This is a genomic window from Novosphingobium clariflavum, from assembly GCF_026420865.1.
GTDB classification, from domain to species: domain Bacteria; phylum Pseudomonadota; class Alphaproteobacteria; order Sphingomonadales; family Sphingomonadaceae; genus Novosphingobium; species Novosphingobium clariflavum.
The window spans coordinates 277,672-393,014 of sequence record NZ_JAPCWC010000002.1 but is presented as its reverse complement, the minus strand read 5'-3'; the positions used below and the strand labels follow the sequence as shown (position 1 = coordinate 393,014).

Genomic DNA, 115,343 nt, shown 5'->3' with positions numbered 1-115,343 from the left:
CAACGACCGCTACGGCCCCGCGATCTTCGGCGGCCTGCAGGCCCGTTGCTGATGGCGCCGCTGCTTCTGCTGGCCGCCGCGCTCTCGTCGCCCTCCGCTCCCGCCTCCGGCCCCGCTCCCGCCTCCGCCGTAACCGACCGGCCAGTGCTTTCCGCCACCGAACTGGGCCGCCTGCCGGCTGAGGAAGCGCGGCAAGGGGCGACTGCCAGCCACGGCCGGGTCTATGCCATCGGCAATCATGAGATCGGCCGCTACGATGCACGCAGCGGCAAGCGCGTCGCCGCCTGGTCGGGCGATCCGGTCCGCTATCCGCACATCAATTCCTGCGAAGTCGACGGCCGCGAACTGGTCTGTGCGGCCTCCAATTATCCGCAAGTGCCGATGCGCAGCGAAGTGCTGTGGTTCGATGCGAAGACGCTGAAGTTCCTGCGCAGCCAGTCGCTCGGCCATGGCCATGGCTCGCTCACCTGGCTGAGCCGCCACGACGGCGCCTGGTATGCCTGTTACGCCAATTACGACGCCAAGGGCGGCGAGCCGGGGCGGGATCATCGCTTCACCACGCTGGTCCGGCTCGACGACAGGCTCGCCGAAACCGGGACATGGACGTTCCCGGAGAACGTGCTGGAACGCTTTGCGCCGCGCAGTTCCTCCGGCGGTTCGTGGGGGCGCGACGGGTTGCTCTACGTCACCGGGCATGATCGGCCCGAGGCCTATGTGATGCGGCTTCCCGCGAAGGGCAGCGTGCTGGAGCATGTGGCCACCATCGCCTTGCCGACTGGCGGGCAGGCGGTGGGCTGGGAGCAGGGCGCAAAGGGGGCAGGCCGGGTGTTCTGGTCGATCGAGCGCAAGACCTCGCAAGTGGTTGCCAGCAGGATGCCGGTCGTCACACCCGGCGGGAATTCCGGCGTGGCAGTGGTGTCGCCAAGATAGAAATCGGCTTGCATCGTTAAAGATCGCCATCTCGCCAGCCGGGGCTCCGGATTGGCGGTGCGGGCGGCGTCTTGGATTGCGTGGCCATTCCGCAAGGGCTGAAACCGAACTGGCGCAGCGTCATCGTTGCCGTGTCAGGCCGGTTGCCCGGGTGCGCGGGCGGGCGAAAACCCGAAAGGGAGCGACAATGACGGATGGATGGGCAGCGGCGGGCGCGCAAATCAGGCGCAGGCCGCGTGAGCGGCGGCGTGTACGCATGGCGGGGGCGGGCTGCATGGCCCTGATGCTGGCGGGCTTGTTTGCAGGTCTGTTCGACGGACAGCCTGCCACGGCGGTGACCGCGCCGCATCCGGTGGTGCCGATTTCGCCGGTGGCGGTGCGGCCAGGTGATCTTTCGGTCATGACCTACAACGTGAAGGGGCTGCCCTGGCCGCTTGCCAGTGGGCGGCCGGCGGCCCTGGCCGCCATTGCGGAGCGATTGGCGGGGCTGCGCCGGGAAGGGCTGCAGCCGCATGTCGTGGTCCTTCAGGAAGCCTTCATTCCCGAGGCCAAGGCGATCGGCCGGCTGGCAGGCTATCCTTACGTCATCGAGGGGCCGCAGTCGCGCCAAGGGCCGTCGCTGGCGCGCTCGCTCTGGCGCGAATGGCATCTGGGCGAGGGAGCGCCGGCGCAAGTCGACAGCGGGTTGGTGCTGCTGTCCGACCTGCCGGTCCGCAAGGTCGCGCGCGCCGCGTTCCCCGCAGAGGATTGTGCCGGCTACGATTGCCTGGCCGCCAAGGGGGTGCTGATCGCCGATCTTGCACTGCCGCGCGGTCGCACCGTGCGGGTGGCGACGACCCATCTCAATTGCCGCAAGGCATCGGGCACCTCGAACGGTCGCAGCGATGCCGCGTTCGGGCGGCAGGCTGCATTCCTCGGGGCGATGCTGGCGCGGCTGCGGGCTGACGGGGTGCCGACGGTGCTGGCGGGCGACTTCAACCAGGGCCAGCGGGCAGACCGCATCGCGATGCTGCACGGCGCGCTCGATGGGGTGCCCGGCGCCGAGCGTCTCGATGCGCTGAGCCGCCGCTTCGTCGTCGACCCTGAAGGAATGGCCCGGCTTTCCGGCGCCGAGCGGATCCGCGAGCGGGCGCGTGACTTGCAGTTCGTGTTTGACGGCGGCGCAGCGCGGCTGGTGCCGACCCGCGTGGACGTGCCGTTCGGTCCTCGGGCCGACGGCACGATGCTGTCCGATCACATCGGTTACACCGTGCACTATTCGTTGCAGCTCGCGAACAGGACGTGACGTCAGCGGGCAGGGGTGATGACCATTCCCGCCTGCTTGACGAAGCGGGCGAGCGTGCGTGCCTGCTCCTCGGTGTTCCAGGCATGGAACGAGGCGCGCAGCACGTTGCCGCGAAAGTCGTGCGCGTAGTCGGCGGTCTTGAGGATTTGCGAGAGTGCCTGCGGATCGTCGCAGGCAAGGCAGAGGGTGCCGCCCCGGTTCGACCAGCCCAGCGATTGTCTGCATTCGTCCTCGAAAGCGGCGATGCAGGCGTGGTTGTTGGCGAGGATCTGCTCCTGTCCGATCGACAGTATGGTGCGAATGCCCTGGGCGGCCAGTGCAAAGGGGGCGACCGAGGGGGTGCCGCCCTGGAAGCGGCGCGCGTCGGGGGCATAGCGGAAGTCGCGGATGTCGAAAGCGAAGGGATTCTCGTGCGAAAACCAGCCGACGTCGAGCGGGGCCAGCGCGGGGATGAGCGTTTCACGGATATGGAGGTAGCCCGCGCCGGGGCCGCCGCAGAGCCATTTCACGCAGGATCCGATCACCGCGTCCACGCCCCAGCGGGTCGGCGAAAGCGGCAGGATTCCGGCGGACTGGGCGGTATCGACGATACTGACGGCGCCGTGACGGCGGGCCAGCGCCGCGATCTCGGCCAGCGGCGCTACGAGGCCGGTGTTCGAATGGACATGCATCGCGATCACCGCGGCGACCGCACCGTCGCAGTGGCGTTCCCATGTGGCCGGATCGGACGGGTCTTCGTGGGCGGGAATGAAGCGGGGGGTGAGGCCGAGCCGCGCCAGCGGCGCCAGCACGAAACCGATCGTCGGGAACGACTGTTCGCTCAGCAGCACCACGTTCTTGCCGGGCGCGAGGCTGAGGCCCGAAAGCAGCGTGAACAGGGCGGCCGAAACGCTTGTCTGCGGGGCGACGCTGGCCGGCTCGACGCCGAGCAGGGCGGCGACCTGCTCGCGGAAGCCGTCGATCGTCTCCAGCCAGAGCGGCCAGGCATCGCCGCCAGCCTGCCGCCAGGGCGCCAGCATGTCCGTGTCGAGCGCGGCGGCGGCGGCGCGGGGCTGGCAGCCGACCGAGTGGGCCAGCAGGTAGGCGCCGTTTTCGGCCGGGACGTGGAACAGGTCGCGCGGATGGCTCATGCCGCGCGGGGTCCGATGCTGGCGCGCACGCGGCCGTAGTCCTGGCCCCAGTCGTCGGTCATTTCCACCCGGACGTCCCACAGCGCGGGGAAGAAACGGTGCCGGGCGCCTGCCTGAAGGAGATCGACAGAACGACCCTTAAGCGATGCAGAACCCATGCCTATCGACCGATGGATCAGGAAAATGTGGTGCCAGCGGAACTTGCCGAAGAGTTCGTCGAGTTCGATCAGGGCTTCGGCCAGGACATAGGCCTCGTCATGGGCAAAACCCTGGTCGTAGATCTCGCGGACGGTGCGGCCCGCGCCGGTGACATAGGCCTTGTCGAAGCTGTGCCACAGCTCGGGAATGATGCGCAGCAGGATGCGGAAGCCGGGCGATTCCTGTCCGCTGCCATTGCCGAGCTGGAGGCGGATTTCCTGGTATTCGCGCGGGGACATCGTTTCCAGCAGGTCGAGCTGGGCAATCATCATGCGCATCAGCCGGTGGCAGCGGCCGAGCAGGGTATTGGCCTGGAGGGCGCGCCCCCCGGCGATGCAGTCGTCGATGTCGAGCACGGTCGCGGCCATCAGCTTCATCCACAATTCCTCGACCTGGTGGACGATCTGGAACTGGAGTTCGTCGGCATTGCACAGCGCGTCCCACGGTTTCTGGCAGGCGAGCAGGCGGTCGGTCCTGAGGTAGACTTCGTAATCGAGCGCGGCGGGCGCGGCGAGCTGTTCGTATACCTTGGCGCGATCCATGATCTCTCCCCTTCGTGGCTGTCTTCTCCAAGGACAATAGCAGCGCCCGGATGAAACATTGGTCTTGATTGGACGGCGATTGCGGGGATATCAGGAACAGATTAGAGTTTTATGGACATTTGGAAGGACATTTGTTTCATGCCCGATCTCGATCCCGCCGACATGCGCCTGCTCCGCGCGCTCGAACGTGACGCGCGGCTTTCGTTCGCCAGCCTTGGCGAAGCGGCGGGCATGTCGAAGACGCCGACGTGGAAGCGCGTGCAGGCGATGGAGAAGGCCGGTGTCATCGCCGGCTACCGCGCGGTGATCGATGCGGCGGGGATCGGCCTGTCGACGAGCGCCTTCGTCCATGTCTCGATCGCGTTCGACCGCCACGAGGCGTTCGAGCAGGCGGTGCAGGACGAACCCGCGGTGCTCGCCTGCCATGCGACGGTGGGGGATTTCGACTATCTCCTGCAGGTCGTCACCGCCGGGGTGCCCGAGCTTGACGACCTGCTGCGCAACCGCCTGCGCCGCCTGCCGGGGGTGCACCGCTTCACCACGACGCTGGCGATGCGCGACGTGAAGCCGCGCGCCTACCTGACCGACGCGGCGGGCTGATCAGCCGCGCCCTTGCGGCGCCTCCAGATCGAGCTGGGGTCCCGCCGGCACGATCCCGGTGGGATTGATGCCGCGGTGGCTCTCGTAATAGTGCCCCTTGATGTGCTGGAAGTTGACCGTCTCCGCCACCCCCGGCGTCTGGTAGATGGCACGCAGATAGGCCTGCAGCGCGGGATAGTCCGCGATCCGGCGCAAGTTGCACTTGAAGTGGCCGACATAGACCGCATCGAAGCGGATCAGCGTGGTAAACAGGCGGATGTCGGCCTCGGTCATGGCATCGCCCACCAGCCAGGGCTGGCGGGACAGGCGGTCTTCCAGCCAGTCGAGGCTCTCGAACAATTGCCCGAAGGCTTCCTCGTAGGCCTCTTGCGAGGTCGCGAAACCGGCCTTGTAGACGCCGTTGTTGACGGTGTCGTAGACCCGCGCGTTCACCGCGTCGATCTCTGCGCGCAGGGCTTCGGGATAGAAGTCTCCCGCCCGCGCGCCGAGGCCGTCGAAGGCCGCGTTGAACATGCGGATGATCTCCGCGGATTCGTTGCTGACGATGGTTCCGGTCTGCTTGTCCCACAGGATCGGCACCGTCACCCGGCCGGTATAGCGCGGGTCGGCCTTGACGTAGACTTCGTGGAGGTTGGCCGCGTGGTTCACGCTGTCGGCAATGACGCCGGGGGCGGGATCGAAGGTCCAGCCGCGTTCGAGCATCAGCCAGTTGACCACCGAGACGCCGATCATCGCCTCCAGGCCCTTGAGCGCGCGGACGATCAGCGTGCGGTGGGCCCAGGGGCAGGCGAGGCTGACGTAGAGGTGATAACGCCCCGCCTCGGCCGTGAAGCCGCGGCCGCCTTCGTGGATCGGGGCGCCGTCCGCGGTCACCCAGTCGCGGAACGCGGAATCCTTGCGCACGAACCGGCCGCCGGTCGATTTCGTGTCGTACCAGACGTCGTGCCAGACGCCGTCGACCAGCTTACCCATTGTTCTGCCTCGATTCTCAATTGGAACGTGGAAGTATCGGGCATCGGAGGCAGACTGTAAATCAGGTTGCGGCGCGCCGACCGAGGGGCAGGAAGGGCGGGGGGAGCCCCTCAGGTCGGCGCGCCGCAGGCGGTTCGGACAGGCGAAAGGCTTACCAGCCGATCGCCACCGAACCGCGCAGGGCAAGGTTGGTGTGGCCGTGGCGATCCTCGGCCGAAAGTTCGCCGCCAAGCGTCAGCCCCACGGTGCCGCCGATCGCGCGCAGGCGGGCGTACCAGCCGCTCGTCGCATCGTCGCCGGCGAGGCGGAAGTCCTGGCCGCCGTCGAAGTGGGCGGTGGTGGCGCCCACGCCGCCGCTCACGACCTCGCGCCAGCCGCCTTCGGTTTCCATGCGGAACCAGTTGTCGTCACGGCCCTTGGCGCCCATGAAATCGATGCCCACGGTCATGCCGCCGTTGACGCCGAGTTCGTCGCTGGTGCGCGAGGCGACCGTGAGGTCGAGCGCCTTGCCGCCGCCGGTTTCGGTGTAGCCGTCTTCCTTGAGGCGGATGTAGTCCACCGAGACGCCCGGACGGAAGTAGAAGTACTTGCCGCCGCCTTCCCACGAGGCGCCGCCCGCGAAGGTGACGAAGTTGCCGTTCCAGCTGCCGTCGATCGCGCGGTTGATCGTTGTGGCGTCTGCCACGCCGACGAACTTGCGCTCGCTGTCATAGCTCGCGCGGCCGATCGAGCCGCGGGCATAGGCGGCCACCGGGCCGCTTTCGTGGCGCCAGTGACCGGCTAGTTCCCACGAGTTCGACTTGATTTCGCTGGCCGCGCCGCGCGTGTAGCGGTTCCACAGGTAGGCGAGGGTGCCGCCGAAGTAGCCGATATTCGTGGCATATTCCGCGCTGAGCGACATCGCGTAGCCCTGCAGGTTGTAGGCGGCGCTGGCGCCGGTGCCCTTGTCGCTGCCCCAGAACGAAAGGTTCGCGCGGGTGACCAGGCGGGACTCGCCGAAGACCGGGCCCTGCGGGTCCTGAAGCTGGCGGGTCAGCGTGCGCACGCCCATCGAGATGCCTTCGAAGGCACCGCCGGCATGGTCGGGCAGCATTTCGCTCACGTGTTCGCGGAAGGCATCGCCGTTGGTATCGCCGAGGAACACCTTCTCGATGTCGTCATCCTTGGCGAGCGCGGCGAAGATCGCGTCATAGGCGGTGGACTGCGAGCGGTTGAGGCCAAGCTCCCGCACGGTGCGGCGGGCGACGTCGACGACGATCACGTTGGCCGGGGCGTCCTTGTCGAGCGTGGCCTTGAACATGAAGGGCACGAGGTCGGTCGCGGTTTCCAGCTTGTCGCGGCCGGTCAGCGAACCGGCGGTGAGGACGGTATAGTTGCCTTCGGCGGTCGAGACGTCGGCAAGCCGCAGCGAGAGCTTGGCGCCTTCCGCGAACGCGGCATTGCCCGCCACGGTGAGCGCCGTGCCCTGACCCGCCGCCTTGTCGAGCGTGACTGCCAGAACGCCCTTGGCGCCCACCTCCAGCGAGGCGATCGAGGCCGGTTTGCTGACGCCCAGGGTGCCGCCGGTGACCTTGACGGCAAGGCCGCCGGAATTGGCCAGCGCGCCCGAGAACACGGCGCTGTCGGCCAGCGTCAGGGTATCGGCGCCGCCGCCGAAGTCGGCGGTGCCGGTGAAGCGGGACGTGCCTGCCAGGCGCATCGCGTCGGTGCCCGACCCGAAAGTGACCTTGCCGGTCTGCACCGCGTCGCCCGAAAGCGCCAGGGTGTCGTTGCCGCCGCCGAAAGTGACGTTGCCGGTCACGGTGCCGTCGGCAATCGTGAAGGTGTCGTTGCCCGAGCCGAGGCGCACGTCGCCGGTGATGGCGGGCGCGGTGTAGGTGGCGGCGACTTCGGTCTGGCGGATGGTCACGTCCGTGGTGGTGCCAGACAGGTCGATGGCGATGTTGCGCCCGCTGTCCGCCTTGGCGCCGGTGGCCGAGATGGTGCCGCTGTTCTCGATCAGCGTGAGCGTGCCGGAGGCATCGCGGATGGCAACCGCGGTGCCGTTCTCGCCGGTGCTGGCCTTGATCGTGCCGGAGTTGCGCAGCGCGGGCAGGCTGGCGCCGGATTCGATCTTCACGGCGGTGGCGAGCGAGGCGGCGGTGTTGCCGCTGGCGGCGGAGATGGTGCCGCCGTTCTGGAGCTGCGGCGTCGATGCGCCGGCGCCGAGGCGGATCGCGGTGGCGGCGGCGTCCTTGGAGTTGGCGGAGACCGAACCGGTCACGCCGATGCCGTTGGCGATGGTGACGTTGCCGCCGAGCCCCCCGATGACAAGCCCATTGCCGTCGACGCCGGTGTAGACGCCGTCGCCCAGCACCGAGCCTTCGATCTGGAGGCCGAAGCCGCTGGCGGTGCCGGCAACCGGCCCGATCGCCACGTCGCGGCCCGCCGCGCCGATCACCATGGCCGGGGCCTTGCCGTAGGAGGCGATCTTGGCGGTGCCTTCCTTGGCGTCGTCGATGCCGTCGCCGTCCTCGTCGGCCTTGTTGGGATCGCTGTCCTTGGGCGGCACGGCCAGGACGATGCCGCCGGTGACATTGCCGCCGATGACCAGTGCCGAGCCGCCTTGCAGCAGATCGTCGGCATCGAGCTTCGAAGGATCGGCGGGGGCGGTGGTGTAGCGATAGCCGGTCGAGGCGACAGTGCCCTGGATCACCATCGCGCCGGTCACGTCGCCGCCGAAGCGGGCGGCGACGGCGTTGGCGCCCTGCGCCGAGACTGATCCTGCGAGGCGCACGTTGCCGTTGATCGCGCCGGTCTCGACGCCGACGGTGTTGTCGCCCAGCACGCTGGTGGTGCCGTCATGCAGGAAGGCGCCGTTCAGGGTGCCGCCGATGCGGATGCCGGCGGAATTGTTGCCCTTGACGGTGATCGTGCCGCTCTGGGTGAGCTTGCCGGTGTGATCGCCCTCGATCCCGATGCCGGTGCGGTTCGTGCCGAGCGCGAAGGGGCCGTCGAGGTCGCCGTCCTTGTCGGTGTCGGTCGGCGTGTAGGTCTCGTCGATGGTGATGGTGCCGGTGTTGACGATATCGCCGCTGGTCCCGGCGAGCGCGCGGATGCCGGTGGCGCCGTTGGCGTTGCTGATCGACAGGGTGCCGGCATTGGCGACGGCATTGTTGCTGTCCATCGTGATCGCGGTGCCCGAAGTGAGCACGACCGAGCCGTCCTTGGTCACATTGATCGCGTCGGCCGCGCCGCTCTTGATGGTCGAGGTGAGGAGGGGGGCAGTCTTCTTGGTCGTCACGTCTTCCGCGTGAGCGGCATTGGCTGCGGCGGCGAGGGCCAGCAGCGCAGTGGAAGCAAGCAGGTAGCGAGGCATCTTCGTCCCTTCAGATCGATCTCGAAGGGGGAGACGGAGGCCTTGCCGGGCGGCCTTGAAAAAAGTTCGGGGTGGTTGGAGCAGCGTCCGCTTCCGCTTCCCACCCAAAACAGACCTTCCCTTACCGCTCAGGCTGAGCCTGTCGAAGCCCCCACGACGTGGCGCAAGGCTTCCCATCCTTCGACAAGCTCAGGATGAGCGGGGTGGGTGCGCGTGTTTCCGAGCCCGCCTGCCCCGCCTAGAACTTCGCGTCGAAGCCCAGGCGCACGGTGCGGGGGCGCAGCGGGGTCACCTGCTCGCGCCCGGTGGCAAGCGGGGTGCCCAGCGCGAATCGGTTGCCGCGCGTGTCGGCGAGGTTGGTGACGCTCAGCGTCACGCCGTGGCCGGCATTGCCGAGCCGCAGGTCGAAGCCGCTGTCGAAGTAGTTGCCCTGCAGCATGCCGAGGTCCGGCCCGATGCCGAGGCGCGACTTGCCGAGGTAGCTCGCCCAGGCATTGCCGGTGAGGGCAAGGTCCTCGCTCACCTCGTGGTTCCAGGTCAGCGCGGCGCGTCCGGCGAAGCGGGCGATGTTGGGCACCTGCATCGCCAGCGCTTCCACGGTGCTGGCGGCAAACGCGTATTTCAGCGCGCCTTCGTAGTCGGGCTTGTCGATCCGGCTGTGGTTGAATGCCGCGCCCGCCTCGAAGCGCAGGCCTTGCACGATCTGCACGCCGCCCGAAAGGCTGGCCGACCAGACGCGGCCGTCGCCGATGTTGGCGGTGCTCGGCAGGCCGGCGCTGTCGGTGAAGTCGGCCTGGATGTCGCGCCAGCGGGTGTAGGAGAGGCTGAGCGCCAGATCGAACGGGCTGACCCCCGCGCGGCCATGGCGGGCGCCGATCTCGGCCGTGCCGGTGCGGTCGTTGCGGAAGCGGCGCACGTAGTCGCTCTCGATCGCGAAGCCGCCGGGGCGGAAGCCCTGCTGGTAGCGGACGTAGAGCTGGTCCTCGGGTGAGAACTCGGCATGGAGCGCGAGCGAGGGCAGGAAGGCGGTGAAGGTGCGCCGCGCCGTCACCCCGCGCGCGGCGAGCATGACGGCCATCTGGTCGCTCACGTCCTCGCCGTTGCCGCCGAGCCGGGCACGGGTGAAGCGCCCTCCCGCGGTGGCGGTGAAGGGGCCGGTCAGGTGCAGGCTGGCTTCGCCGTAGAGGGTGAATTCGCCGACGGTATTGCGCACGCCGGTGGCGGAACTGCGCGCGGCGAGTGCCTCGAAATCACGCGTCAGCCGGGTGCGGTTGTGGGTGTAGCTGGCGCCGAGCAGCCAGCCGAAGCCGTGGCTCTGCGGCTGCCAGATGCGGGTTTCATGCGCGAACATGCGGGTGGCGTTGGCTTGCTCGAACAGGCGCGCCGGACCGTCGGGCTCGCTGGCGTCATAGCGCTCGTGAAGGTTCTGCCGCACCGCGCCGGTGGTCGAGCGCAGCTCCAGCGCGCCGATCCGGCCCGCCAGGACCACTTGCCCCAGCGCATAGTCCGCGTTCGAACCCTCGCGCACGCGGGCCGAGCTTTCCAGCGCCTTGCCGTCACGGTCGGCATACTGGCTGTCGTCGGCCTCGGTGGACTGGGCCAGGCCGATCACGTCCACCGTCCACTCCGGCGCGAGCCTTACCCGCAGCGCCGCCCGCCCGCCGACTAGGTCGGTGCGGTTGACGTTCTTGCGGTCCATCAGCGGCTTGTCGATGTAGCCGCCGTAGCTGGCGGTATCGAGCGTGGCGCGAAAGGCGGCGACGTCTTCCACCACCGGCAGGTTGACGGTGGCGCTGAGGTCGGCCGATGGCGCGCCGTGCTGCGTCACCGCGCCGCCCATGATGATCGAGCCGCCGGTGCGGTCCATTTCCGGCGCATTGGGTACGAGGCGGATGATCCCGCCCAGCGACCCGGCGCCGTAAAGCGTGCCCTGGGGCCCTTCCAGAACCTCGACCCGGGCAAGGTCCGACAGGCGCAGGTCGGGATCGGGGGCGTTGTAGGTGAGCCGCATGTCGCCAAGGTACTGGCCCACGGTCGCCTGGGTCGGGCCGGTGAAGCTGGAATCGGCGATGCCGCGGATGAACAGCTTGTTGCGCCCGCTGCCAAGGTGGGTGGAGGCGACCGTGGCCAGGCGGCGGATGATCTTCTCGCTGCCGCCGATGCCGCCGCTCTCCAGCGTGTCGCCGCCGATCACGGTGACCTGCGCGGGGATCTGCTCGAGCCTGAGGTCGCGCTTGCTGGCGGTGACGATGATCGGCGGATGGGGCGCGTCCGGGATGCGGATGGCGACGGGGGCGGCATGGACGGGCGGTTCGGCCACCACGCGCCCTTTGGGCGGCAGGGCTTCGAGCCGCCAGCCCGCCTTGCCGACCGGAACCGCGCGGGCGCGGGCCGCGCGGGCCAGGCGCGCCACGGCGTCGCGCGCGCGCATCCGGCCGTGCAGGGCCGGGATATGCCGCCGGGCCAGCGCGGGATCGGCGATGACGATGCTGGTGCCGGTCTGACGGGCGAGATCGCTGGCGGCGGTGCCGGCCTCGCCCTCGCGCGTGGTCACCATCTCGGCGCCGTCGTCGGCGGCCTGCGCTGCCGCGCCGAGCGGCAGGTGCAGGGCCATCGCGGCCGTCAGCAGGAGAGGCGCGCGGCGCATCGGGTCAGGGCTTGCCAATCATCCAGCGGTCACCCTCGCGGCGCACGTCGAGGCCGAGCAGGGCGCCGATCATCTGCGGATCGTCGCGCACCGGGGTGACGAGGATGCTGCCCGAAATCGCCATCTCGGCGCCGGGGCGGGCGGCAAAGGCGATGCCGGTCGCGCGGCTGAGGCGGTCGGCGACCTCGCGCAAGGGGGCGGCGTCGAACGTCAGCCGGCCCTCGCGCCATTCGCCGACCTGGGAGGCGGGAACCTTGTCCAGAGTGACGGCGCCGGCCTCGGCCACCAGCCGGTCGCCGGGGGCAAGGCGCAGGTTCTCGGCCTTGGGATTGTAGCCGACCGCGCCTTCGGCAACGCCGACGCTGAGGTGCGCGCCCTCGCGGGTGACGTCGAACACGGTGCCCAGGTCGACCAGCGTGGCATCGCCCGCCTCGACATGGAACGGGCGCGCGGCGTCGTGGCGCACGGTGAACAGCGCCTGTCCCGTGTCGAGCTCGGCGTAGCGGGCATCCTTGCGATCGAGCCGGATCACGGTGGCCCCGGCAAGGTCGACCCGGGTGCCGTTTTCCAGATCGAGCGAGCGCATCTGCCCCGGCGCGGTCTCGACCGTGTAGAGATCGCGCGACGAGCCATGCCAGACCCACAGGCTGCCGATGACGGCGAGCGAGGCGGCCACGGCGCTGCCCAGCCAGAAGCGGCGGGGGGCGGCGTGGGCGCTGTGGTCGGTGTCGTCGTCGTTGGCGGCGGGGGTGACCGGTTCCGGTGCCTGAGCCGCCAATTCCGCCGCTTGTGCCACGGCTGCGCTGACCGCGTCGTAGGCCCGGGCATGGGCCGGGTCGGCCTCAAGCCACTGCATGAAGCCTTCCCAGTCCTCGAACCCGGGTTCGCCGGTCAGCACTGCCCAGCGGGCGGCCTGATCGCGGATCGCATCGTCGCGCATCGTATCCTTACCTGTCATCGCGCGGACCTCCTGCTGCGATGACGGAGACGATTGCCTCAAGCCTCATCGCGGCGTTCCTTCCACTCGCCGAGCGCGCGATAGGCGATGCGCAAGTCGCTTTCCACCGTGCTGAGGCTGACGCCGAGTTCCGAGGCGACCTCGCGCTGCGCCACGCCGTCGATGCGGTGGCGGCGAAAGGCGCTGGCGGCACGCGGGCCGAGCCGGTCGAGCACGCGCAGGACCGCGGCGGCTTCCTGTGCGGCAGCGGCGCGGCGCTCCGGCGAGGGTTCGGCGGATACGCCGGCAAGATCGGAGTGCACCTCGGTCCAGTCGCGGTCGCGCTTGTCGGCCTGGCGCTGCGAGCGGTAGCGGTCGATCATCAGCAGGTCGGCCATGCGCATCAGGTAGGGCAAGGGGGAGGCGACCGGGCCGGGAGTGCTTGCCTGGATGCGCAGCCAGACTTCGTGCAGCAGGTCCTCCGCCGCATCGCCCGCGCCGCGAGCGCGCAAAAACCGCAGCAACGCATCGCGGTGTGCAAGGAAGGCGGCTTCGAGGCCGGCACCGGGGGAGGGCGAAGTCACGGAAATGGCTGGGTCGGTTCTAGTAATCGCGGCGCTTCAGATAGACGTTCGCGGCGCTCAGGGGAAGAAGTCGTTTTGTTACAAATACGCAGGAAAAAGGCGGCTCCTTTCGAAGCCGCCTGTTCGCGTTACTTGGGGCGGAGTGAATTCAGTCGCGGTTCTTGCCGAAAGCGACGATCTGCAGCAGGCCGCCGGCCATCGCCACGTTCTTGAAGAAGTGGATGAACTGGTTCTGGTCGGCGAGGTGGTTGTGGAAGAAGGCCGCGGTGAGCAGGCTGAAGACCGCCAGCACCGCCGCCACGGTGCGGACCCGGTAGCCCGAGATCAGCACGAGGCCGCCGATCACTTCGACCACCACCGCGCCGGCCAGCGCTGCGGCGGGGAGCGGAAGGCCGGCCGAGGCGATATAGGCGATCGTGGCGGCAGGGGCGGCCAGCTTCGAGAGGCCGGAAAGGATGAAGATGGCGGCGATCATCACCCGGCCGACGAGCGGCAGGTGGCGCACGAGCGTGGTTTCGGTGGCGGCGGATGCGGTCTGGCTGGCAGTGTTCATGGCATGATTCCCTGTGTGTTCTGTTGCAGCAGGGCCGGCCATTCGTTGCACCGGCGCCTCTTGATGGGGAGAAGATGGCGCGGTGCGGTGATTTCGAAAATGCTTATAAAGTCATCTCTATTGTTCGAGAATATGGAATAGTCTCGGGGCGAGAAAAGGGACCGGCAGCGCGACGGGGGGTGGGGTGCTGCCGGTCCCAAGGTGTTCGGAAGATGGCCGGGGCCGGGTCCGAACGGGGTCTTGGCGCGCTTGATGCCAGGACCGTAAGAACAACTGGTCTGCGCGGCGGGCGGGGGCGGCCGCTTTCGTAAAGGGTTCAGGCCGCCGCTGCTGCCAGGCGGCCGATCCGCCAGGCCCGCGGGGTGGTGCCCACCGCCTTGCGGAACAGCCGCGTCAGGTGCGCCTGGTCGGTCAGTCCGCAGGCGCAGGCGATCTGCGAGAGCGATTCCCGGGTCTCCATCATGAGCCGCTGCGCGCGGTGGACGCGCTGGCGGATCAGATAGCTGTGCGGCGGCTCGCCGACGCTCGACTTGAAGGCGCGGCTGAAATGGCCGGTGCTCAGGCGCACCAGCGCGGCGAGATCGTCGCAGCCGAGCGGGGCGGCGAGGTTTTCGTCGACGTGGCGGATCACCTTGCGCAGCTGCCATTCGGCCAGACCGCCCCGGGCCAGAGGCTGGGAGCCGGGTGCCCCGGACGATGGGAGGGCCGGGGCATTTGCGGGCATGACGGTTTCAAGACGTTCCGGTCCGGCCTGGCCGGGGGAGGGAAGCGGTTGAAGCATAGGGGATACTCCAGTCTCTGCTTGCCGGATTACAATAGATTGATCCGGGAAAACGAAGTGATTCGCCAGTGCTTTGTTTGTACTTCAATTGCTACGATTGATTTTCACTTTAAAAACAACTTTTAATTAACGCGAATTTTACCATCCTCTTCGGCCGTCTTCCGCGGGAATGTTTGGGCAACGCCCTGTGCCGCGAAATGCGCTTTTCGCGCATGTCCGAATGGGATCTCAGATATCGGGCAATTCGGCGCTCGACGGGTCCAGTGCGCTTTGTGCGACGAAGCGGTCGATCAGCCAGGCGGCGGCGGGGCCGGGTGGGGTGTCGCGCCGCCAGATGCCGGCGAAACGGTAGATGCCGCCCGGCTGGTCGGGCATGCTGAGGCGGATCAGGGTGCCGGCGACCAGATCGGGTTCGATCATCGGCAGCGGCATGTTGCCCCAGCCGATGCCCTCGCGCAGCAGCGCGTGCTTGGAGCCGAGGTCGGCAAGGCGCCAGGTCTTGGGGCTCATCACCGCGAAGTCGCGCCCTTCGGTGAAGCGCGAGCGGTCGGACAGCACCAGCTGCGTATAGTCGCGCCCCGCCCCCGGCGCGATGTCGGTCATGCGGCCGAGCGGATGGTCGGGCGCGGCAACCGGGACCATGGCCACCGATCCCATCGACACGCTTTCCAGCCCCTCGACCCCGGCGAACAGCGGGCCGGACAGGCCGATCGCGGCGGTGCCGTCGAGCACCATCGCGGTCACCGCGCCGAGCGCCTCGACGTGGAGGCGCAGCTGCACGGTGGGAAACTCGGCGGCGAAGGCGCGCAGGATCGCGCCGAGCCGCTCGGCCGGGAACATGACGTCCACCGCCAGGTCCACTTCCGCTTCCAGGCCGTCGAGCAGGCCTTTGACTTTGGCGCGCAGGCTGTCGACCCCTTCGGCAAGGCCCCGCGCCTCGGTCAGCACCGCGCGGCCCGCCACCGTGAGCTGCGGCTTGCGGGTGCCCTCACGGTCGAACAGGATGAGGCCCAGTTGCGTCTCCAGGTTGGCGATCCCATAAGAGATCACCGAAACCGCGCGGTTCAGCTGGCGCGCCGCGCCTGCGAAACTGCCGGTGTCCACCACGGCGAGGAAGATGCGCAGCTGGTCGAAGGTGGGCGTGCCCGGGTTGCTCACTGATCAATTCCCCACTTGCCAACTTAATAGAATAGTACGGTCGATTTTATCCATCTGATCTGGAAAGATGGCAAGGGCTATATGGGTCTTCGACGAGGCGGACGCCGGATTTGACCGGCATCCCCGCCCAGACAGGAGATTTAGGACCATGATCGAACTTCGCCCCTTCGACAGCCTCGGCGGTGCCAACCACGGCTGGCTGGACGCCAAGCACCACTTCTCGTTCGCCGGCTACCACGATCCGGCCCGTGTCCACTGGGGCAACCTGCGCGTCTGGAACGACGACGTGATTGCGCCCAAGACCGGCTTCCCGCCGCACCCGCACCGCGACATGGAAATCATCACTTATGTCCGTGAAGGCGCGATCACCCACCAGGACAACCTGGGCAACAAGGGCCGCACCGAGGCCGGCGACGTCCAGGTGATGAGCGCGGGCACCGGGATCCAGCACTCGGAATACAACATGGAAGACGTCGAAACGCGCATCTTCCAGATCTGGATCATCCCCACCCGCAACGGCGAACAGCCGAGCTGGGGTTCGCGTCCCTTCCCCAAGGGCGAGCGTTCGGGCCAGTTCGTGACGCTGGCTTCGGGCTATGAGAACGACAACGATGGCGATAACGGCGCCCTGCCGATCCGCACCGACGCCAGGGTCGTGGCGGCCACGCTGAAGGCCGGCGAGACCGCCGAGTATCCGCTGGGCAAGGACCGCAAGGGCTACCTCGTTCCCGCCACCGGCGCGGTGCAGATCGATGACGTTCGGGTCAATGCCCGCGACGGCGCCGCGATCAGCGATCTCGACGTGCTGCGGGTGACCGCGATCGAGGACAGCGAAATCGTCCTCGTCGACGCCGCCTGATAACAAGAACCTGACAACAAGGGGGGCGGGTGCCCACCGGCGCCCGCCCTGCCTTTAACGGAGAGCCGATCATGTCCGTGCATTCTTCCGATGTCGAAGGCGTAGACCTCGTCATCCTTCCCTCGGTCCGCGATCTGGGCGACGGCTTCAAGGTCCGCCGCGCGCTGCCGGTCGCGCAGCGCCGCATGGTCGGTCCCTTCATCTTCTTCGACCAGATGGGCGAGGCGGTGTTCAAGTCGGGCGAAGGGCTCGACGTGCGGCCCCACCCGCATATCGGTCTTTCCACGCTGACCTATCTGATCGAGGGCGAGATCCTGCACCGCGATTCGCTGGGTTCGGTCCAGCCGATCCTGCCGGGTGAGGTCAACTGGATGACCGCCGGCAGCGGCATCGTCCATTCCGAGCGCACCTCTCCCGAGAACCGCGCCAGGGGCGGCAAGCTGTTCGGCCTGCAGACCTGGGTGGCGCTGCCCAGGGAGCACGAGGAAATCGGCGCCTCCTTCGCGCACCACAAGGCGGACGAGATGCCCGTCAGCGAGGACGCCGGCACGCGCTTCACGCTGATCGCCGGTACGTCGGACGGCATGACTTCGCCGCTCAAGACCTATTCGGACATGATCTATGCCGACATCGTGATGCTGGACGGCGCGCGCTATCAGCTCAAGGCCGAGCATGTCGAACGCGCGGTCTACGTCGTCAGCGGCGCGGTGGAAGTCGTCGGCCAGAACGGCACGTTCGGCGAGGGCGAACTGGTGGTCTTCCAGCCCGGCGCCGAACTGGTGCTGCGCGCCAAGGGGCATACTCGCCTGATGCTGCTCGGCGGCGAGCCGCTGCCCGAACAGCGCCACATCTTCTGGAACTTCGTCTCCTCGTCGAAGGATCGTCTCGAACAGGCGAAGGACGACTGGAAGGCCCAGCGTTTCCCCGCCGTGCCGGGCGAGCCCGACTTCATTCCGCTTCCTGCCTGAGAGGCCCGGTCATGACCCAAGCTACCGCCACCATCGGCCAGACCCCCTGGCGCACCGAAATCGTCGTGAACGGCCATGCCATCACTGCCGACGAGCCTGCTGCGCTCGGCGGGCAGGGGGCAGGGCCGGCGCCTTACGACCTGCTGCTCGCCAGCCTCGGCGCCTGCACCGCGATCACGCTGAAGATGTACGCTGCGCGCAAGGGCTGGGAGTTCGGCGACCTCACCGTCGATCTCGCGCTCAAGGGCGGCAAGGGCGATCTGCAGATTGCCCGCACGCTGACCATCACCGGGCTGGACGATGATCAGAAGGCCCGCCTGGCCGACATCGCCGAGCGCACGCCGGTGACGCTGACCTTGAAGAACGGATTGCCGATCGAGACGCGTCTGGCGTGATGGTGGTGACCTGACTGTTCCCGATCCCGCTCAGCCTGAGCTTGTCGAAGGCCCCGGAGGCCGGGCGCGGGGTTTCCATCCTTCGACAAGCTCAGGATGAGCGGGCTTCGGCAGGCTCAGCCTGAGCGGGCTTCGACAGGCTCAGGATGAGCGGAGAGGGTGGGAAAGCACGCGCTGCAAGCGGCCATTCCTGCGTAAAAAGCGCTTGGAACCGGCCCGCAAATCGCACAGGGTCCGCCGATGGCCGCGCCTGTCCGGGGGGATGCGCGGCGCCAAGGAGCACAAGACGGGTCCCATGCATATCGCTTCATCCGAGCCGGGTGAAAGTGCCAGGCCGCAGCGCTGGTACAGCCACCTCTATTTCCAGGTCCTCGTCGCCATCGCGCTGGGCGTATTGATCGGCCATTTCCGCCCCGACGCGGGCGAGGCGCTGAAGCCGCTGGGCGATGCCTTCATCAAGCTGGTGAAGATGGTGATCGCGCCGGTCATCTTCCTCACCATCACCACCGGCATCGCGGCAATGCGCGACCTGAAATCGGTGGGCCGCGTGGCCGCCAAGGCCTTTGCCTATTTCCTGTTCTTCTCCAGCCTGGCACTGGTGGTCGGCCTGATCGTCGCCAACGTGGTGCGGCCCGGGCACGGGCTCAACATCGATCCCGCGACGCTCGATGCCTCCAAGGTCGCGCTCTATTCGGAAAAGGCGCACGAGACCTCGCTCACCGGCTTCCTGATGGCGATGATCCCCGAGACGTTCCTGTCCTCGATGACCGAGGGGAACATCCTGCAGGTCCTCGTCGTCGCGATCCTGTTCGGTGTCTCGCTCGCCATGCTGGGCGATCGCGGCGCCCCGGCGCTCTCGCTGCTGGAGACGATCTCGCTGGTCTTCTTCAAGCTGGTGTCGATCGTCATGAAAGCCGCGCCGATCGGGGCGTTTGGCGCCATGGCCTTCACCATCGGCAAGTACGGCGTCGAAAGCCTTGCCAACCTCGCGGGGCTGGTGGCGACCTTCTACCTCACCTCGGCGCTGTTCGTCTTTGTGGTGCTGGGCACGGTAGCGCGATTGTGCGGGTTCTCGATCTTTGCGCTGGTGGCCTACCTGAAGACCGAACTCTTGCTGGTGCTGGGCACCTCGTCTTCCGAAAGCGCGCTGCCGCTGCTGATGGAGAAGCTGGAGCGCGCGGGCTGCCCGCGCCCCGTGGTCGGGCTCGTCGTGCCGACCGGCTACAGCTTCAACCTCGACGGCACCAATATCTACATGACGCTGGCGGCGCTGTTCATCGCGCAGGCCTGCAACGTCCACCTCTCGCTGGGCGAGGAACTGCTGCTGCTGGGTGTTGCCATGCTCTCGTCCAAGGGCGCGGCGGGGGTGACCGGGGCGGGCTTCATTACGCTCGCGGCCACGCTCTCCATCGTGCCCTCGGTGCCGGTGGCGGGCATGGCGCTGATCCTCGGCGTCGACCGCTTCATGTCGGAATGCCGCAGCCTGACGAACTTCATCGGCAATGCGGTGGCGACGGTGGTGGTCTCGCGCTGGGAGCGTTCGATCGACATGGAGCGCTTCCGCGCGGTTATCGCCAATCGCGGCGACGGCCATGCGCAAGCGGCACCGCCGGTGGTCGGTGCCGGGTAACCACCGGTGCATTAATTGCAATCGTCACGGCGTGACACGGCATCGTCGCCGGTCTATCGCTCAGCCGCGAGCCCGTGCCGTCGCCCATCCCCCCGGGTGGAACAGTCTCCAGGGGCGCCGCCGTTCGGCGGCGCCGCCCTTTGCGGCCGGGCATCTCGAAGTTTGAGGAAAGGTCGCCGATGTCCCCCACCCGCCACGCCGCAGCCCGCGCGCTGCTCTCCGATCCGCTGACCAACAAGGGCACGGCCTTCACCGAGGAGGAGCGCGACGAGTTCGGCCTGCACGGGCTGCTGCCGCCGCATGTCGGCACGCTGGACAGCCAGATCGAGCGCCGCCGCAACGCCCTGGAGGACAAGGAAAGCGACTTCCAGCGCTACGCCTTCCTGCGCGAACTTCAGGATTCCAATGAAGTGCTGTTCCACGCGCTGGTGCAGAGCGACCTGCCGCGCATGCTGCCGCTGGTCTACACGCCGACCGTGGGCGAGGGCTGCGAGCGTTTCAGCGAGATCTACCGCCGCCCGCGCGGCCTGTTCCTCAGCTATTCCAACCGCCACCGCATTGCCGATATCCTCTCCGATCCGGCCTATGACCGCGTGAAGGTGATCGTCGTCAGCGATGGCGAGCGTATCCTCGGCCTTGGCGATCAGGGCGCGGGCGGCATGGGCATTCCGATCGGCAAGCTGGCGCTCTACACCGCCTGCGCGGGCATTCACCCGGCCGAAGTGCTGCCGATCCTGCTCGATCTCGGCACCGACAACCATGCGCTGCGCGAAGATCCGCTCTACATCGGCTACCGGGCGCCCCGCGTGCGCGGCAAGGACTACGACGATTTCGTCGAGGCTTTCGTGTCCGCCGTGAATGACCGCTTTCCCGGCGTCATGCTGCAGTGGGAGGATTTCGCGGGCAAGAACGCCTACGACCTGCTGGTGCGCTACCGCGACCGCCTGCTGAGCTTCAACGACGACATCCAGGGCACGGCTGCCACCGCCGTCGGCACGCTGCTTTCGGCGATCCGCAAGACCGGCGTGCCGATCACCGAGCAGCGCGTGGTGCTGTTCGGCGCCGGCGCGGCGGGCAGCGGGGTTGCCGAGATGCTGGTGCAGGCCATGCAGCTCGAAGGCCTCAGCGAAGCCGATGCGCGCGCGAAGATCTGGGCGGTCGACCGCGACGGCCTGATCCTCTCCGACGTTCCGCGCATGCCGCCGCAGCAGGTGAAGCTGGCGCACGATCCTGCCGATATTGCCGGCTGGAATCTCTCGGGCAGCAACATGATCACGCTGCAGGACACCATCGCCAACGTGAAGCCCACCGTGCTGATCGGCACCTCGGGCCAGAAGGCGGCCTTCGACGAGCGCGCGATCCGCACCATGGCCGAGCATGTCGAACGCCCGGTGGTGTTCCCGCTTTCCAACCCGATCTCGCGCGCCGAAGCCCACCCGGCCGACGTGCTGGAATGGACCGCAGGCAAGGCCATCGTCGGCACCGGCAGCCCCTTCGGCATTGCCGGGGTGACGCAGGTCAACAACGTCTACGTCTTCCCCGGCATCGGCCTCGGCGCGCTGGCGAGCGGGGCCACGACGGTCAGCGACGGCATGTTCATGGCCGCCGCGCGCCGCCTTGGCGAACTGCATGAGGGTGACGAGGGCCTGCTGCCGCCGGTCACCGCGCTGCGCGAAGTGGCGCTGGAAATCGCCGTTGCCGTCGTCGAACAGGCGGTGGCGGAAGGCCTTGCCACGGCCGAGCCCGAAGCGCTCACGCGCGAGAGCATCGCGGCGAGCATGTGGAAGGCGGAATACGCCTGACATGACAGAGGCGGCGAACGTGGTGCGGGTTGGCCTGATCGGTTACGGCTATGCCGGGGCGACCTTCCACGCGCCGCTGATTTCGGCAGTGCCGGGGCTTTCGCTCGATGCTTTCGTGTCGAGCAACCCGGCGCCGATTTCCGAGCGCTACCCGCAGGCGACGGTTCACGCACAGGCCGATGCGCTGCTGCGCGATCCGGCCATCGATCTGGTCGTCATCGCCGCGCCCAATCCCACGCATTTCCCGCTGGCGGCAGCGGCGATGCGGGCGGGCAAGCATGTCGTCGTCGACAAGCCCTTCACGCTGGACCTTGCCGAAGCGCGCGCGCTGATCGCGCTTTCGCAGGAGACCGGGCGCAATCTGACGGTGTTTCACAATCGCCGTTGGGACAGCGATTTCGCCACTGTCCGCAAGGCCTTAGGCGAAGGGCTGGTGGGCGATCCCGTCCACCTCGAAACCCGTTTCGACCGCTTCCGCCCGCAGGTCCGCAACCGCTGGCGGGAGAACGCCGGGCCGGGGGCAGGCGTGTGGTTCGATCTGGGTCCGCACCTTGCCGATCACGCGCTGTTGCTGATGGGCCTGCCGGACCGGGTGACGGCCTCGCTCGCCCTCCAGCGCGAAGGCGCGCAGGCCGATGACTGGGCCCATGTCGTGCTGAGCTTTGGCGGCAAGCGGGCGATCCTCCACGCCTCGATGCTGGTATCGGGCGGCTCGCCGCGTTTCGTCGTTCACGGCACTGGCGGCAGCGCGGTGAAGCAGGGCATGGACGTGCAGGAGAGCCAGCTTGTCGCCGGCATCATCCCCGGCGCCGAGGGCTGGGGTGACGATTCCGATCCGCTCGTGCTGCACACGGCCGAAAACCCCCCGCGCAGCATTCCCGCAGAGCGCGGCGACCAGCGCGAGTTCTATCGCCTCGTTGCCGAAGCGGCGCAGGGCAGGGCGGCGAACCCGGTGCCGCCGATCCAGTCGCTGGCGGTGATGGCGGTGATCGAGGCGGCGCAGCAATCGGCTGCGGAAGGGCGCTCGGTGGAACTGCCACTGACTGAGGCAGAGCGGTCGGCTTGGGCTGCAAGCCGAGTCTAATCGCCCGAAGGGCATTCAAGAAAGCAGAGATTCCGGGGGATGATCCCCCGGACCCGCGAAACGTCTTCGCTGCGCTTTGCCTATCTGTTGTGCGCTCATTGCGAGCAGTTTTTTTGATGGCCTGCGGCGGCAAGGAAAGCGCAGCGGATATCGGCACACAACGAAGACGGTAACGGGGGTGCAGGGGGCAATGGCCCCCTGCTTTTACTCTTCAGTCTTCAGAGAATTCCCGGCAGATCCAGCCCCTTCTCCCGCGCACAATCGAGCGCGATCTCATAGCCCGCATCGGCGTGGCGCATCACGCCCGTCGCCGGATCGTTCCACAACACGCGCTCCAGACGCTTGGCTGCTGCTTCGGTGCCGTCGGCGACGATCACCATGCCCGAATGCTGCGAATAGCCCATGCCGACGCCGCCGCCGTGGTGCAGCGAGACCCAGGTCGCGCCCGAGGCCGTGTTGAGCAGGGCATTGAGCAGCGGCCAGTCGGAGACCGCGTCCGAACCGTCGCGCATGGCTTCGGTCTCGCGGTTGGGTGAGGCGACGGAGCCGCTGTCGAGGTGGTCGCGGCCGATCACCACAGGGGCCTTCAACTCGCCGTTCCTGACCATCTCGTTGAAGGCGAGGCCCAGCCGGTGGCGGTCACCCAGGCCGACCCAGCAGATGCGTGCGGGCAGGCCCTGGAACTGGATCTTCTCGCGCGCCATGTCGAGCCAGTTGTGCAGGTGCGCGTGGTCGGGCAGCAGTTCCTTCACTTTGGCGTCGGTCTTGTAGATGTCCTCGGGATCGCCCGAGAGCGCGGCCCAGCGGAACGGCCCGACGCCGCGGCAGAACATCGGGCGGATATAGGCGGGGACGAAGCCGGGGAAATCGAACGCGTTCTCGACGCCTTCGTTCTTCGCCATCTGGCGGATGTTGTTGCCGTAATCGGTGGTGGGCACGCCCGCCGCCTGGAAGTCCAGCATGGCCTGGACGTGGACCGCCATGGAGGCCTTGGCGGCCCTGGCGACGGCTTCCGGCTCACGCTCGCGGCGCTCGATCCATTCGGCGACGGTCCAGCCGGCGGGCAGGTAGCCGTTGACGGGATCGTGGGCGGAAGTCTGGTCGGTGAGGAGATCGGGACGGATGCCGCGCGCGTAGATTTCGGGGAGCAGTTCGGCGGCATTGCCGAGCAGGCCGACCGAGACCGGCTTCCTGTCGGCATTGGCCTTCTCGATGATCGCCATGGCCTCTTCGATGGTGCTGGCGGCAACATCGAGATAGCCGGTGCGCAGGCGCATTTCGATGCGGCTGGGCTGGCACTCGATGGCAAGGCACGATGCGCCGGCCATCACGGCGGCCAGCGGCTGCGCGCCGCCCATGCCGCCAAGGCCGGCGGTCAGCAGCCACTTGCCCGAAAGATCGCCATCGTAGTGCTGGCGGCCCATTTCGACGAAGGTCTCGTAAGTGCCCTGAACGATGCCCTGGGTGCCGATGTAGATCCACGAACCGGCGGTCATCTGGCCGTACATGGCAAGGCCGCGCTTATCGAGTTCGTTGAAGTGCTCCCAGTTCGCCCATTCCGGCACGAGGTTGGAATTGGCGATCAGCACGCGCGGCGCATCGGCATGGGTGCGGAACACGCCCACCGGCTTGCCGGACTGGACGAGCAGCGTCTCGTCGTCGTTCAGGCGGCGCAGGGTCTCGACGATCCTGTCGTAGCTTTCCCAGTCGCGCGCGGCGCGGCCGATGCCGCCGTAGACCACCAGTTCCTCAGGCCGTTCGGCGACGTCGGGGTGGAGGTTGTTCATCAGCATGCGCAAGGGGGCTTCGGTGAGCCACGATTTCGCGGAAAGTTCGGCGCCGGTCGCGGGCTTGATGACGCGGCTGTTGTCGAGGCGGGTCATGGTGTTTCCTCAGGTCAGGATTGCGCGAAGGCGATGGCCGCCTTCAGCACGTCTTGCAGGATCGGGGTGAGGGCGGCTGCGCGCGCGGCCGAGAAGGGGAGAGGCCAGTTGGCTTCGTCCGGCGCTTCGGGCTCGTCCATGTAGCCGCGAATGGCGAGTTCCATCTGGATTGCATGGACGCCGCTGGCAGGCTCTCCGTAGTGCCGGGTGGTCCAGCCGCCACGGAAGCGGCCGTCCAGAACGTGGCTGAACCCGCTCGCCTTGCAGACGACCACTACGGCTGCGGAAAGCGCCGGGTCGCAGGTCTGGCCAAGGTTGGTGCCAATGTTGAACTGCGGCAATTCGCCGTCGAACAGACGCGGCACATTGCTGCGGATCGAGTGCGCGTCATAGACCACGACTTTGCCGTGGAGCGCGTGCAGCCGTGCGATCTCGGAGCGCAGCGCGCCGTGGTAGGGATCGAACCAGAGCGTGCGGCGGCGGGCGATCTCGGCCTCGTCCGGCGTATCACCCTTGTACAGCGGCTCGCCGTCGAACGTGGTCGTCGGGCACAGTTCGGTGGTCGCCTGCCCGGGATAGAGCGAGGCGCCCGAAGGATCGCGGTTGAGGTCGATCACGCTGCGCGAAACGCGTGCAGCAATCGTCGTTGCGCCAAGCGCGCGGGCGAAGGCGTAGAGTTCGTCCACCCACCAGTCGGCATCGCGCCGCGCCAGCCATTCCGAGCGGAACAGCGGGCCGACATCGGCAAGGTCGGTGCCGACATGCGGAAAGGCGACGATCAGCGGCGCCTCCCCGCGGTGGAGCGTGAAGCTCGTCATGCGACGCCGGGCAGCAGGTCGCCGCCGATGTCCACCAGCGCGCCGGATCGGATCAGCGCGTTCGCCGCTTCCATGTCGGGGTGGAAGTGGCGGTCTTCCTCCAGCGTCGGCACGATGGCGCGCAGGGTCTCGCGCGCCTTTTCGAGCGCTCTGCTGGATGCCAGCGGGGCGTGGAAATCGATGCCCTGCACGGCGGCGAGCAGTTCGATGCCCAGCACCGCATCGGCATTGGCGACCATGCCGATCAGGCGGCGCGCGCCGTGGGCGGCCATCGAGACATGGTCTTCCTGGTTGGCCGAAGTCGGGATCGAATCGACCGAGGCCGGATAGGCCTTCTGCTTGTTTTCGGAGACCAGCGCGGCGGCGGTGACCTGCGGGATCATGAAGCCCGAATTGAGGCCGGGGCGCGGCGTCAGGAAGGCGGGCAGGCCGGACAGGGCGGGGTCCACCAGCATCGCCACGCGGCGTTCGGAGATCGAACCGATCTCGCAGACGGCCAGCGCGATCATGTCGGCGGCGAAGGCGACCGGCTCGGCGTGGAAGTTGCCGCCGGACAGGGCTTCGTCCGCCTCAGGAAAGATCAGCGGGTTGTCGGACACGCCGTTGGCCTCGATTTCCAGCGTCGTCGCGGCCTGGCGCAGCACGTCGAGCGCGGCGCCCATGACTTGCGGCTGGCAGCGCAGGCAATAGGGGTCCTGCACGCGGGCATCGTTTTCCAGATGGCTGGCGCGGATCGCCGAACCCTGCATCAGCGCGCGCAGCGAAGCGGCCACCTCGATCTGGCCGGGATGGCGGCGCAGCAAGTGGATGCGGCAGTCGAACGGCGTGTCGGAGCCCTTGGCCGCCTCGGTCGAGAGCGCGCCGGTGACGAGCGCGGACTGGAACAGGCGCTCCGCCTCGAACAGTCCGGCCAGCGCGTTGGCGGTGGAGAACTGCGTGCCGTTGAGCAGGGCAAGCCCTTCCTTGGCGCCGAGTTCGACCGGGGCGAGCCCGGCCTCAGCCAGAGCCTGCGCGGCGGGGAGACGCTTATCGCCGACAAAGATCTCGCCCACGCCGATCATCGTTGCGGCCATGTGCGAAAGCGGGGCAAGGTCGCCGCTGGCACCGACCGAACCCTGGCTGGGAACGACCGGGGTCAGGCCCCTGGCCAGCATCGCTTCGAGCAGTTCCACGGTCTCCACCCGCACGCCCGAGGCGCCTTGGGCAAGGCTGGCGAGCTTCAGCGCCATCATCAGGCGGATGACGGCAACGGGCGAAGGCTCACCGGTGCCGGCGGCGTGGCTGAGCACGATGTTGCGCTGCAGCGCGGCGAGATCCTCGTCGCCGATGCGCACGCTGGCCAGCTTTCCGAAGCCGGTGTTGATGCCGTAGACCGGCTGGCCCTTGGCAAGGATGCGGGCGACGGCGGCGGCGCTTTCGGCGATCACCGGCATGCACGCGGAATCGAGCTTCACCTCGGCGCCGCGATAGATCGCGCGCCAATCCCTGAGGCTCACCGTGCCGGGGGTTAGCAGCACTTCGTTCATTGACCACTCCAGATGCGGGCATGGAGCGGGTTGGCGCCCATGCGATAGACAAGTTCGGACGGATGCTCGACATCCCAGATCGCCAGGTCGCAGCGCTGGCCGGCCTGCAGCGTGCCGCGGTCGGTGAAGCCCAGCGCGCGCGCGGCATTGCGGGTGACGCCGGCCAGGCATTCCTCGACGGTGAGGCGGAACAGCGTCGCGCCCATGTTCATCGTCAGCAGCAGCGAGGTAAGCGGCGAGGTGCCGGGGTTGCAGTCGGTCGCCAGCGCGATCGGCACGCCGGCGGCGCGTAGGGCGGCGATGGGCGGCAGCACGGTTTCGCGGGTGAAGTAATAGGCGCCGGGCAGCAGCGTGGCCACGGTGCCGGAGGCGGCCATGGCCTCGATCCCGGCGAGATCTAGGTGTTCGAGATGATCGGCGGAAAGCGCGCCGAACCGGGCGGCGAGCGCTGCGCCGTGGAGGTTCGAAAGCTGCTCGGCATGAAGCTTTACCGGCAACCCGTGGGCGCGGGCAGCGGTGAACAGGCGCTCGGTTTGCTGCGCGGAAAAGCCGATGCCTTCGCAGAAGGCGTCCACCGCGTCGGCAAGGCCCTCGCGCACGACTTCGGGCAGCATGACCTGGCAGATATGCTCGATGTAGCCATCGGCATCGCCTGCGAATTCGGGCGGCAGCGCATGGGCGCCGAGGAAGGTGGCGGCGATGGAAACCGGTCGCTCGCGGCCCAGCCGCCGCGCGGCGCGCAGCATCCTGAGTTCGCTGGCAAGGTCAAGGCCATAGCCGGACTTCACCTCGACGGTCGTCGCGCCTTCGCCGATCAGCGCGTCGAGGCGGGGCAGCGCGCTGGCGACAAGGTCGTCCTCGCTGGCGGCGCGCGTGGCGGCCATGGTGGAGGCGATGCCGCCGCCGGCGCGGGCGATCTCCTCGTAGCTGGCGCCCGCCAGCCGCAGTTCGAATTCGCGCGCGCGGTTGCCGGCATGGATCAGGTGGGTGTGGCAATCGACCAGGCCGGGAGTGATCCAGCGGCCCTCGCAATCGGTGACCACGCGGCCTTGCAGTGCAGGCGCATCGGCCTCGGGCCCGGCGTAGAGGATCTTGCCGTCCGTTGCCGCGATCATGCCGTGCTCGGTCACGCCGATACCCTCCGCGTGCGGGGCCATCGTGGCGAGGCGGGCGTTGGTCCAGATCGTATCGCAGCGCATGGCGGGCCAGTCTCTCCGGGCGGTTCACTCTCTGCCGGGTCTTATTGCATCGGCCTGCGATAATGTATAGACAAAAAGAAGTCCAAGGGAGTGCCGGATGTCTCAAGCCCAGTCGCGTCAGTCCTTTACGATCCATGCGGGGCGCGCATTCATCGAGTCCGGGTCCAAGTCTCATTGGGCGCATGACGTGCGCTTGACGGTCGCGGATGGGCGGATCGCGCGGATCGAATCGGGTGCGCGCCCGGAAGCGGGGGACCTGCGCCACGCCTGTCTGGTTCCGGGCATTCCCAACCTCCACAGCCACGCCTTCCAGCGCGGCATGGCGGGGCTTGCCGAGCAGCGCGGGAATAGCGACGACAGCTTCTGGACCTGGCGCGAGGTCATGTACCGTTTCCTTGACCGGATGACGCCCGAGGACCTCAACGCCATCGCGGCGCTGGCGGCGATGGAGATGCTGGAAAGCGGCTTCACGCGGCTTGGCGAGTTTCACTACCTGCACCATGATGCCGGCGGGCACGCCTATGCCGATCCCGCCCGCATGTGCGCGGCGATAGCCGAGGCGGCGGCGGAAACCGGCATCGCCCTGACGCTGCTGCCGGTGTTCTATGCCCATTCCGGCTTCGGCGGGCTGGCGCCCAGCCCTGGGCAGCGCCGGTTCCTTCACGATTTGGACGGTTTCGCGCGGCTGCTGGACGGCGCCCGCGCGGCGGTTGCCGGGCTGGACGAGGCGGTGGTCGGCCTTGCGCCGCACAGCCTGCGCGCGGTCTGCCCGGACGAACTCATGCATCTGCAGGCGATGGCGGGGCAGGGCCCGATCCATATCCACATCGCCGAACAGGTGAAGGAAGTGGAGGACTGCCTCGCCTGGAGCGGCCAGCGCCCCGTCGAATGGCTGCTCGATCATGCGCAAGTGGATCGCCGCTGGTGCATGGTCCACGCCACCCACATGACGCACGAGGAAACCACGCGGCTTGCCTTGAGCGGGGCCGTGGCAGGGCTCTGCCCGGTTACCGAGGCCAATCTGGGCGACGGCCTGTTCCCGATGGCGGACTGGCTGGCGGCCGGCGGTTCCTATGGCATCGGCAGCGATTCCAACGTGCTGATCGATGCGACCGAGGAAATGCGCCTGCTCGAATACGGGCAGCGGCTGTTCACGCGCAGGCGCAACCTGCTGGCTGACGCGGCAACCGCCTCGAGCGGGGAGGCGATCTGGCGCGCCGCGCTGAACGGCGGCGGGCAGGCGCTGGGCGTCGAGGGCGGACTGAAGCAGGGCAATGCCTTCGATGCGGTTTCGCTGGACCTCGACCATCCCTCGCTCTGCGCGCGGGGGCCGGACCGCGTGCTCGATGGGCTGGTGTTCGCCTCGGGCCGTGCGGGCATCGATTGCGTCTGGCGCTTCGGCAAGCAGGTGGTTAGCTCTGGCCGCCACCACGCACGCGACGGGATCGTCCGACGCTATCGGAAGACCCTGGACCGACTCTGCGCATGACCCTTTCCGAACGTATCCGCCACGATTTCGAAAGCCGCATCCTTGCAGGCACGCTCGCCCCCGGCGAACGCCTGCCGACCGAGCAGGACCTGATGGAGCGCTATGGCTGCGCGCGGATGACGGTGAACAAGGCGCTGTCCGCGCTCGCCGCCGCCGGACTGGTCGAGCGGCGGCGCAAGGCGGGCACGTTCGTCGCCCGGCCGCGCGTGCATTCGATGGCCATGGACATTCCCGATCTCGGCGCCGAAATCGCCGCGCGCGGGCAGGCCTATCGTTTCGAACTCTCGCGCCGTAAGCTGGTGCGCGCCGCCGATGCCGTGGTGAACTGGGATGTCGAGGGCGACGTTGCGCTGCTGGAACTTTCGGGCATTCACTTTGCCGACGATGCGCCGATGGCCTGGGAGCATCGCTTCGTGAACGCGGCCGCAGTGCCGGAGATCGTCGAGGCCGCGTTCTCCTCGCCCGGCGGCTGGCTGCTGGAACACGTGCCCTGGACCGAGGCCGACGCCCGGATCACCGCCGCTGCCGCCACCGGCGCGGAAGCCAGGGCGCTGGCCGTCGCCAGCGGGGCGCCGTGCCTCAGCATCGAGCGGCGCACCTGGCGCGGCTCCGAGCCGATCACGTATGTGCGCCAGTTGTTTCTGGCCGGAGCCTATGAACTGAATGCCCACTTCGGACCCTCGGCGGGCACCCGGTGACCATTTTGTGCACCTAGGCGGCGTGGACAAATTCGACCGGCCGTTTACGCCCCGTTGCGGACATTCGGATCGGGCGATAGGTTTCTTGCCCATGAGGCTACCATGGCAAAAAGCTGAAATGTCAGAAGCCCTTCTAATTCGAGGCGCAACGACGATTGCTCGGCATTGGGACCTTTCAGACGATCATAAAATTGAAGCCCTTCGTAGCGATGGCTTTTCTGAAGGAGAAGCCTTTCGGCTGGTTGCGTTGCTGCCTTTGGCCTTCAGTCGCCCGATCTTAGAAGAGTTAGGTGTTCGTCATTTTGTTACTCGAATTACCGCGCTGAAGGCCGATGGCTCAAGCGTATCAGCGGATTTGAACCGGCAACCGGAATATGTCGGCGGTTTGAAATTGGCACGCGCCCACCGTGCACGTGGTCGAATGGATCATGAGATATTCAAGCTCATCGCCGCCAGCAGCGCAGACATTGATGCGGCGAGTAAAGCTCTCAACGCAGGTGAGGACATCGGGGGATCGACGATAGCCTCATGTTTGGTTGGGGCGGAGATTGCCTCGCACCTCATCAGGTAAGGATGTCCGCTCACCACCCTAAGCAGACATCTCCACCCGCTCAGCCTGAGCTTGTCGAAGGCCCGCGAGGCAGGGCACCGCGTCTCCCATGCTTCGACAAGCTCAGCATGAGCGGGGTGGTTGGGGCAGCGTCCGCTTCCGCTTCCGCTTCCGCTTCCGCTTCCGCTTCCGCTTCCCAGCCCACTCGGTAGCTCCGCTTCCCGCTGAATTTGTCCACGTCGCCTAGGCCTCAGGGATTTTCCATAGTCGCCGTAAGGATTTAGGTGTGCAAGAAGGGCGGCTTGGCGGATTGCATCGGGGGCAGGGTTGAAGGGCGGCATGGACGAGGGGGCTCTGCGCTCGCTGGTGATCGTGGGCGGCGGCATGGCCGGATGGACGGCGGCGAGCATGATCGCGCGCAAGTTCCGCCCCGGCCCCTTGCGGATTACCGTGATTGAAAACGAGGATGACGGCAGAGGTGATCTCCCGGCCGACCTCGTGGACGGTTCGGCGACACCGCTCATGCGCAAGTTCAATGCCGCGCTGGGCATCGAGGAGAACCGCTTCCTGGCCCAGAGCAGCGGCACCTTCCGGCTCGGCACCGAGTTCTGCGACTGGCGCGAGGCGGGCAACGTCCATTTCCATGGCTATGGCGACTTTGGCGAGGCGATCGACGGCATCGCCCTCCACCACTTCTGGCTGCGCCTGCGCGCCGGTGGCGACACCGCGCCGATCGACGACTGGTCGCTGGCCTATGCCGCCGCCAGCCGCGGCCGTTTTGCGGTTCCGGCGGGGGACGGTGCCCGCTTTCGTCATGGCTATCATTTCGATGCCGCGCAGCATGTCCGCTTCCTGCGCGCCTATGCCGAGCGCAGCGGGGTGGAACGGATCGACGGGCGGGTCGTCGATGCCGCGCTGGAGGGTGCCGATGGCCACATTGCCGCCGTCACGCTGGCCGATGGCCGTGTCGTCGACGGCGAATTCTTCATCGACTGCTCCGGCTTCGAGGGGCTGCTGATCGAGAAAGTGCTCCAGACCGGTTACGAGGACTGGTCGCACTGGCTGCCCTGCGACAGCGCCGTGCTGGCGCCGGGCAAGCGGTCGGGTTCGCTGCCGCCCCATGCGGTATCGCTGGCGCGGGAGGCGGGCTGGCTGGGGCAGGCGGCGCTCCAGCACCGCGACGACTGGGGCTATTTCTATTCGAGCCGGTTCAGCGATGACGACCGGGCCCGCGCGGTGCTGCTCGCGGCGATGGCGGGCGAACCCCTGGCCCCGCCGCGCCTGCTGCGTTTCACCAGCGGCCACCGGCGCAAGTTCTGGAACCGCAATTGCCTGGCGCTGGGGCAGGCCGCCGGGTTCATGGAGCCGCTGGCGGCGACTTCGCTGCATCTCCTCCACTCCATGCTGCTGCGTTTCGTCGAGTTCTTTCCCGACATCGACTTCGCGCCGGCGATTCCGGCGGAGTTCAACCGGCTGACGCTCGGCGAGTACGAGCGGATCCGCGATTTCCTGACCCTGCACTACTTCCCCAGCCGCCGCCCGGAACCGCTCTGGCACTATTGCCGGAACATGGACCTGCCCGATACGCTGGTACACCGGCTGGAGGTCTGGAAGGCGGCGGCGCGGGTCACCACCGAGGCGCAGGAGTGCTTTCAGGAGGCGGACTGGGTGGCGATCCTGCTCGGCAACGGCATCGTGCCGCGCCGGGTCGATCCGATCGCGGCGAGGATCGATCCGGGCAAGGTGGAGATGGGCATGAGGGCCCGCCGCGAGGCTGTTGTGCGCACCGCCCATGCGATGCCGACCCATGCCCACTACGTCGAACGCAACTGCACGCCGGAAACGCCAGTGGCCCGAGCCTGATATGCGATACCGCTAGGCGGCGCCTGCCTGAACCCTGACGGGGCGTGAAGGCCGGTCAGTTCACCGTCGCATCGAAGCGGATCGCGACGCTGGTGCCCGCCGCCAGCGTCGGTGCGCTCGCCTCGACGATACCCGAGGCATAGGACGCGCCGTAGGGATCGCTTTCGTCGCTGCCGGCGGCGTTGTCGTCCTCCGCCGTGGTCGCGCCGGCGCAGTCGCTGCCGGAAGTGATGCTGCCCGCGACATACGTTAGTGTGGAGGGGACCGGGTCGGTGGCGGTGACGCCGGTGGCCGCGCTGCTGCCGGTGTTGGACACGAGAATGCAATAGCGCACTGTCGCGCCCGGGATCGCCTTGGGATTGCTCGTCCCGCTCACCGGGTCGCTGAGGACCCAACTGGTCTTGGTGACGGCCAGTGTCGTGCTGGGGCGGCAGAAGGTGAGGTCGTGCAGCGCGATGGCCTGCTGGCCGGGGTCGGCGGGGGCGAGGGAGTGGTTGCCGTAGTGGATGACGATGGTGTCGATCGGCTGCGCGAACGTGACGGTGACGTTGCCGTCGCTGCTGCCGTCGTCGCTCAGGCCGTCGCCAAAGGCGCTATTGCCGATCACGTAGTTGGTCACGCCGTTGGTCAGCGTGGGGGTGACGGTGGTGCCGTTGTAGCGACCCTCCACGGTCACCTTGTCGGCGAACTGGCCGGAGTAGTAATCGACGTCGAAGATCCTGAACTGCGCGCCGGGCAGGGCCGTGGGCAGGGTGATCGTGGTGGTCGCCTCCGCGCTGACGCTGGGCATGTTGACCATCTCGAACAGCGCATAGTCGCCAAGGCCGCCGTTGACGACGTTCTGGCGCACCGGCGACTGGCCGCCATAGGTCGAACTGGAAAGCCAGGTGCCCTGATTGGCGAGCGCGAAGCTGATCGTGCCGAGCGTGTCGAGGGCATAGGAATTGCCGGTGCTGCCGGTGGTCCAGGCGCGGTTGCTCCAGTCGAACACCACGGTTCCCGCCGCGCAGGCGAGCACCGGCGGCGTGCCCGCCACGCGGCTGCCGGTGACGGTCAGTGCGGCGCTGGCATAGTCGTCCTCGCCGGTAGCGCCGTTGCCGGGGGTGGAGTCCGGGTCGCTCTGGTCGCTGGTGGTGATCTGCGCGGTGTTGGTGAGCGTGGCGCCGGCGCTGGCATTGACGGTGCCGGTGATGTCCATGGTGACGCTGGCACCGGGCGCGAGCGATCCCACCGTCCACACCCCGGTCGCGGCATTGAAGCTGCCGGTGCCGTTCGACGAGACATAGGTGAAGCCGCTGGGCAGCGTGTCGGTGACGGTCACGCTGGTGGCGGTGTCGGTGGAGTTGGCGGCGTTGCTCACCGTCAGCCGGAAGGTCGCCAGGCTGCCCGCCGTCGGGTTGCTGGTGAGCCATGCATTCGCCAGCGAAAGGTCGGCGCCTTTGGCGTCGAAAGCGAGGCCGGAGAGGGCGATGTACTGCGGGTTGGGGTTGGCGGTGCCGGACACGGCGGCGCTGTTGTAGACGATGCGGATGCGCTTCACCGTCTGGGAGCCGAAGTCGAAGGCGATGTTGCCGCTGGCCGAGGTCGTGGCTGACTGGGCGGTGCCGTTCCACCCGCTGGTGTCGGTGCTGACCGCGCTTCCGGCCGTCCAGTACGAAGTGCCTGCCGCGCTGACGAACGTGCCGTTGCCGGTGTCGTAATAGACGGCAACGGCGTCGCGGTTGTAGGTGTTGCCGCTGCCCGTCTCGCGGTCCACGTCGGCCAGCGTGAAGGCAAGGCCGGTCACGCTGCGGCCCAGCGTGATGTCGATGGTGATCCGGTTGTTCGCATCGAAGCGCGATGCATCGAAGTCCAGCAGCAAGGCCGGACTGACGCCGCCGATCGCACTGGTGTTGTAGACCACGTGGCCGTTGTAGCCGGCGGCGACGGCGAATGTGCCCGCGCCGCCGGTCGTGGTGCCCCAGGCGGTGCTGACCGTGGTGCCGTCGCTGGCGGTGATGGTGGTCGATGGTGCCACCGCCGCGCCGCTGGACAGGCCGAGGCCGGACCACGCCGCCTCCGCGCTCTGCGCCTGTGCGGTGGTGGCTGCCAGCAGCGCCGCCAATACGGCGAGAAGGGCGAGCAGGCGCGCGGTCATCGGCGCGTTCCCAGCCCCAGGAAACCGAGGCTGTCCTTGTCGAACTTGGCGCGCAGGACGGCGAACAGGCCCTTGCCGGTGCTGCGCGTCGCCGAATAGTCGCGGTCGCGGAAGCCGGTGACGTTGTAGCCGATGGTCAAGAGCATGTCCTGCGTGGGTACCAGGCTGATCTGCGGGCCGATCGCGAAACTGGTGGTATGTTCGGAGAAGGCGCGGCGCACCGTGGCCGTGCCGCCAACCGAAATCCGGTCGCCGATGCCGATGCCCAGATCGAGGCCGGCGACGGCGGTGAAGCCGGCCAGATCGAAATCCTCGTAACGGTCAAAGCTGTAGCGCCCCCCCACGAACAGGCCGACCTCCATGCGGTGGACCATGCTTTTCCCTACAGTGCCATTAACCAAATTTGCGTTAACCGAACCACGCGGCGACCAGTTGGTGGAGAGGCTGGCGAGCAGGCGGCGCGCGGTCGCATTGTCGCTGGCGGCAAGCGCGCTGTTGCCAGCCGCATCGGAATTGCCGCCGGTGCCCGTCACGGAACGGTCGCTGCGGTATTCCAGCTTGGCGAGGGCGGCGAAGGGCGATTCCGCCGGACGGTGGGCGAGCGAGAGGGCGGCGTCGGTCACTTCGCTCACCGTGCCGTCTTGCGCCTTCGCATGCGTCCAGCTTACGCCGGAGCCGACCACGCTGCCTTCGCCGAGCTGGCGGATCGCACCGAAAGTCAGGCCCTTGCGGTCGGTCACTTCGCCTCCGCGCCATTCGGCGCGGGCCGTGACCGACCAGCGCTCATGCCGCCAGGCCGCGCCGAAGGTGAGGGCAGTGAAATCCTCGAACAGCAGCGCATCGGATGTGCTGATCTGGCCGCCGCTGGTGACGGGCTGGAGTTCGTTGATGATCTTCGCAGCCGATACCCCGCCCAGGGTGCGGTTGCCGTCCACGGTGGCGTCCAGCGTCAGGCTTTTCGTCACCGGCAGGCTCTGGGCAAGGCCATAGGCCGCGTAACTGCGCTGGCCGTATTCGCCGATGTCCTGAAGACCGATGCCGCCCGAGAGGCGCGCATTGCTCCATGCGGCGGTCTCGATCCCGCCCTTCAGCGTGCGCGCGTCGATGGCATTGCCCCGCGCGATCTCGTAGCTGGCGGCGGCGCGGATGTCCTGCGTCACCGCGTAGCGCAGGCCGAGCCGGTGCCGGGTGGGCAGGTCCACCGAGTCCGTGCGGCCGAGCGGCAGGCTGGAATCGGCGGAGAGTTCCAGCCGGTTGCCGAGGAGGCGGCGGGTCGCGCCGAATTCCAGCACGGCGGAGTTGCCGGTGCTGCCGTCCGCGAGATGATCGGACAGCGCGGTCACACCCGCGCGCAGGTCGGTCTGGCCGTTCCGCCAGTTCACTTGTGTCTTCACGGCGTCGCGGCGGGCCGTGTCGGTCAGGCTCTCGTCGTGCCAGAGGCTGGCGGTGAGGCTGAGCCCTTCGGCAAGCGTATAGCGGCTGTCGATCCCGAACTTGCGGCGGCCGCGCTCCGCAATCGACTGCTGGTTGGTGCCATAGTCGGCATCGATCGAGCGGGCATAGGCCAGCATGTCGAGCTTGCCGGTGTGGTGCTCCACTTCGACCAGCCAGGCCTGCGACGTCTGCTGGTTCGCGCGGCTGGCACCCAGTTCGGCGCGCAGTTCGGACCGGGGACCGAAGCGCAGGCGAGCATCGAGAGCGCCGATCTGCGTATGCGTATCCCCGTCGCGGTCCGAAATGGCCGAGGCGCCGAGGCGCAGCGCGCCGTCCGCCAGCGTCACGTCGCCGCGCAGGCCCGCGTTCCACTGGCCATGGTCGAGATTGCTGTCCACTTCGTAGTCGACGACAATGAAGCGCGGGTTGAGTTCGGAATCGCGGCTGAGCACGGGTTCCTTGAAGGTGATCGTGCCCGTCAGCAGGTCCACGTCGTAGTCGAGGTAGCGCGTCAGCGGCGTGCTCTCCACCACCCGTTCGGAGCGGAAGCGATCACGCACCACCAGCGTCACCGTCTCGCTGCTGGCGACGATGGCCTTGGACGAGAGGCTGTAGGGGCCGGAAATGCCCGCGCCCTGGATCTCGTCATGGCGGTGGCTGGTCTCGATCTTCGCCGCAAAGCCCTGCACGTGGACGGCGCCCCGCCGCCCTTCCGCCTTGGCGCCGGTGGCGGTGCGGACGTAGCGGGCAAGCTGCGTCTGGTCGAAGCCCGTGTCGATATCGCCGTAGATCGCATAGAACGCGCGGCTTTCGACGCGCACGTAGAGCTTGTCGCGGCTGGCGGCATCGAAACGGCGGGTCGAGCCGTCCGCGAAGACGGTGTAGTAGGCCCTGGGATCGATGGTGCCGAGCAGCACCTGATCGTCGCGCTGCCTGGCGCTGTCATAGGCGGCGGTGACGAGGAAGCTGCCGAGCACGCGGCCCTTGGCATAGAAGGCGGTGCGCGCATGCCTGCCAAGATCGCTGTCGAATTTGCCGCTTTGCTGCATGGCATCGGCGATGGACTGCGACCCCACGGCACCTTCGGCAAGGCCCACCAGCGTCCACTTCTGGTCGCCGGGGATCACCCAGCCTTCAAGGTCCTGCGTGCTCGTGACTTCGCCGTCCGCGAACGTGAAAGTCAGGTGCAGCGGGCCGGAGACCATCGTGGGCGCGAGTTCGACCATGGCAACGCCGTCATCGCCCGCGACCGTCCAGGTGGGCGAAGTGCTGCCAGAGCCGCTGAGCTGGCGCTGCTGCATCCGCTCGATGGCGGCGGCGCTTTCGTAGGGCGCGTTGATCGAGAGCGCGCCGGAAACGCCCGCACGCACCGGGTTGCCCTTGCGGTCGGTCAGGCGCAGCGCGATCACCGGGCGCGAGCGGCCATCGGCGACCAGGTGCGAGCGCTCGCGCAGGATCTGCGCATGGGCGGGCGCGGCGGCGAAATGGACGTCGCGGGCAAGCTCCTTGGCCACCGAGCCATCGGCATTGCGAACGGTGGCGGCCAGATGCGTGACCTCCCCGTCGAGCGGCACGCCGCGCCAGATGCTGACGGCATAGCGGCCATCGGCGGAGGTCTTGACGCCGTCGAAGCTGAGTGCCGGCACCGCCTTGCCACCGGCGGTGAGATCCACCTTCTGGCCGCTCTTGTGGCGGATCACCACGCGGATGGCAGGCGTGCGCGGATTGTGGTCCGGCGCGGGGAACAGGAAATCGATCGGGCCATCCCCCATCGCCAGCCAGTCGGTGCCCGCGCCGGCGGCCTTGGCATCGTCGACTGCGGGGTCGACCGGAGCCGAAGTCGGAGCGGGGGCATCGACCGGTGCGGGCAGGGCGCTGGCGGGAACCACGGCGTAGAAATCGGCAGTGACGAGGCTGCCACCCTGGCCGATGGCAAACAGCGAGCCCGCCTTGCCGGCACTGCGCACCGAACGGCGGCAATCGACGAAATGGCCGCCTGCGGGCAGCGTATCGGGCTCCGCCTGCACGATATGGGTGCCGGGCACCAGCCCCTCGAAATGGAAGCGGCCATCGGCGTCGGTCACGGCAAAGCTGCCGTCTTCCAGCATCACCCGCACGCCCGCAATACCCGGCCGGCCCGCGGTTACGGTGCAGTCCCCGGCGCTGACGCGGCCGATCACGGTCATGCGCGCGGCAATGGTGTCCTTCTCGATCTTCACCACGGCGCTGGCCCTTTCGACATCGCCGAGCAGGTCGGTGGTCTGGGCGAGGTTCACCGCCTGTCCGGCCGGTGCATCGCCGCGCACGCTCATCGCGTAGACGACGGTGCGGGTGCCCCCGGCAGGGATCGCGGCGAGGTTGATGGTGAGGCGGCTGCCATCATCGGCAATGGTGACCGCGCCTTGCGCGGGACTGGCGCCGTCGATGCGGATCGAGGATTTGCGCAGCCGCAGCCAGGCGGAAGGCGTGTCGACCAGTACCACGCCGGACTTGGCGCGACCGGCGTCCGGATTGCGCACGGTGACGGTGTAGAACACCACCTCGCCCGGGCTGGCACTGGCGCGTGAAGCGGTCTTGGTCAGTGCGACGGCGCTTTCGGCGAGGTCCACGGGAATGTCGATGCGCACCGGGGCGGGGGTGTCGAGCGTGACCACGCCGCCGAACGAGGCATCCTCAATCACCATCGTCTCGCCGTCCGGGCGGACATAGGCGCCCAGCACCGCGCGGGCGACCGCGGAGGGCGCATGGTAGCCGTCCGGCGGGGTGATCTTGAGCCGGTAGCGGCCGAGCGGGGCCAGCGGAAAGCGGTACTCGCCCGCAGGCATCGCATAGCTGTTGCCCGCGCCGTCCGTCACCGGCTCGCCGGAAATGACCGTGGAGGGCCAGGCGGTGACGCCGTCGTCGGCATAGACGCGGGCGGGCTGGCCGGTATCGGCATCGACGAGGGTGATCGTCGCGCCCGACAGGGCCGTGCCGTTCTGGCTGTCGAACACCATGCCGTAAGGGTCGGCGAGGACCGAGACTTCGGTGCTGGCGATGGTCTGGTGGGTGGCGGGCGAACGGTAGGCGATCAGGATCGTGTCGTCGTTGGCGACGCTGAGCTTGCAGTCGCTGGCCTTGGGCGCGGGCGGGATCGCGCTGGTCGGGATCGAGCCTGCAAAGATCCCGGTATCCGTGCCGGTCTCGAAGATGGTGATCTCTTCCTGGTCGCCTTGCGAGGTGGTGAGCGCAACCACGATGGAATCGCGGACGGCGGCATCGCGATTGGCGCTGGGCGCCTCGATGCGGATCACCATGTCTTCGCCGATGTGGAACGATCGGGCACTGGCGATGGCGGTGAGCGTAGCGGCGCCGCCTGTCCCGCCGGAACCTGCCATCGCCGCGCCGTCGCAGGTCGAGGCGGCGAGCGGGGTGGAAAGCGGCGAGGAGGAGACCGATCGATAGGTCTGGATGGTCGCCGCGCTGGGCACGACGTCGAACGTGACCGCATTGGACTGGCCGACGCGCTCCTGTCCGTCCTGTGTCCAGGAGGCCGCCGCGATGTTGGAGATGGTGGCGGCGCGGACGGGCGGCGCGGGCTGGATGAGGGCAAGCGACAGCAGCGCCGCGAAGGACGCTGCTGCCTGCCTGAAGATCGTTCCGTGTCGCACCCGCCCGTCCTGCCAGTCAGTCGGTCGGCGTCAGTTGATCGTGGCCCGGAAGACCAGCGTGCGGGTCACGCCTGCCGCGATGTCCGACAGCGTGCCGGTCACCGTGTTGCTGGCGAAGGTGCCGCCCGCGGTGCCGTCCGTGTTGCAGGTGCTGCCGGTGACGGTGCCGTTGAGCAGGATCGAGCTGGCGACATAGGTCACGTTCGCGGGCAGGGGGTCGTTCACCGCGATGTTGGTCGCCGTGGCGCTGCCGGAGGCATTGGCGACCGAGATGCAATATTCGATCGTTGCGCCCGGAATGGCCTTGGGATTGCTTGTGCCGCTGACCGGATCGCTGACCACGCGGCTGGTCTTGAGCACGGAGAGCGCGGCGGCGCTGACCTTGAAGTCGTCCTTGGCCGAGAAGGCCCCGTCATTGGCCGCATCGGTGGCGCCCGCGCCGTCCGCCAGCACGGTGTCGACGCCGCTGGTGTTGGTGGCACTGGTCGTCAGCGCCGCGCCTTGCGACCCCGCGGTGCCGCCCGCCTTGGCGGTGGCGGTCAGCACGACCGAGGCGATGTCGCCGGTGACCTGGGTGGAGGGGATGTCCATCACCACAAACACGGTCTTGGCCGCGTCCGCCGCCAGTTCGTCGAGGTAGGTGACCTGGGTGTCGGCCGAGGTGAAGACGCCGTCGCCGTTGTCGAGGTAGATCTTGACGTTGGTGCCGTCGAAATTGTCACTGCCGCCCCAGGCCGCGCTGCCGCCCGAAAGCTGGGCCGCGGCCAGCGCGAAGTCGAGCGTGTCGTTCGACAGGTTGGTGACCTTGAAGGTGCTCACCGCCTGGACCTGGCCGGGCGAGACGACGGTCGCCGCGCTGCCGACTTCGGTGACCGAGACGTTGACCTTGCGGTCGACCGTGAATGTGTCGGACGCGGTCTTTGCGGTCTGCGCGACCCCGCCGACCTGGTAGCCGACCGTCACGGTGTTCTGGATGGTGGAGCCGGCCGTGGTGCCTGCGGCGAAGGCGGGGCTGGCGCCGAGCGCGACGAGCGCAAGCGAGCTCGCCGCACCCAGCAGCGTGCTGGTGCGTGTCATGAACGAAGTTCCTTCAGGTATCTTGGACCGCGCCTGTTACCGCCCGCGACCCGTGGCGGAATCGTGCCGGGTCAGCGGACCACGGCGTGATACTCCAGCGCGCCGGAGGCACGGGGCGCGAGATGCGCCAGCGTCCAGCGGATATGCGTAACGTCCTCGAGCTGCGCGGCGCGGCGTACTCCCGCAGCATCGGCCACGGTCAGCGCGGCGAGCCTTCCGAAGGTCCTGCCGCCGTCGACCGAGACTTCGTAGCCCGCTTCCTCTGCCGCAAGGCGCACCGGCGCGGGCAGCGGATTGGTGACGACGAAACTGTCGACCGGCTTGTCGCCGTCGTTGCTGTAGCGCGTGGTGAAGAGCAGGCGGTCCCCCGGCACGACGGTGGTCGGCGGCGCGAGCACGGTCTTGGTAGTGCCGTTCGCGGTCACCGTCCTTTCCACCTGGACGTCGCCCTTGAGCGAGACAGGCTCGGCCGCCGATGCGGCAACGGACAGTGCAAGGCTAAAAGCAAGAGCAGAGAGCGAGGCGGGCAAGTGGCGGTTCATCGCTGGGGTGACCCTTACTGGATGGTGACGTTGAAAGTGACGGTATGGGTGGAGCCGGCGGCGGCGGTGCCGACCAGCACGTCGATGCCGCTGGCCGAGGCCTTGCCGGCGTCGCCGTCGGCCGCATCGCTAAGCGTGGCGGCATCGAGCCTGAGCGTGCCGGCGGTGTAGCTGGTGCCCGCCGGGATCACGTCGGTAAGGCGCAGGTCGCCGATCGCACCGCTGCCGCCGATGGTGGCGACCAGCGTGTAGGTCACGCTGGCACCGGGGACCGGCTGGCTGCCGCCGAAGGGGTCGGCGATGGTGGCGGACTTCACCAGCGCCACGGTGGCGACCGAGGCGACCAGCACCCCGTCGGCATCGGCATCGGCGCCCGAAGCGCCGACCACCGCATCGCCGCCGCCCTGACCCTTGCCCGCAAACGCCGTGCCCGGCGTGCCGCTGCCGGTGACGGCGCGGGCGGCGAGGTTGACCTTGCTGGTCTGCGCGTCGGTCATGCCGCCGGGCCCGGTCACGACGACAAAGACGGTGAGCGCCTTGTCCTGATCGATCGAGGGTGTCGCGGTGCCGGAAGCCAGCACCGTATCGATGCCCGCGTCGTAAACGCCGTTGCCGTTGCTGTCCCAGGCGATGGCGGTGACCACGGCGGTGAACGGGTTGCCGGAAACGGCCGGATTGGCGGTGAGGTGGAACGCCTCGGGGCCATTGCCGGTGTTGGTGAGCTGGTAGGCCAGCACCGCGCTGCCACCGGCGATCGAGACCGGCGCGCTGTCCTTGGAGGCCAGCGCCACATCGAGCAGTTCGTCGACCTTCACGGTGACCGTGTTCGAATCCACCGTCCGGGTCGTGCCGCCGGCCGAGAAGCTGGCCGAGGCGGTGTTCTCGATCAGGGTGCCCGCCGCAACGCTGGCGGCCCGCGCCTCAGGGCATAGTGCAGGCGCCGCCAGCACGGCGGCCGTGGCGGCAAGGCTGATTGCGATACGGGTTTGCGCGTAGGTCATGTCCCGGTTGGTGAACCGGTCTGGTTAGCGAACAGTTTACCCTGATTTGAGTTCATCCCAAGGTATGCAAACGGGAGAAATTGGATCATACTTTGGGATGTGGGATTTGTTTTTCTGGCGGATTCTCGCGGATATGCGGGCACTTGCGCCATTGGTGGGGATAGGGGGGAACACGTGATTCGACGTCTGATTATTGCCGATGACCATCCGATTTGCGTCTCGGCGTTAACTTCGGCGGTTAACGCAGTTGATGAGGGGATCCTCGTCTCGACCACCGACACGCTTGCCGGGGTGAGGGATCTGATCGCGCAAGGGCCGTTCGACGCGCTGCTGCTCGACCTCGCGCTGAAGGACAGTCAGGGGCTGGCCAACCTCGTCGCGGTTCAGGCCGCCGCGCCCAAGCTGCCGGTCTTGGTGGTGAGCGGCAATGCCGCGGCGGACCTTCCGGCCCGTGCGGCCATGCTGGGTGCGCGCGGCTTCCTCAACAAGACCGCGCCGCTGGCCGAGATGAAGTCGGCGATCGCCGTCATCCTCGAAGGCGGTACCTGGTTCCCGCTGCGCGAGGAGCCTGCCGATTCGCTGGCCGACAAGCTCTCGCCCGCGCAGATGCGGGTCATGGCGGAACTGGCGCAGGGCAAGTCGAACAAGCTGATCGCCTACAGCCTTGGCCTCACCGAGCCGACCATCAAGTCGCATCTTTCGGCGATCTACCGGGCCATCGGCGTACACAACCGCTCGCAGGCGCTGCTGGCGCTGCGGCAGGGGCTCGACGAGGCGGCGGCCTAGGCGCCGCCGGTTGCCGTGCGGCTAATCGGGGAAGCGGTGGGCGACCCACTCGGCGGTCTGGCGGGCGGCGTCCAGGAGGGGCGGCAGCACGGCCTCCGCCGGGATGGGGGACGCGGCCTTCTCGATCCCCTCGGCGGCGGCGGCCAGCCGGGTTGCCGACATGTTGCCTGCGGCCCCCTTGAAGCCGTGGGCCAGGCGGCGGGCGTGGTCTTCGTCGCCGCCGGTCAGCGCGGCGGCGATGGCGCGCGCCTCATCCATCGCACAGGCCCCGAAAGCCTGGAGAATCGGCACCATCCGCGCTTCGCCCAGAGCCTCGAAGGAACGCGCGAGTTCCTCTTCGTCAACAAGCGGCGGGGCGGCGGTCTCCTTCATGTGCGAACTCCGGCAGGGGGGACAGGGCGGCAAGGCACGCACCATGGCGTGCGCGCGCGGCCTGTCGACGGTCGCGGGCATGTTACTCGGGGAAAACCGCAGGGCAACCTTCCCTTTGCGCGTGCGGCATCGGTGCGGACCGAGATAGGGATGGGGGGATGATGCCCCGTGCCTGGACCTTGCTGAAACGGCGCCGTGCGCCTGAATCCGGTGGCGAAACCGGTGCTGAAACCGATGCTTATGCCGCTGCCCAGCCCTCCCGCCGCGAGTCGTGGTCGATCTGGCTGGGGCGTGTCGCGGTCCTGGCGGCGGTCTATGCGCTGGGCGGGGCGATCGGCCTCGATCTGGCGATCCCGCCCGGCTATGCGACGGTCGTCTGGCCCGCTTCGGGGCTTGCGCTGGCGGGACTGCTGGCCTGGGGGCGGCGGCACTGGCCGGCGGTCTGGCTGGGCTCCTTCGCGATCAACGTCTACCATGCGCTTGGCGGTTCGGCGGGCGAGATCTCGATCGGCCATGCGCTGCTCAACGGCACCGTGTTCGGCGCCGGGGCGAGCCTGCAGGCGGTTGTTGCGGCCAGTGCCGCGCGGCGCTGGTTCGTCTCGGGCATCGACCTCGGGACACCGCGCCGTCTGGCCGCGTTCCTGGGGGCCGTGCTGCTGGCGCCCTGCCTGATTTCCGCCTCCGTCGGCACGGCGATGCTGGCTCTGGGCACAGGCATCGACGTGCCGACGGCGCTGCGCAACTGGTACACCTGGTACGGCGGTGACGTGCTGGGCATCTCGGCCGTGCTGCCGACCCTGCTGTTCTCGCCGATCTCGCCGGTGCCGCTGCGCTGGCGCGGACGGGTGCTGCGCGGGGTCACGGCGCTGGTGGCGATCTGCCTGGCGCTGGCCACCGGGGCGACCTTTGTCTTGTGGAAGCACAGCGTGGAGCAGCAGTACGGGCGCGCCCAGGCCAGCTTCTTTGCCGTCACCACCGAGACCGAGCGGGCGCTCGGCCGCCGTTTCGAGATCTATTCGCAGGCGCTTGGCGCCGCGGCGGGCCTGCTGGCGGTGGACCCGGCGATGACCGAGCGGCGCTGGGAGGCCTATGTCGGCGCGACCGGACTGGAACAGCACCTGCCCGGGCTCCTCGGCATCGGCACGATCGAGGCGATGTCCTCGTCCGACCTCGACCGGCTGGTGCGCGAGATGGAGCGCGTGGGCGATCCCCCGCTCGATGTCCATCCCCTGACCGGGCGCGACTGGCATTACGTCGTCACGCTCGTCGCGCCGTTCGAGCGCAACAAGCGCATCTATGGGCTTGATCTCGGCTTCGACCCGAACCGCCGCGCCGCGATGAAGCGGGCGCACACGATCGGCGAGACGACGCTGACCTCGCAGATCGGCTTGCTGCAGAAGGAGCGGCCCAGCCCCGGCTACCTGCTGTTGCTGCCGCTCGGCGCGCGGCCGCACGGCCATGACGAGAAAGTGCCAGGCTTCCGCTGGGCCTATGCGCCGATCGAGATCGACCACATCTTTGCCGGGCTGACCACCGGACAGGGGCAGGACTTTACGCTGGAGGTGTTCGAAGGCGACACCACCGATCCGGGGCGCCGCATCTATGCCACCGGCGCGGGGACGCAGGATGCCGCCGATCCGCTGTTCCGGCGCACTGCCCGCGTCACCGTCTCCGGGCGGCAATGGACCTTGCGCTGGGCCAGCCTGGAACCCTTCGAGACGCGGGCGATGTCGAACGAGCCGCTCAGCGTGCTGCTGGGCGGCGGGCTGGTGACGGTGTTGCTGGGGCTTTTGCTCAGCCACTTCGTGCGGCGCGAGGCGACGATCTCGCGCGAGGTGGACATGGCCACCGGCGAACTGGCCCGGGTCGCCGAGGAGCGGCGCCTTGCGGTGGAGGATCTCAACGAGAGCAACCGCCTCTTGCTGCTGGCCGAGGCCACCATGCACGTCGGTCACTGGCAGCTCGATTTCGTGACCGGGCAGGTGCTCTGGTCGGACGAGTTGTTCCACATTCACGGCCTGCCTCCGGGACCGTCGCCGAGCCCTGCCGAAGTGCTCGAATTCTACGTGCCGGAGGACCGCGCGATCGTGGTGGCGGCGATCGATGCGGCGCGCAAGTACGGGGCGCCGTGCCGGTTTGCCGCCTGCGTGCGCCGCGTGGACGGGGCGCTGCGCCATGTCGAGATCGTGGCCCATGTCGAACCTGCCGAGGACGGCAGCCCCGGCGGGCTGTTCGGCGTCCTGGCCGATCGCACCGAGGAAGTGGAGCTGCGCAACGAACTCCTGCGCACGCGTGACGAGGCCCGCGCCGCGGCCGACGCCAAGAGCGCGTTCCTGGCCAACATGAGCCACGACATCCGCACGCCGATGAACGCGGTGCTGGGTTTTGCGGAAATGCTGCACGGCGCCGACCTGCCGCTGGAACAGCATCGGCAGGTCGGGATCATCCTCGATTCCGGCCGCAACATGATGAGCCTGCTCAACGACATCCTCGACCTCTCGAAAATCGAGGCCGGGCGCATGGAACTGGTCGAGCGCAGTTTCGACGCGCATGCCCTGCTTGGCGGGGCGATCGAGCTGTTCCGCCAGTCGGCGGCGGAACGCGGCATCGCGCTGAGCCTCGATCTCGATCCGGCGGTGCCGCAGTGGATCCGCGGCGACAAGGTGCGCATCCGCCAGATCCTCGACAACCTGCTCGAGCAATGCGGTCAAGTTCACCGGCAAGGGGCAGGTCACGCTGGCGGCGCGGGTCCAGCGCGGCAAGGGCGCGGCGCGGCTGGCGATCTCGGTGAGCGATACCGGCATCGGCATCGCCGCCGACCGGCAGCAGCATATCTTCGACGGCTTCACCCAGGCCGACGCCTCGATCCATGAGCGGTTCGGCGGCACCGGACTGGGCCTGGCGATCTGCGCGCGGCTGGCGGCGCTGATGGGCGGCACCGTCGCGGTGGAGAGCGTGACCGGGCATGGCTCCACTTTCACGCTGCGCCTGCCGCTGAGGCCCGCGCGGGCGCGCACGGAAGGGGTGGAGGAGGCGGCCTGGGGAGAGGGGCCGGATCGCCCGCCGACGCTCGCCGGCCGGGTGCTGGTGGCGGAAGACAATCATATCAACCGCATGGTCGTGGCGGCCATGCTCGACCGGCTGGGCATCGATCATGTCTTTGCGGGCGATGGCGAGGAGGCGATTGCCGCCGTCAAGGCCGCGCGGGCGGCGGGCGCGCCCTTCGCGATGGTGCTGATGGACATCCAGATGCCGCGCATGGGCGGCCACGATGCGGCGCGGGCCTTGCGCCGGGCGGGCATCGATGCCGAGGAACTGCCGATCGTCGGCCTGTCCGCCAATGCCTTCCCCGAGGACACCGTGGCCGCGCTCGAAGCCGGGATGCAGGCCCATCTCACCAAGCCGCTGCGGCTGGAGGCTTTGGCCGCCGTGCTGGCCGAATTTGCCGGCGAGCCGGAAGGCGGCGGCGAAACCGACCCGGGGCAGGCGGATTGATGAACCGCGATCATCGCCGGACCGCCGGCCACCCCGGCGCGATGGGCTCAGCCGCGCCAGCGCAGGGCGTCGACCAGCAGGCGGAAGGCGGCGGAGGACTGGCGGCGGCTCGGATAGTAGAGGTGGTAGCCGGGGAAGGGCTGGCACCAGTCTTCCAGCAGCGGCACCAGTTCGCCGCGCTCGACATAAGGGCGCGAATAGGATTCCATCATGATCGCGATGCCGGTGCCGTCGAGCGCGGCGCGCAGGATCATCGGCATCGAGTTGAACGTCAGCTGCCCGTCGACCCGCACGTTGAGCGCGCGGCCATCCTTCTCGAACTCCCAGGCATAGAGGTTGCCGCGCGTGCGGAAGCGCAAGTTGATGCACTGGTGCGCGGCGAGATCGTGCGGGGTTTCCGGCCGTCCCTGGCGGGCGAGATATGCGGGCGAGGCGACCGGCACCAGCCGCATCTCCGGGCCGATGCAGACCGCGATCATGTCCCGCGCGACCGACTCGCCAAGCCGGATGCCCGCATCGAAGCGGTCCGCGACGATGTCCGACAGGCCCGAATCCACGCTCACTTCGACATTGATGTCGGGATAGCGTTCGAGGAACGGCTTGAGCGAGGGCCAGAGCAGTTCGTGCGCGGCCTGTTCGGTGGTGGTCAGGCGGATGGTGCCCGCCGGACGTTCGCGCAGTTCGCTGATCGAGGCGAGGCTGAGGCCGATCTCCTCCATCGCCGGGCGCAGGCTGGCAAGCAGCCGTTCGCCCGCTTCGGTGGGCGCCACGCTGCGGGTGGTGCGGGCCAGCAGCCGCACGCCGAGGCGGGCCTCGAGGCGGCGGATCGTGTGGCTCAGCGCCGATTGCGAGGAATCGAGCTTGGCCGCCGCGCGGGTGAAGCTGCCCTCGTCGGCGACGGCGATGAAGGCGATCAGGTCGGCCATGTGTTCGCGTTGCATTGATGATCCTGTATCATGACTGCATTGCAATTTCCTCTGGTTTTCGTGCGCAGCCCGCGCGCCTATATGGCACCATGCTGCATCGCGGCATTCCTTCCTCCCGACCAAGGATCTCTCTTCAGATGAAGACCATCGGCTACGCAGCCCAGTCTCCCGAGACCCCGCTCGCGCCCTATGCTTTCGAACGCCGTGAACTGCGCGGCAACGACGTTGCCATCGAGATCCAGTACTGCGGCGTCTGCCACTCGGACCTTCATACCGCCCGCAACGACTGGGGCGGCACCGTCTATCCGATCGTGCCCGGGCACGAGATCGTCGGCCGCGTCACCGCCGTCGGCCCCGAAGTTTCGCGCCATGCCGTCGGCGATACCGTTGCCATCGGCTGCCTCGTCGACAGCTGCGGCCACTGCGACCAGTGCGAGCACGACCACGAGAATTACTGCCGCAACGGCTGGGTCGGCACCTACAACGGCCGGGACAAGGTGACCGGTGACGTCACCCAGGGCGGTTATGCCCGCGACATCGTCGTGCGCGAGGAATTCGTGCTGCGCATGCCCGAGGGCCTCGACGTCGCCAAGGCGGCGCCGCTGCTGTGCGCGGGCATCACCACGTATTCGCCGCTGCGCGAATGGAACGTGGGCGAAGGCACCCGCGTCGGCGTGATCGGCCTTGGCGGTCTTGGCCACATGGCGGTGAAGCTCGCCGCGGCGATGGGCGCGGACGTGACCGTGTTCAGCCGTTCGCCCGGCAAGGAAGCAGACGCGCTGGAACTGGGCGCTGCGCGCGTGCTGATCTCCAGCGACGAGACGGCGATGAAGGCGGCTGCCAGCAGCTTCGACTTCATCATCGACACGGTGCCGGTCAAGCACGACCTCAACCCCTATCTGCCGCTGCTCGACGTCGACGGCAGCCTGGTGCTGGTCGGCCAGATCGGTCCGGTCGACGAACCGATCACGACGCCGCTGATCTTCGGCCGCCGCCGCATTGCCGGCTCGCTGATCGGCGGTATTGCCGAGACCCAGGAAATGCTCGACTTCTGCGCGGAAAAGAACATCCTTCCCGAAGTCGAGATGATCCGCATGGACGAGATCAACCACGCCTACGAACGCATGGAGCGTTCCGACGTGCACTACCGCTTCGTGATCGACATGAGCACGCTTGAGGGCGCTGCGGCCTGATCCCTGCGGGGTTCCGGTAAAGGCCATGGCCGGCGGGATGTCCCGCCGGCCACGGCCTGTCGTGAAGGGGCGTCTTGGAATGCCCTCGGGACCATTTCCGCAAAGCCTCTTACGTCTTGACCTGAAAGGCAAAACAGGCCCATCTTCGGGCTTCCCCAATGCGACTGGTGGAGTTCCCGCGATCTTGCGAGCCGCAATCGTCCCCATCCTGCCGCTCACGCTCATGCAGACCTTGGCGCTGTGCCTGCTTTCGGGCTGTGCCGTTGGGCCGGACTATGCGCCGAGCAGCGCGGCGCAGCTGGGGGTGCCGGACCAGTGGTCGGTCACCGCCCCGCCCAGCAGCGAGGATCTGACCGCCTGGTGGCGCAAGTTCGACGATCCCGTGCTCACCCAGCTGGTGGAGCAGGCTGCCGGTGCCAACCTTGATCTGGCACAGGCGCAGGCCCGCTTGCGGCAGGCGCGCGAGGCGCTGGTCGCCAGCCGCGCGGCCCTGCTGCCTTCGCTGTCGGCCTCGGGCAGTGTCAACCGCACCGAAACGCTGAAAGGCGGCGGCACCACGCTGACGCTGCCGGACGGCACCGTCACCACCACCGGGGGCGGCGGCAGCACCAGCTTCACCCTCGGGCTCGATGCCAGTTACCAGCTCGACCTGTTCGGTGGCAATCGCCGTGCGGTGGAGGCGAGCAGGGCACAGTTCGAAGGCGCCGGTTTCGACTATGCGGCCACGCTGTTGAGCGTGGAAAGCGAACTAGCGCGCAACTACGTGCTGGCGCGGGGCTATCAGGCCCAGATCGCCAATGCCCGCGCCAGCCTGGCGATCCAGGACGAGAACCTCGAAATTGCCCGCTGGAGAGTGATGGCAGGCCTGGTCTCCTCGCTTGACGAGCAGCAGGCACGCTCCAGCCGGGCGCAGGCGGCAGCGGCGATCCCGTCGCTGGAGCAGCAATACAACGCCGCGGTATCGCGCATCGGCGTGCTCACCGGGCAGGCGCCGGGCGCGGTGAAGCCGCTGCTGGAAACCGTGAAGCCGATCCCCAGAGGGCCGGATATGGTCGGGCCGGACATGGTGGGCGTCGGCATTCCCGCCAATGTCCTGCGCCAGCGGCCCGACGTGCGCGCGGCCGAGCGCAACCTCGCCGCCACCACTGCCGAGATCGGCGTGGCCAAGGCGCAGCTCTTTCCGCAGCTCACCATCTCCGGCAGCCTCGACACCAATGCGCGCAGTTTCAGCGGGCTGTTCGACACGATCACCGGCGGGCTGTTCGGCGGGATCAGCCAGGCGATCTTCAACGGCGGACGGCTGAACGCACAGGTCCGTTCGAACGAGGCGGCGGCGCAGGGCGCCTTTGCGGCCTACAAGTCCTCGGTGCTGACCGCGCTGGAGGATGTCGAGAATGCCGTGGTCGCGCTTCGCACTGCACAGACGCGCGAGAAGGAACTTACAGAGGCGCTGGATGCCGCCAGCAGTTCGGCGCTGCTGGCGCGCATGCAGTACCGCTCGGGCCTCACCGATTTCACCACTCTCAACACCCAGGAAGCCGCGCTGGTCTCGGCCCGCAACGGGCTGGTGCAGGCCCATGCCGACCGGGCGAACGCGCTGGTCGCGCTTTACGACGCGCTGGGCGGCGGCTGGGACGCGCAGCAGGACTACACCACGCTCGCGGGCCGTCCGGCCGTTACGCGGCAGGGCACCAAGGCACAGGAAACCGACTGAGCATGGCCGACGAAACCCTCGACGAATTCCTCGGCGCGGACAAGCGGGCGCTGTGGCAGCGCAAATGGGTGCCGTGGACGGCGCTGGCGGTTCTGGTCGTGCTGGCCTTGCTGCTCTCGCAGTGCTTTCGGGGCGCCGAGAAGACGGCCTATGCCACGACCCGGGCCGAGAAGGGGCGTCTGGTGACGACGGTCTCCGCCACCGGCAAGCTGGCGCCGACCAACCAGGTGACGGTCGGCTCGCAGCTTTCCGGCCTCGTGGTCAAGGTGCTGGTCGACGTCAACGACCGGGTGGCAAAAGGGCAGGTGCTGGCCGAGATCGATCCCGAGCAGATCGAGGACCAGATCCGGCAGTACACCGCGCAAGTGAACGCCAATCTGGCGCAAGTGGCGCAGAACAAGGCGACCCTGGCGGAATCGCAGGCGCAGCTGGCGCGGCTGGAGGAAGTCTCGCGGCTTTCGGGCGGCAAGGTGCCCTCGAAGACCGAATTGCAGGCGGGCCGCGCCGACGTCCAGCGTGCGGCGGCGGCGGTGAAGACGGCCGAGGCCAATGTCGCGGCCGCCCGTGCCACCCTTGCCCAGAGCCAGACCCAGCGCTCGCGCGCGCTGATCGTCTCGCCGGTCTCGGGCGTGGTGCTCGCGCGCGAGGTCGATCCCGGCCAGACGGTCGCCTCCTCGTTCAACACGCCGACGCTGTTCGTGATCGCCGAAGACCTCAGCAGCATGAAACTGGAAGTGGCGATCGACGAGGCGGATGTCGGCACGGTGAAGGAAGGGCAGGCGGCGACCTTCACGGTCGATGCCTTCCCCGGCGATTCCTTCCCGGCGAAGATCACGCGCGTGGAAATCGGCTCGAACCTCACGGTATCCTCGGCGACATCGTCGAGTTCGACCGCCACGACCAGCAGTGCCAGCGGGCAGGTGGTGTCCTATGCCGCCGATCTCTCGGTCGCCAATGCCGATCTCCGCCTGCGTCCGGGCATGACCGCGACTGCGGAAATCGTCACCTCGGACAAGACCGGGGTGCTGCTGATTCCCAACGCGGCGCTCTCGTTCACGCCGCAGAGCGCGGGCGCGGGCGGCAAGTCGGGCGGCGTCACCTCGGCGATCGGCTTCCGCCCGTCCCGGCGCGGCGGTGGCGGCGCCAGCAAGAGCGCGACGCTCGAACGCGGCTCGCGGCGCACGATCTACGTGCTGGGCGCCGATGGCACGCCGCAGGCGGTGGAGATCGTGATGGGCTCCAGCAACGGCCAGCAGACCGAAGTGACGGGGGGCTCGCTCCGGCCGGGCATGGAGGTCATCACCGGGCAACTTGCGCCGAGCGGCAACTGAGAGGCGCGGCGGTGTCCCGGCCGATCATTGCCCTGAGCGGGATCACCAAGGTCTTCGGCACCGGCGAAACCGCGTTTCGGGCGCTCAAGGGGGTTGATCTCGACGTCGCCGCCGGGGACTTCGTGGCGGTGATGGGGCCATCGGGCTCGGGCAAGTCGACGATGATGAACATCCTGGGCTGCCTCGATGTGGCAAGCGGCGGGCAATACCTGTTCCATGGCCATCACGTGGAGACGCTCGACCGCGACCAGCGTGCCCTGCTGCGCCGCAAGCATCTCGGCTTCGTGTTCCAGGGCTTCAACCTGCTGGCGCGCACGTCGGCGCTGGAGAACGTGGAACTGCCGCTGCTCTATCGCGGCGATGCCAGGCAGGAGCGGCGCAAGATGGCGATGGCGGCGCTGGACCGGGTGGGCCTGGCCGACTGGGCGCACCATACGCCGGGGGAACTGTCCGGCGGCCAGCAGCAGCGCGTCGCGATTGCCCGGGCCATCGTCACCAATCCCGCGGTGCTGCTGGCGGACGAACCCACCGGCAACCTCGACAGCCAGCGTTCGGTGGAGATCATGGAGTTCCTGTCCGCGCTCAACCGCAATTCCGGGATCACCGTGCTGATGGTCACGCACGAGCCCGACATGGCCGAATACGCGCGCCGGATCGTCCACTTCAAGGACGGGCTGATCGACCGGATCGAGCAGGGCGCGGCGGCCGAGAGCGGAGAGCGCGGCTGATGCTGGGCACGATCTTCCTGCTCGCGCTGCGCTCCATCCGCCGCCACGTGCTGCGTTCGCTGCTGACGATGCTGGGCATCGTCATCGGCGTGGGCGCGGTGGTCTCGATGGTGACGCTGGGCAAGGCGACAACGGCGGCGGTGACCCAGCAGATCGCGGCGCTGGGCACCAACATCCTTCAGGTCCGCCCCGGACAGGGTTTCGGGCGCGGCGGCGGCGGCACCACCCCGCGCGATTTCGAACTGGCTGACATCGCCGCGATCCGCCAGCAGGTGGGCGGGGTGACCGCGGCGGCGCCGTCCGTCTCGTCGAGCGCGACGGCGATCTACGAGGGGGCCAACTGGTCCACCACGATCAACGGCACCACTTCGGACTACTTCCGGATCTCGCCCTGGCCCTTGCAGGAAGGGCGCCTGTTCTCGCCGGACGAGGAAAGCGCCGGCAAGGCGGTGTGCATCATCGGCACGACGGTGGCAAAGAACCTGTTCGGCAATGCCGATCCGGTCGGCAAGCGGTTCCGCCTCGGCAATGTCAGCTGCGATGTGATCGCGCTGCTCAGCACCAAGGGGCAGGCCGGGTTCGGCGGCGATCAGGACGATACCGTGATCATGCCGCTCAAGACCGTGCAGCGGCGCTATCTCGGCACCACCACGGTGCGCACGATCCTGGTGGGCATCGACGACCACTATTCCAGCGAGCAGGTGCAAGCCACGCTTGCCAGCCTGCTGCGCGAACGGCGGCGGATCACTGCGGGCAAGGAAGACGATTTCAACATCTTCGACACCAAGCAGATTTCCGATACGCTGACCCAGACCACCTCGATGCTGACCAGCATCGTTGCGGCCGTGGCGGCGATCAGCCTGGTGGTCGGCGGCATCGGCATCATGAACATCATGCTGGTCTCGGTGACCGAGCGCACGCGCGAGATCGGCATCCGTCTCGCCATCGGTGCGGTGGCGAGCGAGGTGCTGATGCAGTTCCTGGTCGAGGCCATCGTGCTCTCGTGCCTGGGCGGGCTGATCGGGCTGGTGCTGGCGCAGGTCGTGGTGGCCATCGCGGTGCCGTTGATGAACGTGCCGTGGATCTTCGAACCCGCCGTCAACCTCGGCGCCTTTGCGGTTTCGGCGGCGATCGGGGTGATCTTCGGCTATTTCCCGGCCCGCCGCGCGGCGGGCCTCAATCCTATCGACGCGCTTCGGCACGAGTAGCGCAAGGCGTGCGGCGAACGGGCGGTACTGGCGGAAAAAGGGGCGGCTTATGCGTGGATTGATCGTGGGCATGGCGAACGACCAGTCGCTGGCCTGGGGCTGTGCGGAAGTCCTGCGCGAGGCGGGAGCGGAACTTGCCATCACCTACCAGAACGAGAAGGCCCGGCGTTTTGTAGAACCCCTGGCCCAGGAACTCGAGGCGCCGATCTTCATGCCGCTCGACGTTACCGACCCGGTGCAGGTCGAGGCGGTGTTTGCCGAGATCGCCGCGCTGTGGGGCGGGCTCGATTTCCTGCTCCATTCGATCGCCTATGCCCCCAAGGACGACCTGCACGGGCGGGTGGTGGACAGCTCCGCCGAAGGCTTTCGCACCGCGATGGACGTTTCCTGCCATTCGCTGATCCGGTTGGCGCGCCATGCCGAGCCGTTGATGGCGGGCGGCGGATCGATCCTGACGATGAGTTTCTACGGTTCCGAAAAGGTGGTGCCGGGCTACGGCATCATGGGGCCGGTCAAGGCCGCGCTGGAGGCGAGCGTGCGTTATCTCGCCGATGAACTGGGCGCGCAGGGCATCCGCGTCAACGCGCTCTCGACCGGGCCGGTGCGCACGCGGGCGGCCTCGGGTCTCTCGCACCTTGACGAACTGATCCGCCTCGCCTCCGACAAGGCGCCGCTGCACCAGTTGGTGACTGTCGAGCAGATCGGCCAGATGGCCGCTTTCCTGCTCGGCCCGAGGGCGCGCTTCGTGACCGGGCAGACGATCTACGTCGACAGCGGCTACAACGTCGTCGGAGGCTAGGGCGTAAGTGTGACCTTGCTTGCCGCACCGGACAGGTGTCTGATCGCGAGGCCGATTTTGAGAGGAGTGGTGCCAAGATGACGTCCCCGATCCTGGTCGCAACCGATCTTAGCGCGCGGAGTGACCGCGCGATCGACCGTGCCTTCGAACTGGGGCGCGATCTCGGCCTGGCGGTCGAAGTGGTGCACGTGCGCAAGGACGATGGGCACGACGGCGTGTCGGACGCCGCCTTGCAGGAACGTGTCCGTGAAATCCTGCCGGAGGGCGGCGCCGGGGTCGAGGTGCTGGTCCCCGAAGGCTCGCCGCCGGGCACCATTGCCCGTATCGCGAAAGAGCGCGGGGCGCAGCTCATCGTGGCCGGTGTCGCCCGGTTCAACCAGATATCGGACTATTTCCTCGGCACTGCGATCGACTACCTGCTGCGCCATGCCGAAGTGCCGGTGCTGGTGGTCAAGCAGCGCCCGCGCGGGCTCTATCGCCGCATTCTTGTGCCGAGCGACTTCTCGCCCGCCTCGAAGCAGGCGATCCTTACCGCCGCGCGGCTCATTCCCGATGCGGCGATCCGGGTCGTCCACGTGTTCCACATCGGTTTCGAAAGCTGGGGCGTGGCGGACCATGTGCGCGAGGAAACGCTTGCCCGTGCGGAAAGCGGCCTCGCCGAATTTCTGGCATCGAGCGACCTGGCGCCCTTTGCCGGACGGATCGAGGGCGTGCTGGCGAACGGCGAGGCCGAGGCGGCGGTTGGCCGGGCGATCGAGGATTACGACGCCGATCTGGTCGTGCTGGGAACCCAGGGCGGCGGCGCGCTGCGGCAATTGACCGGCGGCAGCCGCGCCAATTCGCTGCTTGCCTGGATCAGGCCCGATACGTTGATGGTACGGCTGCGGGACTGAGTTTCAGGCCAGTTCCTCGAACCAGCCGAGCTTGCGCATCAGCGTCTTCTCGGCTTCGAGCAGGAAGAACATCGCGGCACCGATTGCCAGCATCGCTGCGCCGTCACGGATCGAGAGCGGGGCGGTATCAAACACCTCCTGCAAGGGCGGCGCATAGGTGAAGGCAAGCTGGGCGATGACCGCGCCGCCTACTGCGATCAGCACCGCGCGGGTGCCTTGCAGGCCGGCGTGGCTCAAGGATCGCATGTGCATGTAGCGGACGTTGAACAGGTAGAAGATCTCGGCGATCACCAGCATGTTGACGACCATCGTGCGCGCTTCGCGCAGGCTGTCTCCGGCCCACTGCGCGCCGAAGAACACGGCCAGCAGCACGGCGGCGAACAGCACCGAGACCAGCAGCACACGCCAGAGCAGGAACGCCGAGAGCAGGGGCGCATCGCGGCGGCGGGGCGGGCGCGTCATGATCCCCGGCCCCGGCGGTTCGAAGGCAAGCACGAGGCCTAGCGTCACCGTCATCACCAGGTTGATCCAGAGGATCTGCGTGGCGGTCATCGGCAGGGCAAAGCCGACGAGGATGGCCAGGATCACCGCGATGCCCTCGCCGCCGTTGGTCGGCAGGGTCCAGGCGATGACCTTGCGGATATTGTCGTAGACGGTGCGTCCCTCGCGCACGGCGGCGACGATCGAGGCGAAGTTGTCGTCGAGCAGCACCATTTCCGCCGCCTCGCGCGCGGCCTGGGTACCGGAGACGCCCATCGCGGTGCCGACGTCGGCCTGCTTGAGCGAGGGCGCGTCGTTCACCCCGTCGCCGGTCATGGCGACGATGGCGCCGCGCGATTGCTGCGCGCGGACGATGCGCAGCTTGTGTTCGGGGCTGGCACGGGCAAAGACGGCGGTGTGGGGAACCGCCTCGGCCAGTTCCGCGTCGCTCATCGCCTCGATCTGGGTGCCGGTGAGAGCGCGGGGGGTATCGGCCAGCGCCAACTGGCGGGCGATGGCGAGCGCGGTTCCGACATGGTCGCCGGTGATCATCTTGACCGCGATCCCGGCGGAGCGGCACTCGGCAATGGCCAGCCGCGCCTCCTCGCGCGGGGGGTCGATGAAGCCCATCAGGCCCAGCATCGTTGCCCCTTGCAGCAGGCCGAAATCCAGCCTTTCGGTGGCCGGGGGCAGTTCGCGCATGGCAAAGCCCAGCACCCGTTCGCCTTCGTCGGCGGCGCGCGTCGTGCCCAGGTCCCAGGCCTCGGCATCCTCACGGCTGCCGCCCAGCGCGAGGACCGCCTCGGGGGCGCCCTTGATGAAGACAACGCTGGGTCCGGCGGCGTCACGCCGCAGCGTTGCCATCAGCCGGTGGCTGGCGTCGAAGGGGATTTCGTCGACGCGGTGCCATTCGCCGCGCAAATCCGCCTCGTCGATCCCGGCCTTGCGGGCGAGGGCGATGAGTGCGCCTTCCATCGGGTCGCCGGTGACGGTCCAGATGCCGTCGCTCCGCCGCAAGTGGGCGTCGTTGCACAGCACGCCGCAGCGCACGATATCGGCGGCAGCGGCGATGGCGGCCGCCGCGTCGCTGCCGCCGCGGCAGGTGATGGCCCCTTCGGGCTGGTAGCCGCTGCCCTCGACCCGCAGCTCATGCACGCCGGCCATGACCCGGCTGACCATCATCTCGTTGCGGGTGAGCGTGCCGGTCTTGTCGGTGCAGATCACCGAAGTCGCGCCCAGCGTCTCGACCGCGGGCAGTTTGCGGATCACCGCCTTGCGCGCGGCCATGCGCTGGACGCCGATGGCAAGGGTGATGGTGATGACCGCAGGCAGGCCCTCGGGAATGGCGCCGACCGCCAACGCCACGACCGCGATCAGCGCATCCACCCAGTCGAAGCCGCGCACCAGCACGGCGAAGGCGAACAGCGCGGCGGCGCCGAGCGAGATCGCCGCGGTCAGCTTGGCGGCGAAGCTGTCGATCTGGCGCAGCAAGGGCGTGGCGAGGCTGGGCACGGACTGGAGCAGGGCGCTGATCCGGCCGATCTCGGTGGCGGTGCCGGTGGCGACAACCACGCCGGTGGCCTGACCGCGCGCGACGAGCGTGCCGGAATAGGCCATGGCCGAACGCTCTGCGAGCGCGGTATCGGCGGCGACCGGGAGCTCGCCTTTTTCGGCGGCGACCGATTCCCCGGTAAGCGCGGCTTCCTCGATCGCGAGGGCGCGCACGCGGATCAGCCGCAGGTCCGCCGGCACCCGGTCTCCGGCCTCGAGCATGACCACGTCGCCGGGCACCAGCGTGGCCGCATCGACGCTTTCGCGAAGGCCGCCCCGCACGACATGGGCCTTGTCAGAAATCAGGCTCTCCATGCCGGACAGGGCCTTTTCCGCGCGGCCTTCCTGGATGAAGCCGACCACCGCGTTGACGACCACCACGGCCACGATCACCAGCGCGTCGACCGCGTGCCCAAGCAGCAGCGCGGCCAGGGCCGAGGCCAGCAGGAAATAGATCAGCGCGTTGTGGAACTGCGCCAGGAACCGCAGCAGCGGGCTGCGTCCGCGCGGGGCGGGCAGGCTGTTGGGGCCATGGGCCTGCAGCCGCAGCGCGGCTTCGGTTTCGCTGAGGCCCTGCGGCGCGGTATCGAGGCAGGCCAGTGCCTCTGCCGTGGACAGCGCATGCCAGTCGCGGAGCGGTTCAGTCTGCATCGATCCTCCGGGCGCGGGGTCGCAAGTCGGCGTGTGGCGGCCTTGGCCACGCGGACGTGACGCCGGAGAACAGGTCCTCCGGGAGATGTCATTGTGTGCAGCAATTTGATTTAATGTAATGAAATAGATCGGAATTGGGGATACGGCAAGACAATATGCCCGGTGATTGCAGGCGGCCGTTTCAGGTATTCGGCGGCAGTGTCTATTCGGGTAAACCCGGATAGTAATCCTGCGTTATTCAGGTCACTGCCGGAATTGTCTCGGTATTGTACGAAAGGGTTGCAGGGGTCCGATGAAGGCAGGATTGGGGCTGGCGCTCGGCGCGTCGCTGGTGATGGGCGCGGCATGCGGGATGGACCCGGCCCTGGCGCAAGGCGCCAAGGCGACGTCGCCGCCGGAGTTCGCACGCCGGATCGAGCAACTGAAGCCCGGTGAATGGGTATGGGCACCCGATGTCGCGCCTGAGGGGCCGGTGCTGGTCTATGTCGACCTCTCCAAGCAGGTGGCGCTGGTCTACCGCAACGGCGTGCGCATCGCGGCGACCACCGTGTCGAGCGGCAAGGATGGTTATGCCACGCCCACCGGCGTCTTCACCATTCTCCAGAAGGATGCCGACCATCGTTCGAGCACCTACAACAATGCGCCGATGCCGTTCCAGCAGCGGCTGACGTGGGACGGGGTCGCGCTCCATGCCGGCGGCCTTCCAGGCTATCCGGAGAGCCATGGCTGCGTGCACTTGCCTTATCAGTTCGCGCGCGAGCTGTTCGCGGTGACCAAGCTGGGCGTGACCGTCGTGGTCGAGGGGGATGCCGCCAGCCACGTGCGGACCAGCGACAACAGCCTGCTCTCGCCCTTCAACGACAAGGGGCAGAAGGCCGGACACACCCCGCTTGCCGGCGGCCAGCAGTACCGCTGGCAGCCCGAACTGGCGCGTTCCGGCCCGCTCTCGATCATCGTTTCCCGGCTCGACGGGCGGGTCGTGGTGCTGCGCGGCGGCACCGAGATCGGCCGCAGCGTGGTGGAAGTCGACGCGGCCGATCACGGCAGCCACGTCATCACCATGGTCACGCGCGGCGGCCAGCCGCACTGGGTCTATGTCGGCCTGCCGGGGCACACGTCCGAGGACGGGGTGGAAGTGGATGAAGCCGCGCTCAACCGCCTGCGCCTGCCGCGCGGGTTCTACGAGAAGCTGAAGACCGCGCTCACGCCGGGGGCGACGGTTCTCGTCACCGATTCGCGCGTGGGTGACGCGCCGCTCGAACATCTGACCGTCATCGACGCGGTAAAGCCGGCGCCCTGAGTCGGGCTGCGATCCGGCGAATACCGCCGCATGACCGCATTGTGCGGCAAAGGGGTGTCGAATCGTCCCGCCGCTGGCACAGGTGGTCGATCAGCGACGACAGCGGCGGTCAGGTGCGGCAACCCTGTTCGGCGCTCTCGATGGAATTCCTCGAACGACCAGGAGGACTTGCTTGAAAATCGCCGTTTTCAGCACGAGGCCCTACGACCGTGAGTTTCTCGATCATGCCAACGAGGCGGCGGGCGGGCGCCATGCCTTTTCGTGGTACGAGGCACGCCTCAATGCCAACACTGCCAACCTGGCGCGCGGGCATGACTGCGTCTGCGCTTTCGTCAACGACCAGCTTGGCGCCGAAGTGCTGGAGATCCTGGCCGGGCAGGGCACCCGGCTGATCGCGCTGCGCAGTGCCGGCTTCAACAATGTCGACCTGGAAGCGGCGCGGCGGCTGGGTCTTTCGATCGGCCGCGTCCCGGCCTATTCGCCCGACGCCATCGCCGAGCATGCGGTGGCGCTGATCCTGTCGCTCAACCGCAAGATCCACAAGGCCTATGCCCGTGTGCGCGAGGGGAACTTCGCGCTGGAAGGACTGCTGGGGTTCGATCTCAAGGGCAAGGTCGCAGGGGTGATCGGCACCGGCCGGATCGGCATCAACGTGGCGCGCATCCTCAAGGGGTTCGGCTGCGAGGTGCTGGCCAGCGATCCCTTCGAGACGCCCGAACTGACGCAGATTGGCGGGCGTTACGTCCCGCGCGAGGAGCTGCTGGCGCGCTGCGACATCATCTCGCTGCATTGCCCGCTGACCCCCGATACCCATCACCTGATCGGCCGCGAGGCGATCCGCACGATGAAACCCGGGGTCATGCTCATCAATACCAGCCGCGGCGCGGTGATGGATGCGCGTGCGGTGATCGCCGGACTCAAGAGCGGGCAGGTCGGCTACGTCGGGCTCGACGTCTACGAGGAAGAGGAGGACCTGTTCTTCGAGGATTTGTCCGAACAGGTGATCCGCGACGATGTCTTCGTGCGCCTGATGACGTTCCCGAACGTGCTCATCACCGGCCATCAGGGCTTCTTCACGCGCGAGGCGATGACCGCGATCGCCGGAACCACCCTCGCCAATATCAGCGCCTTCGAGGAGACCGGCACGCCGCTCCATCCGGTGCCGGTCGAACGCCGGGGCTGACCATTGACGGCCCTGGCGATCCTGCCGATCGCGCTGCTCGTGGTGCTGATGACGGGGCTGCGCTGGTCGGCCGCGGCAGCCGGATCGCTGGCGGCGGTGATCGCCGCGATCGTGGCGGTCGTGGGTTTCCAGTTCGGCGAGACTCCCGCCGATCTTGCCGGGCCGGTGCTGGAAGCGGGGTTCACCGCCGCGACGATCCTGTGGATCATCTTTCCCGCACTTTCGATCCACGAATACCAGACCCGCATCGGCGCCACGGCCGTGATCGGCGAATGGCTGGCTTCGATTTCGCGCGATCCGGCCGCGACGGCGCTGCTGCTGGGCTGGTTCTTCGCGATGTTCCTCGAAGGCGCCTCGGGTTTCGGCACGCCCATCGCGATCGTTGCGCCGATGCTGGTGGCCCTGGGCGTGCCGCCCGCGCGCGCGGTCCTGGTGGCCTTGCTGGGCCATGTTGCGGGTGTCTCGTTTGGTGCGGTGGGCGCGCCGATGGTGCCGCTGCTCGAGGCCGGGCTGTTCGACGCGCGGCGGCTGAGCCTTGAGATCCTGGTGCTGCATGCCTGCCTTGGCTGGATGTTCGCCCAGCTTGTCGTGACTTATGCCATCGGCGGCGGGGCGCGGGGGCTCTTTGCGGGACGGGCGACGGGCGCGGCCCGGCGCACGGCGCTGATGGCGGCGGTGTGCTTTTTTGCGGCGGCGGCGCTTGTCGCGGCGCTGGCCGGTGCGGAACTGCCGACACTCGGCGGCGCATTGCTGGGCGGCGGGCTGTTTGCCGCCTGGCTTCGCCGCGGGCGCGCGGGAGCGCCTCGATCGGGACCGGCCGGGCGCGAGGTTGTCATGGCCGGGTTGCCTTATGTCGTCCTGGTGGCGCTCATCCTGGTCAGCCGTCTGGTGCCGCCCTTGCAGGCGGCCTTGCGGACGTTTCGCATCGAATGGAGCTATGGTCACGGCTTTGGCGAGGTGATGTTGCCGCTCTATCATCCCGGCACGATGCTGTTCCTGGCGCTTCTCGGCACGGCGCTGGCCCATCGCGCTTCGCCAAGGCAGGTCGGTGCATCGATGTTGGCGGCGCTGCGGAGGCTGCCGCAAGTCGGAATCGCGCTTGTCGCGGTGCTGACGCTGGCGCGCTTCATGGTTCACGGCGGCATGATCGATGCGCTTGCAGTGGGCGCGACCACGCTGTTCGGGCGGGCCTGGCCACTGGCGGTGCCGCTGGTGGGGGCACTGGGGTCTTTCGTCACCGGGTCGGGAACGGCCTCGAACATCATCTTCGCCAATTTCCAGATTGCCGCTGCCGACGCGGTGCGGCTGCCGCACGGCCTGGCGCTTGCGGGGCAGAGCGTGGGGGCGGCGGTGGGCAACATCATGGCGCCGCACAACATCGTCGCCGGGACCGCGACGGTCGGTCTGGTCGGGCGGGAGGGAGAAACCCTGGCGCGCACGGTGCCGGTCTGCCTTGCCTACGTGGCGCTGGCCGGTGGGCTGGTGTTCACGGTGCAGGCGTTGCTGCCCTAGGCGGCGTCGAGTGCATGATTGTGCAACGTCTATTGTACGACTTGTCGCAGCAATGTAACATTTTCGGGCGAAAGCGGTCTCGGATCGAATTCGTCTTTCGCCGGATGGGGCCGTGCCGACAGGCCTGGTCCCCGCCGTCCGAAATGGGAGTGTGCCGTGAAGTCCTGAAGCGTCGGGGTCATTCACGTCACCGATTTTCCGCCTCCTGTCCCAAGTCACCACCGAGCGCGTCGGGGGGCGGAAAATACCCGTCTGCGGGCCGGTTCTGCTGCGCCTGGCATGGTCATTGGTTTTGCTGCGAACAATGATCGGAAATTCGCATCGGCTGCGGGCATCGGCGCCCTTGAACGCGCGGGGGAATCTGGCACTCTGCACGGCGTCCGCAGGCGCTTCCGGGAGCTAACCCATGGTATGGGTTCTCAGGATTTCCGAGGGTCTTTATCCAGGCTGGGACCGTTCCTGTCGGCGGCGTCGCGGCTGCCGGCCTGGACGGGCCCGCGTCCTTTGCGCGGAACACCCGAAAGACCCGACCGGCGGGTGAGTTTCCCCCAATCACCCGGCTCCATGACTTTCAATGGCCGGGACGCGGATCACAAGAGGAGAGAATCCATGGACGCGAAGACCAGTGGTTGCCCGATGCACGGCGAACCCGTGCGATCGCTGCTCGGACGCACCAACCGGGACTGGTGGCCCAACCAGCTGCGGCTCGACATCCTCCAGCAAGGCGGCACCAGCCCCAGCCCGATGGACCCCGATTTCGATTATGGCGAGGCGTTCCAGTCGCTCGACCTTGCGGCGGTGAAGGCGGACCTGACTGCCCTGATGACCGACAGCCAGCCCTGGTGGCCGGCTGACTACGGGCACTACGGACCCTTCTTCATCCGCATGGCCTGGCACAGCGCGGGCACGTATCGCATCGGTGACGGGCGCGGCGGCGGCGGGGCCGGTGATCAGCGCTTCGCGCCGCTCAACTCCTGGCCGGACAATGCCAATCTCGACAAGGCGCGCCGCCTGCTCTGGCCGATCAAGCAGAAGTACGGCGCCAGCCTCTCCTGGGCCGACCTGCTGATCCTCACCGGCAACGTGGCCTTCGAATCGATGGGCGCGCCGGTGCTCGGCTTTGGCGGCGGGCGCGAGGATATCTATTCGCCCGAGATCGACGTCTACTGGGGCACCGAGGAACACTGGGTCGGGCAGGGCGCCGAGACGCGCATCCAGCCGGACAAGGACATGGCGCTCGAAAACCCGCTGGCGGCAATCCAGATGGGCCTGATCTACGTCAACCCGGAAGGCCCCGGCGGCAATCCCGATCCGCTCGGCTCGGCGCGCGACGTGCGCGAGACGTTTGCCCGCATGGGCATGGACGATGTCGAGACGGCGGCGCTCACCGTCGGCGGGCATACCTTCGGCAAGTGCCATGGCGCGGGCGATGCGGCGCTGGTCGGCGCCGAGCCGGAAGGCGCGGATATTGCGCAGCAGGGCCTCGGCTGGGCCAGCGGGCATGAGAGCGGCTTCGGCGATCACACGATCACCTCCGGCATCGAGGGTGCCTGGACGCCCACGCCCACCAAGTGGGACATGAGCTACCTGCACATGCTGCTCGATTACGATTATGAGCTGGTTCACAGCCCCGCGGGCGCACAGCAGTGGCAGCCGATCGGTCAGAAGCCCGAGGACATGGCCCCCGGTGCGCACAGCCCCGAGCGGCGCGTGCCGACGCTGATGACCACGGCGGACATGGCCTTCAAGGAAGACCCGGAATACCGCAAGATCCTCGAACGCTTCCGCGCCGAGCCGGCGTGGTTCGAGGACCAGTTCGCCAAGGCCTGGTTCAAGCTCTGCCACCGCGACATGGGCCCCAAGGCCCGCTATCTGGGCAGCGAGGTTCCGGCGGAGGACTTCCTCTGGCAGGATCCGCTGCCGAGCGCGGAAGGTCCGGCGATCGGCGCGGCCGATGTGGCCGCGCTCAAGCAAAGGATCGCCGCTTCGGGGCTTACCGTGGCCGAACTGGTGGCAACCGCATGGGCTTCGGCCGTCACCTTCCGCCAGTCGGACTATCGCGGCGGTGCCAATGGCGCGCGTATCCGCCTGGCGCCGCAGAAGGACTGGGCGGTCAACGAACCGGCCCGGCTCGCCAGGGTTCTGGGCGTCTACGAGGAGATCAAGGCCGGGTTCGACGGGGCCGTGTCCATGGCCGACCTCATCGTGCTGGGCGGCAGCGTCGGCATCGAGAAGGCGGCGGCGGATGCGGGAAGCGCGATCGAAGTGCCGTTCACTCCGGGCCGCGTCGATGCCTCGCAGGAGCAGACCGACGAGCATGGCTTTGCCGTGCTGGAGCCGCGCGCGGACGGTTTCCGCAACTACCTCCAGGTGCCCTACAACGTGCCGACCGAGGAGCTGCTGCTCGACCGCGCGCAGCTGCTGGGCCTCAGTGCCCCGCAGATGACGGTGCTGGTGGGCGGCCTGCGGGTGCTGGGCGCAAACTTCGGCGGCTCGAAGGACGGCGTCTTCACCGCGCGCGAAGGCCAGCTCACCAACGACTTCTTCGTCAACCTGCTCGACATGAGTGTCGCCTGGAAACAGATGGACGACGCGGCGGACGAGAAGTTCGTCGGCTCCGACCGGGCGAGCGGGCAGCCGAAGTGGACGGCAACGCGGACCGACCTGGTGTTCGGCTCCAATTCGCAGCTTCGCGCGCTCAGCGAAGTCTATGCGGCGGCGGACGCGGGCGGGAAGTTCGTGCGCGACTTCGTGGCCGCGTGGGTGAAGGTGATGAACGCCGATCGCTTCGACCTCGCGTAGACGGCGTCAGGTCGAAGCCGGGACGGGCGGGGGCGCGTGTTCTCCCGCCCCTTTTTCCGTGCCCCGGCGGGATCTACCGATGCGCATATAAAGATATCTTTATATTTGCGTCGGGCAAAGCGAACGGGTAGGGACGGCACCATTGCGGCGCCCTACGCCATTCCGGCGCAGGGGCCGTAGAGCAAACACTTCCAGGAGTTCGCGCCCGTGGCCACGACCACCGCCCCCGACTACGCCATCGCCGATATCTCGCTCGCCGACTTCGGCCGCACCGAGATCGCCATCGCCGAAACCGAAATGCCCGGCCTGATGGCGCTGCGCGAGGAATACGGCGCTGCCCAGCCGCTCAAGGGTGCGCGCATCACCGGCTCGCTGCACATGACGATCCAGACCGCCGTGCTGATCGAGACGCTGGTCGCGCTCGGCGCCGAAGTGCGCTGGGCCACCTGCAACATCTTCTCGACGCAGGACCATGCCGCCGCCGCCATCGCCGCGCAGGACATCCCCGTCTACGCCATCAAGGGTGAAAGCCTGGCCGAATACTGGGACTATGTCGGCCGCATCTTCGACTGGTCGAGCGAGGGCAACCCCGACCTCACCTGCAACATGATCCTCGACGACGGCGGCGATGCCACCATGTTCGCGCTCTGGGGCGCCCGCGTCGAAGCCGGTGAACCGCTGTTCGAACCCTCGAATGCCGAGGAAATCGAGTTCGTGCGCGCGCTGAACGCCTTCCTCAAGGCGAAGCCGGGCTACCTTTCGCGCACCGTCAACGCCATCAAGGGCGTTTCGGAAGAAACCACCACCGGCGTGCACCGCCTCTACCACCTCGCCAAGGACGGCAAGCTGCCGTTCCCCGCGATCAACGTGAACGATTCGGTCACCAAGTCGAAGTTCGACAACCTCTACGGCTGCAAGGAATCGCTGGTCGACGCGATCCGCCGCGCCACCGACGTGATGCTGGCCGGCAAGGTCGCCTGCGTTGCCGGCTTCGGCGACGTCGGCAAGGGCTCGGCCGCCTCGCTGCGCAACGGCGGCGCCCGCGTGATGGTCACCGAGATCGACCCGATCTGCGCGCTGCAGGCCGCCATGGAAGGCTATGAAGTCGTCACTATGGAAGACGCCGTGAAGCGCTGCGACATCTTCGTGACCGCTACCGGCAACGAAGCCGTCATCACCGGCGAGCACATGGAGCAGATGAAGGACAAGGCCATCGTCTGCAACATCGGCCACTTCGACAGCGAGATCCAGATCTCGGCGCTCGACAACTACGACTGGAAGGAAGTGAAGGCCGGGACCGACCTCGTCACCTTCCCGGACGGCAAGCAGATCATCGTGCTCGCCAAGGGCCGCCTGGTGAACCTGGGCTGCGCCACCGGCCACCCCAGCTTCGTCATGTCGGCAAGCTTCACCAACCAGACGCTCGCGCAGATCGAACTGTTCACCAAGAACGAGCAGTACGAGAACCGCGTCTACGTGCTGCCCAAGCACCTCGACGAGAAGGTCGCCGCGCTGCACCTCGAAAAGCTGGGCGTGAAGCTCACCAAGCTTTCGAAGAAGCAGGCCGACTACATCGGCGTGCCGGAAGTCGGTCCGTTCAAGGCAGACCACTACCGCTACTGATGGGTTTGGCCGGGAATGCCCATCCGGGCATTCCCGGTGCGGCAAGATTCGCCTGTGGCGAATTTTCAGACAATGCCAAATCCACGAACAACATGGGGAGAGTACCGGCGCTGCGGTACTCTCCCCATTGTCTTTGCGGCGCGGGGACAGCATAGCCGGGGGTGAATGGATCACGAACGCTTCGTACCTCTCGTAATCGGGTTGCTTCTTGCCGCATGGATGCTGGCGGCGGCCTGGGCGGTGCTTTCCGCCAGAGGCCGCCAGAAGCGCGCGGAAGCGCAGCTTCGTTCCGCCCGGCGCCTGGCCCGCATGGTTGAGGAATCGCCGGCGATCCCGCTGCTCGTGCGTTCCGACGGCCGCATCGAGGGGCCGCCGCGCGTTGCCCAGTGGCTGGGTTTTGACGCGGTGCCCCAGTTCCTGTCCGAACTCGACGGCGGCGACCGCGGCCTTCCTTCCGACAAGCTGGCCGAACTGACCGAGGCGGTACGCCGCACCCAGAAGAGCGCCGCGCCCTTCCGCATGGTCGTGACGCCGCGCAATTCGGCACGTTCGCTGGCGCTGCGCGGCCATCTTGCCGATCCGCAGGTCTCGCCTGGCGGTGCGGCGCTGGTCTGGCTTTTCGACTTTTCCGACAGCGAGGGCGAACTTGTCCGCCTGCGCGATGAGGCGGCGCGCGCGCGGGGCGACTTCACCGCCCTGGTCTCGCTGATCGAGGCGGCGCCGATGCCGATGTGGTTCCGCCGTCCGGATGGCGAACTGCAACTGGTGAACTCGGCCTATGTCACTGCGGTCGGCGGCGAGAGTGCGCAAGGCGTGGTGGCGGCGGGTACCGAACTCGTCGAGAACGTCGATGGCGTCAGCCCCGCGCAAGTCGCGCGGATCGCCGCGCAGAAGGGCGCGCCGATCCAGCGCATCGTTTCCACCACGATCGACGGCCAGCGCCGGGCGATGCGGGTCAGCGACTTGCCGCTGGGCGATGACGGGGTTGCCGGTTACGCGGTGGACATCGAAGATCTCGAGGAAATGTCGCGCTCGTTCCGGGCTTTCCGCGATGCGCAGCGGGCCCTGCTGGACCAGCTGTCCGCCGGTGTCGCCCAGTTCGATGCCCGCAAGCGCCTGAGCTTTGCCAACCAGCCGTTCCAGCGCCTGTTCAAGCTGGAGCCGAAAGTGCTGCAAGACCCGCCGGTGTTCGAACGCCTGCTCGATGCCGCGCGTGATGCCCAGCGGGTTCCCGAAGTGCGCGACTTCCCGGCCTGGCGGCGCGAGAAGGGCGCCTGGTTCGCCTCCAGCGAGAGCCATGAGGAAGCCTGGACGCTGTCGGACGGTACGCACCTGCGTATCGTCGCCCAGCCGCTGCCCGACGGCGGGCTGCTGCTGATCGCGGAAGATCGCACCGAACAGCTGCGCCTCTCGGCGGTGCGCGACACGCTGCTGCGCACGCGCACGGCGATGTTCGACAGCCTGTACGAATCGGTCGCAGTCTTTGCGCCCGATGGCCGCGTGCAGCTGTGGAACCGCCGCTTTGCCGCCGACTGGGGCATGGAGAGCGATTTTCTCGATACCCACCCGCACGTCGAGGCCTTGCTCAAGAAGATCGCGCCGCGGCTCATGCGTCCGGCCGAGGCCGAAGCGATCGGTGTGGCCGTGCGTGCCGCCGCGCTGGACCGCACCCAGAAGGGCGGGCGGATCGCGCTCGCCGACGGCAGGATGCTCGAATATGCGGGCGTGCCGCTGCCCGACGGCAACGGCCTGCTGGCGGTGCTCGACATCACGGATTCGCAGAAGGCCGAAGCGGCGCTGCGCGAAAGCAACGAGGCGCTGATCGAGGCGGACGCGATCAAGACCCGCTTCCTCGCCAAGATCAGCTATGAATTGCGCACCCCGCTCACCTCGATCGGCGGATTTGCCGAATTGCTGGAAGCGGGCGTGGGCGGCGAGCTCAATCCCGGCGGGCAGGAATATGTGGCGGCCATCATCGCCTCGGTCGACCAGCTGGGCGAGCACATCGACAGCCTGCTCGACCTGTCGCAGAGCGAGGCCGGGCTGCTGCCGCTCAAGAAGGAAGAGATCGACCCGATGCCCTTCATCCGCTCGGTGGTGGAGGAACGGGCCGGGCGTCTGGAACGTGCCGGGCTGGTGCTCGACTTGCGGGCCGACGGGCTGCTGCGGCCCTTCCCGGGCGACCGCCGGCGTCTGGCGCGGGCGGTCGGCCATCTGGTCGACAACGCCATGGCCGCCTCGCCGCGCGGACAGCGCATTCTCGTGCAGATGGCACGACGCAAGTCGCCCGAGGGCGAGGGCGTGGTGCAGATTCTCGTGCAGGATCGCGGGCAGGGCATGGACAATCGCAGTCTCGCCCTCGCGCTCGACGGCATGAAGCAGAGCGCCGACGGCAAGTCGGTGGAGCGCAGCCAGGGGCTCGGCCTGCCGCTGGCGCGCCAGCTGGTCGAGGCGCACGGCGGCGCGCTGCGGCTCGTTTCCGAACGCGGCAAGGGGACCAGCGCGCTGGTGGAGCTTCCCGAATGAAGATTGCGCTTCCCGATCTTGCGGCGATGGACCGGCTTGGCCGCGCCATTGCCGAGGCCTTGTGGCCGGACGATGTCGTCGCGCTGGAGGGCGGCCTTGGCGCTGGCAAGACCACGCTCGCCCGCGCGATCATCGCCGGTCTCGGGTATCAGGGCGAAGTGCCTTCGCCCAGTTTCGCGATCATCGAGGTCTACGATCCGCCGGCGGTCCGCCTGCCGCTGATCCATGCCGACTTCTACCGGCTGGCCGATCCTTCCGAGGCGGACGAGATCGGTCTCGACGACTACCGGCAGGGCGCCGCACTCCTTGCCGAGTGGCCCGATCACGCCGGCGGGTTCAAACATGAGCCGGGCTGCCTCTCGATTACGCTGGAAGTTGCGGAAGAGGGCAGGATCGCCATTGTCGAAGCGGGGGCGGATTGGTTAGGGCGAATCCCGCAATGACCACGATTCCCGCCGATCTTCCCAAGGGCCTCGCGCCCTTCCTTGCCGATGCCGGATGGCAGGGCGCCACAGTCGAGCCGCTGGCCGGCGATGCGTCGTTCCGCCGCTACTTCCGCGTGCGCGGGGCGCATGGCGAATGCGCGATGCTGATGGATGCCCCGCCGCCGACCGAGGACCCGCAGCCGTTCCTGCGCGCGGCGCGCTGGCTCGATGCCAACGGCATGCGCAGCCCGCGCATCCTGGCCGAGCAGGCCGAGCGCGGCCTGGTGCTGATGGAAGACTTCGGCGATGCGCGCATGCGCGACTACATCGACCAGTGGCCGGACGACGAACGCGCGATCTACAAGGGCGCGATCGATGCGCTGGTGCAGCTCCACAAGCTGCCGCCCGGGCCGTTCCTCGATTATTCGATGAGCGAGTACCAGCGCGAGGTGCGGCTGTTCCTCGAATGGTATGCGCCCGCGCAGGGCCTCTCGGTCGACGCCGCCGGTTTCAGCGCCGCGTGGGAAAGCGTGCTGGGCGAAATGCTGCCCCGCCAGCGTCCCGGCGTCACCGTGCTGCGCGACTATCACGCCGAGAACATCATGCTGCTCGGCGCGCTCGAAAAGCAGGGGCTGCTGGACTTCCAGGACGCGCTGATCGGTCACCCGGCCTATGATCTCGTCTCGCTGCTGCAGGATGCCCGCCGCGATGTTTCGCCCGAGCTGGAGGCCGAGATGTTCGACCATTACCTGCGCGCGACCGGGGTCGATCCCGAGACGTTCCTGGCCGATTACGCCCGCCTCGGCGCGCAGCGCAACACCAAGATCGTCGGCATCTTCGTGCGCCTGTTCAAGCGCGACGGCAAGCCGCGCTACCTCGATCTGATCCCGCGCGTATGGGCGCAGCTGGAGCGGGATCTTGCCCATCCGGCGCTGGAGCCGGTGGCCCGCTGGTTCGATGCCAACGTGCCCGATGACCTGCGCGCGGCCAATGGCGGGAGCTTCGCGGCATGAACCGGGGCCCGCTCGCCAGCGATACCGCGATGGTGCTGGCCGCCGGCATCGGCAAGCGCATGCGCCCGCTCACCGCCACCCAGCCCAAGCCGCTCGTGCGGGTGGCGGGCAAGTCGCTGATCGATCATACGCTCGACAAGCTGGATGCAGCCGGGATCGAGAAGGCGGTGGTCAACGTCCACTACCTTGCCGACGCGCTGGAAGGACACTTCAAGGCGCGTCACCAGGGACCGCAGGTGGCCGTTTCGGACGAGCGCGCGCAGCTTCTCGAAACCGGCGGCGGCATGGTCAAGGCCGCGCCGCTGCTGCCCGAGACGTTCTTCTGCCTCAACAGCGACAATATCTGGCTCGACGGTCCGGAGGACGTGTTCCACGAACTCTCGCGCGCCTGGGACGAGGAACGCATGGACGCGCTGCTGCTGGTGGTGCCGCATCCGCAGGCAATGCACCATCGGGGCGCCGGCGACTTCCATCTCGATGCCGTGGGCCGTGTCTCGCGCCGCAAGCCCGGCCATGTCGCGCCGTTCATCTACATGGGCATCCAACTGGTGTCGAAGCGTCTGCTGCGCGATGCGCCGGAAGGGCCGTTCTCCACCAACCTGCTGTGGAGCCGCGCGATCGAGGAAGGCCGTCTCTACGGCATTACCCATACCGGCATGTGGTTCGAAGTGGGTGAACCGGCGGCGATTCGGCCGACCGAGGATTGGCTGACCCGTGCCTGAGAGGGCCGGGCCGAAAGTCTATTCGATTGCAGCACATCGCGGTTTCGCGGACGCCCTCGTGGCGGGCCTGGCACCGCGTTACGGGCAGGGCGAGCTTGGCCTTGCCCGGCTGACCCTGCTGCTGCCCAGTCGCCGCGCCGTGCGCACGGTGACCGAGGCCTTCGTGCGCCATGCGGGCAGCGTCGAGACGCCGGGCCTGCTGCTGCCGCGCATGGTGGTGGTGGGCGATCTCGACCTTGACGAGACGCTGGGCCCGCTGCTCGATCCGCTCGGCGCGGCAGACATTGCGCCGGCGGCCGATCCTACCCGCCGCTGGCTGCGGCTGGCCCATTACCTGCGCGAAGTCGACGGCGATGCGGCGGGCAAGGGCGCGGCGCTGCTGCGCCGTGCGTGGGAACTGGGCCGGACGATGGACCGCCTGCTGGTCGAGGGGATTGCCCCGCTCGACCTGATGAGCGAGCGGGTGATCGGCGTGGTCGGGGAACTCGCCAGTCACTGGACCGACAACACCCGTACCTTCCTGAAAGTGCAGCAATACTGGCTGGCGGAACTCGCGGCACGCGGCGAGATCGACGCGCCGGAGCGGCGCAACCAGCTGTTCGAGCATGCCGCCCGCGCTTGGCGCACGGCACCGCCGGTCTTCCCGATCGTCGCGGCGGGCGTCACCAGCGCCTCGCCCGCGCTGGCGAAATTGCTGCGGGTGGTGAGCGAATTGCCCGAGGGCAGCGTGGTGCTGCCCGACTTCGACCTCGCGCTGCCGCAGGACGTCTGGGAGGAACTCGGCACCGCCGGCAATCCGGCCGGGCCGGAGGAGCCGCCGTTCGGGCCCCATGACGCGGTGACGCATCCGCAATATCACCTCAAGCTGCTGCTGAACCGCATGGGCATCGCCCGCGAGGAAGTGACGGCCTGGCACCGCTCCGGTCCGGGGGCTTCGCCGCCGTCGCGCAGCACGGTGATCTCCAACCTGTTCCTGCCGCCGCAGGCCTCGACGGCATGGGTGGGGCTGGAGGCGGAACGGCGGCGCCTGCCCGGCGTGCGCATGATGGAAAGCGCGCATCCCGAACAGGAGGCACAGGCCATCGCCATTCTCGTGCGGCAGGCGCTGGAAGTGCCCGAGCGGCGCGTGGCGGTCATCACCCCCGATCGCGGGCTGGCCGCGCGCGTCGTCGCGCACCTCACCCGCTGGGACATTGCCGCCGACGATACCGCGGGCCTGCCGCTGTCGCAGACTGCCGCGGGCCGCCTGATGCTGCTTCTGGCCGAAGTCATGGCCGATCAGGCCGCACCGGTGCCGCTGATCGCGCTGCTGGTGCATCCGCTGGCGGGTGCCGGGGAAGGCCGTGCGGCCTGGCTGGAATCAGCGCGCAAGCTGGACCGGGGGCTGCGCGGACCGCGCCCCGGCGGCGGCCTTGCCGCGCTGGCGGAAATCGCCGAGGCACGCAAGATCGGCGAATGGTGGGGCGAGGTCGAGGCGTTGCTGGCGCCGCTGCTCGCGCTCGATGAAGGCGAACCGCTCGACACGATGCTGGGCACGCTCGCCGATGCTGCCGAACGGCTCTGCGGCGAGGCGATCTGGTCCGGCGCGGACGGGCGCTCGCTCAGTGCCATGGTGGAGGAACTGCGCGCCGCTGCCGCCTCGGCCGGCACGCTGTTCGATCCGCGCGAACTCCACGCCATGCTGCGCGACGTGATGGACCGCGGTGCGGTGCGCCCGCCCTGGGGCGGCCATCCGCGCGTCTCGATCTACGGCCTGCTGGAAGCGCGCATGAGCCGCGCCGATCTGGTCATCTGCGGCGGACTGGTGGAGGGCACCTGGCCCGCCGCTCCCGCGCAGGACGCGCTGCTGCCGCCCGCCGTGCTGCGCGCGCTGGGGGTGCCGGGAGCCGACTTCCGCATCGGCCTTGCGGCGCACGACCTTGCCGCAGCATTGGGCGCACCCGAAGTGGTGCTCAGCTGGGCGCTGCGCGATGCCGGCGGCCCGGTGATCCCCTCGCGCTTCGTGCTGCGCGTCAAGGCGTTGCTGGGCGAACAGGCGGAGCGCCATGTCGAGACCGAGGCGCTGCGCCTTGCCCGCATGATCGACGATGGCGCCCCGGTTCCCGCGCATCCGCGCCCGCAGCCGATGCCCAGCGCGGAGCAGCGCCGGGTGGACCTCTCGGTCACCGGGCTCGACCGCCTGCGCGGCGATCCTTACGAATTCTACGCCAATGCGGTCCTCGGCCTATCGCGTCTCGATGCGCTGGACGCGGAGCCGAGCGCGGCCTGGAAGGGCGAAGTCGCGCACCTGGTGATGGAGCGCTGGCACCGCGCGGGCGAGCCGGTCGACGGATTGCACCCGATCGCGCAGCAAGTCCTGGTGGAGAAGAACGCCCATCCGCTGATGCGTGCGCTGTGGTGGCCGCGTCTTTCCGCCGCGCTCGATACGTTCCGCGATCTCGTGCTGGCGCACAAGACCCATGGCCGCCGCGTCATCGCCACGGAAGCGAAGGGCGGCATGGATTATCGCGGCATCAAGGTTCACGGCCGGGCCGACCGTATCGACCGGCTGGCGGACGGCAAGCTCGCGGTGGTCGACTACAAGACCGGTTCGCCGCCGACGACGCGCCGCGTGGAAGAGGGCTTCGCGCTGCAGCTTGGCCTTGTCGCGATGATTGCCGAAGCGGGCGGGTTCAAGGATCTGGACGACAAGGTCATCCACGGCGAGGCGCAGGCCTTCGAATACTGGTCGATGGCCAAGAACAAGGATGGCATCGGTTACACCACCACCCCGCTCAAGGAAGGCAGCAAGCGCACCGGCGTGTTGCCGGACGAGTTCATGCCGCATACCGAGGACTATCTGAACGACGCGCTCGACCGCTGGATCCTGGGCACCGAGCCGTTCACGGCAAGGCTCAATCCGGAACTGGGTTCCTACGCCGATTACGACCAGTTGATGCGGCTGGATGAGTGGATCACCTCGCTCGGTGGCCGGTCTGAACCCAGGGATTCCGATCCCGGGACGGGAGAGGGCGCATGAGCGGCCCGGCAACCGTCCACCCGCTGCATGGCAACCAGATGCGCGCGGTCGATCCGCGTGACAGCGTCTGGCTTTCGGCATCGGCGGGCACCGGCAAGACGCAGGTCCTCTCCTCGCGCGTGCTGCGGCTCTTGCTGCAGGAAGGCGTTTCGCCTTCGCAGGTGCTGTGCCTGACGTTTACCAAGGCCGGCGCCACCGAAATGGCCGCGCGCATCAACGGCACGCTGGCCGAATGGGTGCGGCTGGAAGAGACGCAGTTGTTCCTGCGCCTCGATGCCATCGGCGCGCCGACCGATCCCGATACGATGGCGCGGGCGCGCACGCTGTTTGCCGCCGTGCTCGATTGCCCCGGCGGGGGCTTGCGGATCGATACCATCCACGCCTTCTCGCAGTGGCTCTTGGCGACATTCCCGCTGGAGGCGGGGCTGGTTCCCGGCACCCGCCCGATGGAAGACCGTGAACGCACCTTGCTGGCGCGGCAGGTTCTGGCCGATCTCCTGGTGGAGGCGGAAGAGGCGGCACTGGGCGACACGCACTTGCTGCGCGCCATTGCCCAGCTTTCGCTGCGGCATGGTCCGGACTCGGTGATGGACTTCCTGCTGCGCTGCGCGTCCGCGCGGGAGGCGTGGTTCGGGCCGGGCTCGTGGCAGGCGGGCGACATGCGGGGGCATGTGCTGCGGCTGCTGGGGCTACCCGCCGACGCCGGTGAGGACATGCTGGCATCCATGTGCGCGGACGACCAGTTCGACGTCCGTTCGCTGCGCCGGTGCTGCGAAGTGCTGGCCGAGTGGAACACCGCCACCGCGCACAAGGCGACCGACGTGCTGGTGCCCTGGCTCATGCATTCGCCCGCCAGGCGCGCGGAGCAGGTGGAAGACCTCTACGGCGCGCTGTTCACCAAGGACGACGCGGTCCGCAGCGCCAAGAACCTTGCGAAGTTCGAGCCGGATTACGAAGGCTATGCCTCGCGCGTGGGCGAGTGTCTGGTTCGCATCCGCGAAGTGAAGGCGATGCTGGGGCTGGCCGACCGGCTGGTGCCCGCGCTGCGCCTTGGCCGCGCCTTTGCGATCGCCTGGGACGAGGCGAAGCAGCGCGAAGGCCTGATCGACTTCGACGACCAGATCCGCCGCGCCGCCGACCTCTTGCGCGGGCAGGCTTCGGCCGACTGGATCCGCTACAAGCTGGACCGCCGGTTCGACCACATCCTCGTCGACGAGGCGCAGGATACCAATGCCGCGCAGTGGGACATCGTCTTCGCCATGGCGGAGGAGTTCTGGGCCGGGGAGGGCCAGCGGAGCGAACTCATGCGCACGCTCTTCGTGGTGGGCGATTACAAGCAGGCGATTTTCCGCTTTCAGGGCACCAGCCCGGAAAACTTCCGCCGCGCGGCAGAGCGCGTGCGCGCCATGATGGACCAGGCGGCGGACAATGCCGACATGCTGCGCAGCGCGGCGGCACCGCGCCGGCTGGTCGAACTCGGGCTCGACCGCAGTTTTCGCACCGCGCAGCAAGTGCTCGATTTCGTGGACGAGGCCATCGGCGGCATCGGCCACGGCAACTTCGGGCTCGACCGTCCGGCAGAACGCCACGTCGGGCAGGAACGTCCCGGCTATGTCGCGCTGTGGCAGCCGGTGACCGAGGAAGTCGAGGAGGAAGAACCCCTCGACACCGACGACGCCGATGGGGCGCAGCCCAACTGGCTCTCCCGCCCGGATCGCCAGATGGCGGAGCGCATCGCCCGTCAGGTGCGCGAATGGCTGGATGAAAGCGGCCCCGGTTTCGCGCTCCACAAGGGCAAGCCGCGCCGCGCCGGGGCAGGCGACATCATGGTGCTGGTGCGTCAGCGCAAGGAACTGGCCGGGCTGATCGTCGCGCGGCTCCATGCGGCGGGCGTGCCGGTGGCGGGCGTCGACCGTCTGCGTCTGGGCGCGCCGCTGGCGGTGAAGGACCTGATCGCCGCCCTGCGCTTTGCGGTGCAGCCGCTGGACGACCTGACGCTGGCCAGCCTGCTCGTGTCGCCGCTGGTGGGCTGGAGTCAGGAGCAGTTGCTGCGCTTTGGGCATCGGGCGAAGGGCGTGCGCCTGTGGGATCACTTGCGCACCCAGTCCGGCCCCGAGATCGGCATGGTCATGGAGCAATTGGGCGAACTGCTCGCGAAGGCCGACTACGCGCCGCCGCAGGCGATGCTGCACTGGCTGCTGGTCGGGCCATGGCAGGCGCGGCGCAAGCTGGTGGCGCGGCTGGGCAGCGAGGCCAACGACCCGATCGACGAACTGGTCAACGCCGCGCAGGCCTATGTCATGACCGACACGCCCAGCCTTGCCGGTTTCCTCGCATGGTTCGATGCCGGCGACGGCGAGCTGAAGCGCGAGGCCGACGCCGCGCAGGGGCTTGTCCGCGTGATGACCGCGCATGGATCGAAGGGCCTGCAGGCGCCGATCGTCATCCTCGCCGATGCCACCGGCAATCCCGAGGCCGCGCGCGAGCGCGGTTTCGAACTCGCCGACCCGCGCGAGGCGCGCCGCAAGGTGCCGCTGCCGCCGCTGTCGAAGGACGAGAAGGCCGGCCGCATCGCCGCGCAGATCGCCGAAAACCGCGAGGGGGACGAACAGGAACACTGGCGCCTGCTCTACGTCGCGATGACCCGCGCCGAGGAAGCGCTGTTCGTTGGCGGCGCGCTGGGCAAGCGCGACAAGGACGGCCCGGCCGAAAAGAGCTGGTTCGCCCGCCTGCGCAGCCTGTTCGAGGACGGTGCCGAAGTGGAAGACGCGATCTGGGGCACGCGCTGCGATTACGGCGCGCCGCCCGCCCCCTTGCCGCCGGAGGTCCGCTCGGTGCAGTTGCCGTTGCGTGAGCCGCTGCCGCGCTGGCTGGAGCGGGTCGCCCCCGCCGAACCGCGTCCGCCGCGTCCGCTGGCGCCTTCGGCGCTGGGCGAGGAGGATGCGCCCGATCCGCCGTTCCCGCCGGGTGCGGGCCGCGATGCCCTGCGGCGCGGTACACTGGTGCACAAGCTGCTCGAACGTTTACCGCAAGTCGCTGCCGACATGCGCGAGGAGGCGGGCTGGCAATGGCTTGCCCGCAATGCCGCCGATCTGGATGAAGCGGTGCGCCAGGCGATGCTGGAGAGCGCGCTGGCGGTGCTGGGCAATCCCGACTGGGCCGACCTGTTCGGGCCCCGGAGCCTTGCCGAAGTGCCGGTCGCCGCCGTCGTCGGCGGGCACGTGGTGGCGGGTACGATCGACCGCCTGATCGTCGAGCCCACCCGTGTGCGTCTGGTCGATTACAAGACCGCGCGCCGTCCGCCCGAACGTCTGGAGCAGGTGCCGAGAGGGGTGATGCGGCAGATGGCGGCCTATGCCGCCGCGCTGGAAGTGGCGTTCCCGGGCCGCGCGGTGGATGTCGCCTTGCTCTACACTTCCGTTCCGCGCCTGATCGAAGTACCGTCCGCGACATTGGCCGCGCACAAGCCCGACTTTGCACAGGTCCAGTAAAGCTATGTGCGCCGGGGCGTTGCCTCCCGGCGATTCCTCCCTAGATTGCGATCAACCCGAGATACCCCCGAGGAGTTCAAGTTCATGGCAACCATTGCCGTTACCGACGCCAGCTTCGAAGACGACGTCCTGAAGTCCGACAAGCCCGTTCTCGTCGATTTCTGGGCCGACTGGTGCGGCCCCTGCAAGATGATCGGTCCCGCTCTCGAAGAGATCAGCGACGAGTTGTCCGAGAAGGTGACCATCGCCAAGATGGACATCATGGCCAACACCGGCATCCCCGCCGAGATCGGCGTGAAGTCGATCCCGCTGATGGTGCTGTTCAAGGACGGCAAGCCGGTCGCCCAGAAGCTGGGTGCGGCGCCCAAGAGCGCGCTCAAGGGCTGGCTCGAAGGCGAACTCTGAGAATTCACTGGGGCCGTTGGTGCCCCGGATGAATGAGAAGCCCCCTTCACCTGCGCGGTGGAGGGGGTTTTTCTTTGCCCTTCGTGGATATTGCGGGAAATACTAGGCGTTGCATTTCTTGGTATTTCTTCCATAGTTCCAAGCTGTTCGCCCGCAGCGACCGATCATTGCGGATGAGAACGAGCAGAGGGCTTGCCATGCATTGGTTTCGTGCGGTTCCCGTTTTCCTGATGGCGGCGTCCGCCTGGTCCGCGCAGGCGCAGGGTGACGCCGACCCGCAGGATATTGTCGTCGAAGGCACGCGCGAGCAGAGGACGATGCAAGGCGGGGATTGGCTCGTCACGATTTCGCGGTCCTATCGCATCGGCAAAAGCCTCGATGGGGGCGACACGGCGATGGCCGTGGGCAAGGACCGGGAGTGGCACTTCTGCCTTGCCGATACGCAAGTGGAGGACTTCGTGCGCCTGCTGGTGGGCGAGGGGCGCTCTCAGGCTGCGGGAACGACGGAGTGCCGTCCGCTGAAGATGCGTCTGGGCCAGGGACAATTGCAGGCGACGCAGTCCTGCCAGGGTGGCTTTGCCAGTTCGAAGGATGAGAGCACGGGCAGGGTGACCCGCTTCCAGACGCGGCTGATGATGTACGTTTCGGGAAATTACGGCGGCTCGGCCCTGAAGCTCGATTTCGAGAACCGCAGGGAGCCCTTGATGAACCTGCCGGATGCCCCGGGAATAGGCCAGCAAAGGACACCGCCGGACATCATGCGCTGGTCGGTGAAGGGCGAGAGAACAGGGGTTTGTTCGCTCGGCAAGGCGCAGTAGCCGGCCGCCCGGCTTCAGAATCTGGAGGCAAGCACAAGGCCGAGACGGGATTCATGGTGCGCGGACTGCGCCAGCGCACCCCCTAGTCCGGCCGCGCGGGTGCCGAGACGGGAATCCAGCCCCACCCAGATACCGCTTCCGGCGCTGTCGCTCTCGTTGCCCTGCAGCTTCATGCGCCAGGAGGCCTTCAATCCGCGCGCGGCAGGCGGTTCGCCGTTCGAGAAATGCAGCAGATCGCGTTCGAGCGAGCGGCCGCCCCAGCCGCCTTGCCTGAAAGCGCCGATCGAGAACGACCATGTTCGCGCATGCTCCCAGGCCAGTTGAGCACCGGCAAATCCGGTCAGGGTCTTGGCGGGAAGGACCACGGAATCGTCGGTGCGGCGGCTGGTGCGACCGGCGACGGCGGTGAAGCGCAGGGTGTCATGGTCGCCCAGCGCATGCCACGCGCTGGCGCTGAAATGCCGGGTGCGGAACCGGTCGGTGTCATGGTCGTCGATCAGCTTTGCGGGAAGCGCGAGGGACAGCGGATCGTAGGAGCGCACGGCGACGCCTTCCAGTCGCCATCCGGCGTCGCCGTCGTCGCGGTCGACGACTTCCACTTTGGTCTGGTCGGGGGTGGCGAGGTCCGAAAGCGACCATTCCACGGCTTGGGGAAGATACTGCGCGCCGGTTTCACCCCACATCCTTTCGGAATGCGCCGAAGCCGGACTGGATTCCAGACATGAGGTCAGCGCCAATATCGTGCAGATCGAGCCCGCCAAGCCTGATGGTTTTCCCGATGGCGTCCCCGGTGGCTTCCCCGATGGCTTCATGGCCGTTCTCCCATCCCCGTCCCGGTAAAGGAACAGTTCAGTGACGCCGGAGGGGGCGGGAATCCGCAGGGGGGACAATGCCGCACGGGTGGGCACTGGAGCCTTCGCGAGTGCGCGCGCGACTGCAAACGCCGAACGATTTTCCTACATCGCTGCGACCTGCCATGATCGCACCTGAAAAATCATCTTTGAAATCGTTGGGAAATCGACCGTCATGCCGCCTTAAGGTGACACTTCGGCACATGGAGACGGTCTTTCCTCAGGACCGTGTCAACTGTGTCAACCGACGTGTCACCTTGTGCCATAGTATGACGTTGAAGCTGGTCTTATTCTGGAAGCGCGGCGAGTCGGATGGCAAGGTCTTCGAACAGGGCCGGGCTCGCCGCGCCGATCAGGCCCTTGCGGCCGATCTCGTCGACCCGGTAGGCGCTGCCGTCGGGGCGGGCGCACTTGCCGCCGGCTTCGTTGAGGAACAGCGCGCCTGCCGCATGGTCCCACGGCAAGGTACGCTCGAAGATCGCGACGTCGTTCTGGCCGAGCGCGAGGCGAGGGTACTGCTCGGCCGCGCAGCGCGGAATATCGACCATGCGGTAGTGCGGGGCGACTTCGCTGCGCAGCTGCTCGCGGCGGGATTCCTGCGTGAAGATCAGCGAGATCGCGGCGACCGGCGGCTGCTCTGCGGTGGTGCGGGCGGTGAGGCGTTCCCCGTCCACCCAGGCGCCGCCGCCTGCCGAGGCGCGGCAGAACCGGCCGGTCAGGCAGTCGAGAATCCATCCGCCCAGCGTCTCGCCCTTGTCGGCCAGCGCGATGAGCATGCCGAACGGGGCCTTGCCGGAGGCGAAGTTGTTGGTGCCGTCGAGCGGGTCGACGATCCAGCAGAGCCGGTCCTTGAGCTTGAGCAGTTCGTCCTCGTCGGCGAACGTGGCTTCCTCGCCGACGACGGCGGCCTCGGGCAGCAGGGCGGCGAGGCGCTCGGCAAGGATCGCCTCGCTCTCGCGGTCGGCCACGGTGACGACGTCGTTCACCGCCTTGCTGACGATCTGTTCGGCTGACAGCGACTGGTAGTGCCGCAGGATCACGTCGCGAGACACCTCGCGCATGATCGTCTCGACTGCGGCGTTGAGCGAAGGGGGGATCATGCGCGAGGCCTTTAACGGAGGGATCAGGTAAGCGGGATCATGACCTGCTGGGCATAACCCTTGCGCTCGCGAATGCGGGCGTACCATTCGGCCACGGCGGGGAATTCCGGCTTCTCGAACGGCAGGCTGAACCAGGTGTAGGCATAGACGCCCATGGGGATGTCGCCGATGCCGAACTGGCCGCCGGAGAGCCAGGGCTTCTCGGAAAGGTAGCGTTCCAGCACCGCGAGGTGGGCGGCGCAGGCCTTCACGTCCCGCTCGATGGCGGGCATGTCCCACTGGTCCTGCGGGGTGCGGGCCATCGACAGGAACGGCAGGCGCTGGGCGTCGGCATACGTGATCTGCCAGTCCATCCAGCGGTCGGCCAGCGCGCGGTCGATCGGATCGCGCTGGAACCAGCGCTCACCGCCGTACTCGGCCGCCATGTAGCGCAGGATCGCGTTCGATTCCCACAGCGAGAGCTTGCCGTCCTCGATCATCGGCACCAGCCGGTTCGGGTTCTTGGCGAGGTACTCGTCGGTATAGCCGAACTTGCCGCCGATATCGTGGCGGACATAGTTCAGCCCCAGTTCCTCGGCGAACCAGGCGACCTTCTTGACGTTGTGGGAGTTGAGGCGACCCCAGATCGTGAACACGGGCGCGGCCATCGCTCAGCTCCTGTAATCGGCGTTGATCGAGATGTAGCCGTGCGTGAGGTCGCAAGTCCACACGGTGGCAGCCCCTTCGCCAAGGCCGAGGTCGACCTCGATGGTGACGTCCTGGCCCTTGAGGTGGGCAGCGACCGGCGCCTCGTCGTAATCGGCCAGCGGCAGGCCCTCGCGCGCGGCCCAGGTGCCGCCGAAGCCGATGGAGAGCTTGTCGCGGTCGGCCGGTTCGCCTGCCTTGCCCACGGCCATGACCACGCGGCCCCAGTTGGCGTCTTCACCGGCAATCGCGGTCTTCACCAGCGGCGAGTTGGCGATGGCCATGCCGACCAGCCTCGCGCTCTCGTCCGAGACGGCGCCGGAGACGGCAACCTCGATGAACTTCTGCGCGCCTTCGCCGTCGCGCACGACGAGGTGGGCGAGCTGGCGGCAGACGTCATGGATCGCGGCGGCAAAGGCATGGGCGCCGGGCGAGGCGATCGAGGAGAGCGGCGCGTTGCCGGCCTTGCCGGTGGCGAAGGCCAGCACGGTGTCGCTGGTGGAAGTGTCCGAATCGACAGTGATGCACGAGAACGTGCGGAAGTTCGCGGCGGCGAGGCATTCCTGCAGGAAGGCAGGCTCCACGGCGGCATCGGTGAAGATGTAGCCGAGCATCGTCGCCATGTCCGGCGCGATCATGCCCGAGCCCTTGATGACGGCGGCGAGCGTGACCTTGGTGTCGCCGATCATCGCCGTGGCCGTCGCGCCCTTGGCGAAAGTGTCGGTGGTGGAAATGGTGTTGGCCACGTCTTCCCACGAGCAGGGCTGGGCGGTGAGCGCCTTCTCCACGCCTTCGCGGGCCTTGTCCTTGGGCAGCGGCACGCCGATCACGCCGGTGGAGGATACGAAGACCTGCTCGCGCGGGCAGCCGATATGGGCGGCGACCTGATCCATGATCTGCTCCACCGCCTCGCGGCCCCGGTAGCCGGTGAAGGCGTTGGAATTGCCCGCGTTGACCACCAGTGCGCGGGCATGGCCCTGCTTCACGTTGACGCGGCCCAGTTCGACTTCGCTGGAGCAGCACAGGTTCCTGGTGAACACGCCGGCGACGGCCGTGCCCTCGTCCAGTTCGACGTAAGTGAGGTCGCACCGGCCCCAGTCCTTGTACCCTGCGCGCACGACGTGCGGGGTGACGCCGGCGATCGGCGGCATGGCGGGGAAGGGCGAGGCGAGCGGTGAGGTGGGATAGGCCATGGCGGGTGCGTAGCGCGTGGGTGCGACAGGTCAAGACTCGTGGTGCGTGCGGGGATACGTGTGTAAACTCGGGGCAGGGCGTTCTCTGGTGTGGACATGGCGCCGAGGCGCCCTTATCTGATCCGCCATGGCAAATCGCCTGATCCTCACCCTGCTGGCCCTGCTGACGGGCCTTGCCGCGCAGATCGGCCCTGCCGAAGCGCGTGCATCGCAGGTGGCCAGCCTGCAGGTGGTGCTGACTGAGGCTGCCGTGGCCGCCAAGGCGCCGCGTGCCCCGGTTGCTCTCGCGCGGTTGCCCGAACCGGGTCTGCGGAACACGCGCCGTCATGCCCCGCCGCTTGTTGCGGTGCCGGTTTCGTTGGCGGTTCCTGCGGTCCTCACTGGGATAGACCGCGCGCGCGAGTAAGCGCGCCGCCCATTCGCTCCTTCGCGAACCTATTTCAGCGCTCTGCCGCAAAGGTGGAGGCGCGCATGTCCGCCATTCTCGATATTCAAGAAAAACAGGGATTCCCGCCATGTTCGGCGCACTCGCCAAGTCCATTTTCGGTTCGTCCAACGACCGCTACGTCAAGTCGCTCGACAAGGTCGTCGCCCAGATCGCTGCGTTCGAGCCCGTCCTCGAAGCCATGAGCGACGAGGAACTGGCCGCACAGACGCCCAAGTTCCGCGAAATGCTCGCCGAAGGCAGCACCCTCGACAAGATCCTGCCCGAAGCCTTCGCCACCGTGCGCGAAGCCTCGAAGCGCGTGTTCGGCATGCGCCACTTCGACGTGCAGCTGATCGGCGGCATCGTCCTCCACCGCGGCGAAATCGCGGAAATGCGCACGGGTGAGGGCAAGACCCTGGTGGCGACCACCGCCACCTACCTCAACGCCATCGAGGGCAAGGGCGTCCACGTCGTCACCGTCAACGACTATCTCGCCCGCCGCGACGCCGAGCAGATGGGCAAGCTGCACAACTTCCTCGGCCTCACCATCGGCGTGATCGTCCCCAACCTCAACGAATGGGAACGCCGCGAAGCCTACGGCGCCGACATTACCTACGGCACCAACAACGAGTTCGGTTTCGACTACCTGCGCGACAACATGAAGCACGAGCGCAGCCAGATGGTGCAGCGCCCGTTCAACTTCGCGATCGTCGACGAAGTCGATTCGATCCTGATCGACGAAGCGCGAACCCCGCTGATCATCTCGGGCCCGACTGACGACAAGTCGGAACTCTACATTCAGGTCGATGCCGTCGTGAAGCAGTTCGTCCCCGAGGACTACGAAACCGACGAGAAGACCAAGAACATCAGCCTGACCGAAGACGGCGTCGAGAAGGCCGAGCGCATGCTCGAGGCCGCAGGGCTGCTGGTCGGCTCGAACCTCTACGACGTCGAGAACACCCAGGTCGTCCACCACCTCGACCAGAGCCTTAAGGCCGTGGTCATGTTCAAGCGTGACACCGACTACATCGTCAAGGACGGCAAGGTCGTCATCATCGACGAATTCACCGGCCGCATGATGGACGGTCGCCGCTGGTCGAACGGTCTGCACCAGGCGGTCGAGGCCAAGGAAGGCGTCAAGATCGAGCCCGAGAACCAGACGCTCGCCTCGATCACCTTCCAGAACTACTTCCGCATGTACCCGAAGCTTTCGGGCATGACCGGCACGGCTGCCACCGAGGCGGCCGAGTTCTACGACATCTACAAGATGAACGTCGTCACCATCCCGACCAATGTGCCGATCCAGCGCATCGACGAGGAAGACGAGTTCTACAAGAACACGCTCGACAAGTTCGGCGCCATCGCCAAGCTGATCCGCGAGAAGCATGAGATCGGCCAGCCGGTGCTCGTGGGCACGGTGTCGATCGAGAAGTCGGAACTGCTCTCGGACTTCCTCACCAAGGAAGGCGTCAAGCATTCGGTTCTCAACGCCCGTTTCCACGAGATGGAAGCCCACATCGTCGCGCAGGCGGGCAGTCTTGGCGCGGTGACGATCGCCACCAACATGGCGGGCCGCGGCACCGACATCCAGCTGGGCGGCAACGTCGAGTTCCGCATCGAGGACGAGCTGCGTGACATGCCCGAGGGGCCGGAGCGCGACGAGGCGATTGCCCGCATCAAGGCGGAAGTGGCCGAGCAGAAGCGCCTGGTGCTGGCCGCTGGCGGTCTCTGCGTGATCGGTACCGAGCGCCACGAAAGCCGCCGCATCGATAACCAGCTGCGCGGCCGTTCGGGCCGTCAGGGCGACCCAGGCCTGTCGAAGTTCTACCTCTGCCTCGAGGACGACCTGCTGCGCATCTTCGGCCCGGACACGCTGTTCGCCAAGATGATGAACAGCAACCTGGCCGATGGCGAGGCGATCGGTTCGAAGTGGCTGTCGAAGGCCATCGAGACCGCGCAGAAGAAGGTCGAGGCGCGCAACTACGAAGTGCGCAAGCAGGTCGTCGAGTACGACGACGTGATGAACGACCAGCGCAAGGTGATCTACGAGCAGCGCTCGGACATCATGGACGCCGAGACGGTGGACGATGTCGTGATCGACATGCGCACGGATACGGTGAACTCCATTGTAGCCGATGCCTGCCCGCAGGGTTCCTACCCCGAGCACTGGAACGTCGAGGCTCTCAAGGCCAGGGCGGCCGAGATCCTTGCGCTCGACGTGCCGATCGAGGCGTGGATCGAAGAGGACGGCGTCGACCCCGAACTCGTCGAGGAGCGCATTGCCGCCATGGCCGACGCGCACATGGCCGAGAAGATGGCGAACGACGATCCGGCGATCTGGCGCCAGGTCGAGAAGTCGATCCTGCTCGACCGCATCGACCACTACTGGAAGGAGCATCTCGCCACCCTCGATGCGCTGCGTCAGGTGGTGTTCCTGCGCGCCTATGCCCAGAAGACGCCGATCAACGAATACAAGACCGAGGCTTTCGGTCTGTTCGAGCGCATGCTGGACACGATCCGCGAGGACGTGACGCGCATCCTGGCGGTCAGCCAGTTGCAGATCCCGGAGCCGGTGCAGCTTCCCGAACTGCCGGACTTCCTGACCGGCCATATCGATCCGCTGACCGGCATCGACAATTCGAACGACGGCGATGGCTCGGCGATGGTGCCCGAACTGTTCGGATCGCTGGCGGGCAGCCCGCAGGCGGGCGTAGGCCTCGGCGGCTCGGGCGAGAACCCTTATGCGGACCTGCCGATCAGCCGCAATGCGCTGTGCCCTTGCGGGTCGGGGCAGAAGTACAAGCACTGCCACGGCGCGCTTGCTTGAGTCGGGTAAGCGGGCCGGGAGGATTCCTCTCGGCCTTCTTCGATTACCGGAAGGGGCTGCGGCGGATGCTGCGGCCCTTTTTCTTTGTCCAATGCTGCGGGCGAAATGAGCACGCAAAAACGCGCGCGGACCTTGCAGGTCGGCACGGAGCGAATGGCTGGCGATGTCTATGTAGGAAAGGTGGCTCCCCGAGTAGGATTCGAACCTACGGCCATTCGATTAACAGTCGAATGCTCTACCGCTGAGCTATCGGGGAACAGCCTGTTCGGTGTTTCCACCGGCGGGCGGAAGAGTTGCTTTCGGCATCTTTCGATACCGCTTCGAACCCTTCAAAAGAAGTGGCTCCCCGAGTAGGATTCGAACCTACGGCCATTCGATTAACAGTCGAATGCTCTACCGCTGAGCTATCGGGGACCGGCCTGTCAGTGTTTCCACCGCTGGGCAGGGGTGCGCCTATAACAGTGCCGTAGGGATTGGCAACCCTGACTTTGCGCAAAATGCGGCGAAAATTTTTCCACAGGCGATGGTTCGGTGCCGGGAGGCGCGGAATTGCTGCGATTTCAGACCTGGAACTGCTCGGCGAAGATGCGTTCTTCCAGCGTGAAGCCGGGGTCGAACAGCAGCGTCAGTTCCTTTTCGTACGTCGCGCGGATTCGCACCGACTTCACGTCGCGCACTTCCTTCTGGTCGGCGACGGCGGCGACGGGGCGCTTCTCGGATTCGTTGACGTGGAATTCGACTTCTGCGCTCTCGGGCAGGATCGCGCCCTTCCAGCGTCGCGGGCGGAAGGGGCTGAGCGGCGTCAGCGCCAGCATCGGAGCGCCGAGCGGCAGGATCGGGCCGTCGGCGGAGAGGTTGTAGGCGGTGGAGCCGACCGGCGTTGCCACCAGCACCCCGTCGCCCACCAGTTCCTCCATCCGCACGCGCCCGTTGATGCGCACTTCCAGCTTGGCGGTCTGGCGGGTTTCGCGCAGCAGCGAGACTTCGTTGATGGCGTAGTACTTGTACTCGCGCCCGTCGTTGCTGACCGCGTACATGCGCAGCGGCGTCACCGGGACCGAGTGCGCCTCCATCACCCGGTGGATGATCGGGATATGGTCGTGCGGTCCGTTCATCAGGAAGCCGACCGTGCCCAGGTTCATGCCGTAGACCGGCTTGATGCGGTCGCGGTCGAGCATCTCGTGGAGGACGTGCAGCAGGAAGCCGTCGCCGCCCAGCACCACGAAGACATCGGCTTCTTCCGGGCTCACCCAGTCATGGGCATCGCGCAAGGCCTCGGCGCCTTCCTGTGCCTTGGCGCTGTCCGAAACGATGAGGGCCAGCCGGGGTTCGTCGCTCATTCTTCATTTCCTTGAGGCGGTCATGCTGCGCCTCGTTGCCGCGGTCGGCGAGGCGTGACCGTGACGCCTTCGTCACTTCGTCGGACCTTTCGAATTTTGAACGCTTTTGCAAGGGGCTTGCGTTATGGGGATGGGGTTAGGAAAGGCGCATGGTTTTGAGCAGGGAAGGGGTGCCGGCAGAGCTGGCACGCGGTCTTGAGGATAGATTGACCGGAATTCCGGGGCTTGATGCCGTGCGCGAACGGATCGCGGCCTGGCGCCAGGCGAGCGAGAATGGGCCGGGCGCGCATATCCATGCGATGCTGCTCGGCCTGCGCCGGCTCGATGCCATCAACATGGCCTATGGCGCGGCTGCGGGTGACGGGGCGCTGGAAGAAGTGGCGAGCCGCATCGCGCATTTCGCGAACGAGGAACTCGACGGTCACTGGCTGCTGGCGCGCGCCGGGGGTGGTTCCTTCGCGCTGGTCGCCAATGAGGCCTGCAGCCGGGAGCGCTGGCAACTGGTTGCCGATCAGCTGGCCGAGGCGGTGTCGCGCCCCATCGCGGTGCCCTCGGGAGTCTTGCGCCTGTCGCCGCGCATCGCCTTGATTCGCGCGCTGGCCGATGAAGGCGTGGATTCGATGCTGGACCGGCTCGGCCATGCGCTGGAATCCGCGCGCGACCAGCAAGGCACGCGGCTTGCCTGGGCCGAGGGCGAAGCGACCCCGCCCGGCCATTCGGCTGCACAGCTTGAGGCCGACCTGCTCGGCGCGATCGACCGCGACGAGATCGAGATCCTGTTCCAGCCGCAGTTCAGCCTCGAGGACGACCGGTTGACCGGGGCGGAAGCCCTGGCACGCTGGAAGCATCCGCGCCTGGGTCGGATCGGTGCGGGCGGCCTTTTCGCCATTGCCGAGCGGGCCGACCACGTGGCGCCGCTCTCCCGTCACATCGCCGCCAAGGCGCTGGAAGCGGCGGGCAACTGGCCCAAGGCTTTGCGGTTGTCGATCAATGTCACGCCGGCGGACCTCGCCTTCGGCAATTACGTGCGCCAGATGCTGGACCTTGTCCGCGCGAGCGGGTTTCCGCCGCGCAGGCTGACGCTGGAAGTGACCGAGCAGGCCCTGATCGGTGACATCTCGCAGGCTGCCCAGATCCTGGCGGAGTTCTCCGCGCAGGGCATCCGGATCGCATTGGATGACTTCGGGGCGGGCTTCTGCAACTTCCGCTATCTCAAGGTCCTGCCGATCCACTACCTGAAGCTCGATCGCTCGATGATCGACGGCATCACCACCGACAAGCGCGACGTGGCGGTGCTGCGTGCCATCGTTGCGATGGCGAAGGCGCTCGACCTTCAGGTCATCGCCGAGGGCATCGAGGAAGAGGCCCAGCGCCAGGTCGCCGCGCGCGAGGGCTGTGCCTATTATCAGGGATTCCTGCGCGCGCAGCCGATGAGCACCGCGATGTTCGACAGCCTGGCCCGCTCGGTGGGATAGCGGCGCCTTTCCCTTGCGCGCTACCGCCGCCTATCCTTTCCGCGCCATCGCCGCTTAACCTTTTCGCGCCACCGCCGCGAGGCCCTTGGTCAGCTGCAGCAACCCGTTGAGGCGGCTCTTGGGATCGCCCCAGGCGCGTTGCAGCACCAGCTTGTTGTCCGGCCGCAGCTTGACCGCGCCCTGAAGCCGTTCGGCATAGGCGATCAGGCCCATGGGGTTCGGGAAGCTGTCGTTGTGGAAGCTGACCAGCGTGCCGCGCGGGCCGACGTCGATCTTGGCGATATGCGCCTCGATCGCCTGGCGCTTGATCTGGATGAGCTGGACGAGGTTCGAGGTGGCCGAGGGGAGCGGTCCGAAACGGTCGATCATTTCGGCCGAGAGCGATTCGATCTCGTCCTTGCTGTCGGCGTCGTTGAGGCGGCGATAGAGCGCCATGCGCACGGCTAGATCGGGAACGTAGTCCTCCGGGATCATGATCGGCGCTTCCACCGTGATCTGCGGGGACAGGCCCGAGGTATCCTTCTCCAGCCCGACGCCGCCTGCACGCGCTTCGAGGATCGCGTCCTCCAGCATCGACTGGTAGAGTTCGAAGCCAACCTCGCGGATATGGCCCGACTGTTCGTCGCCCAGCAGATTGCCGGCGCCGCGAATGTCGAGGTCGTGGCTGGCAAGCTGGAAACCGGCACCCAGCGAATCGAGATCGCTCAAGACCTTGAGGCGCTTTTCGGCCACTTCTGACAGCGCGCGGCCCGCCGGTGTCGTCAGATAGGCATAGGCGCGCAGCTTCGATCGGCCCACGCGCCCGCGCAGCTGGTAGAGCTGGGCAAGGCCGAAGCGGTCGGCGCGGTGGATGATGATCGTGTTGGCGCGCGGAATGTCGATGCCGCTCTCGACGATGGTGGTCGACAGCAGGACTTCGTACTTGCCCTCGTAGAAGGCGCTCATGCGCTCTTCCACTTCGCCCGCGCTCATCTGGCCGTGGGCGGAGATGACCTTCACTTCCGGCACGCTCTTGGCCAGCCATTCCTCGACTTCGGCCATGTCCGAGATGCGCGGCACGACGATGAAGCTCTGGCCGCCGCGATGGTGTTCGCGCAGCAGGGCCTCGCGCATCACCATCTCGTCCCATTCCATCACGTACGTCCGCACCGCAAGGCGGTCGACCGGCGGGGTCTGGATGGTGGAAAGTTCGCGCAGGCCCGACATCGCCATTTGCAGCGTGCGCGGGATCGGCGTGGCGGTGAGCGTCAGCACGTGCACGTCGGTGCGAAGCTGCTTCAGGCGCTCCTTGTGATTGACGCCGAAGCGCTGTTCCTCGTCGACGATGACGAGGCCGAGGCGCTTGAAATTGACCGTTTTCGAGAGGATCGCGTGGGTGCCGCAGACCACGTCCATGGTGCCTGCGGTCAGGCCCTCGCGCGTGGCCTTGGCTTCCTTCTCGGGCACAAGGCGCGAGAGGCGGCCGACTTCGAGCGGGAAGCCGCTGAAGCGTTCGGCAAAGCTCGCATAGTGCTGGCGCGCGAGCAGGGTGGTGGGCGCGACGACGGCGACCTGCTGGCCCGCCATGGCGGCGACGAAGGCCGCGCGCAGGGCCACTTCGGTCTTGCCGAAGCCGACATCGCCGCAGACGAGGCGGTCCATCGGCTTGCCTTCGGCCAGATCGCCCAGCACGTCGTCGATCGCGTGTTCCTGATCCTCGGTTTCCTGCCAGGGGAAACGGTCGACGAACTGGTCGTAGCTCGACTTTTCGGGAAGCAGAGCCGGTGCGACGCGCAGGGCGCGTGCGGCGGCGGTCTTCATCAGTTCGCCCGCGATCTCGCGGATGCGTTCCTTCAGCCTGGCACGGCGCTTCTGCCATGCCTCGCCGCCCAGCTTGTCGAGCGCAACGCCCTCCGCCTCACTGCCATAGCGCGAGAGGACGTCGAGGTTCTCGACCGGGATGTAGAGCTTGTCGCCGCCCGCATAGGTCAGCATCACGCAGTCGTGCGGGCTCTTGCCGACCGGGATCGACTGCAGGCCTTCGTAGCGACCGATGCCGTGGTCCATGTGGACGATCAGGTCGCCGGGCGTCAGCGCCGCCAGTTCGGCGAGGAAGGCGTCCGAATCCTTCTTCTTTTTCTTCCGGCGGACAAGACGGTCGCCCAGAATGTCCTGCTCGGTGACGACTTCGACCGAATCGTTGGAGAAGCCGGTCTCCAGCGGCAGCACCAGCGCGGCGGAGCGACCCTGCACGGCAAGGCCGAGGGCTTCCTGCCAGGTTTCCGCAAGCTTGGGTTCCGGGCCTTGCGCTTCGCCGAGGATCGAGACGAGGCGGGCGCGGCTGCCGGTCGAATAGGCGGCGAGGATCGCCTTGCGGCCGGTCTTGGCGACGGCATGCAGGTGCTTGGCGGCGGCCTCATAGGCATTGTCGCCGCGCGCACGCTCGGGCGTGAAATCGCGGGCGTTGCCGAAGCCGAAGTCGATGACCCTGGTGCTTTCCGGCTGCGCGAAAGGATCGGCACGGTGGACCGGGAAGCCGGCCACCGCCTGCTCGAATTCCTCGCGCCCCAGATAGAGTGCGTCGATCGCCAGCGGGCGGTACGACCCCGCCTTCTGGCCCGAGGTTTCGAGCCGGGCCTTGTGATAGTCGGCAATATCGGTGAAGCGCTCGTCGGCGGCGCCGAGCGCGGGGCTGTCGATCACCAGCAGGTCGTCGTCCGAAAGGTGGTCGAACAGCGTGACCAGACGGTCTTCGAACAACGGCAGCCAGTGTTCCATGCCGGCAAGGCGACGGCCGTCGCTGACCGCCTGATAGAGCGGGTCCGCGGTGGCATTGGCGCCGAACATCTCGCGGTAGCGACTGCGGAAGCGCTTGACGCTGTCCTCGTCGATCAGCGCTTCGCTGGCGGGGAGCAGCAGGTGTTCGGGGACGGTGCCGGTGGAGCGCTGGGTGCCGGTATCGAACAGGCGCAGCGTTTCCAGCTCATCGCCGAAGAAATCGAGACGCAGGCCGCCTTCAAGGCCTGAGGGCACGATATCGAAGATCGAGCCGCGCACGGCGAATTCGCCCGCGTCGATGGCGGTGTCGCTGCGCTGATAGCCCTGACGGCGCAGCAGCGCGATCAGGCTTTCATGGCCGATTTCCGCGCCGGGCTTGAGCAGGCGCACCGATTCGCGAATACGGAACGGCGTGAGCACGCGCTGGAGCACGGCATTGGCGGTGGTGACGAGAAGCTGCGGGCCGCTGCGCTTGAGCTGCAGCCGGTGCAGCGCGGCCAGGCGGCGGGCACTGACCGAAAGGGCAGGGCTGGCGCGGTCGTAGGGCAGGCAGTCCCACGCGGGGAATTCAACGACATCCAGTTCCGGCGCGAAGAACTGCGCGGCCTCGGCAACGGCGCGCATGGCGCTTTCGTTGTCGGCAATGAACACCGCGCGGCCTTTTGCGGCGCGGGCCAGGTCCGCCATGACCAGAGGCTGGGCCCCGCGCGTGACCGAGGCGAGGGTAAGCGGCGAGGTAGCCGAGATTATGCGTTGGAAATCGGCCATGCCGCAGTCAGTCTGCCTTATGAAATCAGCGCGGAATATCGACGTAATCGAGCTTCATCATGCGGTCCATCAAGGGGCCGCGATATTCCTCGGGAATGCTCTGGGTGCCCAGTGCCCATGCCATGATGTCGACGTCTTCTTCCTCGATCATCGTCTCGAACAGGTCGATCTCGGCGTCGGACCATCCTGCGTGGAATTTGTCGAAGAAGCAGCCGATCATGTAGTCGGCTTCGCGGGTGCCGCGATGCCAGGCACGGAACTTGAGGCGGGCGAGCCGCGCCTGCTTTTGGGGCGTAAGTTCGGTCATGCCCGCGCCGTTACAGCGCGGCGCGGGCATGAGCAAGTTTCGGGGCCGTTATGGGGCAAGGTTTTGGGTATCAGCGCTGGATCACCTTGATGATCTCGCTGACGGGTCTGCCGGTCAGCGTCTTGGGCACTTCGGCGCGCAGTGATGCCTTCAGTTCCTTGTGGTAGTGCCTTCGCATCTCGCCAAGGGAGCGCGGATCGGCGACGATGACCAGCTCGGCGATTTCCCCTTCCAGGACCTGCTGGTTGAGCCAGCCGGTCACGGCGGCGACATGGGCGCTCTCGTCGTGCGAGTCGTTGCTGCCGTCGCCGGTGCGGGCCTGATGGCGCCTTGGGGCGTCGCTGCGGCGGGCGCCGGCGCTGAAGTTGGTGGCTTCCAGTTCGGGCGGCTCCATGGCCGTCAGCCGCGGGGCGGCCTCGGCGCCCGAATTGCGGTAGAGTTCGAAGTTCTCGCCGTCGACGATTGCGAAAACGGTTCCGCGGGACATCCGCATGAATGGCTCTCCTTTGCCGTTGGGTTCACCAAGGCAACGGGTCTGTCCGCAAATCCGTTCCCCATCGGTCTGGTGAAACGCGCCGCACTCGCGCTAAGAGGCTGACCATGCGGCCTGAAGCTCTGAATTGCCTGTTTGTCGAAACCGATTCCCTCGACGGCGTGGGGCCCAAGCTCAAGCGTCCGCTCGAAAAGCTGGGCCTCACGCGGCTACGGGATCTTGTCTATCACTTGCCCGACCGTTTCGTGGAGCGGCGCGCGGTCACCCATCTGGACAAGGCCAACGTCGGCGAGAACGTCATCGTCCAGTTGACGGTGCGCGAGCATCGCGCCTCGTCCGGGCGCGGGCCGTTCCGGGTGGTGACCGAAGACGCGCTCGGCAACATTTGCACGATCACCTATTTCGGCCGCGCCTCCTACACCGCGAAAAAGCAGCTTCCGGTGGGCGAGACGCGCTGGGTGGCGGGGCGGCTCGACCAGTACGGGCAGATGCTCCAGATGGTGCACCCCGAACATGTTTCGGAGGACAGCGCAGCACCGGTGGGGCAGCTGTGCGAGGCGGTCTATCCGCTTTCCGAAGGGCTGACGCAGGGGCGCGTGGGCGGGCTTGTCCAGCAGGCGCTCAAGGTCCTGCCGGAACTGGCGGAATGGATCGAGCCCAGCCTTTACGACAAGATGAAGTGGCCGGCCTGGCGCGAGGCGGTGATGGAGGCGCATCGCGGCGTCAATGGCCCGGCGCGTGACCGCCTGGCCTATGACGAATTGCTGGCCAACGCCCTCGCGCTGATGCTGGTGCGCGAGAGCAATCGCCGCCAGTCGGGCACGCCGCTGAAAGGCGACGGTGCGCTGCGTGCCAAGCTCAAGCTGCCTTTCGCGCTGACCGGCGCGCAGAAGCGCTCGATCGACGAGATCGAGGGCGATGTTGCGCAGCAGGCACCGATGCTGCGCCTGCTGCAGGGCGATGTCGGTGCGGGCAAGACGGTCGTCGCGCTCAATGCGATGCTGATCGCGGTGGAGGCGGGGGCGCAGGCCGCCTTGCTGGCGCCGACTGAAATCCTTGCCCGCCAGCACTATGAGACGCTCGCGCGGATGCTGCAGGGCACGGGCGTCGAGATCGCGCTGCTGACCGGGCGCGACAAGGGCAAGGCGCGCGAGGCGATCCTCATGGGCCTCGTCGGGGGCTCCATCGACATCGTCGTGGGCACCCACGCGATTTTCCAGGACACGGTGTCCTATCGCAATCTCGCGCTGGTGGTGATCGACGAGCAGCACCGCTTCGGGGTTGGCCAGCGGCTGATGCTGGCGCGCAAGGGACGGCGAACGCCGCATACGCTGGCGATGACCGCGACACCGATCCCGCGCACGCTGACACTTGCGCAATATGGCGAGATGGAAGTCTCCAAGCTCGATGAATTGCCGCCGGGGCGTCAGGCGATCGATACCCGCGTGGTTTCGGTGGAGCGCATGGGCGACGTCGTCGGTGCCATTGCCCGGCACATCGAGACCGGGCAGCAGGCCTACTGGGTCTGTCCGATGGTCAGCGAAAGCGAGAACGACGATCTGGCCGCTGCCGAGGCGCGCTATGCGGCGTTGAAGGAGCGATTCGGCGAGGATGTCGTGCTGGTCCACGGCCAGCTCAAGCCCGAGGCGAAGGACGCGGGCATGGAACGCTTTGCCAGTGGTGAGGCTTCGGTGCTGGTGGCGACGACGGTGATCGAGGTCGGCGTCGACGTGCCCAACGCCACGTTGATGGTGATCGAGCAGGCGGAGCGTTTCGGTCTTGCCCAGCTTCACCAGCTGCGCGGGCGCGTGGGGCGCGGCAGCGAGAAATCGACCTGTCTGCTGCTGCGCGGCCAGCAGCTCAGCGAAACCGCCCGCCAGCGCCTGGCCCTGATGCGCGAGACGCAGGACGGCTTCCGTCTCGCGGAAGAGGATCTGCAACTGCGCGGCGGCGGCGAACTGCTGGGCACGCGGCAATCGGGCGACACCCCGTTCCGCATCGCCAGTCTCGAACAGATCACCAAGCTCCTGCCTCTGGCCCACGATGACGCCAGGTTGCTGATCGAGCGCGACGGCGGCCTCACCGGGCCACGCGGGGAGGCAGCTCGGCTGCTCCTCTACCTCTTCGAGCGCGACTGGGGTGTGCAGCTTTTGCGGGGTGGCTGAGGGCAATCCGCAACAAAGCCGGGGACGCTGCAATTGACTTGGCTGCGCCGCCCTGTGATGGCCGCGACATGCCCCAGAAACCGGATATCCAGCTCGCCATTTTTGCCCAGGCAGTCGACGCGGTCGGCGGACAGCGCGTGATGGCGCGTTACATGGGCGTATCCGAAAAGGAAGTGCGCGATTTCCTCTCCGGCGACGTGGCGCTGGATCGCAATGCGCTGCGCTCGGCCTCGCAGGGGCTGATCAAGCAGGCGGACATGTGCCGCCGGCTCGAGCGCAAGCTGTCGCCGGCCTTTGTCGAGAACATGACCGACAAGCAGCTGGAGGGCCTGACCTTGCCTGACGGGCGGCCCGAGAACCACAAGCAGGGCTGATCCTGCACGCAGCGGCCTTATCGAAAGGGCGGAGGTTCGTATGGAACCTTCGCCTTTTTCTTTGTGTGCTGGATCTGGATGTCTGTGCTGCAGACAGCAAAAAACCCAGCGTTTCCGCTGGGTTTCTATGCCTCACCCGAAGGTGAAAATGGTCGGGGAAAGAGGATTCGAACCTCCGGCCCCTGCCTCCCGAAGACAGTGCTCTACCAGGCTGAGCTATTCCCCGACCGGAGGGCGTTCCGAAGAGCGCCCGGGGCAGGAGCGCGCCTATATAGGGCGACTCTCAGGGTGGCAAGTGCAGAAAATCGCTTTTTATGCGGCATAGCGCGCCGAGGGTGTGGACAACTTTTGTTCCGACCCCGAAGCGCTCCCGGAAACACGGAAATGCGCGACGATGCGCGTCAGGTTTTCCGCTTCACTGGACAGGTTGCGTGCGGCGGCGGTCCCTTCCTCCACCATTGCGGCGTTCTGCTGCGTTGCCGAATCAAGGCCGCCGACGCGTTCGTTGATTCTTCCGATGTCGGTAGCCTGTTCCATCGATACCTGGGCGATCCGGGCGAGAGCCTCGTCGATTTCGGCAATGGCGCTGACGATGGTCATCAGCGATTCGCCCGATCGGCCTACCAGCTTCACGCCCGAGGCAACTTGCTCGGTGGAGGCGCCGATCAGCGCTTTGATCTGGTTGGCGGCATCGGCAGACCGCTGGGCCAGGGCGCGCACTTCCGTCGCCACCACGGCAAATCCCTTGCCTGCCTCACCGGCACGGGCGGCCTCGACGCCGGCATTGAGGGCCAGCAGGTTGGTCTGGAAGGCGATGCCGTCGATCAGGGCGATGATCTGGCTGATCTCGTTGGCGGAGCTTTCGATCTCGCCCATCGTCATGACGGCGTCCTCGACGATTGCGGCGCCGCTCATCGCGTCGTTGCGAGCCTTGGCGACGCCCGTCTGAAGCTCGCGGGCGCTGGCGGCATTGTTCTGGACCGTGGTGCTGAGCGCGCGCAGGGTCGCGGCGATGTCCTCGACCGTCGCGGCCTGCCGTTCGGTGCGCAAGGCAAGGTCGTCGGTGGCGGAGCGGATCTCGAGTGAACCGGTCTCGATCTGTCGGGCCGATTCGCCCACCCCGCGCACGATGCCGTCGAGGTCTTCCGCAGCGGAATTGAAATAGCCGCGCAATTCCTCGTAGCTGGCGGGAAAGGCTCGGGGCAGGCGCAGCGACAGGTCACCGGCGGCAAGCGAGCGAAGCCCGTCGCCAATGCTGTCGATCACGCTCCTTTGCTCGTCGGCCGCTGCGGCCCGTTCCTGTTCCGCCGCATGCTGGAGCGCTTCTCGCGCTTCGTGTGCCGCAGCCTGGTCGATCACCAGCTTTTCGAGCCGGATGGCGACCATGACCAGGACCAGCGTCTCGGCGATGACGATCACCGCGTGAAGGACGACCCGGCCGAATTCGCCGCCATTGGTGAAGACGAGCGAAGGCGCGATGAAATTGGTCAGCAGGTGATGGACCGCGGTTACGGCTGCAGAAAGCAGGATAGGCCGCCAGTCGGCCAGAATCGCCAACATGGCGATCGTCGCGAAAAACAGCATGTGGAGGTCGATCATCCATTCGTGACCGGACCATTGCCACAGTAGGATGGCCGGATAGAGCGGCAAGGTCAGGCCGAGGGCCAGGCGGCTTTGCGGCCCGCTTTCGCTACGCAACACCAGCCAGGTGGGCGCGAGTGTCACCAGCACGGCGGCGGCAGGCGGGGCGATGCCGCTCTGTGCAAACAGAGTGCTGCCCAGTGCTATCAGCACGCCGATCCAGCATACCAGGACGAGCCCCTGGGCTCCTTTGCGACGCAGTTCTTCCAGTTCATTCATGGTCGGGGATTCGGTTCTTTTGGGAGGGAGTGCCCACAAAGGGCTTCGGGAACGGAAATCAGGAGGGCGCCTTGCCGCAGGGCGGCGAGCGTGGCGCGTGCAGAGGGTACGCGCACGAAGACGCTGCCGGGCCAGGGGCCGCGGGCGATCACGCCTGCACGCACGTCATGCGCCCATTGAAACGGGGCGGCACTGCCATTGCCGGGGGAGACGTAAAGTGCGATCCCGCCGCTGGCCGGCGTCAGCGCGAAGCAGACGGTCGCAATGGCAACGAGACCTTGCAGGCCCAACACGCCATTTGCCGCGTTCTTGCTCTTGGCACGGGGGCTGGCGGTGTTTGTCATGGCACCAATTATAGAGCCGTAGTCCTGCGTAGCTGCGAAGAGGACCATAAGGTAAAGCACAAGGGTGAGGGCGGCTCGGGCGAAGCTGCTCTTTCCCTTGCGGCTCGGGGGAGGTAGGTCAGGGGCATGACCGACAACCTGATTGAAGCCACCAGAATCGTCCCGTCCAGCGAAGCCTCGGGCCGGCACTGGGAATGGCAGTATCTCGACCTGATGCGCCGCATCTGGGAGCAGGGTGACGAACGGGTGGACCGTACCGGCGTGGGCACGCGCTCGGTCTTCGGGGCGACCATTCGCTTCGACCTGTCCGGCGGCCTGATGCCGCTGCTCACGACCAAGCGCGTCTACTGGAAGACCGCGAGCCGCGAGATGCTGTGGTTTCTGACGGGTGACACCAACATCCGGTCGCTCTGTGCGCAGGGCGTGGAAATCTGGACCGATTGGCCGCTCGACCGTTACCGCAAGGCCACTGGAGCGGAGATCGCCCGCGCCGATTTCTCGCGCCGCATCGTCGAGGATGAGGCTTTTGCTGCCGAATGGGGCGATCTTGGTCCGGTCTATGGCAAGCAGTGGGTCGACTGGCCGGTCTATGAGCCAGCCGGCGAGGGGCTCTACAAGAAGCGTGGGCAGGGCGTGAACCAGGTCGCGCAAGTGATCGAGAGCCTGCGCACCAATCCCGGCAGTCGCCGCCATATCATCGAGGGGTGGAACGTTGCGGAGTTGGACGCGATGGCGCTGCCGCCGTGCCACAAGACCTATCAGTTCCACGTCGCCGACGGCCGGCTGTCCTGCATCCTCTATCAGCGCAGCTGCGATCTCGGCCTCGGCTTCGCGTTCAACATGTGGTCACTGGCGCTGCTGACGCGGATGTTTGCGCAGCAGTGCAACCTTGAACCGGGCGAGGCCGTTTGGATGGGTGGTGATGTCCATCTCTATCTCAACCACGCCAGCCTCGTCGAAGAGCAGCTGTCGCGCCAGCCCTCGGGCGAGGCGCGGCTCGATATCGTGCGCAGGCCCGATTCGATCTTCGACTATCGGATCGAGGACTTCGCGGTTTCCGGCTACGCGCCGCAGGCCCATATCGCCGCGCCCGTGGCGGTGTGACGGGCCTTTGGGGCGGCCAATCGACTCTGTATTGACATTACTCTTGGTTGAAATATTGTGACCTGACTGTGGAATTTTGAAACCTTCCGTTAACCGTTGTTTTCGGTGCAGTTTCGCTTTCCACGGCCCGATTCAATGCGGGAGAGGAAGCAAAAATGGCCCCAGGCCCGACACGTACCGGTAAGTCGCGCGGCAATCTGCCGCCCCTCGATCTCTATGTCCCCGAGCCGAAGTTCCGGCCCGGCGATCCGGTCGACTATTCGCATCTGGAAATCCCCGCAGCCGGCAAGCTGGCGCGCCCCGACGAGGGGTGCGCTGCCAGCGAGACATGGCCGCTGACGCTCGACCTGATCCGCGTGCTGGATGAGAATGACGCGGCGGTGGGGGCGTGGAACCCCCATCTCGATCCCGAGACGCTGCGCCGCATGCTGGCATCGATGGCGCTGACCCGCGCTTTCGACGATCGCATGTATCGCGGCCAGCGGCAGGGCAAGACCAGCTTCTACATGAAGTCCACGGGCGAGGAGGCGGTCTCGATCGCCTGCGCCCATGCGCTGGCCTTCGACGACATGGTGTTCCCCAGCTACCGCCAGCAGGGCATCCTGATCGCGCGCGGCTATCCGCTGGTGGAGATGGTCAACCAGATCTACTCCAACCGCGCGGACCCGCTGAAGGGCCGCCAGCTGCCGATCATGTATTCGGCCAAGGACTACGGGTTCTTCTCGATTTCCGGCAACCTCGCCACGCAGTTCCCGCAGGCGGTGGGCTGGGCGATGGCCAGCGCGATCAAGGGCGATACCCGCATTGCCACCAGCTTCGTGGGCGAAGGCTCCAGCGCGGAAGGCGATTTCCACGCGGCGATGACCTTTGCAGCGGTCTACAATGCGCCGGTCGTGCTCAACGTCGTCAACAATCAGTGGGCGATCTCCAGCTTCTCGGGTTTTGCCGGGGCCGAGCGCACCACTTTCGCAGCCCGCGCGGCGGGTTATGGCATCGCCGGCCTGCGAGTGGACGGCAACGACATCCTGGCGGTCTATGCCGCGATGGAATGGGCAGCCAACCGCGCCCGCTCCAACCAGGGGCCGACGCTGATCGAGCACTTCACCTATCGCGCCGAGGGGCACTCCACCTCGGACGATCCCACGGCCTATCGCTCTGCGCATGAGCGGGAGGAATGGCCGCTGGGCGACCCGATCATGCGCCTGAAGAAGCATCTGATCGCGCTTGGCGAATGGTCCGAGGAACAGCACGCCGAGATGGACCGCGACGCTGCCGAGCAAGTGAAGGCCGCCACCAAGGAGGCCGAGAAGAACGGCATCCTGGGGCACGGCCTGCACCATCCGTTCCACACCATGTTCGAGGACGTCTTCGAGGAACTGCCCTGGCACCTTGAAGAGCAGGCGGATCAGGCGATCCGCGAGCGGCAGAGCAAGTTCCCGGATTGGAAGGACTGATCATGATGATTGAAGAAGATTCGGTCAGCCTCCACGACGCGCCGACGCGCCAGATGAACATGATCGAGGCGATCAACGACGCGCTCGACATCATGATGGCGCGCGATCCCGATGTGGTGACTTTCGGTGAGGACGTCGGCTATTTCGGCGGCGTGTTCCGCGCGACGGCGGGCCTCCAGAAGAAGTACGGCCGCAACCGCGTGTTCGATACGCCGATCAACGAATGCGGCATCATCGGCGCTGCCGTGGGCATGGCCGCATATGGCCTGCGCCCGGTGCCGGAGATCCAGTTCGCGGACTACATCTACCCGGGCATGGACCAGCTCGTCTCCGAGGCGGCGCGTCTGCGCTATCGCTCGGCGGCGGAGTTCATCGCGCCGATCACCGTGCGCTCGCCCTTCGGAGGCGGCATTTTCGGCGGCCAGACCCACAGCCAGAGCCCGGAGGCCCTGTTCACGCACGTTTCCGGCCTGAAGACGGTGATCCCGGCCAGCCCCTATGACGCCAAGGGCCTGCTGATCGCCGCCATCGAAGACAACGATCCGGTGATCTTCTTCGAGCCCAAGCGCATCTACAACGGCCCGTTCGACGGCTATTACGATCGTCCGTCGAAGACGTGGAAGGGGCACCCGCTCGGCATGGTGCCGGAGGGGTACTATTCGATCCCGCTCGGCAAGGCGCGGATCGTGCAGGAAGGTTCGGCGCTCACGGTGGTGACGTACGGCACCATGGTCCACGTGGCCGAGGCGGTGCTTGCCGAAAAGGGCGTCGATGCGGAGATCATCGACTTGCGCACGCTGGTCCCTCTCGATCTGGCGACTGTGGAAAAGTCCGTGGAAAAGACTGGGCGTTGCTTGGTGATACACGAGGCGACCCGCACCTCCGGCTTTGGTGGGGAACTGGTGACGCTGGTTCAGGAGCGCTGCTTCTATCACCTGGAAGCCCCCGTCGAGCGCGTGACCGGCTTCGATACGCCGTACCCGCACAGCCTTGAGTGGGCCTATTTCCCCGGTCCCGTCCGCATTGGCGAGGCGGTCGATCGTCTGTTGAAGGATTGATTTGATGGGACGCTATACTTTCAGGCTCCCCGACATCGGCGAGGGCATTGCCGAGGCCGAGATCGTCGCATGGCACGTCAAGATCGGCGACCGGATCGAGGAAGACGACCGCGTTGCGGACATGATGACCGACAAGGCGACGGTCGAGATGGAAAGCCCGGTTTCGGGCATCGTCGTCGAAGTCGCCGGTGAGGCGGGTGACATCATCGCCATCGGATCGCCGCTGGTGGTGATCGAGGTCGAAGGCGCTGGTAACGACGTTGATGGCGTGGCGGCTGGTGCTTCGACAAGCTCAGCACGAGCGGATGTTGTGGAGGCGGTTCCTGCACCCACCCCGGCTCCTGCTCCTGCTCCTGCTCCTGCTCCTGCTTCTGTTTCGGCGTCTGTTGCTGCCTCCGAACCGCCGCCGACCCCCAAACCCGCTCAGGCTGAGCGTGTCGAAGCCCGCGCGCCAACGCCCGCCACGCACGCCAAGGTCATGGCCAGCCCCGCCGTCCGCAAGCGCGCGTCGGATCTGGGCATCAATCTGGCCGAAGTCCGCCCCGCGGAAGACGGCCGCGTGCGCCACGGCGATCTCGACGCCTTCCTGTCCTATAACGCTGCGGGCGGTTTCCAGCCTGCCGGCAACAAGGGCAAGGACGAACAGGTCCGCGTGATCGGCCTGCGCCGCCGCATTGCCGAGAACATGGCCGCGTCCAAGCGCCAGATCCCCCACTTCGCCTATGTCGAGGAATTCGACGTGACGGCGCTGGAGGAAACCCGCGCGCAGCTCAACGCGGGGCGCGGAGATCGGCCCAAGCTGACCATGCTGCCGTTCCTGATCGCGGCGATCTGCAAGCTGCTGCCCAAGTATCCGATGCTCAACGCGCATTACGATGACGAGGCGGGCGTAGTGACGCGCTACGGCTCGGTCCATCTGGGCATGGCCGCGCAGACTCCGGCGGGCCTGATGGTGCCGGTGATCCGCGATGCACAGGACCGTAACTTGTGGCAGCTCGCTACCGAGATCGGCCGCCTTGCCAATGCGGCGCGCGATGGTTCGGCCAAGTCGTCGGAGCTTTCGGGTTCGACGATCACGGTCACTTCGCTCGGGCCGATGGGCGGCGTGGCCACCACGCCGGTCATCAACCGTCCCGAAGTCGCGATCATCGGTCCCAACCGCATCGTCGAGCGGCCGATGTTCGTGAAGGGCGCTGACGGCGTGGAGCGCATCGAGAAGCGTAAGATCATGAATGTCTCGATGTCCTGCGATCACCGTGTGGTAGATGGCTGGGACGCCGCCAGTTTTGCGCAGGACCTCAAGAAGCTGATCGAGGCGCCGGCGCTGATTCTCGCGGGCTGATATAGGGAGAGGGCATATGGGCAGGGATCCGCGCGTCGATGAGTATATCGAACAGGCCGCGGACTTTGCCCGCCCGATCCTCACTCAATTGCGTGCTCTCACCCATCGCGCGCTGCCCGGGGCCGAAGAGGCCATCAAATGGGGCATGCCGCACTTTCTTGTGCGGGGTAAGAACGTCGCCGGGATGGCGGCGTTCAAGGCGCACTGCACGTTCGTTGTCCACGGAGATGGGCGACAGGGTGATGCGATGGGTCAGTTCGGGCGCATCACGGCCGTCGGCGATCTTCCGCCTGAAGGCGAACTCATCGAAAAATTGCAGGCAGCGCAGGCACGGGTGCTCGAAAAAGGCACGGCGCTGAAACGTGCCGCGCCGCGTGCGCCCAAGCCGGAAATTCCGATGCCGGAAGACTTTGCGGCGGCGTTGGCGGCTGCTCCGGCCGCGCAGGGGCATTATGATGCCTTCTCGTCATCGCAGCGGCGCGAATATCTGGAATGGATCACCGAGGCCAAGACGCAGACCACGCGTGCCAGGCGCATGGCTCAGGCCGCCGAGTGGATTTCCGAAGGCAAGCGCCGCAACTGGAAGTACGAGCGCTGCTGAGCCTGAATCAGCGCACGATGCCGCTGTAGGTGATCTGTCCGCGTCCACGCGCCGCGCTCTGCGGCGGGATGCGCCAGCGAACATGCGTGACGTCATCGGGGGTGGCGAGGCGATTGCCGATCCTCAGGGCGCCGATACGGCCCCATGAGCGGCCGCCGTCCACCGAAACCTCCTGCATGTCCTCCGCGCTCTGCTGATAGGCAAGGGCGGTGGGCACGGGATTGGTGATGACAAAGCCGCCGGTTCCGGCTGCGCGGACCCATGTAACGATCGTCACGACTCTATCGCCGCGCGCAAGGCGGCTGGCGGGTTCCAGGCGGCGCGAGGCGGCTGAACTGCTGCGTTCCACATAGACTGCACTGTCAGTGGCCACGGCGGGCCCTGTGCGCAGTTCTGCATGCCCAGCGCTGGCGGTGAACGTGCCGGCTGCAAGTGCAAGCGTCATGGCGAGATGGATTGCTTTCACCCGAATACCCCCTGCGATGTTCCACGCCGTTTCCGCGTGAACGAGGCATTTTCTGCGATTCCAGTTGCCAACATATAGTTAACGCCGATTGACCACGTTCCGCGCCGGAGGGGCAGGGGCGGGATGTGCCGGGAATTTTCGGGGGTGTGGATAAAAACTTTTCAATGTTCGGGTCATTCCCGTTGACAGGGTGGGGCACCTGCCATAGAGGCGCGGCTCCCAAGCGGACGCAAACGCAAAAACGCGGGTGTAGCTCAGTTGGTTAGAGTGCCGGCCTGTCACGCCGGAGGTCGCGGGTTCGAGCCCCGTCACTCGCGCCACTTGGGAAAATGCTGGTAATGCAGCGACTTGAGGTAGTCTAAAAACCTCACATACATTGCTGCGCGGGTGTAGCTCAGTTGGTTAGAGTGCCGGCCTGTCACGCCGGAGGTCGCGGGTTCGAGCCCCGTCACTCGCGCCATTTCCTTTACGGGAAGTGGTAAAGCAATGAAACGAAAAAGGCCGGGTTAACGCCCGGCCTTTTCTTTTGTCCGCGGCAGGTGTGCCGTTCCTGATTCGTCGAATCAGGTGGCCGCTCAGGGCAAAAATAAAAGCGCTGGGGAATCACCCCCAGCGCCCGGTCTCCATCCAGATCAGGAACCGCTTCAGCGGTAGCAGCCAGACCACTCCCAGAACCACGTAGATGGGTGTCTGGAGCAAGGGGTGCCATCCTCCGATCACTGGGGCCAGATAGCGTGCAATCAGCACGCCATAGGCGATCAGGGCGGCAAACAGCCCCAATACGCCCAGCGGGATTCGCAGTGTCGGAGTCTCGCGCAAGTTCAGATCGCTCCCTCGTATATTCTTGTCGGCGTCACCACGGCATCGAGGATGCGGTCGTGCGCTTCGATGGGAAGGGTGTCGGCGAGTTGGCAGTCCCATGCAAGCCCGATCGCGGGAACATCGGGGTTGGCATCGAGCCAGCGATCGTAATGGCCGCCGCCCTGGCCCAGTCGGTGTCCCTCGCTGGTGAAGGCGAGCAGCGGCACGATGGCGATGGCGGGGGTGACGGGCGCTGCGTCTGCCAGTGGTTGCAATGCGCCCCAGGGGCCGATCGCAAGCTGCTCTTCATCGAAGGGATTGGCCCAGAGCCGAAATTCCATCGGTGCTTCGCGCGATTCGAACCAGGGCAGGGCGATCTTGCGGCCGTTTTCCGACAGCCAGCGCGCCCAGCCAAAGGCCGGCGCCTCGTCGCCCACGGGGGCATAGAGACCGATGGTGAGCCCCTCGGGCATCATTTCGGCGACGGGGGCGGGCGGGCGGTTCAGCATCAGCGCGCGCAGTTGCTGCGGGAGCGAGGCGACGTGCTCCGCGCGGGCCGCACGATGCTTCTTGCGCAGAGCGGCCTTTTCGGCTGCGGGAGAGAGAGGGAGTGACGAATCCACCGGTGGTCCCATTCCTGGCGTTCAGAGCCGCACGGTATCATTTGCGGCTGCATTGGGCATGTTGGAATTCCAGCACGGCCAGCTTCGGGCCCATGTTGGAAGGGCGAGGCTAAATCCCTCAAGAAAAGGGAGTGATCGCGGAAGAGGGGGTGACGGGACCACCATGGGGTCGTTTGCCTAGAAATCCTCTGACGCCTCGACGTCAGGTGGGGACCATGTGTTCCGGACCAGGGTCCGGGCAGGGACAGCCCCCTTGGATTTGCTTATAGCCTCAGGGATTTTCGAACGGCTCGTGCCGGGCAGTTCCCGTCACCATCTAATTAGGGGTTCTCGCGCGCTTCCTCAAGGATGCTTGCGAGATTTTCGATGCTCTCGGCAATTTTCGCCAGCCGCTCGAGCATTTCCGGGGGCAGCGAGGCATTTTCCTCGCTGGCAGCAGGTGCCGGGGGCGGCGCGGGAGGCGGTGCGGCGTCTTGTTCGCGCAGGTTATGCACTTCGTCGGCCAGCATGATGGCCGCAAACAGCAGCATGCGCGTCTCGGTCTGGCCGACGGCACCGGCAGCGGCTGCCTTCTCGTCGATCAGGCGGCCGAGGTTCTCGACATGGCCTTCCTGGCCGTCCGCGCAGGCCAGCGTGAAGCTGCGGCCGCCGATGGTGAGATTGACGTTGCTCATGCCTCGCGCCGCGCCAGCAATGCATCGATTTCGCCGAGGGCATCCTCAACCAGCACCCGCAGGCGGCGATCGCGACTGCGCTGTTCCACGGTTTCCGGAATGGCCTTGTCGAGACGGGACAACGCCGACTCGATCCGTTCGACGATCTGAACGATCGGTACCTCTTTCATGGCTTACGGTTACCGCGAAACTGCAAAAAGGCAAGAATTTGGCACAGCTTGGCGACTAATGCTTCGACGAGTGGAAGAGATTGTGCCACCACGCGAATTGCCTGGGCCCGGATCTGCGGTGTTTGGCTGCGGTGAACTTGACGCCCGCAGGCCTCAGCCTAAAGGGGGTCGGCAAGCCGAATCGTTCCTTTTTCCGTTTACCGGAGCCACCCGATGACCCTTGCTGCCGACCGTCTCGCGCCGATGGCCAACGCCATTCGCGCGCTTTCCATGGACGCGGTCCAGGCCGCCAACAGCGGCCACCCCGGCATGCCGATGGGCATGGCCGATGTCGCCACCGTCCTGTTCTCCAAGTTCCTCAAGTTCGATCCCGCCGCGCCCAAGTGGGCCGACCGCGACCGCTTCGTGCTGTCGGCCGGTCACGGTTCGATGCTGATCTATTCGCTGCTTCACCTGACCGGCTATGCCAGCCCGACGATGGACGACATTCGCAATTTCCGTCAGCTGGGCTCGGTCTGCGCCGGTCACCCGGAAAACTTCCTGATCGAAGGCGTGGAATGCACCACCGGCCCGCTCGGCCAGGGTCTGGCCATGGCCGTCGGCATGGCGATGGCGGAGCGTCAGCTCAACGCCACTTTCGGTGACGATCTGGTCGATCACAAGACCTGGGTCATCGCCGGTGACGGCTGCCTCATGGAAGGCATCAACCACGAAGCCATCGGTCTTGCCGGCACGCTGAAGCTGGGCCGCCTCAAGGTCCTGTGGGACGACAACAAGATCACCATCGACGGCGATACCTCGCTTTCGACCAGCGAAGACATCCCGGCGCGCTACCGCGCTTCGGGCTGGGACGTGTTCGAGTGCGACGGCCACGACTTTGCCGACATCGAACGCGCGCTGGCCGCGGCTGCCGCTTCGGACAAGCCGACGCTGGTCGCCTGCAAGACCGTTATCGGCAAGGGCGCCCCGAACAAGCAGGGCGGCCACGACGTCCACGGCGCCGCGCTGGGCGAGGCCGAAGTGGCCGCGGCCCGCGAATACCTCGGCTGGACTTCGGCTCCCTTCGAGATCCCGGCGGAAATCCTCGCCGACTGGCGCTCGCTCGGTCAGGCCGGTGCCAAGGCCCATGCCGAATGGTTCGTGCGCCTCGGCGCTTCGGACAAGGCGGATGAATTCACCCGCCGCATGGCCGGTGAACTGCCGGAAGGCGATGCGATCCGCGCCAAGCTGGCCGAATGGCTGGAAGGCGATGCCACCGTCGCCACCCGCAAGGCTTCGGAAAACTGGCTAAACGTGCTGGCCCCGGCGATCCCCGAGATGATCGGTGGTTCGGCGGACCTTACCGGTTCGAACAACACCAAGGCCAAGTGCCAGGAACCGTTCACCCCGGACAACTTCGGCGGCCGCTATGTCTATTACGGCATCCGTGAGTTCGGCATGGCCGCGGCCATGAACGGCATGGCGCTGCACGGCGGCGTGATCCCCTACGGCGGCACCTTCCTGATCTTCTCGGACTACTGCCGCAACGCGATCCGCCTCTCGGCGCTGCAGCAGACCCGCGCGATCTACGTGCTGACCCACGATTCGATCGGCCTTGGCGAAGACGGCCCGACCCACCAGCCGGTCGAGCACGTCATGTCGATGCGCCTGATCCCGAACCTCTACGTGTTCCGTCCGGCCGACGTCATCGAGACGGCGGAATGCTGGAACGTGGCCCTGGAATCGCAGGATACGCCTTCGGTGCTGGCGCTTACCCGCCAGAACCTGCCGCAACTGCGCAAGACCGGCGACATGCTTTCGGCCCGCGGCGCCTACACGCTTCGCCACGCCGAAGCGGACCGCAAGGTGATCCTGATCGCCACCGGTTCGGAAGTCGAACTGGCGGTCAAGGTTTGTGCCGAGCTGGAATCGCAGGGCATCGGCGCCGATGTCGTCTCGATGCCGTGCATGGAACTCTTCGCCGCCCAGGACGAAGCCTACCAGCACGAAGTCCTGCCCCATGATGCGTCGATCCTGAAGGTCTCGATCGAGGCCGGCACGACCATGGGCTGGGAACGCTACACCGCACAGAGCCGCAACGGCGGCCTGAACATCGGTCTCGACCGCTTCGGCGCCTCGGCTCCGGCCAAGGACCTCTTCGCTCGCTTCGGCTTCACCGTCGAGGCGATCGTCCCGAAGATCCTCAACAAGCTTAGCGTGTAAACAGGAGAATTTACCAATGGCGACCAAGGTTGCGATCAACGGTTTCGGACGTATCGGGCGCAATGTCGCTCGCGCCATTCTCGAACGCACCGACCATGACCTCGAGCTGGTGTCGATCAACGACCTGGCCGATGCTCAGGCCAATGCCCTCCTGTTCAAGCGTGACAGCGTCCACGGCACCTTCGAAGGCACCGTGGAAGTCGACGGCACGGATCTCGTCGTGAACGGCAAGCGCATCCACGTGACGGCAGAGCGCGATCCCGCGAACCTGCCGCACGCCGCGCAGGGCATCGACATCGTGCTCGAATGCACCGGCTTCTTCACCGACAAGGCGAGCGCCGGCAAGCACATCGACGCGGGCGCAAAGCGCGTGCTCGTCTCGGCTCCGGCCAAGGGCGTGGACCTCACCGTCGTCTACGGCGTGAACCACAAGGAACTGACCGCCGATCACGTCGTCGTGTCGAACGCCTCGTGCACCACCAACTGCCTGGCGCCCTTCGCCAAGGTGCTGAACGAGAAGATCGGTATCGAGCGCGGTCTGATGACCACGATCCACTCGTACACCAACGATCAGAAGATCCTCGACCAGATCCACAAGGATCCGCGCCGCGCCCGTGCCGCCGCGATGAACATGATCCCCACCAGCACCGGCGCCGCCGTGGCCGTGGGTCTCGTTCTTCCCGACCTCAAGGGCAAGCTCGACGGTTCGTCGATCCGCGTGCCGACCCCGAACGTCTCGGTCGTCGACCTCACCTTCGTGCCCAAGCGCGACACCACCGCCGAGGAAGTCAACGCGCTGCTCAAGGAAGCGGCCGAGGGCGAACTCAAGGGCGTGCTCGGTTACACCGAAGAGCCGCTGGTCTCGATCGACTTCAACCACGACGCCCACTCGTCGACGATCGACAGCCTGGAAACGGCGGTCCTCGAAGGCAAGCTGGTCCGCGTCCTGTCGTGGTACGACAACGAGTGGGGCTTCTCCAACCGCATGATCGACACCGCCGGTGTCATGGCGGGCCTGCTCTGAGGGCTTGCTGGCGGTGGATCGCCCCGGCGGCGTCAAGCGGTGGAGAAGCCGCATTGATGCCGGTGGCGGGCGGTCCGCCCCCACCACTGTCGCCGCGGAAGTCCGGTATGGGACTTTCGCGGCGCAGTGCATCCGGCAGGATCGTCCGGTGCCCGCTGCGCGGCGTCGTCAGGGCGGTCAGGGCCGTATAGACTGCGAACAAGATATTCCGACGGTGCGCCTGTAATGGCGCGCCGCCTTGGGTGACGAGACAAGGACCGAACGATGAGCGCTTTCAAGACCCTTGATGACCTTGGTGACGTGACCGGAAAGGTCGCGCTGGTGCGCGTCGATTTCAACGTGCCGATGAACGACGGCGTCGTCACCGACGATACCCGCATCCGCGCTGCCGCGCCGACGATCCTGCAGCTCGCCGAGAAGGGCGCCAAGGTTCTGCTGCTCGCCCACTTCGGCCGTCCCAAGGGTGAGCGCGTGCCCAGCATGTCGCTGTCGATGGTGGTCGGCGCGGTCGAGAAGGTGCTCGGCAAGGAAGTGATGTTCGTGCCGGAAGTGGCGGGCGACGTGGTCAAGCAGGCCGTCGGCATCCTGCGCGCGGGCGACATCGCGATCCTCGAGAACACCCGGTTCTGGAAGGGTGAGGAAAAGAACGAGGCCGAACTCGCTGCCGCGATTGCCGCCAACGGCGATTTCTACGTCAACGACGCCTTCTCCGCTGCCCACCGCGCCCACGCCAGCACCGAGGGTCTCGCCCGCGTGTTGCCCGCCTATGCCGGGCGTTCGATGCAGGCTGAACTGGAAGCGCTGGAAAAGGCGCTCGGCGCACCGGAAAAGCCGGTCGCGGCCGTGGTCGGCGGTGCCAAGGTCTCGTCGAAGCTCGACGTGCTCAAGCACCTCGTCACCCAGGTCGATCACCTGATCATCGGCGGCGGCATGGCCAACACGTTCCTGGCCGCCAAGGGCGTGGACGTGGGCAAGTCGCTCTGCGAGCATGACCTGACCGGGACAGCGAACGAGATTCTCGACACCGCCGATCAGTCGGGCTGCACCGTGCACCTGCCCTACGAAGTGGTGGTGTCGAAGGAATTCGCCGCCAATCCGCCCAGCCTGCGCACCTGCAACGTCCACGAAGTGGCTGCCGACGAAATGATCCTCGACGTCGGCCCGCTTGCGGTCGAGGCGCTTGGTGACGTGCTCAAGACCTGCCGCACGGTGGTGTGGAACGGTCCGCTCGGTGCCTTCGAGACGGTGCCGTTCGATGCCGCCACCGTGGCTCTGGCCAGGACGGCGGCCGCGCTGACCCGCGAAGGCTCGCTGACCTCGGTGGCTGGTGGCGGCGATACCGTTGCCGCGCTTCACCATGCGGGCGTGGCGGAAGACTTCTCGTATATCTCCACGGCGGGTGGTGCCTTCCTGGAGTGGATGGAAGGTCGCGAACTGCCCGGCGTGGCAGCGCTCGAAGCCTGATAGGACAGGGCGGGGCGGCGCGCATGAACGGACCTGCTTCGGTTTCCGACGCTGCCCGGGCCTGGCAAGGCCCGCGCCCGCCTTGGCACGGCCGCTATGTAACGCTCGACGGCATGCGCGGGATTGCCGCGCTTGCCGTCGCGCTGTTCCATTTCAACATCTCGCAGGCCCCGCACGGCTACGTCGCGGTGGACTTCTTCTTCGCGCTTTCGGGCTTCGTGCTTGCCACCAGCTACCTGCCGCGCTGGCAGGCGGGCATGGGCACCGGCGAGTTCATGCTGAAGCGTCTGGTCCGCCTCTATCCGCTGTTCCTTGTCGGCGTGGCCCTGACGACGGTCGTGGGCCTTGCGCGTCTGCACAGCGGCGGCGATACCTCGCTGAGCCTCAGGACCATCCTGATCAGCACCGGCATCAATGCCGCGATGCTGCCGTCGCCGCTGACCAACACGCTGTTTCCGCTGAACGTGCCGGCCTGGTCGCTGTTCTACGAACTGGTCGCCAACTTCCTCATGATCGTGCTGCTGTTCCGCCTGCCGCGCGTCGGCATCGCGCTGGTCTGCGCGCTTTCGGCATGGTGGTTCGTGCCGGCGGTCGTGGATAACGGATCGGGCAATATCGGCGCGGTCTGGCACGAGTGGCCGATCGCGCTTGCCCGCACGCTCTATTCGTTCGGGATCGGCATGCTGATCGCCCGCATGCCGCAGCCCGAACATCGTCCGTCGTCCTGGGTGGGGGTGGCCTGTCTCGTGGCCATTGCCGCGATGCTGATGGCCGATCCGCAGTTCCTCTCGGCAACCGCCTACGACCTTGCCTGTGCGCTGCTCGTCTCGCCGCTGCTGGTCTGGTGCGGCTCGCGCTTCGAGCCCTCGCGCCGTTTTGCACGCATCGCCTGGTTCGTGGGCGAGGTGTCCTTTGCGCTCTATGCGGTGCACTGGGCGGTGATCGAGCCGATGCGTTACTTCAAGGACGATCTGCACTACAATGCCGTGTTAATGGCATTTGTCTTTCTGGGCGCGTGCCTTGCCATTGCCTGGCTTTGTGTGCGCTGGATCGACGTACCGGCCCGCACTCTGCTGAGCGGCGTCCTGCGCCGCCGCGAAAAGGCGCAGCGCCTGCGTCACGCCGCGCTGCCTTAGGGCGCGCAACCGTTTCGCTCCGGCTCGCCGGGGCAAATCTAGGAGGAGAAACCCATGGAATTTTCTGAGATGACGGCCAAGATCGCCGGCGGAAACGGCTTCATCGCCGCGCTTGACCAGAGCGGCGGTTCGACCCCCAAGGCGCTCAAGGGCTACGGCATCGAGGAAGGCGCCTGGTCGACCGAAGAAGAGATGTTCGGCCTGATCCACCAGATGCGCGCCCGTATCATTTCCTCGCCCGTGTTCACCGGCGAAAAGGTTCTCGGCGCGATCCTGTTCGAACGCACCATGGACGGCGAAGTAAACGGCGTTCCCACCCCGCAGGCGCTGATCGCCAAGGGCGTGGTGCCGTTCATCAAGGTCGACAAGGGCCTTGAGGACGAAGTGAACGGCGTGCAGCTGATGAAGCCGATGCCGACGCTCGATGCGCTGCTGGAGCGTTCGAAGGCGCTGGGCGTGTTCGGCACCAAGGAGCGTTCGGTGATCAACTCGGCCAACGCCGAGGGCATCGCCGCCGTCGTCAGGCAGCAGTTCGAGATCGGCAAGCAGGTGCTCTCGCATGGCATGATGCCGATCGTCGAGCCCGAGGTGAACATCAAGAGCGCCACCCGCGCCGAGTGTGACCAGATCCTGCTCGCCGAGCTTCTCAAGAACCTCGATGAACTGCCCGAAGGGCAGAAGGTCATGCTCAAGCTCTCGCTGCCGATCGTGCCGGGCACGTTCGATCCGCTGGTCACCCACCCCAAGGTGCTGCGCGTCGTTGCGCTCTCGGGCGGCTACGAACGTCCCGAGGCCTGCGTCGAGCTGGCGAAGAACAAGGGCATCATCGCCAGCTTCAGCCGCGCGCTGCTGCAGGACCTGCGCGCGCAGATGAGCGATGCCCAGTTCGATGCCGCGCTCGGCGAAGCGATCGACGAGATCTTCAAGGGCTCGACCCAGAAGGCGGACGCTGCTGCGGCAGTCTGATCGTCCGGATCACGCGAAAGGAAAGGGCGGTGCCGCAAGGCGCCGCTCTTTCTTGTTTCAGAGGCCGCCCATGAAGCGAAAACCGAACTGGTAGGCGAGCGGGGCCGGCTTGGAGCCTGCAACCGGCGTCGGACTTGCGGCCAGCAAGGTCAGGCTGCCGTCGGCGACTTGCACCGGCTGTCCGAGCGTCATGTCGATCTTGTGCGAACCCGAGCCGAGATCGATGCGTACGCGAAGCCTCAGGCGCCCGGCCTGGATGCACTGCACACCTCGCGGACAGCGGCTGTCTTCGATCAGCGAGAGCGGGGTGACCCTGGGGCCATCGACGGAAACCGTCTCGCCGATGCGGGTATAGGCGAGGGGCGGGCCGTTGTAGGGACGCGAGGCAGGCAATTCGCCGGGCGGCGGTGCGGGCGGCGGGGTGGCCTGCTCAGGCATGGGCGCCGGGCGCTGCGGGCGGGCAGGAGGCGAGGGGGCATCGGGAGGAGCCGGGCGATAGGACGAATGCGGTGCCTGCATCGGCGCGGACGGAGGCATTCCGGCGCTTTCGGGGATGATCCGGCAACCGCTTGTCGCCAGGGCCAGCGCGGCGAGCGCCAGGGTCTGTGCGAGCGCGGAGGAAAGGGCGGGCGGCGGGGCGCGTCGTTTCATGTTCCTCCCTTATAGCTGGAAGCAGCCCCGGGTTCCGGGTGCTTGCCGGCGCAACCTATCGGCAGCGCCTGAACCTCTCCCGAACGAAACGGGCTTTGCCTGCCGCACCGGGGCGGGTAGGGATGGGCACAGCAAGTGGTATGACGATGAAAATTCTCAAGTCCTGGCGGGGCGTCGATGGTTGGCTCAAGCTCTGGGTCGCCTATCTGGCAGCGAGTTACATCCTTCTCTCGCTGCTGCCCATGTCCGTCCGGCAGGTGGTAATGCCACCCGTTTTCTGTGCCCTGCTGGCGACAAGCGTGATCGCGCGGCTACGGCCCCGGCTCGATCCGATGTTGCGCCGCGCGCTCGCCTTGCTGGTCGCGGAAGCGGCATGGCTCGGCTTTGATGCGGGGGCGGCAGGCGGCGTGCCGCCGGCAACTGTCATCGGCATCCTGGCAGTGCTCGCCTTTGCGGTCTGCCTGGTCTGGCGCCCTTCGAGAATACTGCTGGGCGTGCTGGTCGGCGCGGTCGGCGCCGCGGCGTTCGATGCCATCTATCAGGCGGTGAGCGCGGCGGACTGGAACCTCGAGACCGCCACCGAGGCGCTTCATGCGACGATGCGCCTTGCGATCCTGGTGTTCGCCCATGCCGCGCTTACGGGTTCCAATCGTGAGGCCGAGGACGCCTTGTTCGAAGACGAAGTCTTTTCCTGAGCCTCGCGAACGGCTAGGTGCGCGCTTATGGAAGAGATTGAACGCGAACCGACGCAGCTTTACCTGATTTCGCCGCTCGATGTGACCGGCGCTTTCCCTGACCGCCTGTCCCGCGCGCTCGATGCCGCGCCGGTGGCGGCGTTCCAGTTCCGCGTCAAGAACGTGGACCAGCACGAGGCGGCACGCCTTGCCGAGCCGCTGCAGAAGATCTGCGGGGATCGCGATGTGGCCTTCATCGTCAACGATTCCACCAGCCTGGCAAAGCGCCTCGGCGCGGACGGCGTGCATCTGGGGCAGGAGGACGGCTCGGTCGAGGAAGCGCGCAAGGCGCTTGGCCGCGACGCGCAGATCGGCGTGACCTGCAACAACAGCCGTCATCTTGCGATGGACGCGGGCGAAGAGGGCGCGGACTATGTGGCCTTCGGTGCCTATTTCCCCACGACCACCAAGGACGTGAAGCACATGGCTGGGCTCGACCTGCTGGAATGGTGGCAGTCGATCTTCGAAATTCCCTGCGTTGCCATCGGCGGCATCACGCCTGAAAACTGTGCGCCGCTGGTAAAGGCCGGGGCCGATTTCCTTGCGGTGTCGGGTGCGGTGTGGAACGGCGATGAGGCCGCTGCGGTCAAGGCTTTCCACGAGGCGATAACTGGCGCGATGGGCTGAGAGGCTGCCGCGAAATTCGTCACAAGCGAATTTCG

The 115,343-nt window shown here is 67.2% G+C and carries 90 protein-coding genes, 5 tRNA genes and 1 pseudogene; 55 read left to right on the top strand and 41 right to left on the bottom strand.

From position 1 onward, the window contains the following. The first annotated feature begins 51 nt into the window (after positions 1 to 51). Both OKA11_RS04115 and OKA11_RS04110 read left to right on the top strand, forming a co-directional pair. A complete protein-coding gene (locus OKA11_RS04115) occupies positions 52 to 930 on the top strand; it encodes a hypothetical protein (protein ID WP_267218941.1) in 879 nt (292 codons plus the stop codon). Between the two features lie 274 nt (positions 931 to 1,204). Continuing rightward, complete coding sequence (locus tag OKA11_RS04110; RefSeq protein WP_267218940.1) at positions 1,205 to 2,215, top strand: endonuclease/exonuclease/phosphatase family protein; 1,011 nt, start codon at positions 1,205 to 1,207, stop codon at positions 2,213 to 2,215. Between the two features lie 2 nt (positions 2,216 to 2,217). Here the strand turns inward: OKA11_RS04110 and OKA11_RS04105 are convergent, their stop codons facing one another. Both OKA11_RS04105 and OKA11_RS04100 read right to left on the bottom strand, forming a co-directional pair. After that, positions 2,218 to 3,345 carry an aminotransferase class V-fold PLP-dependent enzyme gene (locus tag OKA11_RS04105; RefSeq protein WP_267218939.1) on the bottom strand — a complete coding sequence of 376 codons (1,128 nt, stop codon included), beginning with the start codon at positions 3,343 to 3,345 and terminating at the stop codon, positions 2,218 to 2,220. Next, positions 3,342 to 4,085: a tryptophan 2,3-dioxygenase family protein gene (locus OKA11_RS04100; RefSeq protein WP_267218938.1), complete on the bottom strand. Its 744-nt coding sequence runs from the start codon at positions 4,083 to 4,085 to the stop codon at positions 3,342 to 3,344. Before OKA11_RS04100 ends, OKA11_RS04105 begins: the two co-directional genes overlap by 4 nt. Positions 4,086 to 4,223: 138 nt before the next feature. Between OKA11_RS04100 and OKA11_RS04095 the strand changes: the two genes are divergently transcribed. Beyond that, the gene (locus OKA11_RS04095; protein ID WP_267218937.1) at positions 4,224 to 4,685 is read left to right on the top strand and encodes an Lrp/AsnC family transcriptional regulator; all 462 of its coding nucleotides are present in this window, start codon (positions 4,224 to 4,226) and stop codon (positions 4,683 to 4,685) included. Here the strand turns inward: OKA11_RS04095 and OKA11_RS04090 are convergent, their stop codons facing one another. The 8 genes from OKA11_RS04090 to OKA11_RS04055 all read right to left on the bottom strand — a co-directional run bounded on the left by OKA11_RS04090 (position 4,686) and on the right by OKA11_RS04055 (position 15,675). Continuing rightward, positions 4,686 to 5,657 carry a glutathione S-transferase family protein gene (locus OKA11_RS04090; RefSeq protein ID WP_267218936.1) on the bottom strand — a complete coding sequence of 324 codons (972 nt, stop codon included), beginning with the start codon at positions 5,655 to 5,657 and terminating at the stop codon, positions 4,686 to 4,688. Between the two features lie 151 nt (positions 5,658 to 5,808). Next, positions 5,809 to 9,015: an autotransporter outer membrane beta-barrel domain-containing protein gene (locus tag OKA11_RS04085; protein WP_267218935.1), complete on the bottom strand. Its 3,207-nt coding sequence runs from the start codon at positions 9,013 to 9,015 to the stop codon at positions 5,809 to 5,811. A 238-nt stretch (positions 9,016 to 9,253) separates the two neighbouring features. Further along, positions 9,254 to 11,662: a TonB-dependent receptor gene (locus tag OKA11_RS04080; RefSeq protein ID WP_267218934.1), complete on the bottom strand. Its 2,409-nt coding sequence runs from the start codon at positions 11,660 to 11,662 to the stop codon at positions 9,254 to 9,256. 4 nt (positions 11,663 to 11,666) lie between these two features. Then, positions 11,667 to 12,620, bottom strand: a complete 954-nt coding sequence (locus OKA11_RS04075; protein WP_267218933.1) for a FecR family protein — start codon at positions 12,618 to 12,620, stop codon at positions 11,667 to 11,669. Between the two features lie 38 nt (positions 12,621 to 12,658). Continuing rightward, complete coding sequence (locus tag OKA11_RS04070; protein ID WP_267218932.1) at positions 12,659 to 13,183, bottom strand: RNA polymerase sigma factor; 525 nt, start codon at positions 13,181 to 13,183, stop codon at positions 12,659 to 12,661. A 148-nt stretch (positions 13,184 to 13,331) separates the two neighbouring features. Next, positions 13,332 to 13,736: a DoxX family protein gene (locus tag OKA11_RS04065; protein WP_267218931.1), complete on the bottom strand. Its 405-nt coding sequence runs from the start codon at positions 13,734 to 13,736 to the stop codon at positions 13,332 to 13,334. Positions 13,737 to 14,052: 316 nt separating this feature from the next. After that, positions 14,053 to 14,517 carry a helix-turn-helix domain-containing protein gene (locus tag OKA11_RS04060; protein WP_267218930.1) on the bottom strand — a complete coding sequence of 155 codons (465 nt, stop codon included), beginning with the start codon at positions 14,515 to 14,517 and terminating at the stop codon, positions 14,053 to 14,055. A 228-nt stretch (positions 14,518 to 14,745) separates the two neighbouring features. After that, positions 14,746 to 15,675 (bottom strand): LysR family transcriptional regulator, encoded by a 930-nt coding sequence (locus OKA11_RS04055; protein WP_267218929.1) that lies wholly within the window; start codon positions 15,673 to 15,675, stop codon positions 14,746 to 14,748. A gap of 148 nt (positions 15,676 to 15,823) precedes the next feature. On the opposite strand from OKA11_RS04055, the gene OKA11_RS04050 reads away from it, so the two are divergent. The 6 genes from OKA11_RS04050 (at position 15,824) to OKA11_RS04025 (ending at position 22,413) form a co-directional block, all read left to right on the top strand. Then, the gene (locus tag OKA11_RS04050; RefSeq protein ID WP_267218928.1) at positions 15,824 to 16,534 is read left to right on the top strand and encodes a pirin family protein; all 711 of its coding nucleotides are present in this window, start codon (positions 15,824 to 15,826) and stop codon (positions 16,532 to 16,534) included. Between the two features lie 71 nt (positions 16,535 to 16,605). After that, entirely contained in the window at positions 16,606 to 17,502 is an 897-nt protein-coding gene (locus OKA11_RS04045) for a pirin family protein (RefSeq protein WP_267218927.1), read from the top strand. Positions 17,503 to 17,513: 11 nt separating this feature from the next. After that, on the top strand, positions 17,514 to 17,897 hold the full coding sequence (locus OKA11_RS04040) for an OsmC family protein (RefSeq protein WP_267218926.1): 384 nt from the start codon (positions 17,514 to 17,516) through the stop codon (positions 17,895 to 17,897). 295 nt (positions 17,898 to 18,192) lie between these two features. Then, positions 18,193 to 19,527 (top strand): dicarboxylate/amino acid:cation symporter, encoded by a 1,335-nt coding sequence (locus tag OKA11_RS04035; RefSeq protein WP_267218925.1) that lies wholly within the window; start codon positions 18,193 to 18,195, stop codon positions 19,525 to 19,527. A gap of 179 nt (positions 19,528 to 19,706) precedes the next feature. Further along, a complete protein-coding gene (locus OKA11_RS04030) occupies positions 19,707 to 21,329 on the top strand; it encodes an NAD-dependent malic enzyme (protein WP_267218924.1) in 1,623 nt (540 codons plus the stop codon). Position 21,330: 1 nt separating this feature from the next. Further along, positions 21,331 to 22,413: an oxidoreductase gene (locus OKA11_RS04025; protein ID WP_267218923.1), complete on the top strand. Its 1,083-nt coding sequence runs from the start codon at positions 21,331 to 21,333 to the stop codon at positions 22,411 to 22,413. A 218-nt stretch (positions 22,414 to 22,631) separates the two neighbouring features. On the opposite strand, the gene hutU is transcribed toward OKA11_RS04025, so the two are convergent. From hutU to hutI, 4 genes are read right to left on the bottom strand one after another with little or no spacing between them, the layout of a single operon-like run. Then, positions 22,632 to 24,296: a urocanate hydratase gene (gene hutU, locus OKA11_RS04020; protein ID WP_267218922.1), complete on the bottom strand. Its 1,665-nt coding sequence runs from the start codon at positions 24,294 to 24,296 to the stop codon at positions 22,632 to 22,634. Between the two features lie 14 nt (positions 24,297 to 24,310). Then, positions 24,311 to 25,114 carry an N-formylglutamate deformylase gene (gene hutG, locus OKA11_RS04015; protein ID WP_267218921.1) on the bottom strand — a complete coding sequence of 268 codons (804 nt, stop codon included), beginning with the start codon at positions 25,112 to 25,114 and terminating at the stop codon, positions 24,311 to 24,313. Further along, positions 25,111 to 26,640 (bottom strand): histidine ammonia-lyase, encoded by a 1,530-nt coding sequence (gene hutH, locus OKA11_RS04010; RefSeq protein ID WP_267218920.1) that lies wholly within the window; start codon positions 26,638 to 26,640, stop codon positions 25,111 to 25,113. Before hutH ends, hutG begins: the two co-directional genes overlap by 4 nt. Continuing rightward, a complete protein-coding gene (gene hutI / locus OKA11_RS04005) occupies positions 26,637 to 27,839 on the bottom strand; it encodes an imidazolonepropionase (protein WP_267218919.1) in 1,203 nt (400 codons plus the stop codon). The genes hutH and hutI overlap by 4 nt, the downstream gene beginning before the upstream one ends. A gap of 97 nt (positions 27,840 to 27,936) precedes the next feature. Between hutI and OKA11_RS04000 the strand changes: the two genes are divergently transcribed. The 4 genes from OKA11_RS04000 to OKA11_RS03985 all read left to right on the top strand — a co-directional run bounded on the left by OKA11_RS04000 (position 27,937) and on the right by OKA11_RS03985 (position 32,439). Then, positions 27,937 to 29,328 carry a formimidoylglutamate deiminase gene (locus OKA11_RS04000; protein ID WP_267218917.1) on the top strand — a complete coding sequence of 464 codons (1,392 nt, stop codon included), beginning with the start codon at positions 27,937 to 27,939 and terminating at the stop codon, positions 29,326 to 29,328. Continuing rightward, entirely contained in the window at positions 29,319 to 30,026 is a 708-nt protein-coding gene (locus tag OKA11_RS03995; RefSeq protein ID WP_267219008.1) for a UTRA domain-containing protein, read from the top strand. Before OKA11_RS04000 ends, OKA11_RS03995 begins: the two co-directional genes overlap by 10 nt. Before the next feature lie 118 nt (positions 30,027 to 30,144). Beyond that, positions 30,145 to 30,597, top strand: coding sequence for a hypothetical protein (locus tag OKA11_RS03990; RefSeq protein ID WP_267218916.1), 453 nt, complete (start codon positions 30,145 to 30,147; stop codon positions 30,595 to 30,597). Between the two features lie 318 nt (positions 30,598 to 30,915). Continuing rightward, a complete protein-coding gene (locus OKA11_RS03985; RefSeq protein WP_267218915.1) occupies positions 30,916 to 32,439 on the top strand; it encodes a tryptophan halogenase family protein in 1,524 nt (507 codons plus the stop codon). 55 nt (positions 32,440 to 32,494) lie between these two features. Here the strand turns inward: OKA11_RS03985 and OKA11_RS03980 are convergent, their stop codons facing one another. From OKA11_RS03980 to OKA11_RS03960, 5 genes are all read right to left on the bottom strand, one after another. Beyond that, complete coding sequence (locus tag OKA11_RS03980; RefSeq protein ID WP_267218914.1) at positions 32,495 to 34,576, bottom strand: proprotein convertase, P; 2,082 nt, start codon at positions 34,574 to 34,576, stop codon at positions 32,495 to 32,497. Next, the gene (locus OKA11_RS03975) at positions 34,573 to 39,660 is read right to left on the bottom strand and encodes a hypothetical protein (RefSeq protein ID WP_267218912.1); all 5,088 of its coding nucleotides are present in this window, start codon (positions 39,658 to 39,660) and stop codon (positions 34,573 to 34,575) included. The genes OKA11_RS03980 and OKA11_RS03975 overlap by 4 nt, the downstream gene beginning before the upstream one ends. 30 nt (positions 39,661 to 39,690) lie before the next feature. Then, entirely contained in the window at positions 39,691 to 40,737 is a 1,047-nt protein-coding gene (locus OKA11_RS03970; protein WP_267218911.1) for a hypothetical protein, read from the bottom strand. Between the two features lie 71 nt (positions 40,738 to 40,808). Next, the gene (locus OKA11_RS03965) at positions 40,809 to 41,279 is read right to left on the bottom strand and encodes a hypothetical protein (protein WP_267218910.1); all 471 of its coding nucleotides are present in this window, start codon (positions 41,277 to 41,279) and stop codon (positions 40,809 to 40,811) included. Between the two features lie 14 nt (positions 41,280 to 41,293). Next, complete coding sequence (locus tag OKA11_RS03960; protein ID WP_267218909.1) at positions 41,294 to 42,280, bottom strand: hypothetical protein; 987 nt, start codon at positions 42,278 to 42,280, stop codon at positions 41,294 to 41,296. A gap of 174 nt (positions 42,281 to 42,454) precedes the next feature. On the opposite strand from OKA11_RS03960, the gene OKA11_RS03955 reads away from it, so the two are divergent. Beyond that, positions 42,455 to 43,066 carry a helix-turn-helix transcriptional regulator gene (locus tag OKA11_RS03955; RefSeq protein ID WP_267218908.1) on the top strand — a complete coding sequence of 204 codons (612 nt, stop codon included), beginning with the start codon at positions 42,455 to 42,457 and terminating at the stop codon, positions 43,064 to 43,066. A gap of 21 nt (positions 43,067 to 43,087) precedes the next feature. Here OKA11_RS03955 and OKA11_RS03950 read toward each other — a convergent pair whose 3' ends face one another. Then, on the bottom strand, positions 43,088 to 43,438 hold the full coding sequence (locus tag OKA11_RS03950; RefSeq protein ID WP_267218907.1) for an Hpt domain-containing protein: 351 nt from the start codon (positions 43,436 to 43,438) through the stop codon (positions 43,088 to 43,090). A 158-nt stretch (positions 43,439 to 43,596) separates the two neighbouring features. On the opposite strand from OKA11_RS03950, the pseudogene OKA11_RS03945 reads away from it, so the two are divergent. Together OKA11_RS03945 and OKA11_RS03940 are read left to right on the top strand one after the other, a co-directional pair. Next, positions 43,597 to 45,942 (top strand): annotated as a pseudogene (locus tag OKA11_RS03945) (CHASE domain-containing protein); the annotation flags it as partial. A gap of 118 nt (positions 45,943 to 46,060) precedes the next feature. Further along, positions 46,061 to 46,933, top strand: coding sequence for an ATP-binding protein (locus OKA11_RS03940; RefSeq protein ID WP_323748298.1), 873 nt, complete (start codon positions 46,061 to 46,063; stop codon positions 46,931 to 46,933). Between the two features lie 47 nt (positions 46,934 to 46,980). Here the strand turns inward: OKA11_RS03940 and OKA11_RS03935 are convergent, their stop codons facing one another. Beyond that, positions 46,981 to 47,874 (bottom strand): LysR family transcriptional regulator, encoded by an 894-nt coding sequence (locus OKA11_RS03935; RefSeq protein ID WP_142633001.1) that lies wholly within the window; start codon positions 47,872 to 47,874, stop codon positions 46,981 to 46,983. Positions 47,875 to 47,996: 122 nt separating this feature from the next. Between OKA11_RS03935 and OKA11_RS03930 the strand changes: the two genes are divergently transcribed. The 7 genes from OKA11_RS03930 (at position 47,997) to OKA11_RS03900 (ending at position 55,725) form a co-directional block, all read left to right on the top strand. Continuing rightward, positions 47,997 to 49,052 (top strand): NAD(P)-dependent alcohol dehydrogenase, encoded by a 1,056-nt coding sequence (locus OKA11_RS03930; RefSeq protein WP_267218906.1) that lies wholly within the window; start codon positions 47,997 to 47,999, stop codon positions 49,050 to 49,052. A gap of 223 nt (positions 49,053 to 49,275) precedes the next feature. Further along, complete coding sequence (locus tag OKA11_RS03925) at positions 49,276 to 50,766, top strand: efflux transporter outer membrane subunit (RefSeq protein WP_267219006.1); 1,491 nt, start codon at positions 49,276 to 49,278, stop codon at positions 50,764 to 50,766. A 2-nt stretch (positions 50,767 to 50,768) separates the two neighbouring features. Beyond that, on the top strand, positions 50,769 to 52,097 hold the full coding sequence (locus tag OKA11_RS03920; protein ID WP_267218905.1) for an efflux RND transporter periplasmic adaptor subunit: 1,329 nt from the start codon (positions 50,769 to 50,771) through the stop codon (positions 52,095 to 52,097). Positions 52,098 to 52,108: 11 nt separating this feature from the next. Next, positions 52,109 to 52,825, top strand: a complete 717-nt coding sequence (locus OKA11_RS03915) for an ABC transporter ATP-binding protein (protein ID WP_288804700.1) — start codon at positions 52,109 to 52,111, stop codon at positions 52,823 to 52,825. Then, positions 52,825 to 54,033 carry an ABC transporter permease gene (locus tag OKA11_RS03910; RefSeq protein ID WP_267218904.1) on the top strand — a complete coding sequence of 403 codons (1,209 nt, stop codon included), beginning with the start codon at positions 52,825 to 52,827 and terminating at the stop codon, positions 54,031 to 54,033. The genes OKA11_RS03915 and OKA11_RS03910 overlap by 1 nt, the downstream gene beginning before the upstream one ends. Positions 54,034 to 54,082: 49 nt before the next feature. Continuing rightward, entirely contained in the window at positions 54,083 to 54,832 is a 750-nt protein-coding gene (gene fabI, locus OKA11_RS03905; RefSeq protein ID WP_267218903.1) for an enoyl-ACP reductase FabI, read from the top strand. Between the two features lie 77 nt (positions 54,833 to 54,909). After that, the gene (locus OKA11_RS03900; RefSeq protein WP_267218902.1) at positions 54,910 to 55,725 is read left to right on the top strand and encodes a universal stress protein; all 816 of its coding nucleotides are present in this window, start codon (positions 54,910 to 54,912) and stop codon (positions 55,723 to 55,725) included. 3 nt (positions 55,726 to 55,728) lie between these two features. On the opposite strand, the gene OKA11_RS03895 is transcribed toward OKA11_RS03900, so the two are convergent. Next, positions 55,729 to 58,407 carry an HAD-IC family P-type ATPase gene (locus OKA11_RS03895; protein ID WP_267218901.1) on the bottom strand — a complete coding sequence of 893 codons (2,679 nt, stop codon included), beginning with the start codon at positions 58,405 to 58,407 and terminating at the stop codon, positions 55,729 to 55,731. A 292-nt stretch (positions 58,408 to 58,699) separates the two neighbouring features. Here OKA11_RS03895 and OKA11_RS03890 point away from each other — a divergent pair, with 292 nt between their 5' ends. From OKA11_RS03890 to OKA11_RS03830, 13 genes are all read left to right on the top strand, one after another. Continuing rightward, positions 58,700 to 59,707 (top strand): L,D-transpeptidase, encoded by a 1,008-nt coding sequence (locus OKA11_RS03890; RefSeq protein ID WP_267218900.1) that lies wholly within the window; start codon positions 58,700 to 58,702, stop codon positions 59,705 to 59,707. Positions 59,708 to 59,879: 172 nt separating this feature from the next. Further along, positions 59,880 to 60,890, top strand: a complete 1,011-nt coding sequence (locus tag OKA11_RS03885; protein WP_267218899.1) for a 2-hydroxyacid dehydrogenase — start codon at positions 59,880 to 59,882, stop codon at positions 60,888 to 60,890. Between the two features lie 3 nt (positions 60,891 to 60,893). Then, complete coding sequence (locus OKA11_RS03880; protein WP_267218898.1) at positions 60,894 to 62,402, top strand: L-lactate permease; 1,509 nt, start codon at positions 60,894 to 60,896, stop codon at positions 62,400 to 62,402. Positions 62,403 to 63,011: 609 nt separating this feature from the next. After that, positions 63,012 to 65,204 (top strand): catalase/peroxidase HPI, encoded by a 2,193-nt coding sequence (gene katG / locus OKA11_RS03875; protein ID WP_267218897.1) that lies wholly within the window; start codon positions 63,012 to 63,014, stop codon positions 65,202 to 65,204. A gap of 207 nt (positions 65,205 to 65,411) precedes the next feature. Then, positions 65,412 to 66,827, top strand: a complete 1,416-nt coding sequence (gene ahcY / locus OKA11_RS03870; RefSeq protein WP_142633024.1) for an adenosylhomocysteinase — start codon at positions 65,412 to 65,414, stop codon at positions 66,825 to 66,827. Between the two features lie 165 nt (positions 66,828 to 66,992). Beyond that, complete coding sequence (locus OKA11_RS03865) at positions 66,993 to 69,353, top strand: sensor histidine kinase (RefSeq protein ID WP_267218896.1); 2,361 nt, start codon at positions 66,993 to 66,995, stop codon at positions 69,351 to 69,353. Continuing rightward, entirely contained in the window at positions 69,350 to 69,796 is a 447-nt protein-coding gene (gene tsaE / locus OKA11_RS03860) for a tRNA (adenosine(37)-N6)-threonylcarbamoyltransferase complex ATPase subunit type 1 TsaE (RefSeq protein ID WP_267218895.1), read from the top strand. Before OKA11_RS03865 ends, tsaE begins: the two co-directional genes overlap by 4 nt. Then, positions 69,793 to 70,791 (top strand): aminoglycoside phosphotransferase family protein, encoded by a 999-nt coding sequence (locus tag OKA11_RS03855; RefSeq protein ID WP_267218894.1) that lies wholly within the window; start codon positions 69,793 to 69,795, stop codon positions 70,789 to 70,791. Before tsaE ends, OKA11_RS03855 begins: the two co-directional genes overlap by 4 nt. Continuing rightward, positions 70,788 to 71,513: a nucleotidyltransferase family protein gene (locus tag OKA11_RS03850; RefSeq protein ID WP_267218893.1), complete on the top strand. Its 726-nt coding sequence runs from the start codon at positions 70,788 to 70,790 to the stop codon at positions 71,511 to 71,513. The genes OKA11_RS03855 and OKA11_RS03850 overlap by 4 nt, the downstream gene beginning before the upstream one ends. Then, entirely contained in the window at positions 71,506 to 74,532 is a 3,027-nt protein-coding gene (gene addB / locus OKA11_RS03845) for a double-strand break repair protein AddB (RefSeq protein WP_267218892.1), read from the top strand. Before OKA11_RS03850 ends, addB begins: the two co-directional genes overlap by 8 nt. Then, the gene (addA, locus tag OKA11_RS03840; RefSeq protein ID WP_267218891.1) at positions 74,529 to 78,023 is read left to right on the top strand and encodes a double-strand break repair helicase AddA; all 3,495 of its coding nucleotides are present in this window, start codon (positions 74,529 to 74,531) and stop codon (positions 78,021 to 78,023) included. Before addB ends, addA begins: the two co-directional genes overlap by 4 nt. Positions 78,024 to 78,107: 84 nt before the next feature. Beyond that, positions 78,108 to 78,428 carry a thioredoxin gene (gene trxA, locus OKA11_RS03835; RefSeq protein ID WP_142633036.1) on the top strand — a complete coding sequence of 107 codons (321 nt, stop codon included), beginning with the start codon at positions 78,108 to 78,110 and terminating at the stop codon, positions 78,426 to 78,428. Between the two features lie 197 nt (positions 78,429 to 78,625). Then, positions 78,626 to 79,246, top strand: coding sequence for a hypothetical protein (locus tag OKA11_RS03830; protein WP_267218890.1), 621 nt, complete (start codon positions 78,626 to 78,628; stop codon positions 79,244 to 79,246). Between the two features lie 14 nt (positions 79,247 to 79,260). On the opposite strand, the gene OKA11_RS03825 is transcribed toward OKA11_RS03830, so the two are convergent. The 4 genes from OKA11_RS03825 to argJ form a co-directional block, all read right to left on the bottom strand. After that, positions 79,261 to 79,929, bottom strand: coding sequence for a hypothetical protein (locus OKA11_RS03825; protein ID WP_267218889.1), 669 nt, complete (start codon positions 79,927 to 79,929; stop codon positions 79,261 to 79,263). Positions 79,930 to 80,384: 455 nt separating this feature from the next. Next, entirely contained in the window at positions 80,385 to 81,197 is an 813-nt protein-coding gene (locus OKA11_RS03820; RefSeq protein ID WP_267218888.1) for an inositol monophosphatase family protein, read from the bottom strand. 23 nt (positions 81,198 to 81,220) lie between these two features. Next, complete coding sequence (locus OKA11_RS03815) at positions 81,221 to 81,844, bottom strand: glutathione S-transferase family protein (protein ID WP_267218887.1); 624 nt, start codon at positions 81,842 to 81,844, stop codon at positions 81,221 to 81,223. A gap of 3 nt (positions 81,845 to 81,847) precedes the next feature. Beyond that, positions 81,848 to 83,074: a bifunctional glutamate N-acetyltransferase/amino-acid acetyltransferase ArgJ gene (argJ, locus tag OKA11_RS03810; protein ID WP_267218885.1), complete on the bottom strand. Its 1,227-nt coding sequence runs from the start codon at positions 83,072 to 83,074 to the stop codon at positions 81,848 to 81,850. A gap of 127 nt (positions 83,075 to 83,201) precedes the next feature. Between argJ and OKA11_RS03805 the strand changes: the two genes are divergently transcribed. Both OKA11_RS03805 and secA read left to right on the top strand, forming a co-directional pair. After that, on the top strand, positions 83,202 to 83,480 hold the full coding sequence (locus tag OKA11_RS03805; RefSeq protein ID WP_267218884.1) for a hypothetical protein: 279 nt from the start codon (positions 83,202 to 83,204) through the stop codon (positions 83,478 to 83,480). Positions 83,481 to 83,589: 109 nt separating this feature from the next. Further along, positions 83,590 to 86,328 (top strand): preprotein translocase subunit SecA, encoded by a 2,739-nt coding sequence (gene secA / locus OKA11_RS03800; RefSeq protein ID WP_267218883.1) that lies wholly within the window; start codon positions 83,590 to 83,592, stop codon positions 86,326 to 86,328. A 181-nt stretch (positions 86,329 to 86,509) separates the two neighbouring features. Here secA and OKA11_RS03795 read toward each other — a convergent pair. The 3 genes from OKA11_RS03795 to OKA11_RS03785 all read right to left on the bottom strand — a co-directional run bounded on the left by OKA11_RS03795 (position 86,510) and on the right by OKA11_RS03785 (position 87,668). Continuing rightward, positions 86,510 to 86,584 (bottom strand) — tRNA-Asn (locus tag OKA11_RS03795). Positions 86,585 to 86,667: 83 nt separating this feature from the next. Beyond that, positions 86,668 to 86,742 (bottom strand) — tRNA-Asn (locus OKA11_RS03790). Between the two features lie 146 nt (positions 86,743 to 86,888). Continuing rightward, positions 86,889 to 87,668 (bottom strand): NAD kinase, encoded by a 780-nt coding sequence (locus OKA11_RS03785; protein ID WP_267218881.1) that lies wholly within the window; start codon positions 87,666 to 87,668, stop codon positions 86,889 to 86,891. A gap of 149 nt (positions 87,669 to 87,817) precedes the next feature. Between OKA11_RS03785 and OKA11_RS03780 the strand changes: the two genes are divergently transcribed. After that, entirely contained in the window at positions 87,818 to 89,143 is a 1,326-nt protein-coding gene (locus tag OKA11_RS03780; protein ID WP_267218880.1) for a bifunctional diguanylate cyclase/phosphodiesterase, read from the top strand. Between the two features lie 54 nt (positions 89,144 to 89,197). Here the strand turns inward: OKA11_RS03780 and mfd are convergent, their stop codons facing one another. The 3 genes from mfd to OKA11_RS03765 all read right to left on the bottom strand — a co-directional run bounded on the left by mfd (position 89,198) and on the right by OKA11_RS03765 (position 93,468). Beyond that, positions 89,198 to 92,668, bottom strand: coding sequence for a transcription-repair coupling factor (gene mfd / locus OKA11_RS03775; protein WP_267218879.1), 3,471 nt, complete (start codon positions 92,666 to 92,668; stop codon positions 89,198 to 89,200). 25 nt (positions 92,669 to 92,693) lie between these two features. Further along, the gene (locus OKA11_RS03770; RefSeq protein ID WP_267218878.1) at positions 92,694 to 92,975 is read right to left on the bottom strand and encodes an FAD assembly factor SdhE; all 282 of its coding nucleotides are present in this window, start codon (positions 92,973 to 92,975) and stop codon (positions 92,694 to 92,696) included. 70 nt (positions 92,976 to 93,045) lie between these two features. Next, complete coding sequence (locus OKA11_RS03765) at positions 93,046 to 93,468, bottom strand: baeRF12 domain-containing protein (RefSeq protein WP_267218877.1); 423 nt, start codon at positions 93,466 to 93,468, stop codon at positions 93,046 to 93,048. Between the two features lie 107 nt (positions 93,469 to 93,575). Here OKA11_RS03765 and recG point away from each other — a divergent pair, with 107 nt between their 5' ends. Both recG and OKA11_RS03755 read left to right on the top strand, forming a co-directional pair. Then, complete coding sequence (gene recG, locus OKA11_RS03760) at positions 93,576 to 95,633, top strand: ATP-dependent DNA helicase RecG (RefSeq protein ID WP_267218876.1); 2,058 nt, start codon at positions 93,576 to 93,578, stop codon at positions 95,631 to 95,633. Positions 95,634 to 95,701: 68 nt separating this feature from the next. Beyond that, positions 95,702 to 96,007, top strand: a complete 306-nt coding sequence (locus OKA11_RS03755) for a helix-turn-helix domain-containing protein (RefSeq protein WP_142633061.1) — start codon at positions 95,702 to 95,704, stop codon at positions 96,005 to 96,007. A 149-nt stretch (positions 96,008 to 96,156) separates the two neighbouring features. Here OKA11_RS03755 and OKA11_RS03750 read toward each other — a convergent pair. The 3 genes from OKA11_RS03750 to OKA11_RS03740 all read right to left on the bottom strand — a co-directional run bounded on the left by OKA11_RS03750 (position 96,157) and on the right by OKA11_RS03740 (position 98,211). Further along, positions 96,157 to 96,233: transfer RNA gene (locus OKA11_RS03750), tRNA-Pro, on the bottom strand. Between the two features lie 86 nt (positions 96,234 to 96,319). Next, positions 96,320 to 97,867 carry a methyl-accepting chemotaxis protein gene (locus tag OKA11_RS03745; RefSeq protein WP_267218875.1) on the bottom strand — a complete coding sequence of 516 codons (1,548 nt, stop codon included), beginning with the start codon at positions 97,865 to 97,867 and terminating at the stop codon, positions 96,320 to 96,322. Then, positions 97,864 to 98,211, bottom strand: a complete 348-nt coding sequence (locus OKA11_RS03740) for a hypothetical protein (protein ID WP_267218874.1) — start codon at positions 98,209 to 98,211, stop codon at positions 97,864 to 97,866. The genes OKA11_RS03745 and OKA11_RS03740 overlap by 4 nt, the downstream gene beginning before the upstream one ends. Before the next feature lie 126 nt (positions 98,212 to 98,337). On the opposite strand from OKA11_RS03740, the gene thyA reads away from it, so the two are divergent. The 5 genes from thyA to OKA11_RS03715 all read left to right on the top strand — a co-directional run bounded on the left by thyA (position 98,338) and on the right by OKA11_RS03715 (position 103,770). Then, on the top strand, positions 98,338 to 99,315 hold the full coding sequence (gene thyA / locus OKA11_RS03735; RefSeq protein ID WP_267218873.1) for a thymidylate synthase: 978 nt from the start codon (positions 98,338 to 98,340) through the stop codon (positions 99,313 to 99,315). Between the two features lie 155 nt (positions 99,316 to 99,470). Further along, positions 99,471 to 100,769, top strand: a complete 1,299-nt coding sequence (locus OKA11_RS03730; protein ID WP_267218872.1) for a 3-methyl-2-oxobutanoate dehydrogenase (2-methylpropanoyl-transferring) subunit alpha — start codon at positions 99,471 to 99,473, stop codon at positions 100,767 to 100,769. Positions 100,770 to 100,774: 5 nt separating this feature from the next. Beyond that, entirely contained in the window at positions 100,775 to 101,827 is a 1,053-nt protein-coding gene (locus OKA11_RS03725; RefSeq protein ID WP_267219004.1) for an alpha-ketoacid dehydrogenase subunit beta, read from the top strand. Positions 101,828 to 101,831: 4 nt separating this feature from the next. Beyond that, entirely contained in the window at positions 101,832 to 103,169 is a 1,338-nt protein-coding gene (locus OKA11_RS03720; protein ID WP_267218871.1) for a dihydrolipoamide acetyltransferase family protein, read from the top strand. 16 nt (positions 103,170 to 103,185) lie between these two features. Further along, positions 103,186 to 103,770, top strand: a complete 585-nt coding sequence (locus tag OKA11_RS03715; RefSeq protein WP_267218870.1) for a YdeI/OmpD-associated family protein — start codon at positions 103,186 to 103,188, stop codon at positions 103,768 to 103,770. Positions 103,771 to 103,777: 7 nt separating this feature from the next. Here OKA11_RS03715 and OKA11_RS03710 read toward each other — a convergent pair whose 3' ends face one another. Beyond that, the gene (locus tag OKA11_RS03710; RefSeq protein WP_267218869.1) at positions 103,778 to 104,215 is read right to left on the bottom strand and encodes a hypothetical protein; all 438 of its coding nucleotides are present in this window, start codon (positions 104,213 to 104,215) and stop codon (positions 103,778 to 103,780) included. A 264-nt stretch (positions 104,216 to 104,479) separates the two neighbouring features. Between OKA11_RS03710 and OKA11_RS03705 the strand changes: the two genes are divergently transcribed. Further along, positions 104,480 to 104,556: transfer RNA gene (locus tag OKA11_RS03705), tRNA-Asp, on the top strand. Between the two features lie 63 nt (positions 104,557 to 104,619). Further along, a tRNA-Asp gene (locus tag OKA11_RS03700) sits at positions 104,620 to 104,696 on the top strand. Between the two features lie 143 nt (positions 104,697 to 104,839). On the opposite strand, the gene OKA11_RS03695 is transcribed toward OKA11_RS03700, so the two are convergent. The 4 genes from OKA11_RS03695 to OKA11_RS03680 all read right to left on the bottom strand — a co-directional run bounded on the left by OKA11_RS03695 (position 104,840) and on the right by OKA11_RS03680 (position 106,504). Then, entirely contained in the window at positions 104,840 to 105,055 is a 216-nt protein-coding gene (locus OKA11_RS03695; RefSeq protein ID WP_267218868.1) for a DUF2842 domain-containing protein, read from the bottom strand. A gap of 2 nt (positions 105,056 to 105,057) precedes the next feature. Beyond that, complete coding sequence (locus OKA11_RS03690) at positions 105,058 to 105,672, bottom strand: 5-formyltetrahydrofolate cyclo-ligase (RefSeq protein ID WP_379489381.1); 615 nt, start codon at positions 105,670 to 105,672, stop codon at positions 105,058 to 105,060. Positions 105,673 to 105,980: 308 nt separating this feature from the next. Next, positions 105,981 to 106,334, bottom strand: a complete 354-nt coding sequence (locus tag OKA11_RS03685; RefSeq protein ID WP_267218866.1) for a cell division protein ZapA — start codon at positions 106,332 to 106,334, stop codon at positions 105,981 to 105,983. Next, a complete protein-coding gene (locus OKA11_RS03680) occupies positions 106,331 to 106,504 on the bottom strand; it encodes a hypothetical protein (RefSeq protein ID WP_185928716.1) in 174 nt (57 codons plus the stop codon). Before OKA11_RS03680 ends, OKA11_RS03685 begins: the two co-directional genes overlap by 4 nt. Positions 106,505 to 106,717: 213 nt before the next feature. On the opposite strand from OKA11_RS03680, the gene tkt reads away from it, so the two are divergent. The 5 genes from tkt to OKA11_RS03655 all read left to right on the top strand — a co-directional run bounded on the left by tkt (position 106,718) and on the right by OKA11_RS03655 (position 113,296). Next, positions 106,718 to 108,706 (top strand): transketolase, encoded by a 1,989-nt coding sequence (gene tkt / locus OKA11_RS03675; RefSeq protein ID WP_267218865.1) that lies wholly within the window; start codon positions 106,718 to 106,720, stop codon positions 108,704 to 108,706. 16 nt (positions 108,707 to 108,722) lie between these two features. Beyond that, positions 108,723 to 109,730 (top strand): type I glyceraldehyde-3-phosphate dehydrogenase, encoded by a 1,008-nt coding sequence (gene gap, locus OKA11_RS03670; RefSeq protein WP_142633083.1) that lies wholly within the window; start codon positions 108,723 to 108,725, stop codon positions 109,728 to 109,730. A gap of 264 nt (positions 109,731 to 109,994) precedes the next feature. After that, entirely contained in the window at positions 109,995 to 111,194 is a 1,200-nt protein-coding gene (locus OKA11_RS03665) for a phosphoglycerate kinase (RefSeq protein WP_267218864.1), read from the top strand. 23 nt (positions 111,195 to 111,217) lie between these two features. Then, complete coding sequence (locus tag OKA11_RS03660) at positions 111,218 to 112,330, top strand: acyltransferase family protein (RefSeq protein ID WP_267218863.1); 1,113 nt, start codon at positions 111,218 to 111,220, stop codon at positions 112,328 to 112,330. A 54-nt stretch (positions 112,331 to 112,384) separates the two neighbouring features. Beyond that, entirely contained in the window at positions 112,385 to 113,296 is a 912-nt protein-coding gene (locus tag OKA11_RS03655; protein ID WP_267218862.1) for a fructose bisphosphate aldolase, read from the top strand. Between the two features lie 57 nt (positions 113,297 to 113,353). On the opposite strand, the gene OKA11_RS03650 is transcribed toward OKA11_RS03655, so the two are convergent. Then, positions 113,354 to 113,947 (bottom strand): hypothetical protein, encoded by a 594-nt coding sequence (locus OKA11_RS03650; protein WP_267218861.1) that lies wholly within the window; start codon positions 113,945 to 113,947, stop codon positions 113,354 to 113,356. 140 nt (positions 113,948 to 114,087) lie between these two features. On the opposite strand from OKA11_RS03650, the gene OKA11_RS03645 reads away from it, so the two are divergent. Beyond that, complete coding sequence (locus tag OKA11_RS03645; protein WP_267218860.1) at positions 114,088 to 114,642, top strand: hypothetical protein; 555 nt, start codon at positions 114,088 to 114,090, stop codon at positions 114,640 to 114,642. A 27-nt stretch (positions 114,643 to 114,669) separates the two neighbouring features. Then, positions 114,670 to 115,308 carry a thiamine phosphate synthase gene (thiE, locus tag OKA11_RS03640; protein WP_267218859.1) on the top strand — a complete coding sequence of 213 codons (639 nt, stop codon included), beginning with the start codon at positions 114,670 to 114,672 and terminating at the stop codon, positions 115,306 to 115,308. Positions 115,309 to 115,343 lie beyond the last annotated feature (35 nt).

Coding starts and splice junctions, on each gene's coding strand:
- OKA11_RS04115 (WP_267218941.1), top strand. CDS start 52: ATGGCGCCGCTGCTTCTGCTGGCCGCCGCGCTCTCGTCGCCCTCCGCT.
- OKA11_RS04110 (WP_267218940.1), top strand. CDS start 1,205: ATGGCCCTGATGCTGGCGGGCTTGTTTGCAGGTCTGTTCGACGGACAG.
- OKA11_RS04105 (WP_267218939.1), bottom strand. CDS start 3,345: ATGAGCCATCCGCGCGACCTGTTCCACGTCCCGGCCGAAAACGGCGCC.
- OKA11_RS04100 (WP_267218938.1), bottom strand. CDS start 4,085: ATGGATCGCGCCAAGGTATACGAACAGCTCGCCGCGCCCGCCGCGCTC.
- OKA11_RS04095 (WP_267218937.1), top strand. CDS start 4,224: ATGCCCGATCTCGATCCCGCCGACATGCGCCTGCTCCGCGCGCTCGAA.
- OKA11_RS04090 (WP_267218936.1), bottom strand. CDS start 5,657: ATGGGTAAGCTGGTCGACGGCGTCTGGCACGACGTCTGGTACGACACG.
- OKA11_RS04085 (WP_267218935.1), bottom strand. CDS start 9,015: ATGCCTCGCTACCTGCTTGCTTCCACTGCGCTGCTGGCCCTCGCCGCC.
- OKA11_RS04080 (WP_267218934.1), bottom strand. CDS start 11,662: ATGCGCCGCGCGCCTCTCCTGCTGACGGCCGCGATGGCCCTGCACCTG.
- OKA11_RS04075 (WP_267218933.1), bottom strand. CDS start 12,620: ATGACAGGTAAGGATACGATGCGCGACGATGCGATCCGCGATCAGGCC.
- OKA11_RS04065 (WP_267218931.1), bottom strand. CDS start 13,736: ATGAACACTGCCAGCCAGACCGCATCCGCCGCCACCGAAACCACGCTC.
- OKA11_RS04060 (WP_267218930.1), bottom strand. CDS start 14,517: ATGCTTCAACCGCTTCCCTCCCCCGGCCAGGCCGGACCGGAACGTCTT.
- OKA11_RS04050 (WP_267218928.1), top strand. CDS start 15,824: ATGATCGAACTTCGCCCCTTCGACAGCCTCGGCGGTGCCAACCACGGC.
- OKA11_RS04045 (WP_267218927.1), top strand. CDS start 16,606: ATGTCCGTGCATTCTTCCGATGTCGAAGGCGTAGACCTCGTCATCCTT.
- OKA11_RS04040 (WP_267218926.1), top strand. CDS start 17,514: ATGACCCAAGCTACCGCCACCATCGGCCAGACCCCCTGGCGCACCGAA.
- OKA11_RS04035 (WP_267218925.1), top strand. CDS start 18,193: ATGCATATCGCTTCATCCGAGCCGGGTGAAAGTGCCAGGCCGCAGCGC.
- OKA11_RS04030 (WP_267218924.1), top strand. CDS start 19,707: ATGTCCCCCACCCGCCACGCCGCAGCCCGCGCGCTGCTCTCCGATCCG.
- OKA11_RS04025 (WP_267218923.1), top strand. CDS start 21,331: ATGACAGAGGCGGCGAACGTGGTGCGGGTTGGCCTGATCGGTTACGGC.
- hutU (WP_267218922.1), bottom strand. CDS start 24,296: ATGACCCGCCTCGACAACAGCCGCGTCATCAAGCCCGCGACCGGCGCC.
- hutG (WP_267218921.1), bottom strand. CDS start 25,114: ATGACGAGCTTCACGCTCCACCGCGGGGAGGCGCCGCTGATCGTCGCC.
- hutH (WP_267218920.1), bottom strand. CDS start 26,640: ATGAACGAAGTGCTGCTAACCCCCGGCACGGTGAGCCTCAGGGATTGG.
- hutI (WP_267218919.1), bottom strand. CDS start 27,839: ATGCGCTGCGATACGATCTGGACCAACGCCCGCCTCGCCACGATGGCC.
- OKA11_RS04000 (WP_267218917.1), top strand. CDS start 27,937: ATGTCTCAAGCCCAGTCGCGTCAGTCCTTTACGATCCATGCGGGGCGC.
- OKA11_RS03990 (WP_267218916.1), top strand. CDS start 30,145: ATGTCAGAAGCCCTTCTAATTCGAGGCGCAACGACGATTGCTCGGCAT.
- OKA11_RS03985 (WP_267218915.1), top strand. CDS start 30,916: ATGGACGAGGGGGCTCTGCGCTCGCTGGTGATCGTGGGCGGCGGCATG.
- OKA11_RS03980 (WP_267218914.1), bottom strand. CDS start 34,576: ATGACCGCGCGCCTGCTCGCCCTTCTCGCCGTATTGGCGGCGCTGCTG.
- OKA11_RS03970 (WP_267218911.1), bottom strand. CDS start 40,737: ATGACACGCACCAGCACGCTGCTGGGTGCGGCGAGCTCGCTTGCGCTC.
- OKA11_RS03965 (WP_267218910.1), bottom strand. CDS start 41,279: ATGAACCGCCACTTGCCCGCCTCGCTCTCTGCTCTTGCTTTTAGCCTT.
- OKA11_RS03960 (WP_267218909.1), bottom strand. CDS start 42,280: ATGACCTACGCGCAAACCCGTATCGCAATCAGCCTTGCCGCCACGGCC.
- OKA11_RS03950 (WP_267218907.1), bottom strand. CDS start 43,438: ATGAAGGAGACCGCCGCCCCGCCGCTTGTTGACGAAGAGGAACTCGCG.
- OKA11_RS03935 (WP_142633001.1), bottom strand. CDS start 47,874: ATGCAACGCGAACACATGGCCGACCTGATCGCCTTCATCGCCGTCGCC.
- OKA11_RS03930 (WP_267218906.1), top strand. CDS start 47,997: ATGAAGACCATCGGCTACGCAGCCCAGTCTCCCGAGACCCCGCTCGCG.
- OKA11_RS03925 (WP_267219006.1), top strand. CDS start 49,276: ATGCAGACCTTGGCGCTGTGCCTGCTTTCGGGCTGTGCCGTTGGGCCG.
- OKA11_RS03920 (WP_267218905.1), top strand. CDS start 50,769: ATGGCCGACGAAACCCTCGACGAATTCCTCGGCGCGGACAAGCGGGCG.
- OKA11_RS03910 (WP_267218904.1), top strand. CDS start 52,825: ATGCTGGGCACGATCTTCCTGCTCGCGCTGCGCTCCATCCGCCGCCAC.
- fabI (WP_267218903.1), top strand. CDS start 54,083: ATGCGTGGATTGATCGTGGGCATGGCGAACGACCAGTCGCTGGCCTGG.
- OKA11_RS03900 (WP_267218902.1), top strand. CDS start 54,910: ATGACGTCCCCGATCCTGGTCGCAACCGATCTTAGCGCGCGGAGTGAC.
- OKA11_RS03895 (WP_267218901.1), bottom strand. CDS start 58,407: ATGCAGACTGAACCGCTCCGCGACTGGCATGCGCTGTCCACGGCAGAG.
- OKA11_RS03890 (WP_267218900.1), top strand. CDS start 58,700: ATGAAGGCAGGATTGGGGCTGGCGCTCGGCGCGTCGCTGGTGATGGGC.
- katG (WP_267218897.1), top strand. CDS start 63,012: ATGGACGCGAAGACCAGTGGTTGCCCGATGCACGGCGAACCCGTGCGA.
- OKA11_RS03865 (WP_267218896.1), top strand. CDS start 66,993: ATGGATCACGAACGCTTCGTACCTCTCGTAATCGGGTTGCTTCTTGCC.
- tsaE (WP_267218895.1), top strand. CDS start 69,350: ATGAAGATTGCGCTTCCCGATCTTGCGGCGATGGACCGGCTTGGCCGC.
- OKA11_RS03855 (WP_267218894.1), top strand. CDS start 69,793: ATGACCACGATTCCCGCCGATCTTCCCAAGGGCCTCGCGCCCTTCCTT.
- OKA11_RS03850 (WP_267218893.1), top strand. CDS start 70,788: ATGAACCGGGGCCCGCTCGCCAGCGATACCGCGATGGTGCTGGCCGCC.
- addA (WP_267218891.1), top strand. CDS start 74,529: ATGAGCGGCCCGGCAACCGTCCACCCGCTGCATGGCAACCAGATGCGC.
- trxA (WP_142633036.1), top strand. CDS start 78,108: ATGGCAACCATTGCCGTTACCGACGCCAGCTTCGAAGACGACGTCCTG.
- OKA11_RS03830 (WP_267218890.1), top strand. CDS start 78,626: ATGCATTGGTTTCGTGCGGTTCCCGTTTTCCTGATGGCGGCGTCCGCC.
- OKA11_RS03825 (WP_267218889.1), bottom strand. CDS start 79,929: ATGTGGGGTGAAACCGGCGCGCAGTATCTTCCCCAAGCCGTGGAATGG.
- OKA11_RS03820 (WP_267218888.1), bottom strand. CDS start 81,197: ATGATCCCCCCTTCGCTCAACGCCGCAGTCGAGACGATCATGCGCGAG.
- OKA11_RS03815 (WP_267218887.1), bottom strand. CDS start 81,844: ATGGCCGCGCCCGTGTTCACGATCTGGGGTCGCCTCAACTCCCACAAC.
- argJ (WP_267218885.1), bottom strand. CDS start 83,074: ATGGCCTATCCCACCTCACCGCTCGCCTCGCCCTTCCCCGCCATGCCG.
- OKA11_RS03805 (WP_267218884.1), top strand. CDS start 83,202: ATGGCAAATCGCCTGATCCTCACCCTGCTGGCCCTGCTGACGGGCCTT.
- secA (WP_267218883.1), top strand. CDS start 83,590: ATGTTCGGCGCACTCGCCAAGTCCATTTTCGGTTCGTCCAACGACCGC.
- OKA11_RS03785 (WP_267218881.1), bottom strand. CDS start 87,668: ATGAGCGACGAACCCCGGCTGGCCCTCATCGTTTCGGACAGCGCCAAG.
- OKA11_RS03780 (WP_267218880.1), top strand. CDS start 87,818: ATGGTTTTGAGCAGGGAAGGGGTGCCGGCAGAGCTGGCACGCGGTCTT.
- mfd (WP_267218879.1), bottom strand. CDS start 92,668: ATGGCCGATTTCCAACGCATAATCTCGGCTACCTCGCCGCTTACCCTC.
- OKA11_RS03770 (WP_267218878.1), bottom strand. CDS start 92,975: ATGACCGAACTTACGCCCCAAAAGCAGGCGCGGCTCGCCCGCCTCAAG.
- OKA11_RS03765 (WP_267218877.1), bottom strand. CDS start 93,468: ATGCGGATGTCCCGCGGAACCGTTTTCGCAATCGTCGACGGCGAGAAC.
- recG (WP_267218876.1), top strand. CDS start 93,576: ATGCGGCCTGAAGCTCTGAATTGCCTGTTTGTCGAAACCGATTCCCTC.
- OKA11_RS03755 (WP_142633061.1), top strand. CDS start 95,702: ATGCCCCAGAAACCGGATATCCAGCTCGCCATTTTTGCCCAGGCAGTC.
- OKA11_RS03745 (WP_267218875.1), bottom strand. CDS start 97,867: ATGAATGAACTGGAAGAACTGCGTCGCAAAGGAGCCCAGGGGCTCGTC.
- OKA11_RS03740 (WP_267218874.1), bottom strand. CDS start 98,211: ATGACAAACACCGCCAGCCCCCGTGCCAAGAGCAAGAACGCGGCAAAT.
- thyA (WP_267218873.1), top strand. CDS start 98,338: ATGACCGACAACCTGATTGAAGCCACCAGAATCGTCCCGTCCAGCGAA.
- OKA11_RS03730 (WP_267218872.1), top strand. CDS start 99,471: ATGGCCCCAGGCCCGACACGTACCGGTAAGTCGCGCGGCAATCTGCCG.
- OKA11_RS03725 (WP_267219004.1), top strand. CDS start 100,775: ATGATTGAAGAAGATTCGGTCAGCCTCCACGACGCGCCGACGCGCCAG.
- OKA11_RS03720 (WP_267218871.1), top strand. CDS start 101,832: ATGGGACGCTATACTTTCAGGCTCCCCGACATCGGCGAGGGCATTGCC.
- OKA11_RS03715 (WP_267218870.1), top strand. CDS start 103,186: ATGGGCAGGGATCCGCGCGTCGATGAGTATATCGAACAGGCCGCGGAC.
- OKA11_RS03710 (WP_267218869.1), bottom strand. CDS start 104,215: ATGACGCTTGCACTTGCAGCCGGCACGTTCACCGCCAGCGCTGGGCAT.
- OKA11_RS03690 (WP_379489381.1), bottom strand. CDS start 105,672: ATGGGACCACCGGTGGATTCGTCACTCCCTCTCTCTCCCGCAGCCGAA.
- OKA11_RS03685 (WP_267218866.1), bottom strand. CDS start 106,334: ATGAGCAACGTCAATCTCACCATCGGCGGCCGCAGCTTCACGCTGGCC.
- OKA11_RS03680 (WP_185928716.1), bottom strand. CDS start 106,504: ATGAAAGAGGTACCGATCGTTCAGATCGTCGAACGGATCGAGTCGGCG.
- tkt (WP_267218865.1), top strand. CDS start 106,718: ATGACCCTTGCTGCCGACCGTCTCGCGCCGATGGCCAACGCCATTCGC.
- gap (WP_142633083.1), top strand. CDS start 108,723: ATGGCGACCAAGGTTGCGATCAACGGTTTCGGACGTATCGGGCGCAAT.
- OKA11_RS03665 (WP_267218864.1), top strand. CDS start 109,995: ATGAGCGCTTTCAAGACCCTTGATGACCTTGGTGACGTGACCGGAAAG.
- OKA11_RS03660 (WP_267218863.1), top strand. CDS start 111,218: ATGAACGGACCTGCTTCGGTTTCCGACGCTGCCCGGGCCTGGCAAGGC.
- OKA11_RS03655 (WP_267218862.1), top strand. CDS start 112,385: ATGGAATTTTCTGAGATGACGGCCAAGATCGCCGGCGGAAACGGCTTC.
- OKA11_RS03650 (WP_267218861.1), bottom strand. CDS start 113,947: ATGAAACGACGCGCCCCGCCGCCCGCCCTTTCCTCCGCGCTCGCACAG.
- OKA11_RS03645 (WP_267218860.1), top strand. CDS start 114,088: ATGACGATGAAAATTCTCAAGTCCTGGCGGGGCGTCGATGGTTGGCTC.
- thiE (WP_267218859.1), top strand. CDS start 114,670: ATGGAAGAGATTGAACGCGAACCGACGCAGCTTTACCTGATTTCGCCG.